We start from the raw sequence: 112,786 nt of genomic DNA on the forward strand, positions 1-112,786 counted from the left end.
ATAACGTTCTTCGCATTTGGCGATATAGTTTTTGGCAAATTGCAGATAGTCGAGAATGGCGCTGGCGTCGGTCCATTGTTTGAATAGGTGGTTGTTTTTGAAAAAATGATTATGGCCAAAAGCCGCGTGCGCCATGACCAGGGTCTGCATGGTCATGGAGTTTTCTTCCATGATATAACAGATGCACGGGTCCGAATTGATGACAATTTCATAGGCCAGTCCGGAAAACCCCTTGCGATACATGATTTCGTCGCGAATGAAGCTTTTGCCGAAGGACCAGTGATTGTACATCAGCGGCATGCCGATGGAGCTGTAGGCGTCCAGCATTTGTTCGGAAGTGATGACTTCGATCTGGATGGGATAAACATCCAGTTTCAATTCATTGAGCGCAATATCCTCCAGCGCCCGGAAGGTCTTGTCAATGGTCTGGAAATCCCATTCTGCTCCCTCATAAAGAGGTTGAGCGGCCTGTGGGCGTTTCTTATGCGTTTTTGTCATGAACTGTTCCCCTCTCCAGCCCGCGTTGCGGCGTCGGCTTTTTCGGAACTGCCGCTCAGATCCCGGTTTTTGGCAAACAGGTCATGCAGGACCGGATAAATATCCGCGGCTTTGGTAACCCGCCGGATGGCGAAATTGCGGTTGGTTTTGCGTACCTGGTCATAAGCTTCCCACAGCCGCGTGCTGCCGTTCCCGCCCATGAACATTTCCGATTCCTCGCTGTCCCAGATTTCCACATAGGCGAAATACTGGCACAGCGGCAGCAGCACATCATTGAGCATATGTTGGCAATGGGCATTGTCGCTGTTGAGGTTGTCGCCGTCCGAGGCCTGGGCAGCGTAGATGTTCCAGTCTTCAGGCGGATACCGTTCCCGGATCACCTGTTCCATCACTTCCAGCGCGGTGGACACAATCGTGCCGCCGGTCTCCCGGGAATAAAAGAAGGTTTCCTCGTCCACCTCGCTGGCATGATGGGTGTGACGGATAAAGACCAGCTCTACCTTGGAATACTGTTTTTTCAGAAACAGATGCAGCAGCATAAAAAACCGCTTGGCCAGTTCCTTGTGCATTTCGCTCATGGAACCGGAGACGTCCATCAAGCAGAACATCACGGCATGGGTGTTGGGTTTTTCTATTTGGGTGAAATTGCTGTAACGCACATCAATCGGGTCGATATAGGGGACCAGTCGTCTGCGGCGCTGCTTCGTCTCCAACTGGCCCAGAAGATATTCCAGTTCCTTGTTCTCTTTTTCAGTTCGGTGTTCCTTGGCTCTCAGCGCGGTGATGCGTTCTTCCAGTTCCTCGATTTCCTGTTCCGTCGGCCGCCTTAGGGTCAGCCGCCGCGCCAGCGAATTGCGCATGGTAAGCTTCAGGTTGAGATTGGCGGGCGGGCCATCCTTTTTATAACCGGCGCGCCGATATTCATGCACCACTTCTTCCTTGATGGATTTTTTGACAAAATCCGGCAAGGCCATATCCTCAAACAGGATGTCCAGAAACTCATCCCGGCTGAGGGTGAAAGAAAAGGCGTCTTCGCCATCACCTTCGGCGCTGGCCTCGCGGCCGCCCTGTCCCTGTCCTTCTCCCTGTTCGGGACGTTTGATGCGGTCGCCGGGCATGAACTCCTTGTTCCCCGGCAGGACCCGGTTGCGCACCCCCTTGTTTTTGTCGCCCACCAGACGGGGTTCATCCAGACCCTCTGAGGGAATGCGGATTTTTTCAGAAGAGTCAATGTCGGCGATTTTCCGGTTTTTGACAGCTTCATCCACGGCTTTTTTAATCTGTTTCCGGGCCCGATGGATGAATCTTTGCCGGTTGGTCAGGCTTTTTCCCTTGGGGTTCAGCCTTCTGTCGATGATATGCATCATGACGCCATTACTCTCCTTGTGACAATCGGCAGTCTCCTGTCAGAACCGGGCAACGCCCTGCAGACCGGCCGGCCTTAACCGGCCTTGTTGACCCGCATATACCATTCCACCAGCCGATGGACCTGGCGTTCACTGTAGCCCCGTTCCTTCATGCGCTGGACAAATTCATGGTGTTTGTGTTCGGTGTCCTTATCCTTTTTGCTGCCGAAGCTGATCACCGGCAGCAGATCCTCAACCTTGCTGAACATGCGTTTTTCGATGACGGAACGCAGTTTTTCATAAGAGGTCCACCTCGGATTCTGTCCGGCATTGTTGGCCCGGGCCCGAAGCGCAAATTTCACCACTTCATTGCGGAAGTCTTTCGGGTTGGAAATGCCTGCCGGTTTTTCAATTTTGCTCAACTCCTGGTCCAGCACCTTGCTGTCCAGCAGCTGCCCGGTGTCCGGATCCTTGAAGTCATGTCCTTCGATCCAGGCATCGGCATAGGCGATATAGCGGTCAAACAGGTTCTGGCCGTAATCGGAATAGGATTCCAGATAGGCTTTCTGAATCTCGTTGCCGATGAATTCCGCATATCGGGGGGCCAGTTCGCTTTTGATAAAGCCGATATATTTTTTCTCCAGATCGTCGGGCAGCTGTTCGCGCAGCAGCGCCTTTTCCAGAACATACATCAGATGCACCGGATCCGCGCCCACCTCGTGAGTGTCATAGTTGAAGGTTTCGGCAAGCGTCTTGAAGGCAAAGCGGGTGGAAATGCCGTCCATGCCCTCGTCCACGCCGGCCATATCTTTATATTCCTGCATGGGTTTGGCCTTGGGGTCCACATCTTTCAGGTTTTCCCCGTTATAGACCCGCATCTTGGAATAGATGTTGGAATTTTCGTGTTCCCGCAGACGGGTCATGACACTGAAACGGGCCAGCATTTCCAATGTGCCGGGGGCGCAATGGCTGGTATTCAGGTCGGAATTGGCCAGCAGTTTTTCATAGATCTTGACCTCTTCATCCACTCGCAGGCAATAGGGCACCTTGATCACATAAACCCGGTCGATGAAAGCCTCGTTGTTTTTGTTGTTTTTGAAGCTCTGCCATTCCGCCTCGTTGGAATGGGCCATGATGATGCCTTGATAGGGAATGGCACCCAGATTCTCGGTACCGATATAGTTGCCTTCCTGGGTTGCGGTCAGCAGCGGGTGCAGCATCTTGATCGGCGCCTTGAACATTTCCACGAATTCCAGAATACCCTGGGTGGTGCGGTTCAGGCCGCCGCTATAGGAATAGGCGTCGCTGTCATTCTGGCTGAAATATTCTAGTTTCCGGATATCCACCTTGCCCACGAGTGTGGAAATATCCTGATTGTTTTCATCACCCGGTTCGGTTTTGGCAATGGCAATCTGGCGCAGCTTGGAGGGATAGATTTTGGCCACGGAAAACTTGGTCAGATCGCCTTCAAACTGGTCGAGCCGTTTTAGTGCCCAGGGAGAAATCAGGCCGGTCAGCCGATAGCGGGGAATGTTGTATTTGTCTTCAAACACATCTCCCATACGTTCGGGGTCAAACAGTCCCAGCGGGGATTCAAAAATCGGGCTGATTTCGTCGCCGGCTTTGAGTACATAAATGGGACATTTTTCCATGAGGGTCTTGAGCTGTTCGGCGAGAGAAGATTTCCCCCCGCCCACAGGTCCCAGCAGGTAAAGCACCTGTTTGCGCTCCTCCAAGCCCTGGGAGGCGTGTTTGAAGAAGCCCACCAGGCGTTCGATGGTTTCTTCCATGCCGAAAAAATTCTCGAAACTTTTGTAGCGTTTGATGGTGCGGTTCATGAAGATCCGCCCCAGGCGTTCATCCTTGGACGTGTCAATCAGCTCAGGTTCGCCGATGGCGTGGATCATGCGCTCGGCGGCACTGGCATACATCATGGGATCATCTTTGCAGCCGTGAAGGTATTCGCGCAGCGACAGTTCCGCTTCCATGTGTTTTTCATAGTGCGTCGAATACAAGTCAAAGATGTCTTCTTCATTAGTCATATGCGGCTACTCCCGACTTTGGTTGAATTCAGGACACTGTCAGGAACCGAAAGCAGAAATCGAGATCAGGAAGTCAGGCGAATGCGCCGTGTGAATGGTTGCAAGCGAAAGCCGACCCTGCTCCGTTTCCGACAATGTGCCAGAAGGAAGTTGTGCATCGGATGGTCACCAGCTTTCCCTTGCCGGGAGCCATGCAGTCTGCACGACTTCCCTCCCTTATTGTCGCCTCTCCAGCTCTTTTTTCGGGAGGCGACCTAGAATCTGGTACCCTGAGACATGCCCAGGAACTAAAAAATGTGACTAACTTTAGACCATCAATGAATAGTGTAATTATGGACTAAATTGATTAATGAGTGATGAATAGGCAAAGATCAGTATAGTAGTGAACAACCCCAGTATGACACAATCTTAACCCAAAATCATGTTTAAAAATCGGCACTTCCCCAAAAAATAGCAGGAGGGTGTCAGTTTGTTCACATTTCAGATATGGGGATTTGCCTTCCTGAAAAAAAGGGGGAGACGGAAAAAAATACGACGGCGCCCCATCTTAGGAGCAGGCCGTATCCCTTCTATTTCCGGCCTGTTTCCAGAGGTTTTTCCCGATTTTTCCAATCTTGCCGACTTTGCTCACATTAAAAATCAGCACACAGGAAATGGACAGAACCACGCCGCCCCATCCGATCAGATTAATCGGGGCATAGACGATTTTTTCGGGCACAACCAGCCAGGTCAGGAAACTGGCCAAGATCGTGACCAATGGCGTGAGGGCTACCACCGAACTGACCTGGGTGGTCTCCCAGTGTTTCAGGCTTTCACTGAAGGCTCCATAAGCGATCAAGGTGTTAAAGGCACAAAAGATCAGAATGCCCCAGTCTGCAGAGTCCAACCGCAGGAGATCTTCCGGAGTGCTCAATGGCGCCAGAAGAACTAACGCCTGAAGATAAATAAACAGCAAAATGTTCGATGAGGACAGTTTGCCAAATAGGGTGCGTTGTAACAGGGCGTAGAAGCTCCAGATCAGAGCCGCGCCGATGGCGATTCCAACCCCGGTCAGAAGCCGGTCGTCGGCAGTACCGAATTCCGCCAATGAGTCGTTGAAAAACAGGAGAATGCCTGTCACCAACCCCAGGGCGCAGGCGATCTGGAGGGCGGTCAGCCGTTCCTTGAAAAAGATGATACCGCCCAACGCCAGAAAAATCGGGGTGGTCTGGGAGACGATGGTCAGGGCATTGGGGGTGATGAATTCCAGCGCGTAAATAAACCCGACATAATCAATAATCAAAAACAGGCCGGCAAAAAACAGGATCCCCCAGTCCTTTTTGCTCAGGGCCTGGTATTCCCCCAGTTTGCCGCGCAGGAACTGGATCATAAGACTGAAAACGGCGGCCACCATGAAGCGGAACCAGGTCACGGTGACGGAATCCAGCTTTTCCAGGGAAAACAGCAGGGCAATGGGCAGGATCCCCCAAAACAGCACAGTCACCGCAATATAAAACAGACCGGTTCTGAAATTTTTTTCGTAAAGCGGCATGGCGACCCGTCAGAAGTCCGTACATATATGGAGATTGATTTTTTGGATGAATGCCCTGAATATAGACCGTCCTGATAAAAGTCAAACGCAATCAGCAAGACAAAAAACGAGTCCGACAAACCCGAAAGGGATTGGGGCAAGGGTCTGAAAGGGGGACGACATGTTGAGTATGGCGGGATTGATCGGGGGGCTGATTCTGTTGATCATCCTGACAATCCGGGGGGTGAATATCCTTATTGCGGCGCCCGTGAGTGCTTTGGTGGTGGCCCTGTCCAGTGATATTGCCCTATTGCCGCAGATGGCGGCGGAAGGCGCGCCCAGTTTCACTGTGGATTATATGACCGGTTTTGCCGGGTTCCTGAAGGACTGGTTTATCGTTTTTCTTTTGGGGGCCATGTTTGGCAAGGTGATGGAGGACAGCGGCGCGGCGGATAGTGTTGCCCACTGGGTAGTTCAGGCGCTGGGTATGAAACATGCCGCGCTTGCGGTCATTCTGGCCTGTGCCATTCTCACCTATGGGGGGGTGAGTGTGTTCGTGGTGGCTTTTTCAGTTTTTCCCATGGCCCTGAGCCTGTTCAAGGAGGCCAATCTGCCGCGCCGGTTTATTCCGGCGGCGCTGGCCTTTGGGTCCGTCACCTTCACCATGACCTCGGCGGGATCGGTGGAAATCCAGAACTTCCTGCCTTCAGGCTATCTGGGCACCAATCATTTTGCCGGCTGGCAGGTGAGTATTATTGTTGCCCTGTTCATGGCGTCCACAGGGATCTGGTGGTTTGAAAAAATGTTGGCCCGGGCAAAGGCCAATGGAGAGATCTTCGAGGCGCGCGAGGGGGATCCGGAGGAAAAAAACTATGACCGCCTGCCGCCGCCGCTTCTGGGGCTTGTTCCGCTTGTTGTGGTGTTAGGCACCAGTTTTTATTTCAGCGTAATACTGGATTATGGCAAATCCGCGTTGATTGTGGCGCTGCTGGCGGGCCTGATCGCAGCGGTTGTTATTTACCGCAATCATTTCACCAATCTGGGGGCGGCGTTGTCGGTGGCCACTTTCGGCGCGCTGATCGCCATCAGCAATACCTGCGCCGTCGTGGGGTTCGGCAGCATTGCCAAACTGACGCCGGCCTTTCAGGTGGCCCTGGACTATATGACCCATCTGCCAGGCAATGAATTGATCGGGGCAGCGGTGGCGGTGAGTGTGATTGCCGCGCTCACGGGATCGGCGTCCGGCGGGCAGGCCATTGCCCTGCCATTGCTGGCACCGCATTATCTTGCGCAGGGGGTGGATCCCGAAGCCCTGCATCGGGTGGTGGCGATTTCTTCTGGCGGGCTCGACTCGCTGCCTCATAATGGTTATGTGGTGACCACGATCCGCGCCATTTGTGGAGAAACCCATAAATCGGCCTATCTACCGGTGGGGGCGCTGACGGTGGTGATCCCGTTTATTGGGGCTATCCTCGCGATTATCCTGTTCTTGCTTGGTCTCTAGAGCGGAATCATGCGATAACGTGTGCATGACGAAAACACCGGAAGACTTTGCTCCCTATATCCGCATTCTCGGACGCGGCCCCACCAATGCCCGCCACCTGACCCGGGAGGAGGCGCGGGAGGCGTTTGCCGGGGCGCTGTCGGGCAAGATGGCCGATGTGCAGATCGGCGCTCTGTTGTTGTTGCTGCGTTATCGCGGGGAAGATGCGGCGGAACTGGCCGGCATTGTGGAAGCCATGCGCGACAGTCTTGCGGGCAACCCCGCCATGCCGTCGCCGGAAGAAGGGTATCGGGACCTGATTGATTGGCCCTCATATGCGGCGGGCAAAAGCCGGGAACTGCCCTGGTTCCTACTTTCAGCAAAACTTCTGGCGGAAAACGGCCACAAGGTGTTCATGCACGGTTATAACAGCCATCTGGAAAAGGGACTGGCGACGGAAAACTGCCTGCCGGCCATAGGCGAGACGGCCTGCCGGTCCCTTGAAGACGCCCGGGAAAAACTTGAAGTGGACAATTTTGCTTTTCTGCCGCTTAAAACCTATTCCCCGCGCATTCTGGAATTTCTTAAACTGAGACGGTTTTTGGGGGTGCGCTCCATCATCAATACGGCGGTGCGGCTGATTAATCCTTTCCGGGCGGATACCCTGTTTCTGGGCATTTTCCATCCGCCCTATATCCGGCTCAATCTTGAGGCGGCCAGGCTTCTGGGCCAGCCCCGCCTTGGCGTGGTCAAGGGTGGCGCAGGTGAAGCAGAACGTAATCCGTTCAAAAAAATCATTCTTTATGCTCTGCTTATGGGGGAAGAAGAGCAGACCGGCTGGCCGGCGGGCCTTAACCCCCGGGAGGTGGAGAAAATGCCCGTAACGCTGGATCATCTGGGGCGGGTCTGGCGCGGGGAAGTACGGGATGAAAAAGGCCTGGCCACGCTCTTGGGCACGGCGGCGCAGGCTTTGTATCTGAAGGGATGTGCCGAAACACCTGAACAGGCGGAGAAAATGGCCCGGGTTTATTGGCAGGCTCATCTTTCACAAAGACAATAAGGGAGAAAATATTATGGCACGTGTGCTGGGTCCGGGGGGATTCTTTTTCAAGGTCAATGATCCGGAGAACCTGAAACAATGGTACAGCCGTCATCTGGGGTTGGCGTTTGATGAATATGGCGGTGTAAAGTTCGATTTTGCGGAACAGGCGCAGTCGGACCGCGAGTCCTATGTGTTGTGGGGCATGTTCCGGGCGGATACAGACTATTTTGGTCCCCACAAACATGATTTTATGTTTAATTTCCGGGTTGATGACCTGGACGGGATTCTGGAAAGATTGGCGGCGGAAGGGGTGGAAATCCTGCCCGAGCGGGAAGAGGAATATTACGGCCGTTTTGCCTGGGTCCTGGACCCGGAAGGCCACAAGATCGAACTGTGGGAACCGCCGCTCAGACAGGGTGACACCCAATAGGGAGGCGGAAGCAATTTACTCTAAGCAAGTCGCCGGATGGTGCGCCTAATCCAGATATAGGCTATAAGCCCGGTAACCAGGTTTGCAGCGCTGAGAACGGCGAAAATCACAGGCAGATTAAAATAATAGGCAGCCAGGATAATCAATGGCAGCGGCAGCACTACGGTGCGTAAGGTAGAGATCATTACGCCGGGCAGTGGTTTGCCGAGGCCGTTGAAGGTGGCGTTGGCAGTCATGACAAAACCGTAAGCGCCGTAAGACAGCGGCACGATGGAAAGATAGGCGGTGGCCACTTCCACGATGCGGGCATCGTCGTTAAACAGGCTGGCAAGCGGTTCTGCCACAAGCGCGATAAGAACCGCCAGCACAATCCCCCAGCTCACACAGAAAACGGCGCAGATCTTCATGGCCTGTTCAATGCGCTCATATTGATGTGCCCCCAGGTTCTGCCCGGCAAAGGGACCGATCACGGCGGAAAGAGCAAAAAAGAAAATCATTGCCAGGGATTCGATGGAGGTGGCTACATGGGTGCCGGCCACGGCCTTGACGCCGTATTCTGAAATAATGGCGATCAGGATCAGGGCGGCGATCGGAATGATCATGTTGGTGCCTGCCGCGGGCAGCCCTACATGCAGGATTTTGCGCAAGGACGGGCGAAAGGCGCTGATCACCTTGCGGCTGAACTGAAGCACTTCAAAGCGGTGATAAAGATATCCGTAAATGGCCAGGAACGACCCGCCGCGGGCGATCAGGGTGGCCAGGGCGGCGCCCTCCAGTTCCAGTCGTGGGAATCCCAGCAGGCCGAAAATCAGGATTGGATCGAGAATGGCGTTGGCCACGGCGGCCCAGATGTTGATGTGGGTCTGCAGGATGGTGTTGCCCATGGCGCGCATGATGCCCTGGCCGACCATCGGGGCAATGATGAACAGGGTGGAAAAATACCAGATGGTCACATAGTCACGGATCAGCGGCATGATTTTTTCATCGGCACCAATCAGGGTAAACAGTGGATCAACGGTCAGAAGACCGACCACCGTAAAGGTCAGCGAAAAAATGACGCAGATCAGAAAGGCATTGGTGGACAAACGGATCATTTCCGCATGGTCCTTCTGGCCATAGGCGCGGGCGAGCACCGAGGAGGTGCCCGCACTCAATCCGATAGAAGCGGCCACCACCACCATGGCAACGCGGGAGACATATCCCACCGCGGCAAGCTCCTGGGGACCAAGCTGTCCCACGAAATAGAGATCCACATTGATAAAGGCCATCGTACAGAAAATGCCGATCACCATCGGCAGGGCCATGTCCAGAAGGTGTTTGTGAACGGCGCCCTGGGTAAGGTCTCTGTGAATCGGCTTTTTTGAATTGGTGGCCATAAACGCGGGATCCCTGGTGACGAGTGGTTATAAGTATTTTTTTGAGTTTCACAGATGGGATAAAAACACGACTTTTTCAAGAAAGCCAGTTTTCTTTAATTCAGAGAAGATGTCCGTGAGGAACGCCGCAGGGCGGTTTTCTACAGGACCGGTCGCTTCTTTCCCGCTTTTTCTTGTCAATCTCTTGCCAGTTCTCTTGTCAACTTGGGGGGGCAGCGTATATGGTGTGACGTCATTGGTTACAGCAAGAGGGGGTTACAGCAAGATGGAGAAGGGGATGCTGGTTATCGTTTCGCCCGCGAAAAAACTGGATTATGAGACGGAAATTACGGCCCAGACCTGGAGCGAACCGGACTTTCTTGAAGACAGTGCGGAACTGATCAAAACGGCGCGGCAATTGACACGCTCGGAGATTGCCGGACTGATGAAGCTCAGCGATAGTCTTGCCGATCTCAATTATCGGCGCTTCCACGATTTTTCCACCCCCTTCACCCCGGCTAATGCCCGTCCGGCCATCTATGCGTTCAAGGGAGACACCTATGTCGGACTGGATGCGCCCAGCCTCACGAAAGAAGACCTTGATTATGCTCAGGACCATCTGCGTATCCTCTCAGGGCTTTACGGCCTTTTGCGGCCGCTGGACCTGATGCAGGCATACCGGCTGGAAATGGGCTGCCGGCTCAGCAATCCGCGGGGCCGCAATCTTTATGATTTTTGGGGCGATAAGCTGACCGAGGCGCTTAATACCCTCCTCGAACAGCAGAACAGCGATGTGCTGGTTAACTGTGCATCCAATGAATATTTCAAAGCCATAAAACCCAAAAACCTCAAAGCGCGTGTCATCACTCCGACCTTCAAACAGGTCAAGGATGGCAAGGTCAAGTCACTGGGGATGATGGCGAAACGGGCCCGGGGCATGATGGCGCGCTTTATCATCCAGAACCGGATCGAAACCCCGGAGGATCTGAAAAAATTCGATATGGACGGGTATGTCTTCCAGCCGGCCCTATCCGACCATGAAAATTTTGTTTTCCATAAGATCAGCCAGTAGGGCGGCCGTCGTATGGCCGATAGCCTGCCCTTTTTTCTGCTGGCGGCTCCGCTGGTTCTGCTGACCGGAATTTCCAAGGGAGGGTTTGCCAATGGTCTGGGCAGTATTACGGTGCCGCTCCTGTCGGTGCTGATTGACCCGCGCCAGGCGGCGGGCATCATGCTGCCCATTTTGTGTTTCATGGATCTTCTGGCGCTCTGGCAGTATCGCCGGGGCTGGGACGCCACCAGTCTCAGGCTCATGATCCCCGGAGCGCTTATCGGCATTGGCATTGGTACCCTCACCTTCCATCTCATGAATGTGGATATGCTGCGTCTGGTGGTGGGGCTGATGGCGGTTTATTTTGTTCTGAATTTCCTGTGGGCAAAAGTGCGGCAAAGCGCGCCGAAGGCCAAGGGACATAACCCGGCTAAGGGTGGCTTGTTTGGCCTGCTTGCCGGCTTTGTCAGTTTTGTGGCGCATGCGGGCGGGCCGCCAGTGGCCATGTATTTGTTGCCGCTCAGGCTGCACAAAACAACTTTGGTGGCTACCTCTGTGGTGTTTTTTACCACTGTGAATTATGTGAAGCTTATCCCTTATGCCTGGCTCGGACAGCTGTCGCCCGGCAATCTCAGAACCTCGCTGATCCTGCTGCCGCTGGCGCCGCTGGGCATCTGGCTGGGCGCCTGGATGCATCGGAATTTTTCCGACCGGCTGTTTTATGTGTTTTTTTACGGTGTGCTGTTTGTGGTAGGGGTGAAGCTCACGGTGGAGGGCCTGTGGGCCCTCCTGTAAAATGAGATCAGAACGGGATCCAGTCGCGATCCTTGGTCAGATGCATATAACCGATATTGGCGCCGGCTCGCAGGCCGACCCCGACCCGGATCGGGGCGATGATGATATCGTCCTTTTGCTGATAGTTCATCCCCAGGCCGCCGATGTAATAGAAACTGCCTTCCACGGCCGGAAAGCGTTGATAGATGTCGTGGACGTCATGGAGGTTATAGACCAGCGCAAAAACCCGTGAGGCGTTGCCGCCCACATCAAAGCCGATGGATGGTCCTTTCCAGTAGATGCGGCTGTCGCCTTCGATTTTGTGGGACAGAGTGCCGTCGCCATATCTGAGCCCCACCACCAGTGCACCGCTGCCTTCGGTGCCGATGATATAGGCGTTGGGCCGTCCGTGATCCTTGAACGCCTTTTCAATGAGTTTCGCCAGGGCCTCGGACCCGCCGCCCAGGAAGTCGGACGCGGCGTTCATGATGCTTTTTTCATCATAGGTATTGGCGTAATTGGTCCCGTCCTGGTTCTGGCGGTACTTGCTGCCGTCAACCGGTTTGTCGCCCTGGCCGCTGCTGGCGCAGCCGGACAATATCAGCATGCTGGAAAACAAAGCGGTTATCAGGATGTTACGCATGTGATCCCCTTTTTAAAAGTGGCCCGCTCAGCGGGGCTGATCCTGGTCGGCTTTGTGAGAAAAGGTCCGGTTGAGGACCCAGTAAGCCGGGAATATCCAAACGATACCTGCAATAAGGTAGCAGATCAACTGCATCACAATCTGATCTGCAAAAATGGCTTCAATAAGGCGGCTGGCAAGCAAGGCATAGACAGACAGTCCGATCATGAGGATGACAATGCCAAACAGTTTTTTCAGGGAAGGTCGCATGGCGGGTATCTCGATCTGTTGCTCTCTCAATTTATCTCGGTTGGGGTATTTCCGTTATGGGACTCAGGACATCAGGCCGATCATCCGAAAAACATAGATCATGAGATGAATTCCGGCATAAGCCCCAAGGCCCAGCACGACGGCAATGATCATCAGGCGCAGATGTGTTTGAAGGGTGCTCAGGAATTTTTTCAAAATCTCAGCTTTCCGTCCGGATATTTGCGTCTGTAGCCTTTCAGAATCATCTTTTCCGTTGCTGACCATAAACCATAATCAGACAAGTCGCCAAGCGGAACCCATCGGGCGTCAATGGCGTCATCTCCCGGAACGATATCTCCCCCCGCATAAAGTCCCACAAAGTCGATCAGGCTGTAATGATGCCGGATGGCGCCGCTCTCGTCCGGGTCAATGAGGTCCAGCACATCCAGCAGTTCCAGGTCCTTCACCCGGATGCTGGTTTCTTCAAGAACTTCCCGTGCCGCTGTCTGGTGAAGACTTTCCCCCAAATTCTGGGCACCGCCGGGAATACTCCAACGGTCCTTTTTGGGCGGTTTTCTGCGCCGGATAAGCAGTACCTCGTCCTGGCGGAACACCACGGTGCCTACGGCGACGATCGGACGGTCGGGATACTCCCTTTTCATTCAGTTGTTCTCCTGTATGCTTGTTCGGGCGTGAGCAGACTATTGGGCATCGGAACGAAATAGGCAAGGGGGAATTGAGCGGTTTACCATGTGTGGCAGATATGCATTATCGAGCGAGAGTTACCGGAAGTTTCTTGAGTTTCTGAAACTGGGTCAGTCATTTCCGCTGCCGTCCCGGTTTAATATTGCGCCATTGCAGCCGGTAGCTGTGATCCGTTTGAAGGGCGCGGACAGGGATCAGCCGATTCTTCCCGACGCGCCTTTACCGGAAAAGGAGGCGGCCCTGATGCGTTGGGGGCTGGTGCCGGGCTGGGCAAAGGAACTGAAGCAGGGCCGTCTCCTGATCAATGCCCGCCGTGAGACCATCGCTGACAAGCCGTCTTTTCGCGGTCCCTTTCGCCGCCGCCGGTGTCTGGTACCGGCGGACGGTTATTATGAATGGCGTAATACGGGAGCAACGCGCACGCCTTATTTTATTCACCTGCCGGATCGTGAGGTATTTGCCTTTGCCGGGATCTGGGACGTATGGATGGGGCCGCACGGGGAAGACTGGCTGGAAACGGTCAGTATCGTCACCCGACCGTCACACGGGATTCTGAAACAACTGCATCCCAGAATGCCGGTGGTGCTCGCGCCCGAGGATTATGATCTGTGGCTTAGGCCCTCGGATCCGCCGGACCGTGAAATTTTCGCGCGCCTGTCTCCCATAAGGGAGGAGCGACTGATGGCGTATGAGGTCAGCCGCTATGTGAATAATGTGCGTCATGAAGGGCCAGGATGTATTGCCCCCGTAGGCACTGTGGAGCGTTCCGAAAGTCAGCTGGACCTGTTTTCGGGGGGAAGGCGATGATGACGTTCCCCCCCGCTGCACCGTTACAGCGAGACGCGACAGCCGAAGCCATCCATGACACACAGGTATGACACACAGGCATGACACACAGGGATTTGAAATGACGACAGGATTAGCGCAACTGGCCGCCGGTGGCCTTTTCCACCGCGGCGATGACTTTTGCGGAAAGTTGCTCAATCTCCTCGTCTGTCAGGGTCCGGTCCCGGGGCTGCAGCCGCAGCGACAGGGCCACTGACTTTTTGCCGTCTGCCACACCAGGGCCTTCATAGACGTCAAAGACACTGATGTTTTCAATCAGTTTTTTGTCGGCGCTGGCCGCCGCGCGCATGAGCTGTGCTGCGGTCACGTCATGCCCTACGACAAAGGCAAAGTCCCGTTCCACGGCCTGGAAGTCAGACGCCTTGAGAGGACCGCGACTGGTGCCGGCTTTGGCTTTCGGCAGCGGAATGTTCTCCAGCAGTATTTCAAAACCTACCAGCGGTCCCTTGACATCCAGCTGTTTCAGGATTCTGGGATGCAGTTCCCCGAAATAGGCCAAGGCGTTTTTCGGGCCAAGCCGGATCACGCCGCTGCGACCCGGATGGTACCAGGCCGGCGCTTCCGCAACCACTTGCGCATTGTCGATTTTGGCGCCAATGGCGCGCAGAATGGCTTCCGCATCCGCCTTGGCGTCAAACACGTCCACATTTTCCGGTTTAACCGCCCAGTGACGTTCACCGGTCTGACCGCGCCGTACCCCGGCGAGCACCAGGTGCTGGCCCTGTGATGTATCGTCAGCAAACTGATGGCCGGCTTCAAACAGGGCAACATTCTTGACCCCGCGGTCCACATTGCGCCCGGCGGCTGTGATCAGATTGGGCAGCAGATTGGGGCGCATGGCATCCAGATCGGCGCTGATTGGATTTTCCAGCACCAGCTCCGGCTTGAGATCCGCAAACAGTTTTGCCTGAGAAGACGGCAGGAAAGACCAGGTCACGGCTTCCCGCAGGCCGCGGGCGGCGGCGGCGCGTTTGGCAATCCGCACACGTTTCTGTAACGGGCTTAACCCCGTAGAGATCACCCGGCCCGGTTTGGGCAGCGGAGTGGAGGGGATGTGCTCAAAACCATGAATACGCAGAACTTCCTCCACCAGATCGGCTTCGCCGTCAATATCGGCACGCCAGGACGGGGTAACAACCTCCAGGGTCTGTCCTTTATCCGTCACCTGAAACCCGAGACGGGACAGAATGGCTTTTACCTCGTCAGGAGACACGTCCACACCGCCCAGATCCCGAACCCGTTCAGGACGCAAATTGACGGTTTTGGTGAGATCGGGGACATCCCCCGCCAGATAAACGTCGCTGGCTTCGCCACCGCAGAGCTCCAGAATCATGCGGGTGGCCTGCTCGATGCCGCTCAGCACGGTTTCGGGATCCACCCCCCGTTCGAAACGGTAACGGGCGTCGCTTTCAATGCCCAGCCTGCGGCCGGTCATCGCCGTGATGACCGGATCAAACCAGGCGCATTCCAAAAATACATTGACTGTGTCGGTATCGCAGCCGGTGCTCATCCCACCGATAATGCCGCCAAGGCCGATGACGCCGTTGTCATCGGTAATCACACAGGCCCCTTCGTCCAGCGTATAACTGGCGTCGTCAAGGGCTTCCAGGGTTTCTCCAGCCTGTGACAGGCGCACCCGGATGTCCCCTTTGAGGCGGTCCGCGTCATAAACATGCAACGGCCGGGCCCTGTCATAGGTCAGGTAATTGGTAATATCCACCAGGGCGGAAATGGGCCTGAGGCCGATGGCTTTCAGGCGCTGCTGCAGCCAGTCGGGGCTGGGGCCATTTTTTACCCCCCGGATATAACGTCCGGCGAACACCGGGCAGGCTTCCGGCGCGCCCAGATGAACCTTGATCGGGCTTTCCCCGCTGGCAGGAACGGGCGCAGGCTGCGGTATTTTCAAGGTGCCAAGACCGGCCGCCGCCAGGTCCCGGGCAATGCCGTAAACCCCCAGCGCATCCTGACGGTTGGGGGTGATGGCGATTTCAATCACCGGATCGTCCAGACCGGCATAGGCTGCGAAACTTTGCCCCACGGGGGCATCGGCCGGCAGGTCAATAATGCCGTCATGGTCGTCACCCAGGCCCAGTTCCCGTTCTGAGCACATCATGCCATTGCTTTCCACACCGCGGATTTTGGTGGGACGCAGTTTCAAGCCGCTGGTGGGAATGGTGGCACCGGAAGGCGCAAAGGCGCCTTTGAGCCCTGTGCGGGCGTTGGGCGCGCCACAGACCACCTGCAGCACTTCGCGGCCCGTATTAACCTTACAGACCTGCAGTTTGTCCGCGTCCGGATGGGGCGCCGCCTCAACAATTTCAGCGATCACAAAAGGGGCCAGGGTTTCGGCGGGATTGGTGACTTCCTCGATTTCCAGGCCAATGGCGGTGAGTTTCCCGGTAATGGTTTCCAGGTCCGCATCGGTTTCGAGATAATCCTTAAGCCAGGAGAGTGTGAATTTCATCGGTCTTATCCTTCCCCTTATTTGACACCCTGGGTGCTGAGAGATGGCAGGTCCAGCGCCGTAAACCCGTAATGTTTCAGCCAGCGCAGGTCGGCGGCAAAGAAGTCACGCAGATCCGGAATACCCCATTTCAGCATGGCAATCCGGTCCAGCCCCATCCCGAAGGCAAAACCCTGATAATCATTCGGGTCGAGGCCGACATTTTCCATAACCCGCGGATGAACCATGCCGCAGCCCATGATTTCGAGCCAATCGTTGCCTTCACCAATGGCAATTTCATCGCCTTTGAATGCGCAGCCGATATCCACTTCGGCACTAGGTTCCGTGAAGGGAAAATAACTGGGCCGGAAACGGATCTTGATGTCGCCCACCTCAAAAAAACGGCGGGCGAATTCCTCGATACACCATTTCAGGTGCCCCATGTGAATGTTCCGGTCAATCAGCAGGGCTTCGACCTGGTGAAACATGGGGGTGTGGGTGGCGTCCGAGTCACAACGATAGGTCCGCCCAGGCGCGATGATGCGAAACGGTGGTTCCCCCGCCATCATGGTGCGGATTTGCACCGGCGAGGTATGGGTGCGCAACACCTTGCGTTTGCCATTGGCATCTTCGGGCAGGTAAAATGTATCGTGCATCTGCCGGGCAGGGTGTTCTTCGGGAATGTTCAGTGCCGTGAAGTTATAGAAATCTTCCTCAATGTCCGGCCCTTCGGCTACGCTGAACCCCATCTCGGTGAAAATTTCCGTAACTTCGTCAATCACTTGGGTAATCGGGTGAATGCCGCCTTCGGGTTGGGGGGCGGTGGGCAGGGTAATGTCCACTTTTTCGGACTGAAGCCTTTCGTTCAGCAGGGCGTTTTCAAGCGCTTCGCGACGGGCGGCGATGGCTGCATTGAGGGTGGTTTTAAGGGTGTTGAGACGGGGGCCGAGTTCTTTTTTTTCCTCCGGCGTCATTTGTCCCAGTTCCCGCATCATCAGGCTGACGCGGCCTTTTTTGCCCAATGTGGCGACCCGGATTTCTTCCAGCGCCGCCAGGTCGCCGGCCCCTTGGATCCGATCAAGAAGTTCCGTTTGCAGTGTCTGGAGGTCTTCCATTATTACACCCGTTTTGTTTCTGTTATCCCTGCGTCTATATAAAAAGGGACCTGCCGCCAGCAATGGCACAGGCCCCTTCAAACTTGAAAGCAACCGGTAGGTTAAGCCGCAGCCAAAGCAGATTGCGCTTGCTCAGCCAGGGCTTTGAAGGCTTCCGGTTCACGAACGGCCAGATCGGCCAGAACTTTGCGATCAAGTTCGATGCCTGCTTTTTTCAGGCCGTTCATAAATCGAGAATAAGTCATGTCGTGCAGACGGGCGGCCGCGTTGATGCGTTGAATCCACAGTGCGCGGAACTGCCGTTTACGCACGCGCCGGTCACGGTAGGCGTACTGACCTGCTTTTTCCACGGCCTGTCTGGCGACGCGGATCGTATTTTTGCGGCGGCCAGAATATCCTTTGGCGGCCTTGATGACTTTTTTGTGCCGGGCGCGAGATGTGACGCCTCTTTTTACATGTGCCATGATGCGTCTCCTTAACCGTAGGGCAGGAATTTCTTAACGATCCGGGCGTCCTGGTCACTGAGCAGGGTAGTGCCCCGATTGTTGCGGATCTGTTTGTTGGTACGTTTGATCATGCCGTGGCGTTTGCCGGCCTGACCTGCGCGTACCTTACCCTTGGCGGTAAGGCTGAAGCGCTTTTTTGCGCCACTTTTTGTTTTCAGTTTGGGCATTTCAGCTTCCTTTAAAATTAAACGGTAATCTCGCATTGATGTGCGAAAGCTTTCCGGATGGCGAGGCATGCCCTTGTGAGAGCCAGACCATCCTCTGGAAGCAAGGCTTATAGCCTCCTTTGTCGGCAAATGCAAGAGGATTTCCGGCCTGTAGAACCAGCCTGTCGAACCGGGGTATGGAGGGGCCGGGGTATGGAGGGGCTGGGAAGCTTCGGAACGGAAAACATATTCCTATCATATTCTCTGGTATAGATTGTTTCAGACTAAAAACATGGGTGGCATAAAAATGCCGACCGCCTTATGCTGACCCCCACAGGTGGTCCCGGGGGCCGGAGGAAAACCTAAAAAAATGAGGAAAACCTGAAAGAAATAAGGTTCTGAAAAGGCAGACAAAAACAACAAGAAGAAGGATGACATGACGATTTTTTTACACTTCTATCCGCGACGTGTTGCGCAGGCCGTGCCGCAGATTTTCCTGCTTTTGTTCCTGATCTTTACGACAGCCGCCACGGCGGAACAAGCGGTGCCACAGCAGGCAAGCCCGGCCCTGTGGAAGCTGGCACGGGAAAACGGGAACGGGCATGTTTATCTGTTCGGATCTTTTCATGTGCTGCCGCGGGAACTGCGCTGGTTCACCGGGGAGGTGCGCAAGGCATTTGAAGAGGTGGACGAACTGGTGTTTGAAACCAGTATGACAACCGAGGCGCAATCGGAAACGGCGCTGCTGGTTATGTCGCGCTCAATGTTGCCGGCGGGATACAGTCTGAAGGGGCTTTTGGAGGAAGAAGATTATGCCAGAGCGGTCCAGCATGCAGCAGCCCTGGGGCTTGAAGAACGACAGGTGTCCCGGCTGCAGCCCTGGTATCTGGCGCTGACCCTGTCGGTACAGTCAATCATGTCCTATGGCCTGGACCCCAACAGTGGTGTGGAAAAAATCATGCAGGCCTTGGCGGAGGCGCGGGGGCTGACCATCTCCGGTCTGGAAACCCCTCAAGAGCAGATTATGGCGTTGTCCGATCATCCGCTGGAGGTGCAGACGGCCATGCTGGTTGACACGCTGGACAAACTGTCCGACTTCGAAACTTATATTTCTGCCTATATTGAGGCTTGGGCCTCGGGTAAGGACGAAGTGATTGCGGCCAGAATGATTGAGGATATGAAAAAATATCCCCAGATGTATCAGGCGGTTCTGGTGCAGCGTAATAAGAATTGGATCCCGAAGCTAACCTATCTCATCAATTCCGGGAAATCGGTAATGGTGGTGGTGGGGGCTGCTCATCTGGTGGGGCAGGACGGACTGATCCGTATGCTTGAGGAAAAAGGGTATCATTTCGAGAAAGTGCAATAGGAAACCGTTCTCTCCCGTGGGGTGTTACCTCATAAATGATAGATGGTGGTGCTTTCACACTCTCTTTAAGTTACTTAAGTTACGTTGCGCAATGGCGAAGAAGAAAGAGGCGTCATTGCGCCCCCGTAGGAGGCGGCGATCCACGGGAGCATGGATGGCTGCCCCATCCACTCTATTCCCCCATTTTCTGCGTTCTCAGATTTTTTTCGATTTTCTGCCGCAGCCGCCGCACCGCATTGGGAGAGGCGGTATTGCGGGCGAAAATCATATAGGCCACCGGTACGATAAACAGGGTAAAGAAGGTGGCGAGCAAGACGCCGCTGATTACCACCACCCCGATGACAAATCGGGTTTCCGCGCCCGCGCCACTGCCCAGCACCAGGGCCACAGACCCCATTATGGTGGTGATGGAGGTCATGATGATCGGACGGAGGCGCTTGCGGGAGGCTTCCAGCAGCGCTTCCATGAACTCGACGCCGCGGTCACGCAACTGGTTGGCAAATTCCACGATCAGAATGCCGTTCTTGGCCGCAAGTCCCACCAGCATGATGATGCCGATCTGGCTGTAGATGTTCAAAGACTGGCCTGTGAGATACAGTCCGATAAAGGCGCCGGTCATGGCAAACGGTACGGTGAGCAGGATGATGAACGGATGGCGGAAGCTTTCAAACTGGGCCGCCAGCACCAGGAACACCACAATGATCGCCATGCCGAAGACAACATAGATGGAGCGGCCGGCTTCCATGAAGTCCCGGCTTTCTCCCTTATAGTCAATCCGGGCCGTGGCGGGCAGATGGGTGCGGGCGGTTTCTTCCAGATGCTCAAGAACCTCCCCCAGTGTATAACCGGGCGCCAGGCTCGCGGAAAGAGTGATGGAGCGCAGCCGGTTAAAACGTTTGAGGTCCGAGGCACTGCCCACTTCATGCAGGCTCACCAGGTTGGAAATGGGAATCAGTTCCCCGGTGCGGTCCGAGCGCACATAGATGTTGGACATGTCGTTGGGGGTTTGGGTGTCGCCTTTGCGGCCTTCGAGGATGACGGGGTATTCCTCGCCGCTGGAGACAAAGGTGGTGACCTCGCGTGACCCCATCATGGTTTCCAACGCCCGTCCGATGGTCACCACGGAAACGCCCAGATCGGCAGCCCGGTCGCGGTTGATGTCCACCATGATCTGGGGTTTGGTTTCCTTATAATCACTGTCGAGACCCACGAGGCCCGGGTAACCGGCCAGTTCGTTCAGCATAATGTCCCGCCAATGGGCCAGTTCCTTATAGTCGGTGCCCTGAAGCACAAACTGTACCGGCTGTCCGGATCCCCCGCGCAGGCCGGTGGGCATGCTGGGGAAAATCCTGAGATCCACATGTTTGGCCAATTTGCGGCGCAATTCGTCGCGAATTTCCTGAGCCGAACGGTCCCGTTGGTCCCATTCCACAAGGCGGAAAATGCTGATGCCTGAATTCATGCCCCGGCTGCCCCAGCCGGGCACCCGCACAATGACGTTGAAGGCTTCGCCAGTTTTCAAATATTCCAGCAGGTCTTTTTCCACGGCGAACATCTTTTTGTGCATGGTTTCATAACTGCTGCCTTCCGGACCTTTGGCAATAATATAGATCACGCCCTGGTCCTCCAGCGGCATGAATTCTGCGGGCAATTCCCGGTAAATGCTCACCGCCAATACGATCACCCCGGCCATGGTTACCAAGACAATCCAGTAATGTTTCAGAAGCCAGTGGAGAGTGCGTTTATAGCCCTGTTCCAGCTTCTTGAAGCCGGCATTGACCCCGGCATGGAAGGCATTGTCTCGTTCTTTTTTGCGCAGGATCTTGGAACACAGCATGGGAGAAAGGGAGAGAGCGACAAGAGAGGAAAACGCCACCGCAGCCGCCATGGCCAGGGCGAATTCCGTGAACATGCGCCCGGTTTCTCCCTCGATAAAAACGATCGGGACAAAGACCGAGATCAGAACCAGGGTCGTGGCAATCACGGCGAATCCCACTTCCCGCGCCCCATGATAGGCGGCAACCAGGGGTGGTTCGCCATTTTCCACCCGCCGATAGATGTTTTCCAGGACAAGAATCGCGTCATCCACCACCAACCCGATGGACAGCACCAGTGCTAGTAGGGTCAGAAGATTGACGGAAAAGCCGGCAATATTCAGAAAGATAAATGAAGCAATAATGGACACCGGCACCGTGACGGCAGGAATCAGCATGGCCCGCACGCTGCCCAGAAACAGATAAATCACCAACACCACCAACACCATGGCAATGGCAAAGGTTTTATAAACTTCGTTGATCGCCTCCTCAATAAAGCGGGAGCCATCAAAGCTCAGTCCGATTTCGGTTCCCGCCGGCAGGGTCTGATTGATTTTCAGACGTTCGGCCTTGACCGCACGGGCGACGTCAAGAGTGTTGCCCTTGGATTGCTTGATGATGCCAAGCCCGATCATATAGTCGCCGTTGCTGTGCATCTCAGCCCGGTATTCCTCGGCCCCTAGCTCCACACGCGCCACATCGCCGATCCGGGTGAGATGACCGTCAGCGTCTTGTTTGATCACCAGCCGGGCGAAGTCTTCGGGAGTTGTGTATTCGCGGCTCATACGCACGGAAAATTCCCGTTCCAGGGATTCCAGCCGACCGGCCGGCAGTTCCACATTTTCGGTGCGCAGGGCGTTTTCAATATCGCCGGCGGTGATATTCCGGGCGGCCATTTTTTCCCGGTCCAGCCAGATGCGCATGGCATAGGTGGAAGACGAGGTGCGCACCCGCGCCACGCCGTCAATGCTGGACAGGCGATCGACGATATATCTTTGGGCATAATCGGCCAGTTTGAGGTTGTCCATGGTGGTGCTGCGCAGATTAAGCCACAGGATCGGATCGTCATTTTCATCGTCCTTGGACACTTCCGGCGGATCGGCTTCTTCCGGCAGGTTGTTCAGCACCGTTGAGACCCGCTGACGAATATCATTGGCGGCGTCGTCCAGATCGCGGTTGATGGAAAATTCGATGGTAATAGAAGACCGACCATCGGTGCTGTTGGAGGAAATGGTTTTGATGCCCTCTATGCCGCTGACGCGGTCTTCGATCAATTGCGTTACCTTGGTTTCTACGACCTCGGCTGACGCACCGGGATAATTGGTGCGGATGGAAATCACCGGCGGATTCACATCCGGATATTGTCTGAGCGGCAGGTCGATGAAGCTCATTACGCCAAAAGTGATCAGCAGAAGGCTGATGACAGTGGCAAAGACCGGACGATCAACGGAAATGTCGGAAAGGATCATGGATCAGCTCTCCTCTGTGCGGGCGACGGTTCCGTCCTCGGGGGAAAGGGGTCTGACCTCGACCCGTGTCCCATCCTGAACTTTCAGAAGGCCCTGGGTTACCACCAGTTCGCCCACTTCAAGACCAGACAGAACTTCAACGGCCCCCGGCCGGCGGCGACCAGTGACAATCTGTCGGCGGGCGGTGGTGTTGTCCTCCTGAACGACAAAGACATATTTGCGATCTTCATAAATGATCACGGCCTCTTCCGGAATCATAATGGATTTGGCCCGGTTTTTGATCAGGTCAATGGACAGCAGCATGCCCGGTCTCAGCAGCATGTCGGGATTGGGAATTTCCGCCCGTACCGTGACGGCCCGGGAGACCGGATTGACCCGGGTGTCAATGGTGGTCACCGTGCCTTCAAAAATCCGGTCATAGGCTTCAGATCGAGCCTTGATTTTCTGGCCTTGTTTCAACGCAGAAATAAAGGCTTCGGGCACGGTAAAATCCACTTTGATGACCGAAAGATCGTCAATGGTGGTAATGATGGTGCCCGGCGTGAGCAGAGCGCCCACACTGATCTGTCGAAGCCCCAGTCGGCCGTCAAAGGGGGCGATGATCTGCCGGTCTTTGAGCCGGGCGCGGGACATCTGGACCTGGGCGAGGGCTTTTTCATACAGGGTTTTCTGCGCATCCAGTCGGGCGGTGGGCAGGGTTTTGGCCTGCACCAGGCCACGGATACGTTTCAGCTCCCTTTCCTGTTCGGCGAGATTGGCTTCTGCTTCCCTGAGATCGGCCATTTCCTCATCATTGTCCAGCGTGGCCAGGACAGTGCCCTTGCGTACCACCATACCGTCGCTGAAATTGATGGCGGCCACTTTGTCGGTGGTGCTGGCGGTGAGAATGACGGACTCATTGGCCTTACAGGTGCCCAGGGCTTCTACGGTGTCGATAAATTCATCCATTTTAACCGGCGCGGCAATGACCTGCACCACCCGGGAGCCGGCAGAATTTTGTGGGCCGGTTTCCTTCGGCAGGTAAAAATAGGCGGCAAGACCGGCCGCCAGCAGCAACAGAATAAACAGAAGCCTCAAGAACATTACTGAATCCCCGATATTTGTACCCCCAGAAATTTTAGGGGTAACAACCTGTAATCAAATCGGATTTTTAATTTATATATACTTTATTGGAAGAGGCCATAACTGACCAGTCCTAATCACTATACGGCCGGTTTTCTTTTTTCCTGCGTTTTATTTTTTATTTTAGAGTGTGTTGCGAATTGGTGACCGTGTGATCACGACCTGCCGAAGTCCCCGTCCGTCGCTCCCGCCCAGGCGGGAGCCCAGAACTTGCAGACCGCATTGGCGAGGAGCTGAATTGCCGCCTTCGCGGCAATGACGCAGGAAAAGCGGCTGGCGGCGTTGGCAGAACGTCATCGCGAACCCCGGTAGGGGGGCTGGCGACCCATAATTCGTAAACATGGATTGCTTCATTACCGGCGCGTCTCGCAATGACGAAAAACAAGAAAACCCGCCGCGCATGTGCGTCCGGCGGGTTCTGCTTGTAGTCACGTCGGCATGTCCTGAATTACACATGTCAGCGGACTATCCTGTACGGCCTATGGGCGTACAATCGCCCTAACTATACACCAGAAATTCCGCTGATTCAAAAGACCAGATTTTACAGGATGTTGTAAAATGCTCTTTTAATCCGTCACCTTCGACTCGGTCTGGAGATCCGTCAGGGGAATGGCCGGCAGAGTGACGATTTTGAGCAAAATGGCAAACATGACCGGTACGGCGACATAGGCCGCGTAGACAAACACCATGGGGGTCCAGATGAGGGCCAAAAGCCCCAGGGCCAGAATGGCATTCAGAAAAACCAAAACGGGGGTATTGATTTCTTTCATAAGATGCTCCGGCAACTGAGTATTGTAAATATGTTAAAGGCAGGCCCTGTTTAGACCTGCCTTTGCTGCATTGCAATAGAAAAATATTTTTATTTGGGGGCCATGATCATGATCATCTGGCGGCCTTCCAGTTTGGGATGCTGTTCAATTTTGACTCTGTCCTCAAAATCCGCCTGGACCCGTTGGAGAACTTCCATGCCGAGTTCCTGATGGGCCATTTCCCGGCCCCGGAAGCGCAGGGTCACCTTAACCTTGTCGCCGGAATTCAGGAATTTTTCAATGGAGCGCATCTTCACGTCATAATCGTGTTTTTCGATGCCCGGGCGCATCTTGATTTCCTTGACGTCGATGGTTTTTTGTTTTTTGCGGGCAAGGCTGGCTTTTTTCTGGGCTTCGTATTTAAACTTGCCGTAGTCTAGGATCTTGCACACGGGCGGAGAGGCGTTGGGAGAAACTTCCACAAGATCCAGCCCTGCTTCGGCGGCCAGATCCAGGGCTTCTTCAATACTGACAACATCCCTGTTGTTGCCTTCGGCATCAATCAGGCGGACCTGTTTTTCGGTTATTTGTTCATTCACCCGCGGCCCCTTCTGGGCCTGGGGGGGTGTCATGGGTCTTCTAGCTATAGTTTCCTCCTGTGACGTCCTGCCACTGGTTGTTAATAATAAAATGTCCTTGGGCAGCGTGCCGAGGGGGGGTTCATGAAAAACCGGCAGAGGTTTAAGGCCACAGTCTTCATGAGCCCGGTGCGGCAGCTTCCTGTACAAGTTTATGGATTGCTTCGTTTAAATCAAGGGTTTCCTGTTCTTTTGAGCCCAAACGACGGATGGTCACGGTGTTTTTTTCCGCTTCCCGGGCGCCGGCCACGAAAATGGCGGGGACTTTCGCATGGGAATGTTCCCGAACCTTGTAATTGATTTTTTCGTTGCGCAGGTCCATTTCCGCGCGCAAGCCCGCGGCAAGAAGCTGCTCATATACACTTCGCACATAGTCGTCCTGATCAGAGGTAATTCCGGTGACCACCACCTGGACCGGGGCGAGCCAAAGCGGGAACCGTCCGGCATAATGTTCGATCAGAATGCCGATAAACCGTTCAAAAGATCCCAGAATCGCCCGGTGCAGCATAACGGGGCGGTGTTTGTCATTGTCAGAACCGATATAGGAGGCGTCCAGTCGCTCCGGCAGCACGAAATCCACCTGGAACGTGCCGCATTGCCAATCCCGGCCAATGGTATCGGTGAGCACGAATTCCAGTTTCGGACCGTAAAAGGCACCTTCGCCGGGGTTGAGCGTATAGTCCAGACCGGCGGCGTTCACAGCGTCTTTCAGGGCTTGTTCTGCCTTGTCCCAGATTTCGTCCGATCCGGCCCGCAGTTCCGGCCGGTCGGAAAACTTCACCCGCACGTTTTGAAAACCAAAATCCTCATAGACCTCAAGCAACATCCGGCAAAAGGCGATGGTCTCGCTGGTGATCTGGTCTTCGCGACAGAAGATATGGGCGTCATCCTGTGTGAAACTGCGTACCCGCATCAACCCGTGCAACGCCCCCGAAGGTTCATAACGGTGGCAGCATCCGAACTCCGCAAGCCTGAGCGGCAGGTCCCGGTAACTGACCAATCTCTGGTTGAACACCTGTACGTGACAGGGGCAGTTCATGGGTTTCAGGGCAAACACCCGCTCCTCGGAATCTGAGGTATACATATGTTCGCGGAACTTGTCCCAGTGGCCGGACATTTCCCACAGCTTGCGGTCTACCAGTTGTGGCGTCCTGATTTCCTTGTAGCCGTGCTGGATCTGTTTGCGGCGGATATAAGCTTCCACCTGTTGATAGATGGTCCAGCCCTTGGGATGCCAGAACGGCATGCCGGCTGCCTCTTCCTGGAAATGGAACAAATTCATTTCGCGGCCCAGACGGCGGTGGTCGCGTTTTTCTGCTTCTTCCAGGCGGGCAAGATAAGCTTTCAGTTCCTTTTTGTCGCGCCAGGCGGTGCCGTAAATCCGTTGCAGCATTTCATTGCGGCTGTCACCGCGCCAATAGGCTCCGGCCACCTTCATGAGTTTGAAGGCGTCGCCAAGTTTTTTGGTGCTGGGCAGATGTGGCCCGCGGCAAAGATCAATAAAATCACCTTGACGATACAGGGTGATGGCCTCTCCCGGCGGAATGTCGGCAATGATTTCCGCCTTGTACTCCTCGCCCATGTTGCGGAAGAAGTCGATCGCCTCGTCCCGGTCCCAGACTTCACGGATAATTTCCTCGTCCCGTTCGACAATTTCTCTCATACGGGCTTCGATTTTCTCCAGATCTTCCGGCGTAAATGGCTCCTTGCGGGCGAAATCATAATAAAAACCGTTTTCAATGGCCGGGCCAATGGTCACTTGAGTGTCAGGATAAAGTTCCTTGACCGCCTCGGCCAGTACATGGGCGGCGTCATGGCGCAAAAGTTCCAGGGCTTCCTCATCCTTGCGGGTGATGATCGACACCTCGGCGTCTTCGGTGATCTCACGGCTCAGGTCCCATTGTTCACCATTGACCATAATCGCCAGCGCCGCCTTGGCCAGACCCGGCCCGATATCTTCGGCCAGAGTAAGCCCTGTGACCGCACCAGGATAGGTCCGGATGCTGCCATCCGGCAGAGTCAGGGAAACTTGATCAGTCTTCATGTTCTGGCCAGTCATCGTCACGGTCTTCTTGTGTTGCGGTTTTTTAACGGTTAAAAGTTCTTCCGGAACTTATCCGGTTTCCCGCTCAAGTCAAGCCGCCATCACGTTTGCGCCGGGAAAAAACGGTTTTCATCCGTGGTCCGGAGGGATAGTGTCAGAAGAAAATAGTCCTGAAACAAACCAAAGGGAAAAACTTACGTCATGACGCAGACAGCTCAACCTGACTTTCTTGTTTTGCCGGACGGACGCCAAATTGCCTATCACAAAACCGAGGGCACTGGGCCGACAGTGGTCTTTTTGGGCGGATTCATGTCGGATATGGAAGGCAGCAAGGCTTTGGCGCTGGAAGATTTTTGCCGCCAGAGAGGCCAGGCTTATGTGAGATTCGATTATTCAGGACATGGCAAATCCTCCGGCCGGTTCGAGGAGGGTACCATTGGCCGCTGGAAGGAAGACGCCTTGGCCGTGGTGAAACAGGTGACCCAGGGGCCGCTGATCCTGGTGGGGTCCAGCATGGGGGGCTGGATCGGCCTTCTTGTGGCGCTGGAGATAACAGAACGCGTTCTGGGATTCGTTGGCATTGCTGCCGCGCCCGACTTTACACGGGAACTCATGTGGGATCTTTATGATGAGGGGATTCGGGCAACGCTGCAAAGGGACGGTGTGTATTATGAACCCAGCGAGTACAGCGAGGAGCCTTATCCCATCACCATGAATCTGATTCAGGAAGGAGATCATCACCTGTTGTTCGGGCGTGGGGGGATTGAACTTAATTGCCCCGTGCGTCTGCTGCATGGGCTGGAAGACAGGGATGTGCCGCCTCACTGGTCCCAGCGGATTTGTGACAATCTTGTCAGCGACGATGTGACCATCACCTATGTCAAAAAGGGGGATCACCGGTTGTCGACGGAAGATGACCTGCGCCGGCTGTGTCAGGCGGTCGCGGACCTGAGCGAACGCGCTGGAATGTCTCGCGGATAAGGGCACGGGAGATAGGAGGTCAGGCCCGGACCTGATCGACAAGTGCCTTGTAGCCTTCCCGATAGCTTGGATATTTGAGCGTCACGCCCAGTTCCTTATGGAGTCGGGTATTGTCCACTTTTTTATTTTCCCCGTAAAAACTTTTCATCAGTGGCGACAGGGGGGCGCTGTCGAAATCCACACCTTCCAGGCGGGGGCGATCCATCAGGTCGCAGATATAATCAATGACCTCGGGCGAGGACGAGGGGACGTCATCCACGACATTGTAACTACGCCCGGGATGCGGGCGGGCAAAGGACGCCTGCAGTGTCTGCACGATGTCGTCCACATGGATGCGGGAAAAGACCTGTCCCGGTTTAATGATTTTCTGGAGCCGGCCGGTCAAAAGGCTGTGCAACTGTCCCCGGCCAGGGCCATATATGCTGCCGAGCCGGAAAATATGCAGCGGCAGCCCATGATCCTGATACAGTCGCCGCCAGCTTTGCTCCGCTGCGTATCTGAGCCGTCCGCGCGCGCTGGTGGGGGCTTCGGGGGTGTCGTCATAAACCCATTCCCCCTGCCGGTCGCCATAAACGGCAGTTGTGGACAGATATCCCACCCAATGTAGGTGATTCAGGCGGGCTAGGTCCTGTTCATGGCAGGCGAGAACCGGATCCCCCCGTTCCGATGCCGGAGGAATGGAAACCAGCAGATGAGTGCATTCCGCCAGCCTGTCCCAAAGAGGCTCAAGGGGGGTCTGTCCGTCAAACACATGCGCCTCAATATTCAAAAGGCGCATGTCCTGGCATTTCTCAGCACTGCGGCAGGTGCCGGCAAACTGCCAGCCGCCTTGTTTATGGAGATCCGCTATCAGGGCCCGGGCAGTATAACCCAGGCCAAAACAAAACAGTTTTTTCATCTTCCTGTCCAGAGCCGGCTCATCCGGCCTATCGGGTTGGCAGGTGATTGGCGCTTAAAATCACCGTTGCATGCAGTTGAATCTTGCGGGAGACCGCCATGTCCGAAGGGCCGCTGTCCCGGCTGATGGCATAGGCTTTGGGGGCGGCTTCCTGCAACGCCATATCCCGGCGCCCATACTGCAGGGCGGACGGGGAGAAATCAATGCGGCTCACCCGATATTTCCGGTCCTTGAACAGCGCATTCAGCGTGGCGAGTTCGGCTTTGGCCATATCATAGATTTTTTTGCGCAATGTCGCATAAAGCGCCTGTTCCTCCTCTTCCGTGGGGGAATAGGTCATATGACGTAAGGTGATCTCAAAGCCGGGCTTGTTGCTTTCCCTGATTTTGTTTCTCAGGCCGTCCAGCGCCTTGTCCTGGACGCGGGTTTCCGCGCTGATATTCCATTGTTCAAGACCGGCGGCTCCGGGTTTGCGGGTGAAGGACGTGATTTTCCAGTCCGCTTCTGGGGCAATCTGGCGCAGCCGATTTTCCACCTGGGTGCGGATGGACTGACTGTCTTTTTCGTTAAAGGCGGCGGTGATGTGGATGAAAAGCCGCACGGATTTCGATGTCAGCCAGTCTTCGGTCTTCAGTTCCAAGGTAATATCATCCTGATAGACGGGTTCCTGGGTGAGCACGGTTTGTCCTGCGGGCGACTGGGCCAGCACGGGCTGGGTCGGAAGCGCCAGAACCACGGCCAGTCCCAGGCCACCAAACAAAAGCGGTGCCGCCAGAAAGGATGCTGAAGATTTTTTAACCATAATGTTTCCCTTTTTATTTATGGGGTAAATATTATTTATGGGACAGGCTTGAACTCGCCCCATTTGCCTGTCATTTTGACCTATCATTTTGGCTTACAAGGTGAAGTATACCTTGTCCGGGTAATCTATAAAGGGGATATGACAAAAATGAGGCTTTCCCGCTTTGCGCGATACAGATGGCATTTTGGTTTGCTTGGCGCGGCTTTGGTAACGAGCCTGCCGCTTTCAATATTGGCCGGGGAAGGTCGGAATGAGACCCAGGAAAATGCGCGCCTCTATGAGGCGTGTCTTGAGCGTGTCGAGCAGAATGCTGAGGCGGCGCTGGAGTTTGCCCGCAAATGGAATATCGAGGCGCACGGCCTGGCTGGGGCGCGTCATTGTGAAGCGTTGGCATTGCTCGCGCTGAATCGGGCGCAGGAGGCGGCGGAGTTACTGGAGGAGGAGGCGGAAAAGGTGCTCCGGGGCGATGGGCTGGATGACAAAAGCCCCGAAGAGCAACGGGGCCTCAGTCTTCAGCTTTTTATTCAGGCGGCGCTGGCCTGGCGGCAGGACGGTAATGAGGACAGGGCCTACAGCGCCATCAGTTCGGCCCTGGCCCGCGCCGGTGGTGGCGGAACTCCTGCCGCCGGGGTGGATAATAACCTGGTGTACGAACTGTATCTGGAACGGGGCCGCATACAGATCAACCGCCGGGAATTTGAAGCGGCGCTTGAGGATTTTACGCTGGCCATTGACCAAAACCCGGAACGGGGGGAAGGGTTTCTGGAAAGAGCACGGCTGTTCCGCCAGAAAAAGAATTATCCTGCGGCCCGGCTTGATCTTAAGGCGGCGGCCGGAATTGCGCCGGATGATCCCGAAATTCTGTTGGAAAGCGGGATTGTGTATCGCCTTCTGGGGGATAAGGACAGCGCCCGGGCCGAATGGCAGAAAATCATTGATACTCATCCAGACAGCGCGTTTGCCGATCTGGCGCGTGAAAATATCGGCCTTCTTAATCGTTAACCCGGATAAGGTCCGGCTGTCTTTTCGGCCCGATCCCATTCCGTCCGGACGGCAAGATCAGTCTCCCGGGCATAATGATCGTGCCGACAGGCGGAAAATTCCCGGGGGGTCATCAGACGGAACAGGGCCCAGACGGCCATAGCGCGCACAATGGGATTTTCTTCCTGAAGTTTGGGTTTCACAAGCGGGATATAGTTCCGGTTGTTGCTGTTGCCAATGGCGATTAGCACATTTCGGATAAAATAATCCCGGCCGGTGCGTTTGACGGGGGAGCCGGAAAACACCTGACGGAAAGAAGGTTCATCCAGCCCAAGCAGGTCGCCAAGATCAGGGTGATCCAGTTCCACCCGGCTGAAAAATCCCGCCTCGGCTGCGGCCTTGGCGAATTTGTTCCAAGGGCAGACGGCAAGACAGTCGTCACAACCGTAAATCCGGTTGCCCATGGCGCTGCGAAACTCTTCGGCAATATGCCCCTTATATTCAATGGTCAGATAGGAAATGCAGCGTCTGGCGTCCAGCTGGTAGGGAGCCGGAAAGGCGTTGGTGGGGCAGATGTCAAGGCAGTTGCGGCAGGATCCGCAATGATCCTTTTCCGCCCTGTCGGGGGGCAGGTCAAGGGTGGTGAAAATGCTGCCCAGGAAAAGCCAGGATCCGTATTCGCGGCTGACCAGATTGGTGTGTTTGCCCTGCCAGCCGATCCCGGCCTTGGCCGCCAGCGGTTTTTCCATTACCGGGGCGGTGTCCACAAACACCTTGACCCCGGCGGCATGATCCCGGTGGATCTGCCGCGCCACGGTTTTGAGTTTTTTCTTGACGATATCGTGATAGTCCCGTCCCCGGGCGTAGACGGAAATGTTCCCCGTGTGCATCTGTGCGAGCCGTTCTAGAGGAGTCCTGCGGGGGGCGTAATTCATGCCCAGCATGATGATGCTTCGGACTTCCGGCCATAACGTGCGGGGATTTTTACGGCGGTCCTTTTTTTCCGCCATCCAGGTCATATCGCCATGTCGGCCCAGTTCAAGGAACTGTTCCAGGCGCGCGGCGGGGGCGTCCATCTGATCCGGGCCGGTGAAGCGGATCGTGTCAAACCCGGCGTCCCGGGCGCAGCGGATGATATGATCCCGAATTTCGGACATAGCCTTAAAAATCCAGATCGCGGTAATGCGGGGATGGGGCGAGACCCGCGATCAAATCTTTGAGCAGCGGTTGGAAACTGGGGCGGGACTTGACGCGGGCGTACCAGTTTTTAGCGCCTTCAAAATCCTGCCACGGCACATCGCCCAGATAATCCACGCAGCTCAGGTGGGCGGCGGCGGAAATATCCGCATAAGAAAACTCGTCGCCGGCCAGCCAGTTGCGCCGGTCCGTCAGATACTCAATATATTTAAGATGATGTTTGATATTATGCGCGGCATAACGGATATTGGCGGCTTCCGGAGTACCCAGTCTGAGAAACCGCTTCATCACTTTTTCTGTCACAATCAGGCTGGTGACTTCTTCATAAAACTTATGGTCAAACCAGTCCACCAGACGGCGGGTTTCGGCTTTGTCCTGGGACGTCTCGCCTAATAAGGCGGGTGCCGGTACACTTTCTTCCAGATATTCCATCAGCGCATAAGTCCCGCAGATGGCTGTGCCGTCCTCTTCCACCAGAACCGGGACCGTGCCGGCAGGGTTCAGCACCAGGAAGTCGTGGCGACGGGTCCAGGGAAGTTCCAGCTCAAGCTTGACATCAAGGCCTTTTTCCTTCAGGGCGACACGCATCTTGCGGGAAAAAGGACAAAACCAGTAGTGGTATAATCGGCGCATGGATGTAGTTTACTCAAAGACCCCAAAAGTTCCAAAATGAAAACATATCAGTCTGTTGGAACCCTCTGCGGGTGCAGGGGGCGACCGCCCGTCATCTAACATTTGCGGGCGGGACTGTCCAGTGGCTCATGCCTGTCGGGCGCGTGGCGATCCATAGGTTCCATGAATTGTGTCGCTTTCGTTCACAATGACTACGCCATCTCATCACAATTCGCTTTACCTGTTGGTTAATCATAATTTTTCTGAGGGGAAAATATTAAAAAAACTGTCAGTTTTTTTTCGGAAGCTGTCGGAAAATGGGACAAAAATTCCCTGACGTCTCAAAAAAAGACACCCCGGATGGGGTGTCGGTAGAATGTCTGTTTGAAGTGTCCCGTTAGGATCAGGAGGTTAAATCAGGGAGGCGTCTGCGGCGCTGGGGAGATCCATTTCCAATATGGCCATCTGGAAGGCGTAGGAAATTTCCCCTTCTTCATCATCCTTGTAAATAACGCCGATAAATTCCCCGTCATACAGAACTTCAACGCTGTCCTGGTCCTTGGTGGACGGGGCCTGCAAAGAGAATTTGGTGGTATCGAATTTGTCGTTCAGATATTTGCGTAGGCGCAGAACTTCCGTTCTTGTCATTGTATTTCCTTATTGCGTTTCCTTGGAAAGAGATTTCAGTTTCCCCAGATAGGGTTGAATGGCTTTGACATCTTCGGCCGGCGCATTGCTGGCGGCTGACATCATCGCCATGCTTTGATGGAGGTTGTTGATAATGGCCTGTTTCTGTTCAGTGGAGATATGGGGATTGTTCTGGACGTCTTTAATGGCCTCTTCCATTTCGGCCCGGCTCGAAGAGTGCTGGCCTTTAATTTCCGTACTGATAAAGGCACGCATGACCCGATCCCCCACCATGGCCCATTCCTCGGCAGAAGAGAAGCCGGCCTCGCGAATGATAGCCATGAAGTCATTATAGGCTTTGTGGCCTTTCAGGGTTCTCAGGGAACTGGTAAAGGGGCTGAAGGCGCCGTCGGGTGAGGCCTGAGAGTCCAGATCCTCCTGATCGTCTTCGATGTCGTATTTTTCGCCGAGTTCTTCCAGTTTGGGCAGGGTGGAAATAAAGCCTTCAATTTTATCTCCCGAGAGCGGGGGCTGGGCCAGAGCAGCCGAATGATAAATCAACAGCAGGATAATGCCGCTGAGTTTCAGGCTGAGTTTCAGGGCGGTTTTAATAATCATGTAATCCTCCAGGGTTGCCTGGACATTCTGGCAAGAATCTTGTGGCTACACAATATGGATTTGCATTTTTTGTTACCGGGCGGCGGCGGGAAGCTGCGGGGCTGACCCGTTGAGGAGGTTCCTGGAATATTAAGAGTTGTTAAAAATTTATCTTTAAAACTTAAGTAACCATTTTAGGGTAGGGTGATTCTCATTAGCTGCATTTCTGAAAGAAAAGGGCCATGAGGATACTGTCATGAGAACACCTCACAGAAATGCGATATATGGAGAGTATGCAGGAGGCCATAGAACGATGCTCGTTAAGGGATCAATAAAAATTTTAAGTTTATGTTTCGTATTGGGGGCCGTTGCCTTGACAGGAATTTCCGACGCCCGGGCCAGTGATATCAAGAGCTGGCAAGGGAAAATCGTCAAGCTGGTGTCAAAAAAACAGGTATACCCCCGCGCGGCCATGCGCCAGGAATTGGAGGGCAAGGCTAAGGTCAAAATCAGCTTTGACCGTTCTGGTAATATTATCAGCCATGAAGTGTTACAATCCACGGGTCATGATATTCTGGATGCCGAAGTGACCAATCTTGTCAAACGCATCAACCCGCTACCGGCCCCGCCGGCAGAACTGGGGGACGACAAGCTTGTGATTGTGTTGCCCCTGACTTGGACGATCCAATGACTTGGACGATTCAAGTAAGATATCAGTGACATATCCGGTATAGGAGCCGGATTTGTCCGAAAGACGGCGCAAGCCGCCTTTTTTGGTGATGTTTCTCTGGATGTTTTTTGGCGGACTAAAGGCCGTATCCAGATGGGTTTTGTGAAGTTGCTGGTGGCTGGTCTGATGTGAAAAAAAGATGTATAAAGGCTTTTCCAAAATTTGAAACTGTCCTATGCTGAGCGCATGTAACGAAACTGCAATCATGTCATTAGAATAGAAAATAATCTAGGAGGTTTAATGAACCAGCCTTTGATGCCCCTGGCTACGGCCGTCTGGCTTGTTGAAAACACAAGCTTGTCTTTCAAGCAGATTGCCGAGTTCTGTGATCTGCATGAACTGGAGGTGCAGGGGATTGCCGACGAACAGGTAGCGACAAATATTGTCGGGCTTGATCCCGTCGCCAACGGGCAACTGACCTGGCAAGAAATTGAACGGTGTCAGAAAGACAGTTCCGCCCGGCTTCAGCTGAAAAAGGACGAGGTTCCGGCCAAGGCCCGCGCCGGTGGGGCCCGGTATACTCCTGTTTCCAAACGTCAGGACAAGCCGGATGCCATTGCTTGGCTGCTCAGGCATCATCCGGAACTGACCGACGCGCAGATCGGCCGTCTTGTGGGCACGACCAAACCCACCATTGAATCCATTCGCAATCGCACGCATTGGAATATGAGCAACATTAAACCCATCGACCCGGTGGTGTTGGGGCTGTGCAAGCAAACCGAATTGGACCTGGAGGTGGAAAAAGCCGCGGCCCGGCTTGCGGCTAAAGAAAAATCTGTAGAAGAAAAATCTGTAGAGGAAGGGGCACCGGAAGAAAGCGGCGATAACGCTGAATGAGGGCTTTGGACGGCGGTGTATGACAGGACCGCATTTCATGCCCAATATCCGAAAAAGGGGGCTTGAACAGAGGAGCCTAAAGTGAATTTTGATGAGCCCAATCTATTCACAATTCACTCTAGTCGTTGTGAGCGACAGCGGCGCAATCCATGCTGCGGTCACTTAATGGATCGCACCCTTTTCAGGAGTTCGCGATAACGTCCCTCTCAATTCACGCTAAAACGAATATAAGCATGACAAAGGCCCCGGTTTCCGAGGCCTTTTTTATGGCGTTTGGGGAGCGGGTCAGACTTTTTGTCTAAATCGTTCGATTTCTTCCTTAAGTTTGAGTTTCTCTTTTTTAAGGCCATGCAGAATGAGGCTATCCGGTGCGGGTCTGAGCTCTTCCTCGGAAATCATTTTTTCAAGATTGGCATGTTTTTCGGAAAGGGCATTGAGATGAGCTTCTGCATGCATAAGGGCTACTCCTTTCTGGTTAGACATGAAGTAAAAAATTACATCATAATTTTTCTTGCGTGTCACGGGAATATGTGGATGATAGAAAATTTTTCTTTGTGAGTTATAGGAAGTTTTTGTTTCTCTTATATAAATGAAAATGGCGGGTCTTATGCAAAACCGGTTTTGTTCCGCCTTAAGCGACGTTACATAAGGACATCTCAAGAATCGGCTGAACAGGTCGGGGGGGCGGACGGCAGTTCCAGGGCGTCGCAAATCTCCGTTACCGCCCTTGGGGAAAAACGGGATGTCGGAGTGAGGTTTTTCAAAAAATGTTCATAGGCCGCAATGTTTTGTCGGGCGACGGTGCGCAGATCGGCCAGTCTGGGATCGGGAGCGATTCCTAAGGTATCCAGCAGGGAGGGCGTGAGGTCATAAAGTTTTTGTTGCTGATACCTTTCGGCAAGCAGTTCAACACGCAAGATTTCCTGCTTGATTCCACGGATCAACATCTCTTCTCCTGGCGGTATGGACAGGGAAGGTGAACAAGTGCGGACGGCCTTTCTGGCCTGGCGTAGCGGGTGTATCACATTATGACTCCAGGGATGGGTGGCCCGCTCAAGATGCTGAAAGGCCTGTGCTGTCAGGCCCGCCCCGTAACGGTCTGCGATCCAGCAACAGTACAGCAGGATGTTAACATTGGCTTTGGTCTTGTCCTGGAGTTCGAGACAGGCCTTGGCAACATTTGGCTTTTGGTACAGGGCAATGCTGAAATCCCAGAATTCGTTTTCCGGCCAAGGGAGTTTTATATCGGTTTCGGGCATGATATAAGGACTTTCCAAAAAGGTGTTTTTTACGCATGCTTGTATGAATTATGGTATACTCGCCCGCGGGCGGACAATGGAAATCGCGTTTTGCAGCAGGGATTTCACGTTTATGACCTTGGATGAAGAGGATATCCTGGAAAAAATCCAGGAATTGAAGGTGCAGCATCGGGATCTGGATGACGCGATTAACGCGCTGATTGAGACGGGGCGTACGGACATGTTGCAAATCCAGCGCCTGAAAAAACAGAAATTGATGCTGAAAGACCGGATTGCCATGCTGGAAAACGAATTGCTGCCTGATATTATTGCCTGATCGCTGATCGGGGCCAGGAAACAACGATGGAAACAACGATGGAAATGGTGGTGGAAACACCAACCGGGCCGGGGAATATAGAGAATACAAAAAGCCCCCGGAACACACGACCTTTTAGACTTTTTCTGTAGCCTCTAGACTTTTTCCTGTTTTACTCCCTGTTTCTGAGCGTACATTTTTTTGTCCGCGTTATCCAGCGCCTGGTCTGCCGTTTCGCCGGAGCGCAGCGGATAAACACCATAAGAGGCATTCAGCTCAATCTTCTGTCCTTCCCAGACAAGCGGGCTGGTTTTGACCTGCCCAAGAATGGCTTTGGCTTTGGCGGCGGCATTCTGTTCACTGGCTTTGGGCAGAATAATACCAAATTCATCGCCCCCCAGCCGGCCGATGATGTCGGAATCGCGAAGATTGTTGACAATCACGCCGGCCAAATGAATGAGCGCCGCATCGCCGGCGGCATGACCATAATTGTCATTGATTTTTTTCATGTCATTCAGGTCGATATAAATCAATGAACTGTTGATGCCGTATCTTTCCGAATAGGCCAGCATCCGGGTCATTTCCCGCACAAAGGCCCGCCGATTGGAGATGTTGATCAGGGGGTCCTGGTCCGCAAGGCGTTCCAGTTCCGAAATTTTTCGGTGCGCCAGTTCAATTTCGCGACGCATGTTTTCCATTTCGGACATCAGTGTCATAATGGCGGCTCTCACACGTTCGGTCATCTCCTCGGGCGGAATCCCCAGCACACTGACCGTGTCAGATATGCTGCGGCCGGGGCTGACCTGTCCCGTCTGTGAACTGCTTTGAAGGGATGCGACCGGTGTACGACGTATGGGGGCCGACGCGCCTATGGAGCTTTTGTTCTCTACCTTCATGAAAAACGAAAACCTTTGTTTCCGGATACAGTCTCGCCTAAAACTTGTGGTTTTTTCTGAAAATCACAAGATGTTGTGAGATTCAGGGGGTACTGTACCACAATTTGCGGTCTTCGTCCTGCAAAATTATAAATCATGTTCTTCTGTGGAAAGCGAACTTGCCTCTGGGCCGGGGATCGTTATAATCCCGTCCTTTCCCGCCTCCGCCAGAAGACCGCAGGCCACTATTGCGTCGCCCGGCGGCGGCAAAAGACAGAGCGAATAACGAGGTCGTAAAATGAGCAAGGATACACCGGTTGTCGGCATTATTATGGGCAGTCAGTCGGACTGGGACACCATGAAGCAGGCTGCCGACATTCTGGAAGAACTGGGGGTAGTTTTTGAAACCAGGATCGTTTCGGCTCATCGTACACCGAAACGGCTTTATGACTATGCCCAGACGGCGGCGGAAAGAGGGCTCAAGGTGATCATTGCCGGGGCAGGCGGGGCGGCGCATCTGCCGGGAATGGTGGCATCCCTGACAACCTTGCCGGTTCTTGGTGTGCCGGTAGAGAGCAAGGCTTTGAAAGGCATGGACAGTTTGCTGTCTATCGCGCAGATGCCGGGCGGGGTGCCGGTGGGGACTCTGGCGATTGGCAAGGCGGGGGCCAAAAACGCCGGTTTGCTGGCGGCCTCTATCATGGCGTTGCAGGATGACGCCCTGGCCGAACGACTTCTGGACTGGCGGGACCGTCAGACGGCGGCGGTGGCCGAACAACCGGTTGAGCTGTAATATCAGGATTGATCAGGTAAGTTTCAGAATTATTCAGGACGATAATGACCATGCAACATCTGGTTCCGGGGTCTGTTATAGGTATTCTTGGTGGGGGACAGCTGGGGCGTATGCTGGCGATGGCGGCGGCGCAGTTGGGATATCGCAGTCATGTTTTTTGTCCGGATGCCAAATTTCCGGCAGATCAGGTGACGGGACTTGTCACCCGGGCAGAGTATGGCGATCAGGCGGCGTTGAGATCCTTTGCCGGTTCGGTGGATGTGGTCACTTATGAATTTGAAAACATTCCGGTGGAGACTGTCGAATTTCTCAGCACAAACGTGCCGGTTTATCCGAGTGCCAAGGTGCTGGAAATTTCTCAGGACCGGCTGCATGAAAAAGATTTTGTCAATCAGTTGGGAATCGCCACGGCCGATTATGCGGGGGTCAGCAGCCTTGAAGAAGCCCGGGTGGCGCTGGAAAAGTTGGGCTGTCCGGCGGTGCTGAAGACGCGGCGTCTGGGGTATGACGGCAAGGGGCAGGTCATGATCCGCACGCCCGAGGAGCTTGAGGCCGCTTGGCAAAAACTCAATTCCGACCAGCTCATCCTCGAAGGGTTTGTGTCTTTTGACAAGGAAATTTCAGTGATTGCCGCTCGCGGACGGGATGGCGAGATCCGGTGTTTTACACCTGCGGAAAACCGGCACAAAAATCATATTCTGGATACCTCCATTGCCCCGGCCCGAATTGATGAGGCGCTGCACAAGGAAGCCGTGGCGATCGGCAGCCGGATGATTGAGGCGCTGAATTATGTGGGGGTCATGGCGGTAGAGCTTTTTGTTTCCACTGATGCGCCCCGTCTCAGAGTTAATGAGATCGCCCCACGGGTGCATAATTCCGGCCACTGGACCCTTGAAGCCTGCGCCACCAGCCAGTTCGAGCAGCATATCCGGGCGATCTGTGGCTTGCCGCTGGGGGGGGTGGAGTTGTATGGCCAGGCGGTGATGACTAACCTGATTGGCGAGGATATTCGGGACTATGAACAGTTGATGCAGGATCCTGCCGCCAATGTGCATCATTATGGCAAGATAGAGGCGCGACCTGGCCGTAAAATGGGCCATGTGACACGCCTGTATGATTTTTCAGAAAAGCTGGATGTCTAGAGTGAATGGGTCAACCTCTTCACAATTCACTCTAATCCTGCGTTTAATTATGGGCGCTTAGTTTAAACTGTTTTTCTTACTTAAACGTTCCTTCGGCGGCGGGTTATCATATATAGCCCGCCAAGCGCCATCCCCAACAATCCCAGAACGGCCGGTTCGGAAATTTGAGGGGGAGTATCACCGCTGTCCCAGAAACGGATGTGGGAAATGCCCCGGGCGTTATTGTTATTGGCATTCATGATCAGCCCGGTTGTGAAAAGCTGTCCCGTGCTGAGTCCGCCCAGATGAAAAATGGCATAGGCACTGCTGCCGGCTTTAACGGTGGCGAATTCCGGCAAAGAGCTACTTGGTCCGGTATATTGCCAGGTGATATCTGCATATTCCCCGTCGTCAGCGGTGCCAGTGATGATAAAATCACCAAATGTTCCCGTGGAAAAATCGCCGCTGGGAGGGACTTCTGCCACCAGATCCAGCATGATGGAGGTATCATATATATAGGAAAGTGCGGCTTCCACGGAGGCTTCATTATCACCCCCTGGCGGGCCATATCCGAAATCAGGGTCTACGACGACACAGGGCAGGCCGGCATTTCCAATGCCGCTGGACAAACTGCTACACACGGTGCCGTAGGCATCCGCCGAGTAGGACACATTTGGTGAAAGGGTCAGGACACCGGCAAAGATAACGGCGTTAATTAGGGCCTTTTTGATAAGCTGTGTCATGGCATCATACCTGTGGTTTTCGGTGGATAATCAGCCATGCAAAGAGTGTGCCCGTTTCACAATGTCTATAGTTTCAAAAGACTTAGGGAATGGCTGTTCGTGGAATTGGAGTGAATCTGTAAAGAAAACCGACTCTTTGTCAGAAAATTTTACAGTTCATTGCACCGGGAAAGTTTGGGAAAGGTTTATTGCCTGTAGCGGATTTTTCCCGCCAGCCGCCAGACATCCGGCAGCTTGTCGCATATCTCCCGCAGGCGCATTTTGTTTTTTTCAATTTTCATGACGTCTTCAATGCGTCGGTCCAAAAAGGCCCAGGTCTCAGCAAACTCTTCGGAATCGTCGTTAAGCCAGTACAGGACGGTGCTGCTGTAGACGCCTGCTAGGGTTAGCCGTTTGGTGTAATAATTGAAATCGGCGGAGGTGTCTCCGGCCAGCCGCCAGATCAGATCAACGGTGCGGTACAGAAGCTTCAGACCCAAGGCCTGATTTTGCGGCAAGGCCAGCCAGGTGATACCGCGGCGGGTGGATTCGCGATGGTCTTCCTCGCAGAGCAGGCGCAGATGGATAAGTGTCTTGATCCTCTCGCGTATTTTCAAACTCTCCAGGTCCATAAGCTTGGCCTGTTCCGCCAGGCGCTGATCACACCGGTCCGCCAGAAAGTCAATCATGTCCGCCGCCCCGCCGGGGAAAGCCAGTCGGGCTATGCCAACGGGAATGTCCAGATCCCTGGCGGCCTCGCCCAAGGTATTGTCTGTCCATCCTTCAAACGGGATATGGGCCAGCGCTGCGTTTAGGAGAGGCTCGCGCAACTCATCAGGAATGTCCGTTTTAATCTTTGCTCGGGTCATATTCATAATATTTCATAATATGGCATCGCCAGGCAGGTGGGTAAAGTTTTTTGGACTTTTTTCATATTATGATAATATCTCAGGGATAAAAAGCTTCACAGGGCGACTTTCTTTTGATAGAAGGGCGTCCGTGGGGTTCTGTTCATTGTGGCAGAAGCCCCCTTATTCTGTAAACTCTGGAAATAGAAAGGAGTGTGACGTTTAACCATGCAGGTTATCGTCCGCGACAATAACGTTGATCAGGCTCTGCGCGCGTTGAAGAAAAAGCTTCAGCGTGAGGGTGTGTATCGCGAAATGAAAATGCGTCGTTTTTTCGAAAAACCTTCTGAAAAGAAGGCCCGGGAAACCGCCGCTGCCATTCGCCGCGCCCGCAAGCTTGAACGTAAACGTTTGGAACGCGACGGCGCGCTCTAAAACGCACCGTTTAATTCTTGAAAAGGCCGTCCCTCTTTATCTTGAAGGGCGGCTTTTTTATTTATATCTTTAAGCCTCATCAGCAGGGAGCGCAAATGACTGAAATCGTTGAAATACGCCAGTTGAGTTTTGATCAATGGGCAGAGCTTTACAAGGGGTATGCGGAGTCTTACGGTGTACCGCTGACGGAAGAACAGCTTTATGTGGTATGGGACTGGCTGGGGGGGCACGAAACCGAACTTCGGGGCATCGCGGCGATCAGAGAGGGAGAGCCGGTGGGGATTGTCCATTACCGCAGATTCCTGAGGCCCCTGGCCGGTGAGGTAGGCATATTCCTGGATGATATCTACGTGGCCCCGGAGGCCCGCCGTCATGGGATCGGCCTTGTGATGCTGAAAGCGGTGGAAAAAATCGCCGAGGTGCAGAACTGCACGGTCATCCGTTGGATTACGGCCGAAGATAGGGCGGATGCTCATGCCTTTTACGAACAATTCGGCAAAAGAACCCGCTGGGTGACCTATGAGCACAAGGTCCAGGGGGAAGATCAGGGTTATGAACGAAAATAACCGGGGATACAACCTGTTGGGATCGCCATTGGGCGATGTGCGGCTGCCGGATTTTATCGTCAGCCAAAAATGGGCTGGGGCTGATTTGCAGACCATGCGCCATACCATTCTTGGCCCCTCTCGCACCCTTGCCGATGCCGGGGAACGGTTGTATTTCGAGATTGAGGGGGGGCAGAAGATTGTCGGCGCCTTGCACAGGTGTTCGGCAGAAGGAGAGGCGCTGACAAAACCGCTGGTGATCCTGGTGCACGGTCTGGCCAGTAGCGAAGAAGCCGCCAGTATGGTCTCTAGTGCAGCTGCGCTGATCGAAGCGGGATTTCCCGTACTGCGGCTCAGCCTGCGCGGGGCGGGACCGTCGGCAGAAACCAGCATCGGCCCCACTCATGCGGGCCTGACGGAAGATTTTGTGGCGGTACTTGAACAGCTTCCCGCACAATACAGCATGCAGGGCGTGTTTGTGATGGGATTGTCGCTGGGCGGAAATATGATGCTGAAATATCTGGGGTTGACTGGAAAAAACTCTCTGATCCGGGCCGCGGTTGCCGTCTCAACCCCCTTGGACCTGAAGGCGGCAGAGCGGAAAATCATGGAAAGCCGCAACAGTTCCTATCATGGCTATATTCTTCAGGAACTGAAACGACAGGTGAAATTGTCGAAACATCATCACCCCGAAGCGGTGGTCAAGGCGGCACTTGCGGCCGCAACCCTTTATGAATTTGATGATGTTTATGTAAGCCGCGTTCACGGGTTTGACGGAGCCGATAAATATTATGCCAGCCAGTCAGCAGGGCATTTCCTGATTGGGGTCCGGGTCCCGACCCTGATGATCCATGCAGAAAACGATCCCTGGATTCCGGTGGAAGATTATCGGCACAGAATTTGGCCCGAAGACATGACCATGAGCGTGCTTCTGACACAGGATGGTGGGCATCTGGGGTTTCATACCCAGGATCACCCTTCGCCTTGGCATAATCGTGTGGCGGCCGTGTTTTTCGAGCAGTATTGTGACTGAAATCAGTCAGCGGAACTGAAAGACGGAAGAGGCGTTCGGGAAGACGGACAACGGGAATTTGCCGGGAATTTGCCATGTCTTGCAAAAAGAATCTCCTGTGGAGTAGCCTGTTGATGGCGGTGATGGTGCTGTCTGCCTGTGCCGGCGGATCGCGGGCACAGCTGAATCATCATCAGGCATCGCTCAAGAGCCCTGAGCGGTTTTTTGTCTGTCATGGATATGGGTGCCGGTATTATGTGCCGGTGGGACTTGCGCCCGGGGAATGGGAGCGGGTCAAAGGCGCCTTTTCGCCGGCGGCGCAAAGCCCGGCCGAAGAACGGCAGCAAATCAAACAGGCTATTGCCCTGATGGAGAAGCTGGTGGGTCCGAAAAGCGGTACCGCCAAGGATGAAGGCCGGGCGCGTTTGCTCAATCTGGCGCCGCGCGGGCAAATGGATTGTGTGGACGAGGCCTTTAATACCTCTACCTATCTTTATCTGATGCGCCAGGCCGGCCTGATACGCTGGCACCGACTGGGGAAACCGGTGAGTCGGGGCAATGTTCTGGATGGTTGGCCCCACAACTCGGCCACGATACAGGAGCTGGATGCGCAGGGGCATGTAAGGGATGGGGGGCATTACGTGGTGGATAGCTGGTTTCATAAAAATGGTACGCCCCCGGAAATCGTGCCGGTCCCCCTCTGGCTTGACGGCTGGTCGCCACCGCGGAAGGCGGATAAAAATGAACCTATCTCTGAAAGTAGTTCTGAAACTACTTCTGAGAATTTTGGACCGGAGGCCGACGATGGACAGCCGGATACGGCAGCACATTGAAGAAGTCTTTTCCTCTCCCGTTCAGCAGCAAAAAAGCCTGTCCGGCGGTTGTCTCGGGCAGTTATCCCTGCTGATGCTGGAAAATGGCCAGGAAGTGGTGCTGAAACAGGGAGCGGGCCTGGAATGCGAGGCTTTTATGCTGCGCTATCTCAGGGACAGGACTGCTCTGCCGGTTCCGGAACTGTTCCTGGTGGAAAAGGATTTTATATTGATGGAGTATCTGCCGGGCTGCCCGGGACCGTCTGATCGGATGGCCCAGCGCCACCTGGCGGAATTGGTGGCCATGTTGCACGATATTGGTCAGGAAAGGTTTGGGTTCGCCCGGGATACGGTGATCGGTCCGCTCCGCCAGCCCAATGGACAGACAGTGGACTGGCTGACCTTTTTTCGGGAGCGGCGCCTGAAATACATGGCGGAGGAGGCCCGGGCAGCGGGGAAGTTGCCGGAAGCCGTGCATCGCCGTCTGATGGATTTTGCAGACAGGCTGGAACTCTATTTGGGGCATGTGCCGCGTCCTTCTTTGCTGCATGGGGATCTGTGGGGCGGGAACATTCTGTCGCAGGATGGGCGAATCACGGGGGTGGTGGACCCGGCGCTTTATTTCGGTGATGCGGAAATCGAACTGGCGTTCATGACCCTATTCGGCACAGTGGACAGATATTTTTTTGAGACCTATCAGGCGCTCAGACCTTTGGACCAGGAGTTTTTTGACAGCCGGCGGGAAATTTATCTGCTGTATCCGCTTTTGGTGCATGTGCGGCTGTTTGGCGGCAGCTATGTGGGGCAAGTAAGTGCAATTCTTGATCGTTTAGGCGAGTGATGTTGCGCGAGGGGATTTATCTAGAGTGAATTGTGCATAGGTTGACCCATTCTGCCGGTCAGGTCTGGTTCAGGAGCCAGGGGTTTGGCGCAGGCCATACTGGCGGTACGGCCAAGCCAAAGGCCGCCGGAACTGGACCAGATCGGCCCGGCCCTTCGGGTTGGCGGCTTGGGGCCGCTCACTTTGTCAGACTCCTGGGTCAGACGCCTGGCCCGATGCCCCGCATCGCCCGGCGCCGTCTTCCGCGTGAAGCGGGCCACAATCCGCCAACAGAATTGAGCCAACCTATTCACAATTCACTCTAAAAAGGATATTTCGGGGGAATCGAAAAAATGGCGCCGCCCCGATAGGGGCGCGCCATAGTTGCAAGGAGGGTTTCGATCACGTGTTGCCTTAAATCGCGTAAAAGGCAACACGGCATGGCCGGAGTAAGGCCATGCAGACCGGTGGATGAAGGGGGCTTGAGACCTTCATCCACTAAAAACAATACAGAATAGGGGTAAAATAGGCAAATATTATTTGTTTATTTGATTTTTAGGCAAATTCTAATAAAAATTTTACCTATTTAATCCTATTTATAGGAAAAATTTCTTGACAAATAGGGGTTAATAAGTTAGTATATATTCCATGATGAGAAATTGTCTCCAGAAGAGGCTGATTTTTCCAGACCGAATAGGATCAGGCGCTGCCCGCAGGACGGCGCTTTTTTTGTGGAGGATGGGGCGTGAGCGGAAGAGGTGTCGGACAGCGTGCTTGGTCGACGGATAAGGAGCGGATCTTTCTCCAGACCCTGCGCCACACAGGCAATGTGACGGCGGCAACCGAAGCAGCGCAGGCCGACAGGTCTTTCGTCTATCGGCGGCGTAACAGCAATGCCCGCTTCCGCAAATTATGGCGGGAGGCCATGGAGGAGGCATTGGACAAGCTGGAAGCGGTGTTGTGGGAAAAAGCCCTGGGTCTCTCGAACGGATCTGGTGCAGTAAAGGGTCGCCCGGGATTGCCGGCGGGACAGAAAAAAAACACCGATGAACGTTTGGCGATTTTTTTGCTGAAAGCCCATCGCCCGGAGATTTTCGCTATCAAGTCGAACAAAAACCAGAAAACGCCTCAGATGTCGGACTCGCCCCGACGGAAGCTGTTGGACCAGTTAAATGACATGGCGGCACGGAAGGGGGATGACATGCCGGAACAAACTATTGCTGATCTGCCTGGGGAATAATGGGCGGCGTGTCCGATGCGGAGCGTTTATCCCGCCTGGAGGCGCCGGAACGCCAGCGCCTCCTGCAGACGCTGACGGAAGCGGAATGTCGGGCCCTGCTTTATGACTGGGCGTTCTGGTCACGGCCCGAGCAGCGCCCGCCCGTCGGAGACTGGTTTTGCTGGCTGGTGCTGGCCGGGCGTGGGTTTGGCAAGACGCGCATGGCCGTGGAATGGTTGCGCGGGCAGGTGGAAGGGCCAAGCCCGCTTAAGGCCCCGCCTGGGGCGCCGGAACGGATCGCCCTGGTGGCGGACAACCGGATGGATGCTGTGCTCACCATGATCGAAGGGGAAAGCGGCATTCTTAATTGCAGTCCGCCGGCCCAGCGGCTGAGCTTTGAAATCAGCAAAAAACGGCTGGTTTGGCCCAATGGCGCCCAGGCATTTATTTATTCTTCGGAAGCGCCCGATCAATTGCGTGGTCCGCAGCACCATGTGGCCTGGGCTGACGAGATGGCCAAATGGGCACATGTGGAGGACTGTTGGTCGAATCTGTTGTTCGGGTTGCGCCTGGGTCAGCGACCGCGGGTCATGGTGACCACCACGCCCCGGAATATCCCGTTGTTGAAAGATCTTTTGTGCCAAGACCGGGTGGTGGTCACCCGGGGATCAACTTTTGATAACCGTGCCCATTTGCCCGAGGCATTTCTGCAAGAGGTCAGAGCACGTTACGAAGGGACACGTCTGGGGCGGCAGGAACTTTACGGTGATCTTCTGAGCGATCGTCCGGGGACGTTATGGACCCGGGATCAGTTGGAAAAATGCCGGTGCCAGGATTTACCGGATCTGAAACGCATTGTTGTGGCGGTGGACCCGCCAGTCTCCAGCGGCCGCAAGGCCGATAGTTGCGGCATTGTGATCGCCGGTGTGGATGCGGCAAACCGGGGGTTTGTTCTGGCGGACAGAACGGTACAAGGGCTTGGGCCTTTGGGCTGGGCCCGGCAGGCAGTCACAGCCTGTCACGCCTTTGCGGCGGACCGGTTGGTGGCGGAAGTCAACAATGGCGGTGATCTGGTCGAAAGTCTGTTGCGGCAGGTGGATCCGGCTCTCAGTTATCGGGCCGTACGGGCCACGCGGGGCAAGATCGTTCGTGCTGAGCCGGTGGCGGCGCTGTATGAACAGGGTCGCATTTTTCATCACGGCTTTTTGCCGGAACTGGAAGAGGAAATGTGTGCTCTCACGCCCGAGGGACTGAGCACAGGACGCAGCCCGGATCGGGTAGATGCCCTGGTCTGGGCCATGACGGATCTGCTTCTGGGGGGAACACAGGACCCCCGCATTCGCCAGATATGAGGCGAACCCCGCTGATTTCTGACAAGCATGAGGATTTTGAACATTTTGCGGTGCGCCGCGCCGGGGTAGGCGGGGTGGGCTACGGGACGGCGGCAAGGTTCTGCTCCTGCAAATATTGATAGAGCAAGATGGACCATAGTGCAGGCCAGGCAGAGACTTTGCCGTTCGTTACCGGTTTCCAGAGTGAATTTATGAACGGAGAATCAAACCATGAATCCGATCCGGCGTTTTTATCAGAAATATATAGTGCCCGGCAGGCGTAGTCCTGCGGAAAACAAGGCAAGCGCCGTGGCAGGATTGCAATGGGCGGGGGAGACCGTGTGGTTGGGGTTGGGGGAGGCCCGGTGGAGCAACCGAACCTATAAATCCCTGTCCGAAGAAGGATACCGTAAAAATGTCATCGCCCATCGCTGCATTCGTCTTCTGGCGGAAAGCGCGGCTTCCGTTCCGCTGAGGCTTCATCAGAACGACAGGCTTCTAGACCGTCATCCTCTTCTGGATCTTCTGGACCAGCCCAACCCGGCGCAAAGCCGGGTCATGTTTTTCGAGATGCTTTATGCTCATCTCAATCTGGCCGGCAACAGCTATGTGGAGCTGGTCACTACCGCCGATGGCCGGCCCGGCGAATTATATGCCCTGAGGCCGGACCGGATGAAAATCATCCCCGGGCGAACAGGATGGCCGGACTCCTATGTCTATAGTCTGGCCGGCCAGGATCACCGGTTTCCTGTGGATCACCTGACAGGACAAAGCCCGATCCTGCATGTGAAGAATTTTCATCCGCTGGATGACTATTACGGTCTGTCGCCGTTGGAGGCGGCGGCTTTTGCCGTGGACATCCATAATGCGGCGCAGAACTGGAACAAGGCGTTGTTTGATAATGCCGCGCGGCCATCGGGGGCCCTGGTGTTTGAGCCGCGCGAGGGCCGTGAACATCTCAGTGATGAACAATTTGCCCGGCTCAAAGATGAGATGGCCGACAGTTTCCAGGGAGTTCGCAATGCGGGGCGGCCGCTATTGCTGGAAGGGGGGCTGAAATGGCAACAACTGGCCCTGTCGCCTTCGGACCTGGATTTCATCAACGGTAAACATGCCAGTGCGCGGGATATCGCATTGGCCTTTGGGGTCCCGCCCATGCTGTTGAGCATCCCCGGCGATAATACCTACAGCAATTATCAGGAAGCCAATCGGGCGCTATGGCGGATGACGCTGCTGCCGATGATGGACAAGATGATGGCGGCGCTTAATGGCTGGCTGTGCCCGCTTTACGGGGCGGAGTTGAAATTATCCTATGATCGGGACGCCATTCCGGCCCTGGCTCATGACCGTCAGGCGCTCTGGCACCGGGTTGGGGTGGCGGAGTTCCTGACCCCCAATGAAAAACGCGCCGCAGTGGGGCTTGGCCCTGTTCCGGGCGGGGACCGCCTCTCATGACGGTCCCGCACAGCAAGACGCAACAGAAAGGCCTGCCCAAAGCCGCGTTGATGACCCTGGCGCATCGGGCCTGGCGGGAAGGGGCCTCACCGGAAACCCTTTATGAACTTATCGACCAGGCCAGTGAGGAAGGCGCCTCCCGGGTTCTGGAGGAATTGGGCCTGAAGGATGGTCGGGCGTCGGGGGATATCGGGGAGTTGCGCACCCTGCTGGAGGGCTGGCGCGAAGCCAAGCGCACTCTGCGCCAGACGGTGATCCGCTGGCTGATCCGGTTTTTGCTCACCTCGCTTTTACTGGGGTTGGCCATCAAAATGAAGATCCTGAATGTCGGGCAATTTTTTGGGGGAATGACATGAGCGATGAGGCACATGACGCAACGGGACGTTTTGAAGGATATGCCAGCGTGTTCAACGTGGTGGACCGGGGCCGGGACATGGTGTTGCCGGGGGCGTTTCAGGCGACCCTAAAACAGCGGGGGCCGACGGCGGTCAAGTTCTTATGGCAACATGACCCGCGCGAACCCATTGGTATTTTGGAAGACCTGTATGAGGACCGGCACGGTTTATTCGTACGCGGCCGATTGTTGATGGATGTGGAGCGCGCCCGTGAAGCGCACGGCCTGATGAAGGCCGGGGCCCTGGACGGCCTGTCGATCGGCTTTCATACCATTCGCGCGGAGCGGGGGGAGGACGGTACGCGCCGCCTGCGGGAACTGGATCTGTGGGAAATTTCACTGGTCACATTTCCCATGAATGACCGGGCGCGGGTTTTTTCGTTTAAAGACGATCACAGCATGATCGAATTGGCGGCGGATCAGGCCGCTTTTCTTGCCGGTTTGCGGCATTTGACCCACCTTATGACACAGGAAAGGTAACATATGACTTTGGAAACCAAAGAAGCCCTCGAAAATCTGACACGGCATTTCGAGGCGTTCAAGGCCGCTAATGATCAGCGTTTGACGGAGCTTGAGGGAAACGGCCGCGCGGATGGCCTGACAGAAGAAAAACTGGATCGCTTGAATGAGGAAATGACCCGCCTTCAGGGGGTGGTTAACCGTCTGCATCAGGCGGCGCAGCGCCCGGGGTTTGATCAGAAACAGACCACGGAGGAGGCCCCCGACAAAGCCTTTTATAATGGGTTTATCCGCAAAGGACAGTTGCCTGTGACGGATCGCAAGGCGCTAAATACAGGCGTGGACGCCGAAGGTGGATATGCGGTGCCGGTGGAGCTGGACCGGGACCTTGAAAAACGTCTTCGGGATCTCTCCCCCATTCGGGCTGAATGCCATGTGGTGAATATCGGTTCTGCCAACTACAAGAAACTGGTCAATTTGGGCGGTGTCACCTCGGGTTGGGTGGCGGAAACCGGCAATCGCCTGGAGACCGACGGACCGCAGCTGGCGGAAATTGCCCCGCCGCTGGGCGAAATTTATGCCAATCCGGCGGCGACCCAGACCATGCTGGATGATGCTTATTTCGATGTGGAAGCATGGCTTGCCGAAGAACTGGCCGAGGAATTCGCATTGCAGGAAAATACGGCTTTTGTCAATGGCGACGGGCTGAACAAACCGAAAGGTTTTCTGACCTATGCCACGTCGGCAGCCGGGGACGGGGCACGGCCCTTTGGCCAGATTCAGACGCTGGCTACCGGGGTAAGTGGTGACTGGCCGGCAGCTAACCCGTCGGATATTCTGGTTGATCTGGTTCATAGTCTGAAGCCGGGGTATCGGGCCGGAGGCAAATTTTATCTCAATACCACGCTTTTGGCGGAAATTCGCAAATTCAAGGATGCGGGCGGCAATTATCTGTGGCGGCCAGGCCTGGAACGCGGCATGGCCCAGACCCTGCTGGGCTATCCGGTGGTGGAAGTGGCCGATATGCCAGACAAGGCGGCGGATTCCCTTTCGTTGGCGTTTGCCAATATGAAACGGGCCTATACGGTTACCGACCGACTCGGCACACGTATCCTCCGGGATCCGTACAGCCAGAAACCCTATGTTCATTTTTATACCACCAAACGCGTGGGCGGGGCGGTCACCAATGACCAGGCGATCAAGTTACTGCAATTCGCCCTGTAAGTCGTATTTCCCTCCCTGAAACTGTCTGGCGGGTCCCGCAGTGCGGAACCCGCTTTTTCTTTTGAAAAATGGTGCGCCATGAATTTACAAATGATCACCCCGCCCGTCGGGGAACCGGTGACTTTGGATGATGTGAAGCGGTTTTTGAAAATCGACACTACGGCCGATGATACATTGCTTCTGGTGCTGATCGCGGCGGCACGGGAGACTTGTGAAAATTACACGGGTCGCAAACTGCTTGGGCAGAGCTGGCAATGGACCCTGAATAGCTGGGGGGATGGGGAAGTGATTTTGCCCTCTGCGCCGGTTCTGACCATAGAGGCGGTGGATATTTATAGCGCGGGCGGATTCACGGCCCTTGATCCGGCAGCTTATCAACTGGACACGACTTTTTACCGTCCGCGTCTGCTGGCGGTGAACGGGGCACGTCTGCCGGATCCGGATATTGAGCGGGGCGGCATCAGGATCACTTTCCGAGCCGGCTATGGCGAGACCGCCGACAAAGTGCCTGTGAGCCTTACTCAGGGCATATTGCACTGGATTGCCGCGACATTCGAGGCCCAGGAAGCGATGCTGGACTATGAGCTGGCGGAACGGCTCTGGCAGCCTTACCGGATGGTGAAATTATGAGACGGGCGCTGAGCCGGGGGCGGTTGCGCCACAGCGTTGTCTGCCAGAAGGCCGTGCGGACCGATGACGGCGTCGGCGGCTTTCTGGTCCAGTGGCAGGACATTGCCACCGTGCGAGCAGAAATCATCCCCCGCCAGCCGGATCGGCGCACAGACGCCCATCAGGATCAGGCCCGTCCGGCTTTCAGGGTACGCCTGCGCCATCAGGCCGTCCTTATGGAAACAACACGTCTGTTGTGGCAGGGGACGCCGCTGCGGGTTCTTTCCGTGGCGACGGATCAGCATCAGCGCTGGCTCAATTTTGATCTGGAGGAAGACAGATGAGTTCAGAGCAGTTTGCCAAAGCCCTGGCGGCTTATGCCGCCAGTGGGGAAACCCGTCTTGCGGATGTGACCCGCCGGCGGGCGGAACAGATTGTCCAGGCGGCCCGTCGGCGCGTCTATGCCACCCGACAGGCGTCTTCCGGCCCCAGCCGGCTGGCGGAAAGCCTGATGGTGGAACCCCTGCCCGATGCCAGGGGGTATCAGGTGATTACCCGCGCCCCCCATGCCCGGTTCGTGGAATTTGGCACCCGGCATATGGCGGCGCGGCCGTTTCTGACTCCGGCGGTGGCGGAGGTCAGGGATCGGCCGGAAAAACTCCCCGGAGGAGACACATGACGGTGCTGGCGGCGGGAGCCCTGCAAATGGCGTTATATGACCGTCTGAACGAAGATGCGGCGCTCATGGCCATGATCAGCGGTATTTATGACCATGTACCGCGTAAGACGGCGCTGCCTTATCTGACCATTGGCGATGATCAGGTGCGCGACTGGTCCGGTAAGGATTTTGTCGGCGAAGAACATCTGTTTGACATTCATCTCTGGTCCGGTGCACGCGGCAGTCGGGAGGTTAAGGACCTGGCGGACCGGGTTCATGCCCTGATGGAAGGGGGCATGCTCAGTGTGCCAGGATATGACCTGGTCAGCCTGCAATTCATCTTTTTTGAAAATTTTTTCGAGGCGGATGGCCGGGTGCGGCACGGTATTCTGCGTTACCGCGCCCGCCTTATGCGGATTTCATAACTTCAGGAGATATCCATGACAGCGGAAAAAGGTCGGGCCTTTTTGCTCAAAATTGGCGATGGGGGCAACCCCGAAACTTTCGAAGTGATCGGCGGCATGCGTTCCACCAGCTTTCGCATCAATAATGAGATTGTCGATGTGACCCATAAGGAGTCCGGCGGCTGGCGGGACCTTTTGAGCGGTGCCGGCATCCGGCATGTGGCATTGGGCGGCAGCGGGGTCTTTACTAATTCGGCCAGTGAGCTGCTGATGCAGAGCAAAGCCCTTGAGGCCAGCGTGGCCAATTATCAGGTCACCTTTGAAAGCGGCGCCAGCTTTTCCGGGGCTTTTCAGGTCACGGCGCTGGACTATACCGGAGATTATAATGGCGAGCGTAGTTACAACATCAGCCTGGAGAGCTCCGGTCCGGTTACTTTTACCGCCGTATAACATCGCATCACAAGGGTAAAGGATATGAGGAATAATTATATCACCCTGTCTTTGGCAGGGCGTGACTATCGTCTGAAACCCAGTTTTCAGGCGATTATGGATATGGAAGAACGCCTCGGGGGTGTGATTGCCCTGGCGATCAAGGCATCGGAAGGGGATATCGGTCTGAAGGATCTGACGGTTGTCGTCTGGGCCACCATGGAAGAGCGCCTGCCGTTTGCGGAAGTAGGCGAACTGCTGCTGGAAGCGGGACTGAGCCATGTCACGCCGGCGGTGCGGGATCTTCTGTCGCTGTGCCTGAGCGGAGGAAAGGAGATGGCCCCGGCCCCGGGAAAGCCGGATCGCGGGCAGGGGGTATGAGCTGTTATCCATGGCGGTATTATCTGCTGGTGGGCTTTGGTCTGCTCGGCTGGGATGCGCAGGCGTTCTGGTCTGCCACGCCTCAGGATATGCGGCTTGCCTATGAGGCGTATCTGGCCTGCCGGGGCGGGGCCGCGGCTTCCGCTACGCCGCTGACGCGGCAGGAACTGCGGCAGTTGATGGAAAAGCAGCACAAGGCCCGCAATGATGACAGAAACAGTTGACCATACCGATGTTCCGGGCCATAGTGGCCCTATGATGGGACGAAAAAAAGAATTGCCAAGAAAACCCTTGCGCCAACGGGTGGCCGACCGCAAGGCCGGCCGGGAGCAGAAGGCCGCGCCGCCCAGTAAGCAGAAACAAAAATATATGCGCTGGGCCAAATGGACGGCCAATGCCTTGCAGGCGGTGGGTATCCTGATCATGCTGGTGGTCGTGATGCGTTTCATGGACAATAATATCGAATATATCGAAGAATTGGTGGCCATTGCTGCCGGTATTTTTCTGCTGGGTCGGTTCGGGCTGGTTTTCCTGAGGTCCCTTTAACTTCAACTTTTACGGCTTCTGAAACGGGTTTGCCCGGCTGATCTTGTGGGGCACGCCTTGTGGCGGGCGCAAGCCTGTCCCGTTCTTCCTGAAATGTTCTCATAGAGGTTTTCCCAAAAAGGTTTTTTTCATGACAGAAACCCTTCTTGACTCCTTGGTCGTGAAGATCAGGGCGGACAACAGTGCGTTCAAAACCGATCTGGCGTCCCTCAAACAGGAAATTACCGGGCTTGATGAGCTGGCGCAGTCCGCGATCGGCGGCATGACGCGGGCTTTGACAAATTTTGTACGGACCGGCGAGTTGAATTTTGACAGTCTGAAAAGGACGGCGCTGGCGGCGATTCAGGATATTCTGGACACGTTGCTGCGGTCCGGTCTTGAGAGCATTCTGGGCGGGGCTAACGGTTCGCTGGGCGGCATTGTGCTGTCGTCTTTTCTGTTTGGCCGGGAAGGCGGGGGCGCGGTGGCCCCAAACCGGCCTTATTTGGTGGGAGAAAAAGGGCCGGAAATTTTCCTACCCCACAGCCCGGGGCGTATCGTGTCCGATGCCGGCCCCATGCCGCAAAACGGCGTACGCCGGGTGACCAATATCACCATCAATCTCACCCAGCAGGGCGCGGGCGAGAGCCAGACCCGTAAAAGCGCCGCCCAGATTGCCGTAGCGGTGCGCCGAGCGATGGAAAAAGCGGAAAGAAATCTCTGATGTTCTGGCTGGCTTCCCCGCAGGATCAGGAAGAGATCACCTATATCCGCCGGTTTACGCCGCGCTACTGGAGTGTGAATTTTCCTCGTCCCATGATGGGCTCGGTGGTGACCACCGGACCGGATTCATTGAAAGTGAATGTCCTGTTTTATCGGAAAGAGGATTTGTGCGGCCTGATCTGGGACAGCGAAGACCGTGAGGATCATCCCCTTCTGGCTCATGAGACAAAACGGGATTATTCGAATACGATACTTTCCTTTCGCTGGCAAAGCACGGGGCTTGTGTCTCTGGAGGCGCTGCATGGCGCCACCTTGACCATTGAGGGGCGGGATGCCACAGGGAGTGCGCGAGTGTGGTATGTGCGTCTTGCCAATTATGCCACCGGTACGGGCGAAGACGCCGAAATTATACTGGATTTTGACAATCTCGATGGCGGGTTCACGCTTCCGGCAGAGGCCGACCCCGTTTGGCCCGGCGATATTGATCGACTGTTCATCAGCCTGGTGCCGTCGGAATATAACGGCGTGGATACCGGTCCATTGGCCATCCCGGAATCCGCAGAGGTAAGTCTGTCGGATATTCGCGTTTCGGGCGGCACATCTACCCTGAAACTGGGGGACGGATATGTTCGGCCTCATGATGTGCGCCTCGCCAATGGCTATGACGATGCCTATCATCTTACGCCGGAACGGGTGATCTGGTCCATGTTGCACTTGGGGTATCGCGATATCATCACCCATTATGTGGGGATGAGCCATTATTTCAGCCTTGCTTGGGACGGTAGTGCCTATCGTGTGGACCCGGCACGGGATCGGCTCAATGCCCCCGCCCGGATCTGGCATCAGGATTTTCTGGCCCGGGCGCAATATTTCGGTTTCGAGGTCATCCTGTCCCTGTCTTACGAACTTCTGGCAGAATACGCGCCCGACGACTGGCAGCAATTGGCTCATGACGGCAGCCCGGCGCGGACCGGCTGGGCCCCGCCATCGACCCTGTTGCCGCCGACTCATACGGCAGCCATGACCTACCTTAAGGAGGTGTTTCTGGAACTGGCCGATCTACAGGTGGCGGCCGGGATGGCGGTGAAGCTTCAGATTGGGGAACCCTGGTGGTGGATCAGTCTGGGCCCGGCGTCGTCCGTGCCGCATTTTTACGATCCCGCCACCACGGCGCTGTATACGGCGGAAACCGGCCTTTCCGTGCCGGCCCGGCATCAACTGGCCACGGAAAGCTATACGGCGGATCAGGAGGCGTATCTGGTGTGGCTTGGCGAAAAACTGGCGGCGTCCACCCTGATGATCCGGGATGCGGTGAAGGCCGTTCATGCCACGGCGGACGTGGGACTGCTGTTTTATACGCCGCAGGTGCTGCTGAATGAAGCCCCGATGGCGGCGCTGGCGAATTTTCCGGCAGGGAGCTGGCAATGGCCGGCCTTTGATTTCTTTCAGATCGAGGATTACGACCATGTGATCGACGCGGCCTGGAAGGATCATGAGAGGGGGTTGGCGATGGTGATGTCCTCTCTCGCTTATCCAATGGAAAGGCTGCATTATTTTTCGGGATTTAATCTGACAGCAGGGAATCCGGAAATCTGGCGCAACATGGACCGGGCGATCCGGGACGGCCGTTCCCGATCCTTTGAACAGGTCTTTGTCTGGGCCTGGCCGCAGGTGGTGCGGGATGGTTTTGTGTATAATCAGGAACAGGATCAGGACATGAGCGGTTTTCACGAAGTACAGTTTCCCACGGATATCGGCTACGGAGCCAGTGGCGGTCCGGTGTTTTCCACTCAGGTGGTGGAAATGGCTTCCGGCCATGAACAACGCATCCAGGAATGGGCGGAACCGCGTCTGGTGTTTGAAGTGGGCACGGCTTTGCGCTCCGAAGATGATCTGGCCGAGCTTCTGGCGTTTTTCCGGGCTCGGGCAGGTCGAGCCTATGGTTTTCGCTTCAAGGACTGGTCCGATTACAAAAGTTGCCCGCCTGGCACTGACGTGCGGGCACAGGATCAGGTGATCGGTGTGGGCGACGGTCTGGAAACGGATTTTTACCTGATCAAGACGTATCAGAGCGGGGCGGAAAACCAGGTCCGCAGAATCCACAAACCGGTGGTGGGAACGGTGCGGGTGGCATTGGACGGCGCAGAACAGCTGACGGGCTGGACGGTGGAAGAGACCACCGGGCTGGTCCGCTTCGATGTGCCGCCCGCGACGGGAGTAACCATAACAACGGGATTTGAGTTTGATGTGCCGGTTCGTTTTGCCGAAGACAGTCTGGCGCTGACCCTGGAAACGTTTCGCGCCGGACAGGTGCCGCAAATTTCCCTGATTGAGGTAAGGCTGGCCTAGGGTGAATTGAGCCAACCTATTCACAATTCACTCTATGTCATCTCCTCACAACTCACTGTAAAAGACGGGTCGCTCTAAAAGACAGACGAAACATCAACATGCAAAGGCGGATAAGATGAAAACCCTTTCCCAGGATCTGAAGGCTCACTTGCAGCAGGATTTGCTGACCTTGTGCTGGTGCTGGCGTCTGGTACGCCGTGACGGAATTAGCCTGGGGTTTACCACTCATGACCGCCCCGTGATCCATGATCATTTCACCTATCAGCCCGTGGATGGTTTTCTGCCCAGCGCGGTTAGCAGCAGTCATGGCCTGAATGTGGATAATCTGGAGGTCTCTGCCGTTGTCTCCTCCGGGGCCATCCGCCGGGAGGATATTCTTGCCGGGCGATATGATCATGCCCGGGTGGAGGTTTTTCAGCTTAACTGGGCAGCACCCGAACAGGGGCGGATCCGGCACCGCTCCGGCTGGGTGGGGGAAGTCAGCGTGGAAGATCATCATTTTATAGCGGAAATTCGCGGCTTAACCCAGAAGTTGCAGCAAAAGATCGGGGAAATCTGTTCCCCGGAATGCCGGGCGGAACTGGGTGGGCCGCGCTGTCATGTGGATTTGGCCCGCTTTACGCGCACCGGACAAGCCAGCGCCGTCACCGACCGCCAGACCTTCAGTGAGGCCGCCGCTCCGGAAGCCGATGGCTGGTTTACCTATGGCCTGCTGCGCTGGATCACGGGGGCGAATGCCGGGCTGGTGCGGGAGGTGAAGTCCTATGCCGGTGGCAGTTATCAGCTATATGACCCCCTGCCGGATGATATTCGCACCGGCGATGTCTTCAAGGTTCAGGCCGGCTGCGACAAAAGAGCCGCAACCTGCCGGAACAAGTTCAATAATTTTGTGAATTTCCGAGGCGAACCTCGCCTCCCGGGCCATGACAGCCTGTATTATTACCCGGGCCTGAAATGAGGGGCTGTGACGGCCTTATTTTTTGGATTTGGTTGGTTTGGCCGCGGTTTTTTCCCCAGGTGTTTTCTTTTCTGTTTTATCTTCCGCTTTGTCTTTGGTCTGTTTTTCGGGTTTTTCAGGTGCGGCGGTGTCCTCATTGGCGACATCACCGTCGGCAGCTACGGGGTTGCCCTGATCATCCACCTGTTTCCACTGATCGGGGAACAGGCGCACATGAATCTGGTTGACCCGGTTGCTGACATCGGCAATGGCTTTCAGCAATGCCTCCATATTGTAGCCCACGCCGCGGAAGGTGTAGATTTTGGTGGTGACATCAAAGGCGCGGAAAATATTTTTCATCTCCACATCCTTGTGCGGGCTGTTGGCGATATCGCCGATGAAGTCATAAAGAATATATTCACCTTTGGACTGGGTGATCCACTGATCATTGGCTTCGTCGGAAAAATCCCACAGAGAGAGAATATTTTCATTATTCAGCGGATGTTTTTCCGGCAGGCCGAGAATTTCCCTGAGCCGGGCCGCACGGTCCCGGCCTTTCTTGCGCGGGGACCAGAGAATACGGGCCAGCTGATTGGCCGCCGTCATCAGGCCCTGAAGGGCAAAAAAGACTCCCACCGGCGCCTGCTTTTCCAGAGACTGGTTCAATACGCCCACATTGGCTTCGATGTAGCGGCACTGGTTACGCAGTTCGTGAATATGCATCCCCACTATATTCATATCCATAATTGACCATTCCTTCATGACTGATGTGTTATCCGGGCCTTCTGACCGTTCCTGTCTGGCAGAGGCCTTCTATAGAAAAAACGCTATTCTAGCGGCAAGATTCTGTCTGGGAACCCCTTTTCGTCACCAGGGGCGGATTCCTGGTCAAAAACCCGGGGCCGGCCTGGATTGCGTGGGATTGATTTTGTATGTGGGGCGGCGGATTGGTTGTGCCCTGGATGATCACCGTGACTATCGCCGTTTTCCCCGGCCCGGCGAGCTGGAACAGGCGGCGCAACGGGCGGGGCTGATCGAACGGGCGGTTACGGCCGCCCTGCCGGGAGATGTGGTGCTGCTGGCACTTGACAACTCTTTGGACAACTCTTTGCGGCATGCGGGCCTGTTGTCCGAACAGGGACTGATTCATGCCTGCGGCCGGCGGGGAAGGGTGGTGGAACACCGGCTGGATCAGGACTGGAGGGACAGACTCCGCCGAGTTTACGCGTTTCCTCAATATTACACTTTCCCGCAATATATCCCACATTATAAGGAGTGATGTGATGGCGACACTGGTTCTGACAACGGTGGGGACGGCGCTGGCCGGGCCGGTTGGTGGTCTTGTCGGGGCGCTGGCTGGGCGATCTCTGGATGCTGCGATTTTTGGCACACATGCCCAGAGGACGGTGGAAGGGGGACGGCTCACGGATCTGGCGGTGCAGAGTTCCGCCTATGGCCAGAGCCTGCCATGGGTGTATGGCACGACCCGTCTGTCGGGGAATGTGATCTGGTCCACGGGACTGAAGGAAACCCGCCACGAGGAGGCAGAAACCGTCGGGGGAAAAGGCAGCAAGCAGACCGTCACCTCGGTCACCTATACCTACTCGGCATCCTTTGCCATAGCTATATCCGGGCGGCCCATATATGATGTGGGCCGCATCTGGGCGGACGGCAAATTGTTGCGGGATGCGGCCGGGCGGCTGGCCGTTTCAGGCCAAATGCGAATATATACCGGATCGGAACATCAGATGCCGGACCCATTGATTGAAGCGTCGGACGGTATGAGTAATGTTTCGGCCCATCGCGGGCTGGCCTATGTCGTGTTTGAAGATCTTGAACTTGCCGAATACGCCAACCGGATTCCCAATCTGACCTTTGAAGTGATTGCGGATCAAGGCGGGGATATTGACCTGGGGGATATCGTTGCGGATTTATGTTGGCGCAGCGCCCTTGCTTCCGTGGACACCCAGGGGCTGAAGGCCCGGCTTCCGGGATTTGTTGTGGCGGGACAGGACAGCGCGCGCACTGTTCTGGAGCAGTTGGCCGGGGTTTATGGGTTTGATGTGGTAGAACGCGATGGCGTTCTGGTGTTTCGGGATCTTGAGCGGCCGTCCGACATGACCATCGCCGCCACTCGACTGGCGCGCGGGGCACCGGGAGAGGGCGGGGGGATCTATCGTCGGCGCCGCTTGCAGGAAATGGACCTGCCGCGCGAAGTCACGCTGTCCTATTATGATGTGGCGCGGGATTATCAAGGCGGGGTGCAGCGCGCTCGTCGGCAAACTGTGCTCAGCGACCGGGTTGTCCGCTATAGTCTGCCCGCGATCCTGTCCGCCGCCACCGCCAAGACTCTGACGGAAGATCTTCTGGACAGGGGATGGCGTTATCGGGACCGCAGCGTGTTTGCGCTGCCGCCGGCTTATGCTGAACTGGCCCCGGGCGACGTCGTCACGGTCAGTGACGGTGCGCTCAGCCAGAAAATCCTGCTGGAAGAGATCGAGGACAACGGTGCCCGGCTGGAGTGCCGGGGGGTGATGGTCAGCGGTGCGGCGTCTGTACACACCGTACAGGCCGACAGTGGCGTCGTGCCACCACAGCAAGTTGTGCCACTGGCGGATAGCCGTATGATCCTGATGGACATGCCGATCATCACCGGTGAAGACATCACATCTCCCCTGTTGTTTTGCGCCGGAAATGCCCGCACGCCAGGCCGCTGGCCGGGCATGACGGTGCTGACTTCGCGGGATCAGGCGCAGTCCTTTTCCCGGCTCGCGGCCTCTGCCACGCCGGCGGTTACCGGCCGGGTGGAAAATGTGCTTTCTCCTGGCCCTGCGACCTATTGGGATGAGGCCAGCGAGCTTCTGGTGCGTCTCGATCACGTCACAGATGGTCTGGAAAGCCTCACCCCAGAGGCGGTGCTGAATGGCGGTAATATCGCTTGGGTTGGCGGGGAGGTGGTGCAGTTCAGAACGGCGGAGCAGGTGGAAGCAGACCTGTATCGTCTGACGGGATTGCTGCGGGCTCGGCGCGGCACAGAAGATTACCTGTCCATTCACGTGGCCGGAGAGGTGTTTGTCCTGCTTCAGGCTGCTACAGTTATCGCTCTGCCGCTCTATCTGGCGGATCGGGGGCGGGGGCTGACATTCAGGGCCGTCACCTTCGGACAAGTGGCCGATGGCGTTCCGGTTGAAACGCTGACCCCGGGCTTGCGCAGCCTGATGCCCTTTGCTCCCGTCCATGCGCAGGGGTACAGGGATGGGAGCGGCAATCTTACGGTGCGCTGGATCCGGCGGGGACGTATCGGCGGCGAATGGCAGGACGGTGCGGATGTGCCACTTGGCGAGACTTATGAAAAATATGAGGTCGATATTCTGCGAAACGGCGGTGTCCAGCGTACCCTGGCTGCCGGAACTACTGAAATAACCTATCCTGCGGCCCTGCAACAGGCTGATTTCGGCGATCTGCCCGCCAGTGTCCAAATGCGTATTTATCAACTCAGCGATACGGTGGGGCGCGGCCTGCCACTCCCTGTCACCCTGTAGGCGTTTTGTCACTAGAGTGAATTGTGCAGAGGTTGACCCATTCTGCCGGTCAGGTCTGGTTCAGGAGCCAGGGATTTGGCGCCGGCCATACTGGCGGTACGGCCCAGCCAAAGGCCGCCGGAACTGGGCCAGACCGGCCTGGCCCTTCGGGTTGGCGGCTTGGGGCCGCTCACTTTGTCAGACGCCTGGGTCAGACGCCTGGGTCAGACGCTTGGCCCGATGCCCCGCATCGCCCGGCGCCGTCTTCCGCGTGAGGCGGGCCGCAATCCGTCAACAGAATTGAGCCAACCTCTTCACAATTCACTCTAAGGAGATCCATTATCATGTCGGAACAAACCCCCCGTCTTTCCCTGCCCTATATTTTCAGCAGCCAGGCCCAGAAGGAAATCACCCACAATGAGGCGCTTAATCTTCTGGATGTTCTGGTTCAACCCACAATCCTCAACCGGGTCACCGAAGACCCCACGGCACTTGCCCCTCAGGACGGCGATCGTTACATCGTTGGCGCCGCGCCGGTTGGTGACTGGGCCGGACATGCCGGCGAGATTGCCTGTTATATGGCGGGCTGGAAGTTTGTCATGCCAAAGGCGGGCTGGATGTTTTTTGACGAGGCCAGCACCCATTGGGTTTTCTATGACGGCGGGGCCTGGGCGCCGCTGTTCGGGCAGGATGGCAGTTATCTCAAACTGTATGATAAAGATGGCGCAGAACGGGTTTTTGTGGGGTTTTCGGGTATGGATCACCGAATCATATTGCGGCTTCACAATGATGACGGATCGGCGAAATTCTCCATTCAGGACAGCACTGCAACCGAGGTGTTTGCGGTGGATTCCGACGGCACTGTAACGGTAGGCGGGGCGCAGGTTCTGACCAGCCGACAGCCGGCGATCGCCGATGCGGCCGGCGGCGCGACCGTGGATGCTGAGGCCAGAACAGCCCTCAATGCCCTGCTTGCTGCGTGCCGGAATCATGGCCTAATTGCGACCTAAAAATCTTTTTTCAGCCGAAAAAGCGACATATTCCCCTGTAAAATAAAAGTTGCAATTTAAGTCAAATTTTCTCCACCCCATTTGGGGAACAATGAACAGGGGAGTGATAAGGACATGATGAAGAAAAACGTGACCACCGCCGTTTGTGCCGCGGCCCTCATGATGGCCCTGCCGCTGGCAGCTGATGCTGAGGAAGGCAACTGGTACGCGGGCATTGAAGGGGCGTACAGCCTGCTGGGCACTCAAAAGGGCCAGGGTAGTGATTCCGGCCTTGATGTTCGGCAGGATTTTAAAGACGGCTGGGCGGCCGGGCTCAAAGGCGGTTATGATTTTGGCCGGGTCCGGGTGGAAGGTGAACTGGGATATCATCGTCATGGACTGGACCAGCTCACCGTGCTGAACAGCGGCGGGGCGGGACTGGCTTCGGGCGACGGCTCGGGCACAGCAAGTCTGAAAACGGCTCTCCTGAACATGATATATGATTTTGATGCCACAGGCCGGGCGTTCCAGCCCTTTATCGGGGCCGGGCTTGGTATTGGTGACATGGACTGGTCCGGTCTGCGTGCCGGGGGCGTCGATTATATCGCCTCATCGGATACGGTTTTTGCCTATCAGGCTTTTGCGGGCGTGCGCACAGCGCTCAGTGAGGCGGTCGACCTGATGGCGAAATATCGTTATATGGCCACCTCTGATGCCGGTTTTGACGCCGGGGGCGGCGGTACATTCGACGCGGATTATGATGTGCATGATTTTGTTGTGGGGCTGACGTATCGTTTTGGCGGCAGCCGTCGTTCGGCGGCTTCAGAGATGCCGCAACCGGTGGCCCGTTATGACGAACCGGAACCGGTTGTTGTCCCGGAAACTGACCCCATGCCTGAATCTGAACCGGAACCGGTGTCAGCGATGGAAGAAGTTGTGCCGGTGCCAGATCCTCTGCCGGAACCCGCGGCCGGCCCGCAGGTCAATATGGGGCCCTATGTGGTGTATTTCGGGCTGGACAGCACTGATCTGGATTTTGCCGCCCGCACCACCATTGAAGAGGCCGCCGACGCAGCGCGTCAAGCCGGCGAGGTGAGGGTTCTGGTGGATGGGTATGCTGACCGGTCCGGTGCGGTGTCTTATAATGACAATTTGGCGCGGCAGCGGGCGCAGGCGGTGAAAACTGCACTGGAAGCCGAAGGCGTGGCCGCAGAGCAGATTATGATTGACAGTCACGGTGAGAGAGACAATGCGGTGCTTACGGAAGATGGCGTTGTAGAAGCCCAAAACCGCCGGGTGACTATCCTGCTGAAATAACCCTGCTGCCCCCCGATTTCTGCGAAATTTGAGCTCTGCCGGAATACTGGCAGGGCTTTTTTTGCGTTTGTGGGGGAAGTCTGTGTCTTGCCCACGGCATTTTTTGACTTTCGCAGGACGGCTGGTAAAGTGTCCCGCATGATCGTTGTAACCCCCCAGATTCAGATTTCCGAGGACGAGATTGAGGAGCACTTTATTCGCTCTTCCGGTCCCGGCGGGCAGAATGTGAACAAGGTGGAAACGGCGGTGCAATTGCGCTTTGATGCGCGTCATTCGCCGGCGCTCACCCCCGCCCTGTTTCAGCGGCTCAAACGCCTGGCGGGCTCGCGCATGACTCAGGATGGTATTCTGGTCATTACGGCGTCCACCCACCGCCACCAGGCGCGCAACCGCGACGAGGCGCGGGAGCGCCTGATTGACCTGATCCGCCGGGCCAGTGTGACGCCGAAAAGGCGTCGCCTCACCAAACCTACCCGCAGCTCCCAGGCAAAGCGGCTGGAGCACAAAAAAAACCGCGGGGCGATAAAAAAAATGCGGGCCAAAAACGGCCTTTATGAGTAAATAGATAAATAAGCAAAGGCGGTTTAGAGCGAATTGTGACGAGCATGGATAATCTGGAACGCTGGTATCATAATCACGATTTTCATCTGGAAAATCCCCAAGGCGAGAAAGGCACCCGGCGGGTCATCTGGTTGACGTTGGTCATGATGGTGGTGGAAATTGCCAGCGGCATGATGTTCGGCTCTATGGCGCTTCTGGCCGACGGCTGGCATATGGGGACCCACGCGGCGGCACTGGGTATTACGCTGTTTGCCTATCGTTATGCCCGGCGTCATGCGGGCAATGACGCCTTCAGCTTCGGTACCGGCAAGGTGGGGATTCTTGGGGGCTATACCAGCGCCATTGTCCTGGGGCTTGTGGCGCTGTTGATGGTGGTAGAATCCGTCCAGCGCCTGATTACCCCGGAAATTATCCGTTTTGATGAGGCGATTCTGGTGGCCGTGATCGGCCTGGTGGTCAATCTGGTCAGTGCCTGGTTATTGAAAGACGGTCATCATCATGACCACAGCCACCCCCATAACCACAGCCACACCCATCGCCATGACCAGAATCTGCGGGCGGCTTACCTGCATGTGATCGCCGATGTGCTGACGTCGGTCATGGCGATTGTGGCGCTCCTCGCGGGAAAGATGCTGGGCTGGACCTGGATGGACCCGGTGATGGGGCTTGTGGGGGCGCTGATCATCGCCCGTTGGGCTTGGGGGCTGCTGCGAGAGACGGGATATGTTTTGCTGGACAAGACCGGGGATCCGGAGCTGACGGAAAAAATTCGCGGCGCCATTGAGGAGAAAACCGACGCCCGGGTGGTGGATCTGCATGTCTGGCAGGTCAGTGAAAAACATTATGTGGCGATTTTGTCCGTTGTTTCCCGCGATCCACAACCCCCGGCCTATTACAAGGACCTGCTGCCTGACATTCAGGGTCTCGATCACATCACCATTGAGGTGCATGCCTACCGGCCCCGGTGAACCTTGTTTTGCCAGGTCAGTCCCGCCAGCTGTTGCGCTGCAGCATGTTTTGCTGTATAGGCTGCCCACGGCTATGACGGAACGGTCCCGTCTGTTTTTCAGGGCATATTTCAGAACATAAGAAAAGAGCTCCGCAGCGGGGCAGGATAGGTATGAACGTGACAGAATTTGCGCATAAAGAGACCGCCGAGGCGGGTCGGGAATGGGCCCTGCCGCACAAGGACAAACTGACCGCAGGCCAGGTGAAAACCGAAATTCTGTCCGGTTTGACCGTGGCGCTGGCGTTGGTGCCGGAAGCGGTGGCATTTGCCTTTGTGGCGCAGGTTAATCCGCTGGTGGGGCTTTATGCGGCCTTTATCGTCGGCCTGATCACGGCGGTACTGGGCGGTCGGCCCGGCATGATTTCCGGGGCGACCGGGGCGCTGGCGGTGGTGATGGTCTCTCTGGTGGTGGATCATGGGGTGGAATATCTGTTTGCCACCGTGGTGCTGATGGGCATCTTGCAGCTTCTGGCCGGTCTTTTCCGTCTGGGCAAGTTTATCCGGCTGATTCCCTATCCGGTCATGATGGGGTTTGTGAATGGTCTGGCGATTGTGATTTTCCTGGCCCAGTTCAGCCAGTTCAAGACCACTAATGCCGCCGGCGAGACCGTGTGGATGACCGGCGCGCCGCTGATGCTTATGCTGGGACTGGTGGGCCTGACCATGCTGGTGATTTATATTATGCCGAAGATCACTAGGGCCATTCCGGCGCCGCTGGCGGCGATTTTGACAGTCAGCTCCATTGTGATCGGTTTCGATTTGGAGGTGCCGCGGGTGGGGGACATGGCGTCCATTGCCGGTGGCCTGCCGGACTTTCACATTCCCGCCGTCCCCATCACTCTGGACACGCTGGAGATCATCTTCCCCTATGCCCTGATCCTGGCGGCCATCGGCCTGATTGAATCGCTGCTCACTCTCAATCTCGCCAATGAAATGCTGGAAAAGAAAGGTGGCGCCAGCAAGGAATGCCTGGCGCAGGGAACCGCCAATCTGGTGACCGGTTTTTTTGGCGGTATGGGCGGCTGTGCCATGATCGGCCAAAGCATCATCAATCTGAAATCCGGTGGCCGGCATCGCTTAAGCGGGATTGCGGCGGCATTGTTCCTGCTGGCCTTTATCCTGTTTGCTTCCCCGCTGATTGAGCAGATTCCCCTGGCGGCGCTGGTGGGGGTCATGTTCATGGTAGTGATCGGCACCTTTGCCTGGAACACCTTCCGTATTTTGCATCGCATTCCCCGCCATGATGCCTTTGTGCTGATTCTTGTCTCCCTCATCACGGTGGTCAGCGACCTGGCCGTGGCCGTGGTCGCCGGCGTGATTGTGGCAGCGTTGGTGTTCGCCTGGGAAGCATCCCAGAAAATCTATGCCCGGACTGAAATCAACGAAAAGGGCAGCAAAATCTACAAACTGGACGGCCCGCTGTTTTTTGGCTCGGTGGAAAGTTTTATGGGGCTGTTTGATCCGGCCCGCGATCCCGACGATGTGATCGTTGATTTCATGAACAGCCGGGTGGTGGATCATTCGGCGTTACAGGCCATTGATAGCCTGGCGGAAAAATACGAGGCGGCCGGCAAAAAACTGCATCTGAGGCATCTGAGCCCCGATTGCAGGAAACTTCTGCACAAGGCTCGTAAAATGGTGGAAGTTTCCGTGATTGAAGATCCGCATTACGGGGTGGCGGTGGACTATGAGGGACGCCTGGCGGAAGAGACACGCTGAACTTGATCTTGCCAATTCCTGTTCTACTCCGTAAAAACAGGGGAACACGCCAGGGGTGAGATGGACGGACGATGGATCTTGCAAAACTGAAAGACGATATTCTCAAAGGTCGGCGCCGGGCGCTGGCCAAGGGCATTACGCTGACCGAATCCTCCCGCCCCGATCACCGGGCGGCGGCGCAGGAACTGCTTGCCGAACTTCTGCCTCATACGGGAAAATCGGTGCGGCTGGGCTTTACCGGCACGCCGGGGGTGGGCAAGTCCACCTTTATCGAGGCGTTCGGCACCTTTCTTACCGGGCAGGGACACAGGGTGGCGGTGCTGGCCATTGACCCGTCTTCCGCCCGCAATGGCGGCTCGATCCTGGGGGACAAGACCCGTATGGAGATGCTGTCGCGGGATGCAAACGCCTTTATCCGCCCCTCGCCCTCGGGCGGTACGCTGGGGGGCGTGGCGCGGCGCACCCGCGAGGCCATGCTGATGGTGGAAGCCGCGGGCTATGATGTGGTGCTGATTGAAACCGTGGGTGTCGGCCAGTCTGAAGTGGCGGTGGCGGATATGGTGGATATGTTTCTGCTGCTGCTCTCCCCTGGTGGCGGGGACGAGTTGCAGGGCATCAAGCGGGGCATCATGGAACTGGCGGACCTGGTGATTGTGAATAAGGCAGACGGGGACCTTGAGGCTGCCGCCAAACGGGCGGCTGCGGATTACCGGGCGGCGCTGCATCTCATGCGACCGAAAAGTGCCAACTGGACAGCCCGGGTGATGCTGGCCTCGGCCCTGAAGAATAAAGGACTGGAGGAGATCTGGGAGGCGATCGAGGCGTATCGCGCTGCTTTGGGACAAAGCGGCGAACTTGCGGCCTTGCGGGCGGAACAGGCCGTCTCCTGGATGTGGTCGGAAATCCATGATCAACTGATGGATCGGTTCCGCGATCATCTGCCGGAACAGGTGCACAGAATGGAACAACAGGTGCGCGACGGCGCCACACCGCCGGGAATGGCCGCACAGGAGCTTCTGCAGGCGTTCCTGTCGGGGCAGGGAACGCCGGGCGGTTCGGGCCAGTAGTCGTCGCGGCGAATGACTGGTGCAAAAAAGCCCTGAACCAGCCGGAAACTGCTTGACGGACCCGGTTCAATCACCTATATACCCCATTCAAGTTTCACGGGGCCTCCTGTCGATTCTGCAAATGACGGTGATGGCCCTGAAGTTATTGTGAAAACAAACCGATAAAGCAAAAGTAAGGACAAGACTATGTCACGCGTCTGCGAACTGACTGGTAAAGGTGTAATGAGCGGCAATAATGTCAGCCACGCCATGAATAAAACCCGCCGCCGTTTTCTGCCGAATCTGAACAAGGTTTCCCTGCTGAGCGACGCTCTGGGACGGCCTGTCAGCTTTCGGATTTCCTCTCATGCGTTGCGTTCCGTGGAACATAACGGTGGTTTGGACAATTTCCTGCTGAAAGCGCGTGACGGGGACCTGTCTCTCAAAGCACGCCGCCTGAAAGCCCAGATCAAAAAGAAATTGGCTTCTGACGCCGCGTGAATTTTTGAAAAAAATTGACCGAAAGCCGCTTCATGAAAGCGGCTTTTTTTATGGCGGTGCGGATTTTTATGGTGACGGTGGGGGCTCTAGAATGAATTGAGCCAACCTATTCACAATTCACTCTAGTCCTCCAGGCGGAACATCATCAGTAGGGTGCGTTGTAGCGGATTATAGTTGTCATCTGACATCATATAGATCAGCGTTTCGCCCTTGTCGTTCTGACGCACGGCCAACGCTTCCATATTGTCCAGATTATAGGGAAAGGCCATTTCCGCGATCACCTCGCCCTTGAGCACGGCCCGTTCGTAAATGTCGGCGGCCTTGATCAGGCGCAGCCGGGACGCCATGCCCTTGGCGAGGGAAAAATGCCGCTCCAGCACCAGCACATCGCCATTGGGCAGGGTTGCCATATCCGTGGGACGGAACCTGTCCTGAAACTTATAAGCCAGCGGCAGGGCCTCCCCCCGGCCGATGATCCAGGCCCGGGTCAACCCCCGGGCGCGGTGATCCTCGCCGGATTCGGAAATGGCCAGCATACGCCCGTCCTGCAAGGTGGTCAGGGCCTCAATGCCGAAATTGTCCGGCAGAACGGACAATACCGGAGACAGGTCCGGGGCAAAGGTTAGGGTCTGGGCATTGGATTGCAGGATGGATTCAAAATCGAGTTGGTTGGCGGCCTGATAATACCAGAATCGGTGGTTGCCTTCGAAGGACACCACGAAACCACTGCCATCCACCAGGGTGACGGCTTCCGCGTCCCGGTCCGGCCCATAGATATATTTGCCTTCCGTATCCGTCAGGGGCGTCATTTTGGCCTGGCTGACGGTAGCGAGCCGGGACCCGTCATAATCAAGGTCGGCCAGAAACCAGTACCCTTGGTCGGAAACGCCCAGAAGCTTTTCTCCGTCAGGGCTGACCACAAATCCGGAGATGCCGCCGAATTTCTTGTCCGGGCTGGACAGATGCAACCCGCCAAGATAGGTCAGCCGACCAACCGTCGTGACAGCCTTGTCGCGATGGCTGAGTGGTACGGGAGTTGCCTTCAGGGAAATCAGCGGGCTTTCTTCCGGAGCGGGCAGGGAGTCTGCCCTGGCGGGACTAAACAGGGCACAGGCGAGCGCCAGAAGCAGCCCCACTACCCCCATGCCCCGTCCCGATAGGCATATCCTGTTTTTCTGAAATCCTCTCATGAACACCGTGTTTGTCATATTTGCCCACAAAAATCCATTCAAATTTGCACATAACCCCTTCTCGGGCGTTCACAGAGGCCCGATCAATATATCAAGTTGAATATATGTTCTAAGATTATGTTAAGATTTTGGTGAAAGACTGGGTTTTTGACAATTTCAGGATTCGCACGCATAACCAGGGACAGACGGAAACAAAATGCAAACCCAGGTAGTGGAACAAGAGGCCGCGGACACCATACTTATGCCAGAGAAAACGCCCATGCTGGAAAAGAAGAGGCCGGAAAAGAAGAGGGAAACAGACCCTGAGCCGAAGCCGCGTCAGGATTCTGGGGGGGCGAAGGATGGGACTTCACTGTCTCCAGAAGCGCGAAGGATTGCCGAAGCGGCACGCACCTTGATCCACGAAAAAGGCTATCACCGGGTTTCTCTTGAGGAGGTCGCGGCGGTGGTGGCGACAGAGGCCTCTGTGGTCACGTCATATTTTTCAAGCAAGGAAGAGCTGTGCCAGAGGGTTATGGAACTGCACCGGGAATCTCTGACAGGCCTATTTGACCAGACCCTTGAGCACAGCAATCCCCGGCAGCGGCTGGGGCAGTATCTGGATTGTCTGGCGCAGGAGGCCGAAACGCTGGTCCGCTATGGCTGCCCGATTACCCGCCTTTATGTGGAACTGCAACAGGAAAGTTCCTCCCTCGCACAGCCGGCGGCAGCGTTGTTTCGCCTGCGGCTCGACTGGATCACGGAACAGTTTCGGATGATGGGTAAGGTGGATGAGGCCAATGATTTTGCCATCCGGCTGACCGGGGCGCTCTACGGCGTGACGCTTCTGGCCAGCGCCGCGGGGGACCAGGCCGTGCTCAAGGCCCAGCTTCTCCAGCTTAAATCCTGGATCCGTTCCATGTAACGTCCCCCTTCTGTCGCTCCCGCGCAGGCGGGAGCCCAGAGTTCTTTTCTGAGAGTCCTTATTAGTACAATCTTACTCTACCCATCCACCTGATCTACAAAGGTGCGGAGGGCGACCAGGCTTTCCGGTTCGCCCAGGTCCGGTGCATGGCCCCGCAGGGAAATGGTCACGGCAGTCATCATCGGGTGCCGTTCGGCCATGGCCGACAGGGTTTCTGCTGAGAGAATATCGCTTTTCTCGCCTCTGAGCACCAGCGTGGGCAGGGCGCCAAGTCCTTCGAACAGAGGCCACAGATCGGCGGGAACCGCGGCGGTGTCACTTTCCTTGATGGCAGTGCCGATCTTCATGTCGTAATTGGCGACAATGCTGCCGTCTTCTTTTTCCACAAAGGTATTGCGGGCGAACTTCATCCAGTCCGCGGCATCATAATCCGGAAAAAAGGGTTCATTGAGGGTTTTGAGGATGTTAACGGCAGCAGGCCAGCTGCGCAGGGTGGCGGTTTTGCCCACATACCCCGAAATGCGGGCGATTCCCTCGGGATTGATTTCCGGGCCGATGTCATTCAGCACCACGCCTTTGAGCAGCGCCGGACGGGCGGCGGCCAGCCCCATGGTGATCAGGCCGCCCATGGAGGTGCCGACAGAAATGACCTGATGAACATTGGCTGCGGCCAGCAGATGCATGACGTCATTGACATAGGTGGGAATCTGGTAATTCATATAGTTTGGATCATAATCGGATCGTCCCCGTCCGCGCATGTCCGGACTGATGATGCGCCGTTCAGCGCTGAAGTGGCACGCAAGATCATGAAAATCGCTGGAATTACGGGTCAGGCCGTGCAGGCACAGCAGTGGCGTTTTGTTGCTGGCTGTGGGGTTATAGTCCCGATAATACAGCCTGAGGCCATCTTGGGTGGTGACGTAACGCTCCTCATACCCCTTTTGCTTCGCCATGGGATTTGTGTCCTCTGTTATTTCAGTATACGCCCCGGATTCATGATGTTTTTCGGGTCTATGGCCCGTTTCAGGTGCTGCATCAGATCCAGTGCCACGGGCGATTTATAACGCGGCAGTTCGTCCACTTTCAGGCGGCCGATACCATGTTCGGCGCTGATGCTGCCCCCCAGATCGTACACGATGTCATGGACGATCTTATTGATTTCTTCCCAGCGCGCAAGATAGGCGGCCTTGTCGGCCCCTTCGGGCTGGGTCAGGTTGAAATGAATATTGCCATCGCCGATATGGCCAAAGGGCACGGGACGAATGCCGGGGATGACGGCGGTGACAGCAGCGGTGGCCATGTCCAGAAATTCTGGAATCCTGGAGACGGGCACGGCAATGTCATGTTTAATGCTGCCGCCCTCAAACTTCTGGACCTCCGACAGATTTTCGCGGAGCGCCCACAGTGCTGTTCGTTCCTTTTCGTTCTTGGCGATCACGCCATCCAGTACCAGCCCCTTTTCAAAGGTCTTTTCCAGCAGTTTTTCAAAAAGCTTTTCCAGATTGAGCAGATCCCGGCTCAGCGACGAGGCGCATTCCAGCAGGATGTACCAGTCATAGGGCTGATCCATCGGGTCCTGATGACCTGGCATATGCCGGAACAGAAACTCCAGCCCGATCCGCGGGATGATCTCAAAAGCGGTGATGGTGTCGCCACTGAAGTCACGCGCAAAGGAGAAAAGCTTCACGGCGTGGGCGGGCGAGGGGACCGCCAGCAGGGCGGTCTGTTTTTCTTTGGGGTTGGGGTAAAGTTTCAGGGTGGCGGCCGTAATCAGGCCCAGCGTGCCTTCCGCCCCGATGAACAGCTGTTTCAGGTCATAGCCGGTATTGTCCTTACGCAGGCCGCTCAGACCATTCCAGATTCTGCCATCGGGCAGGACCACTTCCAGCCCCAGCACGAGGTCCCGCATGGTTCCGTAGCGCAGCACCGCCACCCCGCCGGCATTGGTGGAAATGTTGCCGCCGATCTGGCAGGAACCTTCCGAAGCCAGACTCAAGGGAAACAGCAGCCCCATCTCTTCGGCCAGGGCTTGAACGTCGCTCAACACCACGCCCGCCTCCACGGTCAGGGTGTGGTTAAACGCATCCTTGTCCCGGATGCGGGTAAGCTTTTTGGTGCTGATCAGAAATTCCGTGCCGGTGTCATCGGGGATGCCGCCGCCAACCAGCCCGGTATTTCCGCCCTGGGGCACAAGTTTAAGGTTGTGATCCTGGCAATAACGTACCAGTGCAGCGACCCGCTCCGTACTGTCCGGCAACAGCAACAGCGGGGTTTTACCCACATATCTGTCTCGCCATTCCACCAGATGCGGGGCTAGCACGTCGGGATCGTCGGACCAGCCTTTGTTGCCCGCCAGTTTCTTCAGGGCTGTGATGTGAGTATGTATTTTCGTCATGAGGCTTTGTCCCCTGCCGGCGTATTCTCCGGGCGCGGGGCTGCCGCCCGCTGCAGGCGATCATTAATGGCAAGGCCCAGTCCCTGCGACGGGATGGGACTGACCGCGATGGTCTCCACATTCATGCTGTCCAGCTCCCGAAGCATGGCAAAAAGATTGGCGGCGGCTTCCTTGAGGCTGCCGGAGGGGCTGAGGTTACGCACAGCGCCGGCGGTATCGGGGCCGGCGGTATGGGGAATGTTGCGGCCAAAAGCCAGCAGGGCTTCGTCAGGCAGGACATGGGTGGCATTGAGGCGCAATTTTGCCCGGGGCGCATAATGACTTTTCAGCTGACCGGGGGCCGTGGGGGTATCGGCGGCGGTCACCGCTTTCACCGGCAGACCGGCCACCATTTCGATTTCCCTGGGGCTGACGCTGCCAGGGCGCAGCAACCGCACTTCCTGGCCGCTGACCTGGACGATGGTGGACTCAATCCCCTCATCACAGGGGCCGCCATCCAGGATCATGGCGACGCGGTCGTCTAGTTCTTCTTCAACGTGTTTTGCGGTGGTGGGGCTGACCCGGCCGGAACGATTGGCGCTGGGGGCGGCGATGGGGCCGCCAAACTGCCGCAGCAATTGTTGCGCCACTGAATGACGGGGCAGGCGGATGGCCACGGTGTCTAGCCCGGCACTTACCAGATCGCTCAGCTCCCCATCGGGTTTTTTATTCAGAACCAGGGTGAACGGGCCGGGCCAGAATTTTTCCGCAAGTTGGCGTGAGGTAAAATCCAGATAGGCATATTTTTCGGCCATCTCCAGAGACGGCACATGTACAATCAGCGGGTTGAAACGGGGACGGTCCTTGGCGGCGAAGATTTCCGCCACCGCCCGGTCGTCACAGGCATTTGCCCCCAAGCCATAAACGGTTTCAGTGGGGAACGATACCAGTTTTCCCTGTCGAAGATATTTCGCCGCCAGTGTATAATTGACCGATGTCGGCGGGTATATTCTGTGATCCGGCATGAATGCGCTCCGGGGCGTACTGTGTTCAGGTTCGTTCATTTAAAACACTTGTTTCAAACTGGCGAGTCATGTAAACATGACATTCAAACGATTGTTTGAATGTTGTCACCAGTGGGACAAGAGTCGTTACAAGATATAACAAAACATAATTTATATAATCTGTCGCGGCCTGAATTAACATGAAAAACAATGCCGTGCCAAAGACAGAAATAAGAAACAGAAATATCAGGGACAGAAATGTCAGCATAAATGCCATCAATAGGCACATAGGGAACCCGACAACGTGACACTACAGCGATAGACAGCACATATAAGGAAAATATAAGGAGAAAACCGTTGGCCGAATATGCAGCGCCCTTGCGGGAAATAGGTTTTGTTCTCAATGAAGTGGTCAATCTGGAAGATGTGACGGCTCTTGAGCCCTTTCAGGAGGTTACGGAAGACATTGTTCAGGCGATTCTTGAGGAAGGCGGCAGATTCGCGGCGGAACAGCTGTCTCCCCTGAATGTGGTTGGTGATCGGGAGGGCAACCGCCTGGAAGATGGGGTCGTGACCACGGCAAGCGGGTTTAAAGAAGCCTATCGGGCCTTTTGCGAAAATGGCTGGAATGGGGTTTGCGGTCCGGCCGAATATGGTGGCCAGGGCCTGCCTATGGTAATGGGGGCAGCCATCACCGAAATGATGGCAACTGCCAATACGTCTTTTGCCTTGTGTCCGATTCTGGGAGAAGGGGCGGTGGAAGCCCTTGAGGCGCACGGCACGGAAGAACAGAAAAAAACCTATCTGGAAAAACTGATCAGCGGAAAGTGGACCGGCACCATGAACCTGACAGAACCACAGGCGGGGTCGGATGTGGGGGCTTTGCGGGCCAAAGCTGAAAAACAGCCAGACGGCACCTACCGCATTACCGGTCAGAAGATTTTCATCAGCTGGGGTGAACATGACATGGCGGAAAACATCATCCACCTGGTGTTGGCCCGCACCCCCGGCGCCCCCGAAGGCACAAAAGGCATCAGCCTATTCATCGTGCCCAAATATCTGATTAATGAGGATGGCACGTTGGGCAAACGCAATGATGTGAAATGTGTGTCCATCGAACATAAGATGGGGCTGATGGCCAGCCCGACCTGCGTCATGTCCTATGGGGAGCAGGGAGAGTGTGTCGGATATTTGTTAGGAGAAGAAAATCGCGGCATGCGTTGCATGTTCACCATGATGAACAATGCCCGGCTGAATGTGGGGATACTGGGGCTGGCGGCTTCGGAACGGGGCTGGCAGATGGCGCTGGATTATGCGCGCGAACGGGAACAGGGTCGGGCAATCGGCTGGACTGGCAAGGGCCGAAGCCCAATTATTGAACATGCAGATGTGCGGCGGATGCTGATGACCATCAAATCCACCACCGAAGCAAGCCGGGCGATTGTGTATCTGAATGCCAAGGCGCTGGACATGGCACGGCATCACCCGGAAGAGGAGGTGCGGCGCCGGTACCAGGGCCTGGCGGATCTTTTGACCCCGATCAGCAAAGGCTATGCCACGGATCTGGGGGTAGAGAACGCATCCCTGGCGCTGCAGGTTTTTGGTGGCATGGGGTATATTGAGGAAACCGGCATCGCTCAGGTGTTCCGTGATTCCCGCATTCATCCCATTTATGAAGGCACTAACGGCATCCAGGCCATGGACCTGGTGGGCCGCAAGCTGGCCATGGATGGCGGCGAACACTGGCGCACTTTTCTGGGTATGATCAGCGACTTTGCGGAAAATCTGCCGGACGTGGCGGAATTCGCCCCCCTGAAACGCCAGCTTAAGGATGTCAGCTGGCGTACACTGGAAGCGGCGCAGTGGTTGTTTGAACAACATCAGGGCAACATGCGTAATGCGGCGGCGGGATCGGTGCCGTTTTTGCGGCTTATGGGCGTTGTGAGCGGTGGGTATCTGCTGATCAAGGGTGCCCTTGCCGCCTGGCAGCGACTGGGGCAGGGCGATGTGGACGAGGCTTTCCTCAAAGCCAAAATAGCCACGGCCCGTTTCTTTGCTGAACAGATCATGCCACAGGCTGCAGGGCTGAAGGATATGATCATGACCGGGGATGAAACCTTATACGCTATTGATGCGGACCATATGGCCTTATAATGGGGAGGTAAACCCCCAGCAGCCAATACGGCGAGCCATGATTTTTAACCTGAATATAGGGAGCCTATTGTGGGAAAATTAAACGGAAAGACGCTGTTTATCACCGGCGGCAGCCGCGGTATCGGCCTGGCCATTGCCAAGCGGGCCGCGGCAGACGGCGCTAATGTGACCATTGCCGCCAAAACCACTCAGCCCCATCCCAAACTGGAAGGCACCATTTACACGGCGGCCGAGGAAATTGAGGCGGCCGGAGGGCGGGCATTGCCGCTGGCGGTGGATATCCGGGATGAGGCGCGGGTCGAGGAAGCCGTGGGCAAGACGGTGGAAACCTTTGGCGGCATTGATATTTTGATCAATAATGCCAGCGCCATTTCCCTTACCCCGACGCTTCAGACGGAGATGAAACGGTATGATCTGATGCATCAGATCAACACCCGCGGTACCTTTCTGGTGTCCAAAACCTGTATTTCCCATTTGAAGAAAGCGGAAAATCCCCATGTGCTCAATTTGGCACCGCCGTTGAATATGGATCCCAAGTGGTTCGCCAATCATGTGGCGTATACCATGGCGAAATACGGCATGAGCATGTGTGTGCTGGGCATGGCGGAAGAATTCAAAAAAGACGGCATTGCCTTTAATGCGCTGTGGCCGCGCACGGCCATTGCCACGGCGGCGGTGAAAAACCTGCTGGGAGGCGATGCCGCCGTGCGGGGCAGCCGCAAGCCGGAGATCATGGCGGATGCGGCCTATATCATCCTGACCCGGTCCAGTCGGGACTTCACCGGCAATTTCTGTATTGACGATGAGGTGCTCGCCTCGGAAGGCATTACGGATCTTGAAAAATACGCCGTGGACCCTTCGGCGACGCTGCTGCCGGACTTTTTTGTCGAGCCGCTCTGAGATTGGCTCGTCGCCGGTCATATCAATTTCTATTTGTGTTTTTTTGCTGGGGAATATGGGGAGTATGATGCAGCAACATCCGTGGTTAAACAGCTATCCTGAACATGTCCGCTGGGACCAGTCGTTTGAGGGCAAACCGCTTTATGCGCTGGTGGAGGAAGCGGCCAGTCGTTATGGCACCAGAACGTTCATGGAATTTATGGGACGTGAAACCAGCTTTGCTGAACTGGCGGCATTGGTTGACAGGCTGGCGGCCGGCCTGCAGGCTCTGGGGGTTGGCAAGGGGGTGCAGGTGGGGCTGTTTCTGCCCAATTGCCCCCAATTTGTTATTGCCTATTTCGCCATTCTCAAGGCCGGTGGCACGGTGGTGAACTACAGCCCGCTTTATTCCGTGCCCGAACTGATGCAGCAGGTCGAAGATTCGGAAACGGATTTTATGTTCACTCTGGATCTGGAGGCGCTCTATCCCAAAATCAGAACTGTCTGTGAGCAAAGCCGGTTGCGGAAACTGATTGTCAGTTCGCTGGACTGGGCCCTGCCGTTTCCCAAGAACATCCTGTTTCGGCTGTTGAAATCCCGGGACATCGCCCGCATTGTCCGTGACGATTATCACGAGGATTTCGCGACTCTCCTTAAAAAAGGGGAAACCCCCGCGCCGGTGGAGATCAGTCCGGAGGAGGACATCGCAGTTTTGCAATATACCGGTGGGACAACCGGCGTACCCAAAGGGGCGATGCTGACCCATTCCAACATTTACATCAATGTCAACCAGGTGGTGACCTGGAGTCATGACCTGCGTATGGGGGAAGAGGTCCTGCCCGGCTTTTTGCCCTTTTTCCATGTTTTCGCCATGACAGTGGTGATGAATATGGCGCTTAAAATCGGAGCCCGGTTGCCCATTTTGCCGAAATTCGATCTTGAGGAGGCAGTCAAAATGATGCGGCGGGAGCGACCGACCCTGTTTGCCGGCGTGCCCACCATGTATACCGCCCTGCTGAATTATGGCAGCCGGGAGGACATTGGCTTTGATCGGGTGAAACAGGCTCTGAGCGGGGGCGCCCCGCTGCCGGTGGATCTGGCGCGTAATTTCAAAGACAGGATCGGTGTTAACATTTCCGAAGGTTATGGTCTGACCGAAGCGTCTCCCGTGGTGTGTTCAAACCCGCAGGACCGCCTCAGCCGTGAAGGGTCCATTGGTCTGCCCTTGCCGGCCACGGAAATTGTCATCGTGGACCGGGAGGATCCCGAAAAAATTCTGCCGGTGGGGGAGACCGGGGAAATCTGTGTGCGTGGGCCGCAGGTCATGAAAGGCTACTGGCAACGTTCCGAGGCAACGGCGGATGTGCTCAGAGGTGGCATGTTGCATACCGGCGATGTGGGGTATCTGGATGAGGCGGGGTATACCTATATCATCGACCGGGACAAGGATCTGATCCTGGTCGGCGGATTTAACGTCTTTCCCCGGGTGGTGGAGGAAGCCATTATGAGTCATCCGGCGGTTAAGGAAGTCACCGTCATCGGCATTCCCGACGATTACCGCGGCGAAAGCCCCAAAGCCTTTGTCACCCTGGTGCATCCCGACGAGAAGCTGACGGAAAAGGAACTGAAAACCTATCTCAAGGGGCGTCTGGGCAAACATGAGATCCCCAGCGAAATCGAATTCCGGGACGAATTGCCCAAGACCATGATCGGCAAGTTGTCCAAAAAGGAACTGGTGGCCGAAGAAAAAGCAAAATATGAGGCCCGTAAGGCGGCACAGAAAGCGGGGCAGGGCCAGGACAAGAGCGACGCTCGGCAGGCCAGCCTGTGACCCCTTTCTGTCCCAAGGATACAGGAGAACGGTCGGAATCAAAGCCTGCCGGAGACGAGCCAGTCCCTTCTGAAACTATCGAACTCTATCTATCGAACTCTGGCCCTCGGGTCCGTGAATATGTAGTATAGATTCCGGGAGAGGTAAGAATCTTAAGGGAAAAGGATGGTCACTGGCTTATACTGGCATCCCGATTGCCTGTTGCATGTTATGCCGACAGGTCACCCGGAATGTGTGGATCGGCTTAACGTCATTTCTGCCGTGCTGGAGGGTGAGGCTTTTGCATCCCTGAAGCGGTTCGAGGCCCCACAGGCCACATGGGAGCAGATCGGGTTGGTGCATGAACGGCACTATATTGAGGCGGTTCTGCGCAATAGTCCCGAAAAAGATCATTATATGCTGGACGCTGATACCTATCTGTCGCCAGGCTCGGTTGCGGCGGCCCGCCGGGCCGCCGGTGCCGTCTGCGATGCCGTGGACCGGGTGATGGAGGGCGAGATTTCCAACGCGTTTTGCGCCGTCCGCCCGCCCGGACATCATGCGGAACCGGACCGGGCGATGGGGTTTTGTCTGTTTAACAATGTGGCCATCGGCGCTCTTCATGCCCGAACCGCACATTTTCAACATCGGGTGGCGATTGTGGATTTCGATGTGCATCACGGCAATGGCACCCAGACGGTGACGGCCCGGCAGAAAGGCTTGTTTTATGCGTCGTCCCACCAGTCGCCGCTTTATCCCGGTACAGGCCATCTTCATGACCATGGCGAAGGAGTCATCGTTAATGCGCCTCTGGCAGCAGGTAGCGGCTCCAAGGCGTTCCGGCATGCCTATGAAGAACGCATCCTGCCGGCGTTAAGAGCTTTTGCCCCTGATTTTCTTTTGATCTCTTCCGGGTTTGATGGCCATGCCCTGGACCCTCTGGCGGGATTGACGCTGGAGGAAGAGGATTATGTCTGGGTCACGGAAAAATTAAAACAGGTGGCCGAGGAATATTGCCATGGGCGTCTTGTGTCCTGCCTGGAAGGGGGGTATAACCTCTCGGTCCTTGGTGAATCTGTGGCGGCGCATGTCGCGGCATTGATGCGTTGAAAAGACCGCCGTGACAGCAGGCGTTCAGGATGATGAATCCGCAAACGATAATGGAAAACAGGAGTGTGAAGTGGCGGAAACCTCAAATACTGTGGATATTCCGGAAGACGTCCGGAAAATGAGCTTTGAGGAAGCTCTGTCGGCTCTTGAGGAGATCGTAAGGCAGCTGGAGGCCGGGGACGTCTCCCTTGAAGACTCCATCGAGATTTATACCCGGGGAAATCAGCTGCGCGCTCATTGCGAGGCCAAACTCAGGGATGCCAGCCAGAGGATTGAAAAAATCACCCGGCAGCAGAACGGCGCGCTGGAGACAGCGCCGCTGGACGTGGATTAACCCGGTACCGGACAATCTGTTGGACGATCTGAAAGTGAGTCATTGATGAATTATTCCGATGATCCCTCTCGCAGTATGGCGATGGCCCAGGCGGCGTTGAGTGAGACCGCCGTGTTAATGGAAAAACAGTTGCTCCGGCTACTGCCCAAACCGGATGGTTTGGAGGAGCGGGTGGTGGAGGCCATGAGATATGCGCTAGTGGCCGGGGGCAAAAGGCTGCGCCCGTTTCTGGTGCTGGCCAGCGCCCGTTTGTTCGGCGTGGCGGAATCCGCAGCGCTTCAGGTGGCCGCTGCGGTGGAATATGCGCATACCTATTCCCTGATTCATGATGATTTGCCCTGTATGGATGATGATGATCTGCGGCGCGGCCAGCCCACGGTGCACAAAAAATTCGATGAGGCGACGGCGGTGCTAGCGGGGGATGCGCTCTTGACCCTGGCGTTTGAAATCTTGGCCAGCGAAGATACCCATGCGGATCCCCGGGTTCGGTGTGAACTGGTGGCCTGTTTTGCCAGGGCGCTTGGCACCCATGGCATGGTCGGTGGGCAGATGTTTGACCTTCAGGCGGAAAACCGGGATCTGGACCAGGCCAGTATCACGCGTCTGCAACAGATGAAAACCGGGGCGCTGATCGTGTTCTGCTGTGAGGCCGGGGCGATCCTCGGCAAGGTCAGGGACCGTCGCCGCGCGGCCATCCGGGGATATGCCCATGATCTGGGACTGGCATTTCAGATTGTGGATGACCTTCTAGATATTGAAGGCGATTCGGAAGATTTGGGAAAAACGCCCGGCAAGGATGCGGAGGCGGGCAAGGCCACGCTGGTCTCCCTTCTCGGGGTGGATAGGGCGCGTACCCAGGCGGAAATGCTGGTGACGCAGGCCGTGGCCCATCTGGAAGTTTTTGATCGTAATACGGATATTTTGCGTGCGTTGGCGCATTTTGTTATAAAACGCGCCAATTAAGCTCAAAATTAAACCACAATCATATATTTCAGTTATCCCGTCATGGATAAACAGGAAGAGTAGGGTATCTTGTCAAGCAAACCGGTTACAGAACTTCTGGACCAGATTACGGGTCCACAGGATATCAAGAAACTGAAACCCGAACAGTTACAGAAACTGGCGGATGAGGTGCGCGCGGACATGATCGAATCCGTGTCGCGTACCGGTGGACATCTGGGGGCGGGTCTGGGGGTCGTCGAGCTGACGGTGGCTCTGCATTATGTGTTTAATACCCCGGAAGACAAGCTGATCTGGGATGTGGGCCATCAATGTTACCCGCACAAGATCCTGACCGGCCGACGTCATCGTATGCATACCATTCGGCAGGGGGGTGGTCTGTCCGGTTTCACCAAACGCAAGGAAAGTATTTATGACCCCTTTGGCGCGGGACACAGTTCCACATCCATTTCCGCCGGGCTTGGCATGGCGGTGGCACGCGACCTTCGGGGCAGTCATGAAAATGTGATTGCCGTCATCGGAGATGGGGCGATGAGCGCCGGCATGGCCTATGAAGCCATGAACAATGCCGGGGCGCTGAATTCCAAACTGATCGTGATCCTCAATGACAATGACATGTCCATTGCCCCGCCCACAGGGGCGATGAGCGCCTATCTGGCGCGCCTGTTGTCCTCCCGTTCGTTTTTGGGATTCCGCGACATCGCCAAGCAGATTGTCATGAAATTCCCCCGTTCCATCAGCAATACCGCCCGCAAGGCCGAAGAATATGCCCGTGGCATGGCAACCGGCGGTACGTTGTTCGAAGAACTGGGCTTTTATTATGTGGGGCCCGTTGACGGGCACAATATGGAACATCTTCTGCCGGTACTGGAAAATGTGCGCGATGCGGATAACGGCCCGTTTCTGATCCATGTGGTGACCCAAAAGGGCAAGGGGTATGCGCCGGCGGAACAGGCAGCAGACAAATATCACGGGGTTTCCAAGTTCAATGTCATTACCGGGGCCCAGTCCAAATCCGCTCCCAAAGCCCCGAGCTATACCAGTGTCTTCTCCAAGGCGCTGATCAATCTGGCGAAAAAGGACGAGCGCATAGTGGCCATCAACGCGGCCATGCCGTCTGGTACCGGACTGGATAAATTTGCTGCCGAATTTCCCGAACGCTGTTTCGATGTGGGGATTGCCGAACAGCATGCGGTGACCTTTGCCGCGGGTCTTGCCGCCGAAGGCTACCGCCCCTTTGCCGCCATTTATTCCACTTTTCTTCAGCGTGCCTATGATCAGGTGGTGCATGATGTGGCGGTGCAGAATCTGCCGGTGCGCTTCGCCATTGACCGGGCGGGATTGGTGGGAGCAGATGGTCCTACCCATGCCGGAAGCTTCGATATCACTTATTTGGCGACATTACCCAATATGGTGGTCATGGCCGCGGCGGATGAGGCGGAACTGGTGCATATGATTGCCACCGCCGCGAGTCTGGATGACCGTCCCTCCGCTGTGCGTTATCCGCGCGGGGAAGGGATCGGGGTGGAGCTGCCCGAAGAAGGTGAAATTCTGGAAATCGGCAAGGGCCGCATCATCCGCGAAGGCAAACAGGTGGCGATCCTGTCCCTGGGCACCCGCCTGGCGGAAGCCGAAAAGGCCGCCGACGACCTGGCGGCCCGGGGGCTGAGCACCACTGTGGCGGACGCCCGCTTTGCCAAGCCGCTGGACTACGAGATGATCCGGGATCTGGCCCTTAACCATGAGGTGTTGGTCACCATTGAAGAGGGCGCAATTGGCGGTTTCGGCAGCCATGTGCTGGACTTCCTTAGCAATGAAGGACTTCTTGAAGGGGGGCTTAAGGTTCGTACCATGAAACTGCCGGATGTTTTCCAGGATCAGGATACGCCGATGAAAATGTATGAAGAAGCCCGTCTTATGGCGCCGGATATTGTGGCGACCGTGTTGCAGGCGCTCAGGCGCAATGACCTGGCTGCGGAACAAGCCGTGAGCGATGTCAAAAAAGCGCGTTGACCAGTTGCTGGTAGAGCGGGGGCTGGCGGAAAGCCGGTCCCGCGCGCAGGCCTATATCATGGCCGGGGCCGTATTTAGCGGAACACAAAAAATCACCAAGGCCGGACAGCAGCTTGCCGAAGATTGTGCGCTGGAAGTCAGGACAAAAGACCATCCCTGGGTCAGTCGGGGCGGTCTGAAACTTGCCAAGGGGCTTGAAGAATTTTCCATTTCTCCTGAAGGGCGGATCGTGGTGGATGTAGGGGCATCCACGGGCGGGTTTACGGATGTCTGTCTGACCCACGGGGCCAGAAAAGTTTATGCCGTGGATGTGGGACATGGCCAGCTTGCCTGGAAACTGCGTCAGGACGACCGGGTTGTGGTACTGGAAAAAACCAATGCCCGTTATCTCAGCCGCGAACAGATCCCGGATCCGGTGGACCTGATTGTGTGTGATGCAAGTTTTATCGGCCTGCAAACAGTCCTGCCGGCAGTGCTTGCCCTGGCGGCGCCGGGCTGTTTTCTGATTGCGCTGATCAAACCCCAGTTCGAGGTCGGCAAAGGCAAGGTGGGTAAGGGCGGCGTGGTGCGCGATCCGGCCCTGCACAAGGAAGTGTGTGAGCGGATCACAGGCTGGCTGCAGGGGCTTTCTGGCTGGACGGTGCTGGGGCTTACTGAAAGCCCCATCAAAGGGCCGGAAGGTAATGTGGAATTTTTGATCGCCGCCCGTTTTGACGGGATCCCGGACGGGGGCAGTGACGGAAGGGGCTCATGAAAGTGACGGTGGACCATATTGGCGGCCGTGGTGACGGTGTCGCCGGGCGGGAAGGGCAGGAAATTTACGTGCCCTATGCGGCGCCCGGTGATGTTCTTGACGTCACGCTGACGGGAAAACAGGCACGCATTAAGAAAATTCTGACCCCGTCTTCCCTGCGGGTGCCTCCTGTCTGCCGGCATTTTACCCGTTGTGGCGGTTGCGCCCTGCAACATGTGCAGTCTTCTGCCTATGCCCGCTGGAAGCAGGATCAGCTGCGTCTGGCGCTGTCCCGTCGGGGGTTTGGGGAGGTTGAGATTGCCGCGCCTGAGATCAGCCCAAAGGCAAGCCGTCGCCGGGCCCGCTTGCAGGCGGTAGGGCGCGGTGCGGGAAAAGCGGTGTTGGGTTTTGCGGAACGCGGCAGTCATCATCTTGTCGATCTTGAGGAATGTCCGGTCATGGTGGCGGAAATCGTTGCTCTTGTGCCGCCACTCAGGGCATTTTTGGGCCGGATTCTGGAGAAAAGACAGAAAATGGCCGTGGAAGTTACCCGGGCGGAAAATGGCCTTGATCTGGTTTTTGAGACTGCGGGGGACCCTTCATTGGAGCTGCGGATGGAAATAGCAGCCTTTGCCGAGGCGCAGGATATTGCCCGGATCAGTTGGAAGGATACCACCCTGAAACAAGGGGGGTATGAACTTCTGCTGGAACGTCGTCGACCCTATGTCCTGTTCGGGTCTGGCGCCGTGGAACGACGGCGGGTGCTGATCCCGCCGGGCAGCTTTCTGCAAGCCACCCGGGAGGGAGAGCAGGCGCTGGTCCGGATCATGATGCAGGTTTTGCCGGAAAGCGGAAAATTGGTGGACATTTTTGCCGGAGCTGGAACATTCACAGTGCCCGCTCTTGAGCGGCTGGCGGTTCATGCGGTGGAAGGCAGCGCGGATATGGTCGAAGCGCTCAGCCGCAGCATTCATCTTCAGCCACCGGGACGGGAGTTCAGCGCCGAGCAACGGGATCTGTTCCTCCGGCCCCTGTTGCGGCACGAACTGAAAGAATATGATGTGGCGGTAATCGACCCGCCACGGGCCGGGGCGCGGGAACAGGTTATGGAATTGGCTGCATCTGATATTCCCGTGATTGTCATGATCAGCTGCAATCCCGGCACCTTTGCCCGCGACGCCCGCACACTGGTGAATGGCGGGTACCGGATGGGGGCGGTTACGCCTGTGGATCAGTTTTTATATTCGCCTCACCTTGAAGTGGTTGCGGTCTTTTCAAAATAATCCCATATTTTTGCCATAACTGGCATATACCATTTTTTTTGCGAACGGCTCCCGCGGTTCACCGACTGTTAACAAAATGAGGCATATAATTCCGGGTATGCAAGGCAGAAATTTCCACAGTCTGAAAGGTCATAAGGGCCTGATCCCATAATATTAACTTTCTATTAGTAAATGGGTCAGCATTTCCGCAAGACTTGGGAGATCAAGGGTTTGGCACGGGAGTTGCTGTGTAAGGCAGCATATTTAATGTTGCAAGAGTATGTGTTATGAAAGTAGAAAATTTGGCCTACCATTCCGTTGACCCGAACCAGATCCCCGATCAGGGGGCTGTGGAAACGTCCCCTCAGGACGTGCGCCCGAAAGCGCGCCCGGCGCCTGAGCCGCGAGATGTGAAGCCTCCTCTGTCGGAAGATCAACTGTCTGTTTCTCCTGTGTGGCAGCAGGTGGCGGACAGGATCACGGTGCGCCATGCAACGCCGGTGGAAATGATTGACCTGAGCCGGACGCTCTACAACACCGGCACCATTTCCTTTGAGGATCATGTAAATCTGAGTTTCCAGCCGGAAATCAATGCGGATGCGGATAATGATCCTGCGGCGCATGAAAAGAAGGATTTTATCGCACTTTGGGAGAAAAAACTGGAAACCGCCGTTCGTCAGGGGGCTGACCGGGAAGAACTGGAAACCATTCAGCGCATTCAGGGCATTCTGGGGTATCTCGACAGCCTGAATCCTGAATAATGACGGCTGATAGAGGGGCCGGCGATCCATAATATTATATGGCCATAATATTATATGGATGGCGTCGTCGCTAAGGCGTTTCGCCATGACGACAAAGAGCACAATGTCATGCGACCTCCCGAAGCCCCCGTCCGTCGCTCCCGCGCAGGCGGGAGCCCAGTGTTCGTTAAAAGCCCCTCCCAAAAACCGGGGGGACGCTTTCGGTGAGGGGCTGGATTGCCGCCTTCGCGGCAATGACGAAAGAGAAGCGGCAATGACGGTGAAGCTGTGCCGTCACCGTGCCCCCCGAAAGGGGGTGTGGCGCTCCATGGAACTGTGGATGGCGTCGTCGCTAAGGCGTTTCGCCATGACGACAAAAACAACGCATCGCGATCCAGAAAAGCCGGATCAGGTCTATTCCCCGCATTGGGCGCGGTGGCGCATCTTGTGATCGGCCAGCACGCAGGCCATCATCGCTTCGCCCACCGGGACGGCGCGAATGCCGACACAGGGATCATGTCGGCCCTTGGTGACGATTTCGGTTTCACGGCCGTGGCGGTCTATGGTTCGGCGCGGGGTGAGGATGGAGCTGGTGGGTTTGACGGCAAATCGCACCACGATGTCCTCGCCTGTGGAAATTCCGCCCAAAATGCCGCCGGCATGATTGCTGTGAAAGGCGGGATACCCGTCCTCATCCATATACATTTCGTCGGCATTTTCTTCGCCACTGAGACGGGCGGCATTCATGCCTTCGCCGATTTCCACGCCCTTGACGGCATTGATGGTCATCATGGCATTGGCCAACTCGCTGTCCAGCTTGCCATAAACCGGGGCGCCCAGGCCGGCGGGCACGCCCATGGCGCGGACCTCTATCACCGCGCCGATGGAACTGCCCTTCTTGCGGATTCCGTCAAGGTATTTTTCCCACACCGGCACCATTTCCGCATCCGGGCACCAGAAGGGATTGCGGTCCACCTCGTCCCAGTCCCAGTTGTCGCGGTTGATTTTATGATCGCCGATCTGGACCAGCGCGCCCTTGATCTGTATGCCGACTCCCAGCACCTTGCGCGCCAGGGCGCCTGCGGCCACCCGTGAGGCGGTTTCCCGGGCCGAGGAGCGCCCGCCGCCCCGATAGTCGCGAATGCCGTATTTTTCCATATAGGTGTAATCGGCGTGTCCTGGACGGAACTTGTCCTTGATGTCGCCATAATCCTTGGACCGCTGGTCCATATTTTCGATCATCAGACAGACCGGCGTGCCGGTGGTCATCCCTTCAAACACTCCGGACAGGATTTTGACCTTGTCTGGTTCCTTGCGCTGGGTGGTAAAGCGGGTCTGGCCTGGTTTACGTTTGTCCAGAAAATGCTGGATGTCTTCTTCGCAAAGCGGTAGGCGCGGGGGCATACCGTCCACCACACAGCCAATGGCCGGGCCGTGGCTTTCGCCCCAGGTTGTGACACGAAACAGATGACCAAAGCTGTTATGTGACATTAGTCGTCCTTGTTCAGGGTCAGATCCGGCGCGTCTTCGCGCTTCATACCCATAATGTTATACCCGCAGTCCACATGATGATTTTCGCCGGTCACGGCGCTGGCCAGGTCGCTGAGCAGATAAAGCCCGGCATTCCCCACCTCTTCAATGGTAACGTTGCGGCCCAACGGGGAATTCAGTTCATTCCATTTCAGGATATAACGAAAATCCCCGATACCGGAAGCGGCCAGGGTCTTGATCGGGCCGGCGGAAATGCTGTTGACCCGGATGCCTTTGGACCCCAGGTCGCGCGCCATATATTTGACGCTGGCTTCAAGGGCGGCTTTGGCCACCCCCATGACATTGTAATGTGGCAGGACTTTTTCGGCACCGTAATAGCTGAGCGTGAGCAGGCTGCCGCCATTGGTCATGAGTTTTTCAGCCCGTTGGGCGATGGCGGTAAAGCTGTAACAGGAAATGCTCAGGCTTCTGGCGAAATTATCCGGGGTGGTGTCCACATAGCGGCCCTTGAGTTCTTCCTTGTCCGAATAGGCAATGGCATGTACCACAAAATCCAGTTCGCCCCATTTTTCGCCAAGCGTATTGAACACCTCGTCAATGGACGCGGCGTCGGTGACATCACACGGCAAAACAATGTCTGACCCGACACTTTCCGCCAGCGGGCGCACCCGCCGCTCCAGGGCCTCGCCCTGATAGGTAAAAGCCAGTTCCGCGCCCTGTTCATAGGCTTTCTGGGCAATTCCCCAGGCAATAGAGCGATTGTTGGCCACCCCCATGATCACGCCCTTTTTTCCGGCGAGAAGTCCCGTTTTTTCTGTCATGATCCTTCCTTACAGTGCTTTACCATAATACAAGCGATGCATCCTACACGTTCACCATAATTAATCAATCTTTGAACGATAATTCTCTGAACGATATCTCAGGGCGCCTCATGCGGGTTATTGTCGGGAAACCTGTTGGTTCTGCTTCCTGATCCGTTTGTGATACAGCGCCGCGTTGATTTCCGCTCCCAGGATAAAAGCAGCGCTGATAAAATAAAAAAACATCAGGGCGATGATCGCGCCGGCGAGGCTGCCATAGGTCACGTCATAGCGGGCAAAATGTTTCAGGTAAAGAGAAAAAGAACTGCCGATCCCCATCCACAGGATGAGCGCCGCCAGCGCCCCCGGCGCGAGTGGCGGACGGATTTTCAGCCGTCGTGGCCGGAGCACGTAATAGACCAGGCACAGCGCACCGAAAACCAGCGTGATGCTGAGGGTAAAGCGCACCGCGTTCCAGATCAGTTTCCAGTCGGTATCGACGGGGATGTAACTGATGATGATGTTCCAGGCGACGGGGCCCAGAACCAGTATGGACATGCCGACAATAATGCCGCTGGCCGACAATATCACAAGCAGAAGCCCCTCCGCCCGGCGGCGGATATAGGGGCGACGGGTGACCGAGGCAAAGGAGCGCACAATTGCCAGTCGCGCCGCATCAATGGCCGAGGCACTGACCCAGATGGCGCCCAGAATACTGAAGGTCATGATACTGCCGCTGGTGGTTTGGATCATCTTTTCGATAGGGGCTCTCAGCACCCTTACCACATCCGGCGGGATATTATTGAACAGAATTTCGAGCGCCTCATGTCCCGCCTCGCTCTGGCCGAAAAATCCGGCGAGCGAGACCAGGAAGATAATGAACGGAAACAGAGCTAGCAGCGTGAGAAAAGCCAAATAGCCGGCCATCACCATCCCGTCATGCCGGTTAAAATTGATGACCGCCTCAACCAGAAAGCTGACACGGTCATAATACGGCCTGAGGGTCTGTTTCACGCGTTCGATCATTTCAGTTTTGATCGTACTTCATAATTTTTGCCCTTGCCCCATTTTTTGATGGCGTCTTGCAGTTCGCTATCAATTTTGTCCGGCAGTACAATCATCACCTTTACATACTGATCTCCCTTCTGCCCGGTTTTGCTGTCCTGTGCGCCCTTGCCTTTCAGGCGCAGGACTTTGCCGGAACTGGTGCCGGGGGGAATGTTGAGCGACACGGAGCCGTCAATGGTCGGCACCGTGACCTTGCCGCCAAGCACCGCTTCGTGCAAGGTGATGGGCAGATCGAGGTGGATATCATTGCCCTGTCGCGTGAAATAGGGGTGGGGCGTGATGTGTATTTCCACAAGCGCGTCCCCCGCCGGGCCACCGGCAATTCCAGGGCCGCCCTGTCCTTTCAGGCGAATTTGCTGCCCTTCCTTCACATTGGGAGGAATGGTCACATTCAGGGTTTTGTTGTTTTCCAGGGTGAGTCTTTTCTTGCTGCCCTTAACGGCATCAAGAAAGTCGATGTTCACCCGGTAAATGCGGTCGTTGCCTTTTTGGGGGCGCGGGCCGCGCCGGCCACGCATCCCGCCTCCGAAAAAGGTGGAAAAAATTTCTTCCGGATCGAAACTATCTCCAAACGGGCTGAAGCCGCCGGTTTCTGCACCGGCGTGCTGATACCGGGCAAAACCTTTTTCGGAACCGTCGGCGTTGATTTCGCCGCGGTCATACCGGGCCCGCATTTCCTTGTTGCTGAGCAAGGCATAGGCCGCCGAAACCTCCTTGAATTTTTCGGCGACTTTTTCATCTCCGGGGTTGGCGTCGGGATGTAGTTCCTTGGCCAGCTTGCGATAGGCTTTTTTGATTTCCGCGTCGCTGGCCGTTTTGGAGAGGCCTAGGACACTGTATGGATCTCTCATCGTGAATTAATCACCCTCATCAATAAATGAACTCTGCCATCTATAGCACTTAACAGTCATTCGTTGATGATTTATTTAGGGATTAATTGATGATTTTCCAAGTCCCGTCCGGTTGACGGCAGGCGGTGCCATAGGCGGTTTCGGTTTTACCACCCACGGTGATGGTCTGCTGATACTCCCGGCAATATTTGCCAGGTTCGGGTTCATAGGCCGGTTGCGGGGTGACAGAACCGTAATTGCCGCTGTCCGGATTATGCCAGGTGACCTGCTCGCCGGAGCGACCGGTTTCAAGCGCGGTCTGCGCGGTCTGGCGCATCCTCAGGCGGTCGGCTTCATCCAGGCTTTTGCCGATTTCACTGCCGACCACGGCACCAGCCATGGCCCCTACGGCAATGGCGAAAGCCTTGCCGCCGCCGTCACCGCCTACGCTGTTCCCAAGAAGGCCGCCGACAACCGCCCCGATGGCGGCGCCGCTTTGCTGTTTGGATTCACAAGCGGCCAGAGAGAGGGAAAGCGCCGCAATCAGGCCTGCGGTCATAAAACCTTTTGAGATTTGCATGATAAACCCCTTAACCATAACAAATTAAAAAAACATCCCAGTAAAACCACGTCGTTGTCAAACGGTAGTCCCTGAACTATATATTAATCCATTCATTTTAAAAATCAGTTTGGCAAATTTATGGCGCAGTTAACAGATCAGAACCCTCTGGACCTTTTTGCAAAATGGTTTGAAGAGGCCAACAAAAACGAAGACCTGGCCGAGGCGATGGCATTGGCGACCGCCGACAGCCGGGGGACTCCTTCCGTCCGTATGGTATTGCTCAAATCCTTCGGGCCCGAGGGGTTTGTTTTTTATACCAATCTGGAGAGCAGAAAAGGCCGCGAAATCCGGGAAAATCCCCGGGCGGCGCTGTGTCTGCACTGGAAAAGCCTGAAACGTCAGGTGCGTATCGAGGGGCCGCTGGAACAGGTCCCGGACGAGGTGGCGGATGCCTATTTCGCCAGCCGGCCCCGGGACAGCCGTATCGGCACCTGGGCCTCGAAACAGAGTCGGCCCATGGAAGGCCGTTTTGAGTTCGAGACGGCAATTGCCAAATATGCCGCCAAATACGCCTTCGGAGATATTCCGCGTCCGCCCTTTTGGTCGGGATTCTATGTTCGGCCGGAAATGATCGAATTCTGGGAAGAGCGGGCGTTTCGCCTTCATGACCGGTCGCTGTTCCGCCGGCAGGAGGACGGGAACTGGACTCTGGAGAAACTCTATCCCTGAACCGGTCGGAAACCACACTTGATCCGGCCTGACCCCCACTTTAAACCCGCAAAAATTGGATGGCTGATGCTCATGGGGCATGAACTCACAGAAAAACAACAGAATTCCGATCTGATGCTCAAGGCCGCGCGGGCGTCCCTGCTGGTCGCCCTGTGCCTGATTGGCGCGAAGACCTGGGCCTGGATGGCCAGCGGATCCGTAGCGCTGCTGGGATCTCTGGTGGACAGCATCATGGACCTGCTGGCCTCGACCGTAAATTTTGTTGCCGTGCGTTTTGCGATTGCCCCTGCTGATGAAGACCATCGCTTCGGCCACGGCAAGGCAGAAGCGATTGCCGGATTATTACAGGCGGTGGTGGTGACCCTGTCGGCTCTGCTGCTGATGGCGGAGGCGGTCAGACATTTGATGACGCCGGAACCGCTGCGCAACACGCCATTGGGCATTGCGGTGATTGTTTTTTCAATTGGATTGACCTTTTTATTGGTGGCGTATCAGCGGCATGTGGTGCGTAAAACCAATTCGGTCGCCATCTCTGCCGACAGCCTGCATTATGCCGGGGACTTGTTGATGAATGTGGCGGTACTGGTGGCGCTGGCCCTTGGGGGGTATCTGGGCTGGCGTTATGCAGATCCCCTGTTCGGTCTGGGGATTGGCCTGTATCTGCTGTATAATGTGTATCTCATTGCCCGCAACAGCATCAATATCCTGATGGACCGGGAAATGGAGGAAGAGGAGCGGGAAAAAATCATTCGCATTGTCCAGGCCCATGACGAGGTGAAAGGGCTGCATGACATGAAAACCCGCCGGACAGGCCTGGAAGTCTTTATCCAGTTTCACATTGAACTGGAAAGCGATATTTCCCTCAAAGAGGCCCATAACATCTGTGACGAGGTAGAGGCGGAACTGAAAGAAGAATTTCCGATGGCGGAAATCATTATTCATGCGGACCCGGAAGATGCGGTTGAGGAGGAAAATGTGCAGTTTACTGAACCGGAGGTGGCAACGTGATAACCGTTTACGGCATTAAAAACTGCGACACTGTCAAAAAAGCGCTGAAATGGCTTGAGGCGGAGGGTGTGGCCCATCAGTTTCATGATTACCGCAAGGATGGCTTGGACCGGCAGAGACTTGCCGGATGGGTTCGGGAACTGGGCTGGGAGGTCCTGCTGAACCGTCGGGGAACCACCTGGCGCAAGCTGCCGGATGAGGTGCGGGGCCCTCTTGACGAAGCCGCTGCAATCGCGTTGATGCTGGAGCATCCGGCCCTGATCAAGCGGCCTTTGTTTGACTTGGGGACACAACGCCGGGTAGGATTTACGGCAAAAGACCAGGATGACTTGAAAAAGCTGCTGGCCGCATAGAGGCGGCGGGCAGGCCAGCCCGGGCGATGTCGCCCCAACAGGAATGGACAGATGACAACACAGTCAAACTCTCAGGTAAATTCACGGCGCACGCTGGTGCTCACCGGCGCCAGCCGAGGCATCGGTCATGCCACAGTCAAACGGTTCTCCAGTGCGGGCTGGCGGGTGATCACCCTGTCCCGTCACGGTTTTCCAGAAAACTGTCCTTGGGAAATGGGACCGGAGGATCATGTGCAGATCGACCTGGGCGATCCGGAAGACCGCGTCCGGGGGGTGGAGGAAATTCGCAAGCGCTTGGGCGGTGGGCCGCTCCATGCGCTGGTCAATAATGCAGGCATTTCCCCCAAGGCAGAGGATGGCGGCCGCCTCAATACCCTGAATACGGATGAGGCGGACTGGAAAAAAGTGTTCGAGGTGAATTTTTTCGCTCCCGTGGTGCTGGCCCGAGGATTGCTGGATGAACTGATCCTGGGCAAGGGGGCCATTGTCAATGTGACCTCCATCGCCGGCAGTCGGGTTCATCCTTTTGCAGGGGCAGCCTATGGCACTTCCAAGGCGGCGCTGGCGGCGCTTACTCGGGAAATGGCTGCCGATTTCGGCCCGCACGGTATCCGCGTTAACGCCATTGCGCCGGGAGAAATCGACACCGCGATCCTTTCCCCGGGAACCGAAGAGATTGTCAAAAACATTCCGCTTCGCCGTCTCGGCAAACCGGAAGAAGTGGCCAAAACCATTTATTATCTGTGTACCGAGGCGTCGGACTATGTAACGGGGGCGGAAATCCACATCAATGGCGGCCAGCACGTTTAACTTTAGAGAAAATTAAATATTAAATATCTCCGTTTAAAAGTTGTAGATGTACAATTTTTTCGAGCGTTTTTTCTTTTGTGTAAACGATTTGGTGTGTATTATGGGGTCTTGAAAATAGGGCTTCATAAATTATTTATTTTTATGTGTTGACATATATGGCAACAATAGAAGAATTATACACTCTTGGAAAAATTGAAAAGTATGTTCCTGATCTTGGGCCTGACCAACATATCGAGAGGGTTTTATATCTTTCGTTGGAGCTTGTGGAGTGGATCAACACGACATTGTCAGGTATGCCGCGAAGGGCAGGAAGGGACCTTACCCCTTTGGAACAAGTGGATAATATTTTTTCAAACTATATATCTGGGAAAAAAATGGTTGGGGAATACCAAAAACTTATGCCCCAGAAATATGCAGTTTGGGAGTTGAAAACTGCTGATATCAGAATATTTGGTTGGTTTGTCCGACAAAGAGTTTTTATTGCAACCCATGCGGATACTGCAACAAATATTAAGGGCCAAAAACTGTATAGGAAGTATATTAAAAAGGTTCGGGATTATCGAAAAAGAATAAATTTAACTAATCCAAAATATACGACAAAAGGTTTAGGTGATGTCCTTTAAGATTAATATTTCCGGTAAAAGGAAAGTTTTTGCAAATCTGTTAGCAGAATTGCATGAGGAGCTTTATGACATTTACCAGAAACGCAACGAAGAAACCGGTTTAACTAAAGCAGATATAGCTGAGCGACTGGAAGTTCATAGGTCTTTGATTACAAAAAAATTTGGCGGTACGTCCAATTTGACTTTAGAAAGTGTTGCTTATTTGGCGTGGGCGCTTGATTGCAAGCCTCGGGTTGAACTAATTCCCTTAGAAGATTTAAATAATAACCGTAAAACATACACGGAATATTATTTAAGTGGTTCTAAGGAAGATAAGATAACACGAACAACCTCAACCAGTTCAACAACTACCTTTTTTAATACTGTTAATCTGAAAAGAGCCTAGGACCTTGATATGACAGGGTTTGCTTATACGATTTTTTGCGATGATGTTCGGCAAGAAATTAACAACAAACAATCTTTTATTGGGACTTACGGGCAAGATATCGTCGTTCCGGACAAAGAGCAGTTTACATTACTGAAGTTTTTTATCGTTCTAAACTACTGTGTAACGAAGGGGGTGCCGTTTAAGGAGATTGAGTTTGTCGTGGAGCTTCCCGATCAGGATGATATCAGATTGCGAGCGGATGATGTGAATATTGTTCCAGATGATAATACTTCCAGGTTACGTTTTAGTGCTGTTTTCGGTGTTAATAATTTAGTTGTTAAACCGGGAACTAGAATCATGACGTACGTTCTTGTTGATGGGGTAAAGGTTGAGGGGGATAAAATCCACATCAAATCCTCTGGAGACCTACCTCAATAAAATTTTCGGGCGGTTTTCTAATGCCGCCAGAAGGCGGGGGTGAACAGGACCACCACCGCAAGAATTTCCAGACGGCCGAGCAGCATGCCGAGACTGAACAGCCATTTGGCGGCGTCAGGGACGCTGGCGAAATTATGGTCAGGGCCGATCATCGGTCCGAATCCGGGGCCTACATTGGTCAGTGTGGTCAAGGCGCCGCTCAGCGCCGTCAAAAGATCCAGTCCGGTCAGTGACACGGCAATGGTCAGGGCCACCAGCGTGGTCAGGAACGCGCCGACGAAAACCAGGACAGAATACAGAATGGAGCCGTCGATGGCTTCGCGGCCGTATTTGATGATTGCCACCTTGTTGGGTGACAGCAATTGCTGAAGGCTCGTTCGGAAGGCGGTGATCACCACCAGAAGACGATAGACCTTGAGACCGCCGGCGGTGGAGCCGGAACAGCCGCCAAAAAAAGTGATCACGAAAAACGTTGCCACGGCAAATCCGCCCCAGGTGAGGTAGTTTTCCGACGCGAAACCGGTAGTGGAAATGATGGAAATCACGTTGAACGCCGTCGAGCTCAGGACATGAAAGAAACTTTCATTTTCCGTAAACAGATAATGCCAGGCGGTGGTGGCGCTGATCACGACGCCCAGGATAATCAGAAAGGCGGGAATCTGGGGGTCTTCCATCAGGTTATAATCCCGATGGATCAGGGCCTTGACATAAACCGCGAAGGGCAGGGAGCCCAACACCATGAACAGGCAACCGGTCCACAGAACCCCATCGCTGTGGAAATACCCCACAGAAGCGTCATGGGTGGAATATCCGCCGGTGGAGATGGTGGTCATGGCGTGATTGATGGCGTCAAAGCCGGACATGCCGGACAGGTAAAACATCAGGCCGCACAACAGGGTAAGCCCCACATAAATGCCCAGCAGCCACAAGGAGTATTTGTAAAATTGCGGCACCGGTTTGTTGCCGGTATCGGAGGATTCAATGGTGAAAATCTGCATCCCGCCGATTTTCAGAAACGGCATCAGCATCAGCCCGATGCCGATAATGCCGATGCCGCCCAGCCATTGGGTCAGCGAGCGCCACAACAATAGCCCGGGGGGCATGCCGTCCAGGCCGGACAACACCGTCGAGCCGGTGGTGGTCAGACCGGAAATGGCTTCGAAAAAGGCATCGGTGAAGGACAGGCCCGCAGCGGAAAGATAAAGCGGCAATGCGGCCACCACCGCCGTTGACAGCCACAACATATTGACCAGGAAAAACCCGAATCTCAGGGTAAAGGCGGGGATGTCGTCGCGGGTGGCAATCAGCATCAGCAGCGCCGGCACGCCTGTCAATATGGAGGAGCCCAGAAAAACCTGCCAGTCGGAATTGTGGTTGAGATAATCCACGCTGGCCGGAACGAGCATGGCCAGCGCCAGATAGAGACAGAAATAACTCACTACATAGGCCGTGGGTTTGAAAATCTGGGCATATATACCGGTGGCGTTGACCATATGTTATTCCGCAAATTCATGCCTTGATACGGGCCTAGTGTGGTGAATTTGAAGTTCCTGTTATTGATTATGTCATACGACTTAAGAACTTCAAATTCAGAAACCACACTAGAGTCAAATAATTAACCAGTCTTCTTGTTGACTCTGAAATTCGAATAGCCTGCTACAAATATGATACGAATTTCAGAGTCAGAAGACTAGAGTGAATTGTGAAGAGGTTGGCTCAATTCCCTCTAGAACGCCGTCTCCTTCTGAGAGGCGGCAGATGACGATATATTGGGGAATGAGATATATCAGGAAATGAGAGTCTGGGGAAGTTTTCCGTTTGATCCCGGTACATGATCCGGACGCGCTGTCCCGCCGAGAAGGGCTACAGTTTTGTCTGCATCTGTTCTGTCCTGGTTCCGATCCTACAGTAAAATTTCCGGTCCTAAGTGTCGGAAAACTTTACATCTGTTTCTTGGAAAAAATTATAACCATTTGTTTTTCTTGGTTTTTTATTGTGGCATGGGTTTTGCTTAGTGTCGATCAGTTTGTAAAAGTTTTTTTGAGGAAATAAATAATGAAACACATTGCTACTTTTTTTCTGGCCTCAGTATGTCTGTTGTTTTCAAGCCTGAGTGCCCATGCCACCCTGATTTTTGACAATGCAGATGTTGGGCGCGCGTCCAACAGAGGGGCGCAATCGAGTCCAGGCGCCCTGGTTACGGTTTCTGCCAACGTGACGATCAGCAATATTGCGGTCCGGAATGACCTGAATCAGGACGGCAATCTGAAGTTTGTTATTTTTGACCACGACACTCATGATCTGCTGTATAGCAGCGCGGCAAAAGCTTTCGTCGATGATGGCGTTTCCTGGAAAATCTCTGACATGTTCAGCTTCACGCTCCTGGCTGGCAAAAGCTATGACATCGGCGCGATTGCCGATGTGGGCGGGCTTTGGCATTATGATAGCACAAGCAACAGCATGAACGGAATCACATCTATTGTATCGAACCCGAATTTCGGGAATTTCGGTTCACCGGCCCAAGTTGGTCATGCTAGTGCTGATGCGCACATCCGTCTGTATGCCGAGGAAAGTGTCGATGTTCCCGAACCGGCCCCGCTTGCCCTGCTGGGTCTTGGGCTTTTGGGGCTTGGGATGGCGCGGCTGCGGCACCATTAAATATCATATAAACATCATAGCCTCAATTTACCCAATATATTCCAATACATCCAATATATTCCAATACATAATGTATGAAGTAGAGTGAATAAAGGGGAGGGCAACCTCCCCCTTTTTTATGCTGATTTTTTGCTGGTCCGCTGGGCGGGCGGGATCAAGCGCCAGGGTTGCTGTGCAGGCGGGCGATATTGTCTTCCCAGTTACGGCCGTCAAAATCCGTATAGTCGATGGCCTCGACCGTTCCGGTGTCAAGGCAGCTCACGTTGACGCTGATTCCGTCCGGATGGGAGCGGGGCGTATAAAAGCTTTTCACACCGCAAATCTTGCAGAAAGTATGTTTGGCGGTATGGGTGTTAAAGCTGTAGGTGGTGAGGCTGTCCGCTCCTTGAAGAAGGTGGAATTTTTCTTTTTCCACAATCAGATGCACAAACCCGGTCATGCGGCACATGGAACAGTTGCAACGAGTGGCCTTGAGCCGGGCGGGGGCTTCCACTTCAAAACGCACCGCGCCGCAATGACAGCCGCCCTGGTGGGTGAGATTCTTGTGTAACGTCATCAATCGTTGCTCCCCATGAAATCCCGCTTCCCTATGCCCGCTTCCCTATGCCTGCTTCCTTATGAATGTCTGTTAAATGTCTGTTGCTGGCACGGAAATGTCAATCCATTACAGACGATCATCAGGCCATTACAGACGATCATCGGGGCGCGGAGAAGTATTGCTATTGACAATGAATATTAATGTAAGTATGACCGTTATCAATTAATAATAATTATTATTAATATCAATCTATGAGGAAGTTCCATGATTTATCCCCCCAAGGCGGCTTTGCTCGCCTCCGTTTCCCTGTCTTTATCCCTAAGCCCCGGTCTGTTACTGGCGGATGCCGAGGAGGCGGCGCTGGAGGAGATTGTCGTGACCACGACGGCGGGATTGCAGATTCCCGTTTCCTCCATTCCGGGGGCGGTGCAAATTCTGGACCGGGAAGACCTCGATATTCAGAACGCCATTTCCCAGGACCTGGCCGATACGCTGGCCAATCTCTTGCCGGGCTATTCGCCAAGCAACCAGCTGGCCTCCAATTTCGGCCAGACCTTCCGCGGCAAGAAGGCCGTGGTGCTCATTGACGGAGTGTTGCAGACCACACCGATTCGCAACGCTTCGCGGGAGTTTCGGACCATTTCCCAAGAGGCCATCGAGCGGGTCGAGGTGATCAAGGGTGCCAGCGCGCTCTATGGCAACGGCTATGCGGGCGGCGTGATCAATATCGTCACCAAACAGGCCACGGAAGACTTCCAGGGCTGGGCCAGCGGCGAATATAATTTCCAGCCTGAGGACTGGGGTGCCACGGACGGCTATGCGCTGAATGCGGGATTTTCCGGCACGACGGGCGGGCAACTGGAAGTTGTGCTAAGCGCCTCTTACGTCAAAACGGGCCATTTTGTCGATGCGCACGGGGAGATTCTGCCGGACGACCAGAACGGTCAGGGTGGCACCGCCAACGGCAATCAATACGATGTTTTGCTGAAACTGGGTCGCCAGTTTGACACGCACCGGCTGGAGATAAGCGGCCATTATTATTACATGGACAACCGGCCCAGCTTCAACCGCATCGTCAATCCGCTTACCGGCTTCACCGAAATCGACGTGACCCGGCCCTACAGCAGCGGCGATCCGAAAAACGAAAGCTTCTTCACCAGGCTGCAATGGCAGAGTGACGACCTGTTCGGCCAGGAATTCGCCCTGCATCTCTCCTTTGGCAAGAATGACTATTTGTTCGCCACCACCAAGGTGGAGTCCCGCAAAATCAAGATCTCGCCCTCCCTGCGCAGCAGCCTTGCCGAAGGGGACCTGCAACTGATTTACGGGCTCGACATGGAATGGGACACCACCAGCCAGAGCTATCGGGCGGATTTCGTGCCGGACAATATTCCCGCCGGAATCGAACCTTGCTGGATCTGTGATGTGGACAAGCAGCAGATCTCCCCCTATCTTCAGGCCAATTACACCCTGACCGAGAGGTTGGAGATGCAGGCTGGGGTGCGCTATGAAAATTATCGCTTCGAGGTGCCGGATTTCGTGCCGATTCGCGGGCCGTTGTTCGGCGTTCCCGTGGCCGGCGGGACCCTGAATTATAACGAGCCGGTCTTTAACATTGGCGCCGTTTATCAGCTTGCCCCGGCGACCGAACTCTACGGCGGCTATTCCGAAGGCTATGCGGTGGATGACCTGCGGCGCTTGCGGGGCATCACGACGCCGACCGTCGCGGCCTTCAAGGACCAGGTGCCGGCCACCAAGTCGCATAATTTCGAACTGGGTATCCGCTCCCTGGTCGGGGATGACCTGAATCTGTCCGCAACCGCCTATTATACCAAAAATACGGACGCCTCCCATTACGGCCAGGAATCCGACGGCGCCTTCCCGCTGGAATTCCTGGTTTATGCTGATGAAAAAATCTATGGGGTGGAATTGACGGCGGATTATCGGTTCACTGACCGGCTGAGTGCGGGCGGCACCTATTCCTGGAGCGAGGGCGAATACCTCGATTCCGTAGCCGGTGACTACCGGTATCTCAACGGCACCAGGATCACGCCGGCGAAGATCACCGCCTATGTGGAAGGCCGGCCGCTGGATAACCTGTTTGCTCGCCTGCAGATGCTGCATGTGGCGGGCCGGGACAAATTCCCGGACCTCGAAATGGGCGGCCTTGTCGGCAATCTGTATTACGAGAGCGAGATTGACGGCTATACCCTGCTGGACTTTACCATGTCCTATAGTTTCGAGACCCGGGGTAAACTTACCCTGTCCGTGCGCAACCTGCTGAACAATCACTATGCGCCGGCCTCGTCGCAGGTCAATAAAGATCTTCTGACGACCAGCGCCGCCAGCCGGGCGGTGTATGCCGGACAGGGACGCGCCATCAGCCTGAAATACAGCATCACCTATTAAAGGAGCCGCGCATGATCTGGTTCAGAAAGCTGCATAAATGGTTGGGGGTGGGCGCCGGACTGCTGATGATACTGGTGACGTTAAGCGGTCTGGCCGTGGTGTTCGAACCGGATTACCGGCGGCTCGCGCATCCGGAATTGGCGACGCCGGCACGGCCGCTCGATGCGGCGCAACTGGATCGGGATTACGCGGTCATGCAGCATTTGTTTGCCCCGGCGGATATCCGTTTCCTGGGCCTGCCGACAGATGGCATGAATGCCTATAAGGTCTATCTCAGTGATCGGAGCCTTGCCTATGTCCAGCCGCAAACGGTCCGGGTTATTGATCATTTCGGGATGTTGTCCTCGCCGATGCAGTTGCTGATCCGGTTTCACCATGACCTGCTGATGGGCAAGACGGGGCGGTTGGTGCTCGGCATCCTGTCCTGCGTTCTGCTGTTTATGATGGTGAGCGGGCTCTGGATCTGGTGGCCGGGGCGCAAGGGGTACCGCCTTAAACATATGAAGCCCGGAAAAACCCGGGCGCAACTGATCCGGTCGCACCGAACGACCGGGGCGACCACGGTCCTGATCCTGCTGTTTTTTGCGGTGACTGGTGCATATTTTTCCTTTCATGATGGCTTTCAGAAGGTCATGGCGGCGCTGGACGGAGAGGAGGCGGATATGGAACTGCCTCGGCTCGCGCCGCAGCCAGGGCGGGACGCTCTCTCGCCTGGTCGCCTTTATGACCTGGCTCGCGCGGCGCTGCCCGCAGGCCAGGTGACTTTTTTCAGTCCGGCCGGAAAAGAGAACGCCGCCGCCCGGTTCCGCATCCGGCTGCCCGGGGAATTGCACCAGAACGGGCGCAGCGGTGTGGTTCTCAACCCCTATGACGGCGCGGTGATGAAGGTGGTGGACGCCACCCGTGTCCCGGCTTTTCAGCGCTCCCTGCAGTATTATTTTCCGCTCCATTCCGGACGGACGGCCGGCTGGGGCATCGGCTACCGGATTGTGGTTTTCGTGGCCGGTTGCAGCCTGCTTTTGCTCAGCCTGACCAGTATCTTGAGCTGGGTCAGGGGACGCAAAAAGAAACGTTCAGGTCGGGGGGCGATGTCGATGCGCCGGACAGCGAAAACATCTTGAGTCATCCGGTTCAGAAATTCTGTCGGGCGTTTAAGGCTGCGGTGAGGGTGCCGTCATCAAGGTAATCCAGTTCGCCGCCCACTGGCACGCCATGAGCCAGGCGGGTAATCCGCACATTTGCCCCTTTCAGTCGGTCGGCGATGTAATGGGCCGTGGTCTGCCCGTCCACGGTGGCGTTGGTGGCGATGATGACTTCGCTGACTTCATCTTCCATGGCGCGTTCAATCAGGCCGTTGATATTCAGGTCGTCAGGACCGATGCCATCCAGCGCCGATAGCGTACCGCCAATCACATGATACAAACCCCGGAAACTTCCGGCCCGCTCCAGCGCCCAAAGATCTGCAACATCCTCAATAGCGCAGATGGTGCCCCGGTCCCGCCGCTCATCCTCACAGATATGGCAGGGATCGGAAATGTCCAGATTGCCGCAGGTGGTGCAGGGGTGCACATGTTCCGCCACCGTGGCCAGTGAAGTGGCCAGCGGCCTCATCAGCACGTCTTTTTTCTTGATCAGATGCAGCACCGCCCGCCGTGCGGAGCGCGGGCCAAGCCCTGGCAGGCGGGACAAAAGCTGGATCAGCTGATCAAGGTCATTATTGGTGGTGCGGGTGCGGTACATGGAAACCGGGCATTAAAACGGCAGGTTGAACCCTTCCGGCAATTGCAGGCCGCCGGTGAGTTTTTTCATTTCTTCCCGGGCATGTTCTTCCACCTTGACTTTGGCGTCATGGAACGCAGCCACAATCAGATCCTCGACCACTTCCACGTCATCGCCATTAAACAGGCTGGGGTCGATTTTGACTTTTTTGACGTCATTCTTGCCGTTCAGGGTTACACTCACCAGCCCGGCGCCGGCACTACCGGAAATTTCGGTTTGCTCCAGGGCTTGCTGCATTTCCTGCATGCGGGCTTGCACTTCCTGGGCCTGTTTCATCATTTTGCCAAGGTTTTTCATGGAAACTCCTTAAAGCTCTTGCGTCGTCACGTGATATGTAAGGCATGGGACGGCGCGGTTCAATCTCTGATGTCAGAAATCATTCGCGTCAAGCCCGAATTCTTCGGCGTCAACCATAAATTCCGTATCGTTGTCGGCAGTGCCATCCATCAGGTCGGGGGTGAAAAGCTCCACTTTTTTGCGAATATCGGTAATTTGCGCGCCGGGGAAGGTCTCCAGGACCGTTTTGACCAGCGGGTTTTGCGACAACCGTTCTTTCAGGGCCTGGGCTTCGACCAGTTCCTTTTGGTACAGGCTGTCTTCGCCGCGTTGCTGGCTGAGGGAGACGATCCAGCGCTGGCCGGTAAACTCACGCAGCTTTTCCGATACTTTGCTGACCAGGTCCCGTGGGGCCTTGTTGTTGAGCCGTATGTCAATCCGGCCGGTATCGAAACTCACCAGATGAGTGTTTTCTTTCAGGTGGAAGGCGATCTGGGCCTCTTGCCGCTCTTCGAACAGTCGGACCACTTCCTCAAAGGAATCTGGAGGAGGCAGGGGGGCGTCGGCTGATTGGGGCAGAGGATCTCCGGCACACAGGGTGGACTGGCCGGTGGCGCCCTGAATGATTCGAAATGCCTGTGGCCCACTGCCGGGGGCGGTGCCGGCAGGAAAGCCGGCCGTCTGAGCTGATGGCGTCGCAGAGGGGGGGCCGCTGCCCTGTGACCCGGCGGCGGTTTGTTCGGCAGAGTGTGGATTGGCCTTAAGCTGTTTGACCAGATCGCCGGGGGTGGGCAGGTTGGCCACATGGGTCAGGCGCACCAGTACCATTTCCGCCGCCAGCAGTGGCGCCGGCGCGAGGCGCACTTCCTCAAGCCCTTTCAGCAACATCTGCCAGGCGCGGGTCAACACGGGTATGCTTAATGCCTGGGCCATGTCCTGGCCCAGCTTGCGTTCCGCCTCCGACGTGACCACTTCCTCGCCCGCATCGGGCACCACCTTGAGTCGGGTCAGCCAGTGGGTCAGTTCCAGCATGTCCTGGAAAATGACCACCGGGTCTGCCCCGTGATCATATTGATGGCGCAACATGGTGAGCGCTGCCGCCACATCCCCTTTCATGCAGGCCTGATACAGATCGAGGATTTGCGCCCGGTCCGCAAGACCCAGCATATCGCGCACCTGTTCTTCGGTGACTTTGCCGGCGCCGTGGGCAAAAGCCTGATCCAGCAGACTGAGGCCATCCCGCACGGAGCCTTCCGCCGCGCGGGCGATCATGGCCAGGGCCACGTCTTCGATTTCGCACCCCTCCTTGTCTGCAATGGTTTTGAAATGGCGTGACAGTTCCTCGATGGACACGCGTCTGAGATCAAACCGCTGGCAGCGGCTGAGCACGGTGACCGGGACCTTGCGAATCTCGGTGGTGGCGAAAATGAATTTCACATGTTCCGGTGGTTCTTCGAGGGTTTTCAGCAGGGCATTGAAGGCATTGCGGGAGAGCATATGCACTTCGTCGATGATATAGATCTTATAGCGCGCATTGGTGGAGGCATAACGCACCCCGTCAATGATTTCGCGAATGTCGTCCACCCCGGTGCGGCTGGCGGCGTCCATTTCCATCACATCCACATGACGGCTTTCGGCAATGGCCTTGCAGTTTTCACACACCCCGCAAGGGGTGATGGTGGGGCCGCCCTGGCCATCAGGGCCGGTACAGTTCAGCGCCTTGGCGATAATCCGGGCGGTGGTGGTCTTGCCCACCCCGCGCACTCCGGTCAAGATAAAGGCATGCGCCAGCCGCCCGGTTTCAATGGCGTTGGACAGGGTGCGGACCATGGCTTCCTGACCGATCAGCTCATCAAAATTTGTCGGGCGGTATTTTCGCGCAAGAACACGGTAATGGGTATCTGACAGAACCTCGGACATCGGGGTTGTTTGACCTTATGTTGTATAACGATAAACAAATATTTTGAATGCTAGCGTGGTGAATTTGAAGTTCCTGTTATTGATTATGTCATACGACTTAGGAACTTCAAATTCAGAAACCACACTAGAGTCAAATAATTAACCAGTCTTCTTGTTGACTCTGAAATTCGAATAGCCTGCTACACATATGATACGAATTTCAGAGTCAGAAGACTAGAGCGAATTGTGAATAGGCTGGCTCAATTCACTCTAGACCTTTTCCCCTCACTATAAAACCAGCGAGGCGGGATTGCCATAGCGGAGTTGCGATTTTCATATATTGGAGTTGCGATTTTCATATATTTCTGTGGGGAAAAACGCAAAATTGCTGGCGACGCAAGTTGCCGGTTTCTGTTTCGTAACAGAGCTGAGTCGGGGAGGAGCGTATTAAGAGAGGGAGGCGATAAGTGAGAGATTGAACGACCCGAGTTGTCTCGTTACGGCTGCTCCCTTCCGGGCCTGACCGGGTTGGCGAGCGTACCCGTCCGCCAATCTCTCGGGGCTTTATATGGTCCTTTTTATATCATAATTCAAGAAGAAATTCAGAACGTTCTGCTGGGTGCTGGAAAACCGTCCGGTGTTGTGGCAGTGTGACAGCTGTCAAGGAGAGCATCATGTCAAACCGTCGCCTTTATATCGAACCCTGTGCCTTTTCGGGGTTTCCGCTGGATCCCGCAGATCATTTGCGGGGCGATGAGGCCTGGATCAAAGCCCGCAAACAAGACCCGACCAGCCTTTATCTTCTGTTTCATGATCTGCGCCCCCTGATGGATGTCAGCCGGCCGGAGGGGCTTATGCCGGGGTTTTTAGAGGTGAAAGACGTCCCCAAAGCGGCTCTGGATGCAGCGGTGTTTCTGGGGCTCATGGGGGAAATGGCGATTTTTGCAGTGGATGTGACAGGGGAGGTCAAAAAGGAAGAAGCGGAAAGCAAGGCCGCGAAATTCATTGACGTGCGTTCCGTGGCCTTACAGATGATTGCCCAGAACTATTCCCCGGTGCCGGCACTTTTGGGCAAGGCCAAGTCCCTTCTGGACTGGCATGCCCGGCATCGTTTTTGTGCCAATTGCGGGGCGCCAACCCGGATGGTACAGGCGGGCTATGTGCGTCGGTGCCCGGCCTGCGCGGCTCAGCATTTTCCGCGCACCGATCCGGTGGTGATCATGTTGGTCTACAGGGAGGATAAGATGCTGGTGGGCCGCAGTCCAGGCTGGCCGGAAGGAAATTTTTCGGCGCTGGCCGGATTTGTGGAACCGGGAGAAACCCTGGAAGATGCCTGCCGCCGTGAAGTCCTGGAGGAAGTGGGGATAAGGGTGGGCAAGGTGGAATATGTCAAAAGCCAGCCCTGGCCGTTTCCGTCCAGCCTGATGGTCGGTTTGTTTGCTGAAGCGCAAAGCGAGGACATCATCCTGAATTCCGGCGAACTGGAACAGGCCATTTGGGTCAGTCGCGATCAGGCGCGGCATCTGTTGATCACCGGGGGGACGGATAAACTGCGTCTGGTCCCTTACCCCATCGCTATTGCTCGCCATCTGATTGAAAAATGGGTGGAGGAAGGGCGGTGATCTTCTTCTTCTTGACTTATGATGCAAGTGTTGCCTAATAGGCTATAGCCACCTGAGAACCAAGAAACCACCAAAAGGACCAAATCATGCCGGATTATCGTTCGAAAACCTCTACTCACGGCCGCAATATGGCCGGCGCGCGGGCTTTGTGGCGCGCCACGGGCGTTAAGGAAAAGGATTTCGGAAAGCCCATCATCGCGGTGGTCAACAGTTTCACCCAGTTTGTGCCCGGGCATGTGCATCTGAAGGATCTGGGCCAGATGGTGGCGCGGGAAATCGAAGCACATGGCGGGATCGCCAAGGAGTTTAACACCATTGCCGTGGATGACGGTATCGCTATGGGGCATGACGGCATGTTGTATTCCCTGCCGAGCCGGGAGATTATCGCCGATAGCGTGGAATATATGGTCGAGGCCCATTGCGCCGACGCCATGGTGTGTATTTCCAACTGTGACAAGATCACCCCCGGTATGCTGATGGCGGCCCTGCGCCTTAACATTCCGGCGATTTTTGTGTCCGGCGGGCCCATGGAGGCGGGCAAGGCGGAAGGCATCGACCATGGTCTTGACCTGGTGGACGCCATCGTCATGGGTTCCGACCCCAATGTCAGCGATGAGGAGGTGGCCCGGGTGGAACGCTCCGCTTGTCCCACCTGCGGGTCCTGTTCCGGCATGTTCACCGCCAACAGCATGAACTGCCTGACCGAGGCGCTGGGGCTTAGCCTGCCCGGCAACGGCACGGTGCTGGCCACCCATGCGGATCGCAGGGATCTGTTTCTGGAAGCGGCGCGGCGTATTGTGGACAACTGCAAGAAATATTATCTGGAAAATGACGAGCGTGTCCTGCCGCGCGCTGTGGCCAATTTCAAGGCGTTCGAAAATGCCATGACGCTGGACATTGCCATGGGCGGGTCCACCAATACGGTATTGCATATTCTGGCTGCCGCGCAGGAGGCCGAAGTGGACTTCACCATGGCGGATATTGACCGGCTGAGCCGTAAGGTGCCCAATATCTGTAAAGTGGCGCCGATGAGTGAAAAATACCATATTGAGGATGTCCATCGGGCGGGGGGCATCATGGGCATTCTGGGTGAACTGGCGCGCGCCGGGCTGATTCACCGGAACACGCCGACCGTTTACGCCGACAGTCTGGGCGAAGCCATCGACTATTTTGATGTCATGACGTCACCGGATGAGAAGATCAAGGAATTTTACCGGGCCGCGCCCGGGGGAGTGCCGACCCAGACCGCCTTTTCCCAGAATAAACGTTTCCCTGATCTTGACCTGGACCGGGAAGAAGGCTGTATTCGTGCTGTGGACCACGCCTACAGCAAGGATGGCGGCCTCGCGGTGTTGTATGGAAATCTGGCCGAAGACGGCTGTATTGTGAAAACGGCGGGCGTTGATGAAAGCATCCTGAAATTTTCCGGCCCGGCCCGGATTTTTGAAAGTCAGGACAGTGCCGTGAAAGCCATTACCGGCGGCGAGATCAAGGAAGGCGATGTAGTGCTGATCCGTTATGAAGGTCCCAAAGGCGGCCCCGGTATGCAGGAAATGCTTTATCCCACGTCGTTCCTGAAAAGCATGGGGCTTGGCAAGGCCTGCGCCCTGATCACCGACGGGCGGTTTTCCGGAGGCACCTCGGGCCTTAGCATCGGCCATGTAAGCCCCGAAGCTGCCGCCGGCGGCACCATTGCGCTGGTGGAAGAAGGAGACCGGATCGACATTGATATTCCCGCCCGCTCTATTCGGCTGGCCGTAACGGACGAGGAACTGGCCCGTCGCCGGGCGAAAATGGAAACCAAAGGCGACGCCGCCTGGCGGCCCACGGAACATCGTGAACGCAAGGTCAGCAAGGCACTCAAGGCGTATGCGTTGATGGCGACTTCCGCCGATAAGGGGGCCGTGCGGGATGTTTCAGGGCTCACGCGTAAATAACGGGGCCTTCTTGTTTTGTTTGCCCGGGCATGTGGCCGGACACGGGGGCGGACATGTGGTATGTCTATAGAGTGAATTGTGCCAATCTATGCACAATTCACTCTAAAACAGAGTAGAGGGCCGTTTTCTTTTCCTTACGCCCTGTCTTTCTGTCTTAGCCTGTACTCGGCCATGGGGTAGGTGCCCAGCACCCGGATCTCGTTGGTGAAAAAGTCCAGTTCCTCCATGGCGAGCTGTACGCTCGGATCATCTATATGCCCTTCGATATCAGCATAGAACTGGGAGGCGTTGAAACTGCCTTCCAATTGATAGCTTTCCAGTTTGGTCATATTGATGCCATTGGTGGCGAAACCACCGAGCGCTTTATACAGCGCGGCGGGCACGTTGCGCACCTGAAACAGGAAACTGGTCATGGAGGGCACATCGCGGGGGGCAGGGCGGGGTGTGCGGGAGAAGACCACAAATCGGGTGGTGTTGTGGGAGGCGTCCTCCACATCTTCGCGCAGGCTTTTCAAGCCGTAAATTTCCCCTGCTAGGGAGGAAGCGATGGCGGCGACGGATTTGTCGTTCAGGTCTGCCACCAGCTTCGCCGCCCCCGCGGTATCCGTATAGGCGACGGATTCCAGGCCCCAGTTCTGCAAATTACGGCGGCATTGTCCCAGCGCCTGTTCATGGCTTCTGACCACTTTCAGGTCATGCATTTCCGCTTCCGGCAGCACCAGAAGATGGTGATTGATACGCTGAAAATGTTCGCCGATAATATAAAGCGCCGCATGGGGCATTAACTGGTGAATATCGGCCACGCGTCCGGCCACTGAATTTTCGATAGGAATCATGGCTAATTCGGCTTGGCCGTCTTCCACAGCGGCAAAAGCGGCCTCGAATGTGGGGCAAGGCAGCGGTTCCATGTCCGGAAATCTGGTGCGACAGGCCAGATGGGAATAAGCGCCGGGTTCTCCCTGAAAAGCGATGATATTCTTATTGTTTTTGCTGTTTGGCATGTGCTGTCTCTGTTTCCTGATTTCGTCCTGTATGGCGCGACATTTCCCTTTCGTTCCTATGGCCGCAGACATACAGCCCTAAAGACACCATATGAAGGGTATTTTGCAACAAGAATCTCTTGTCACTCCCTAAAAACATCTGTACAAGGACAGCGTGAGGGTGGAATAGGGTTTATCTGAGTTGGCGTTTACTGGCGCCGGAAGACCATATTTCCAAATGAGATGTTAGATTTTTAAAGCCACGGGGAAGAGCCTTGGATTCCTTTGAGTTAAACAAAATCGCACTGGCTGTGTTGGTGACATTGCTGGTGATCATTGGTTTCAATAATCTTGGGGACATTATTTTCCACGAAGAACCGCTGGAAAAGCACGCCTATCCGATCGAAGTGGAAATGGCGGCTGTAGATACTGGTGGTGAGGCTGTGGAAGAGGAAGGTCCGTCTCTGGCCCAGCTTCTGGCAGAGGCGTCTGTTGAGAAAGGGCAAAAGGTCTTCAAGAAATGTCAGGCCTGTCACACTGTGGAAGAGGGCGGCCGGAACGGCACGGGTCCTAATCTCTGGAATGTGGTGGGCCGTCCCAAAGGAGCGGTTGCCGGTTTTGGTTATTCCGACGCTCTTCTGGCCACTGGCGGCAACTGGACCTATGAAGACCTGGATCGTTTCCTAGCGAAACCGCGGGACTTCATCCCGGGGACCAAGATGGCTTTTGCCGGTCTGAAACGGGATAGCGACCGGGCTGATGTCATTCTGTATCTGCGCTCCCTGAGCCATGATCAACTGGCCCTGCCTGAAGTGGGGGAAACCGCTGAAGCCGCTGCGGAGGGTGCGGCGGCAGCCAGCGAAGAGGCAACCCAGTAAGTCTCAAGGTTTTTATAGAAATTTGGAAGAGCCGCTGGTTGTCAGCGGCTTTTTTATGATCCGCCGTGACCACGGGTTAGAGTGAATTGTGAAGAGGTTGACCCATTCAGTCATGGAGTGCGTCGTCGACCCATGGAAACAAGCCGTGCTGTTCTCAAGGCTGGAGTGGCAGCATCCGCCGGATGGAACTGAGCGGTGGTTTGTCCGTTTGCAGCCGAACGATGTCAATGACTTCCTTGAGCGGGTCGATGCTGACCCGCATATGATGGGCGTTGGCGTGCAGCAGATGCATATCATCCAGCATGAACCCCACATGACCCGGAAAAAAGGCCAGGTCGCCCCGCTGGGGGACGTCATCATCGTCCAATACACGGCCGAGGGCGGCTTCCTGCATGTCGCTGTCGCGGGGAACGGCAAGGCCGGCCGTGGCAAACGCCAGCTGTATCAGCCCCGAACAATCAATACCGGCACAGCTTTTTCCGCCCCACAGATAGGGGGCGTAGAGAAGCTTGAGGGCTTCGGACACGGGATCAGTGCCGAAATGGTTGCTGATATGGGTGGCATAAATCCAGCCGCCATCGGCCAGCTGAACGAATCCTCCCTGTGGTGTCGGATCGACCACGCTCACCTCGGACATGAGATAAATCTGTCGCAAAGCGTGGCTTTTGGGATCCGGGGCCGAATAAATATGGGTGCTGAGCGCCTCCACATGATGGGTGGATGGAAAAATATCCGGGCTCAGATCCCCCAGTAGGCAATAGCCGACATAACCGTCTTTTTCCGCTTGGCCCCAGGCCCAGCCGTCCTTTTCCTCATAAACGGTAAAGAGTTCACCAAACAGAAGCTGGCTGCAGAGCGGCGCTGTCCTGTCCGGCCTGGCATACAGGGGAGCCAGCCCCGCGGCAACCTGATACCGCTGCCCTTTCACGAACCGGGCAGAGCTCACCTGACCTTCCAGATGCGCCGCTGCGATATCCTGCCGCCACGGCGTGATCCTGGGATCATGGCTGGTTTCGGTCATTCTATTCTCCCCATATGCCCTTCTCGTCTTAGGATGTTACCGCCCGGGTATCCGGGTTATGAAAAAGTCTGACTGTGTTATCGGTTTCCCTGTCGGATCAGGCCATTTTCTGCTTTTCCGGGTCAATGATTGGCGACCTGATTGGCTTTTTCCATCATTTCCGCAAAATCGGTGAGGAACACCGCCCCCTTGACGGTGCGCTGAATCAGAACATTGCGTTTGTCTTTTTCATCGCGGACCCTTTTGACAAACCCCAGGGCGCTTAAGGTATCAATGGCACGGGTGATGACGGGTTTGGAAACCCCCAGACTAGCGGCAAGGCCCCGCACGGTATGCGGTTGTGCCTCAAGATAAACCCGCATCAGCACGGCCATTTGCCGGGACGTAATATCCGGCAGTTTGTCGGTGACCGCATAGGTCAGGGTTTGCATCCACAGGCGCAGGCCCTTATGGCCGCTCAGTTCAAACTCCATGATGTCCCCCTTACTTATAGCCCGTGCCGGAGTGTGCCAAGGAATCGGCTTTTTCGCAACCGCTTTTGCGTTTTCACTTTTTGAATCTTTCGTGAAGATAGCTGTAAACCGTGCGCAGGGCCATGGCCTCGCCGCCTTTGGGGCGGCCGGGACGGTTCGCTTGATTCCAGGCATAGACATCCAGGTGCACCCAGTCTTTTGCCCCTTCAGTAAACTCCTTGAGAAACAGGGCCGCGGTGATGGCTCCGGCGAACGAGCTGCTGCCGTTGTTGTTGAGATCGGCAATGGGGCTTTTCATGTCCTCAAGATAAGGCGCATATAGCGGCAGTCGCCAAACGGGGTCCCCCTCGCGGACGGCATGCCGGGCCAAGGCGTCGGCAATCTGTTGGCTGTCAGTAAAAAAGGGCGGGATGTCAGCGCCCAGCGCCACGCGGGCCGCTCCGGTGAGCGTGGCGAAGTCGATCAGCAGATCGGGGGTTTCTTCTGCCGCCAGGGCCAGCGCGTCAGACAGCACAAGACGTCCTTCCGCGTCCGTATTGCCCACTTCCACGGTGAGGCCCTTATAGGTGCGGATAATGTCGCCGGGCCGGAAGGCGTTGCCTGAAACGTTGTTTTCCACCGCCGGGATAAGCACTCTGAGGCGAAGATTCAGTTTCTGTTCCATAATCATTTGCGCCAGGCCCAGAACATGGGCCGCTCCGCCCATATCTTTTTTCATCAGCAGCATAGCGCTGGACGGTTTCAGGTCCAGCCCGCCGGTATCGAAACAGACGCCCTTGCCCACCAGAGTGACTTTCGGAGCGTCTGGGTTGCCCCAGCAGAAATCAATCAGCCGCGGGGCCT

General features: G+C 55.6%; 119 protein-coding genes and 1 other RNA gene (2 of these 120 only partly in view). 71 read left to right on the forward strand and 49 right to left on the reverse strand.

What is annotated here, in order from left to right:
- From FE788_RS02160 to FE788_RS02175, 4 genes are all read right to left on the reverse strand, one after another.
- Positions 1-498: the 5' end (the start) of a SpoVR family protein gene (locus FE788_RS02160; protein WP_138379089.1), read on the reverse strand. The gene continues 1,047 nt to the left of window position 1, outside the view; the window shows 498 of its 1,545 coding nt (coding positions 1-498); its start codon is at positions 496-498; its stop codon lies beyond the left edge, outside the window.
- Positions 495-1,865: a YeaH/YhbH family protein gene (locus FE788_RS02165; RefSeq protein ID WP_138379090.1), complete on the reverse strand. Its 1,371-nt coding sequence runs from the start codon at positions 1,863-1,865 to the stop codon at positions 495-497. Before FE788_RS02165 ends, FE788_RS02160 begins: the two co-directional genes overlap by 4 nt.
- Positions 1,866-1,939: 74 nt before the next feature.
- Positions 1,940-3,886 carry a PrkA family serine protein kinase gene (locus tag FE788_RS02170; RefSeq protein ID WP_138379091.1) on the reverse strand — a complete coding sequence of 649 codons (1,947 nt, stop codon included), beginning with the start codon at positions 3,884-3,886 and terminating at the stop codon, positions 1,940-1,942.
- A gap of 547 nt (positions 3,887-4,433) precedes the next feature.
- On the reverse strand, positions 4,434-5,417 hold the full coding sequence (locus FE788_RS02175) for a DMT family transporter (protein ID WP_138379092.1): 984 nt from the start codon (positions 5,415-5,417) through the stop codon (positions 4,434-4,436).
- A 160-nt stretch (positions 5,418-5,577) separates the two neighbouring features.
- Here FE788_RS02175 and FE788_RS02180 point away from each other — a divergent pair, with 160 nt between their 5' ends.
- The 3 genes from FE788_RS02180 to FE788_RS02190 are packed head-to-tail and all read left to right on the forward strand — an operon-like array spanning position 5,578 to position 8,351.
- The gene (locus tag FE788_RS02180) at positions 5,578-6,900 is read left to right on the forward strand and encodes a GntP family permease (RefSeq protein WP_138379093.1); all 1,323 of its coding nucleotides are present in this window, start codon (positions 5,578-5,580) and stop codon (positions 6,898-6,900) included.
- Positions 6,901-6,925: 25 nt separating this feature from the next.
- Positions 6,926-7,939, forward strand: coding sequence for a glycosyl transferase family protein (locus FE788_RS02185; protein ID WP_138379094.1), 1,014 nt, complete (start codon positions 6,926-6,928; stop codon positions 7,937-7,939).
- Between the two features lie 13 nt (positions 7,940-7,952).
- On the forward strand, positions 7,953-8,351 hold the full coding sequence (locus FE788_RS02190) for a VOC family protein (RefSeq protein WP_138379095.1): 399 nt from the start codon (positions 7,953-7,955) through the stop codon (positions 8,349-8,351).
- Between the two features lie 20 nt (positions 8,352-8,371).
- Here the strand turns inward: FE788_RS02190 and FE788_RS02195 are convergent, their stop codons facing one another.
- On the reverse strand, positions 8,372-9,727 hold the full coding sequence (locus FE788_RS02195; protein WP_138379096.1) for an MATE family efflux transporter: 1,356 nt from the start codon (positions 9,725-9,727) through the stop codon (positions 8,372-8,374).
- Between the two features lie 277 nt (positions 9,728-10,004).
- Here FE788_RS02195 and yaaA point away from each other — a divergent pair, with 277 nt between their 5' ends.
- Entirely contained in the window at positions 10,005-10,778 is a 774-nt protein-coding gene (gene yaaA / locus FE788_RS02200; RefSeq protein ID WP_138379097.1) for a peroxide stress protein YaaA, read from the forward strand.
- A 12-nt stretch (positions 10,779-10,790) separates the two neighbouring features.
- Entirely contained in the window at positions 10,791-11,552 is a 762-nt protein-coding gene (locus tag FE788_RS02205) for a sulfite exporter TauE/SafE family protein (protein ID WP_138379098.1), read from the forward strand.
- 7 nt (positions 11,553-11,559) lie between these two features.
- On the opposite strand, the gene FE788_RS02210 is transcribed toward FE788_RS02205, so the two are convergent.
- From FE788_RS02210 to FE788_RS02220, 4 genes are all read right to left on the reverse strand, one after another.
- Complete coding sequence (locus FE788_RS02210) at positions 11,560-12,174, reverse strand: DUF1134 domain-containing protein (RefSeq protein WP_210414100.1); 615 nt, start codon at positions 12,172-12,174, stop codon at positions 11,560-11,562.
- Between the two features lie 27 nt (positions 12,175-12,201).
- Entirely contained in the window at positions 12,202-12,423 is a 222-nt protein-coding gene (locus FE788_RS02215; RefSeq protein WP_138379099.1) for a DUF2842 domain-containing protein, read from the reverse strand.
- A gap of 63 nt (positions 12,424-12,486) precedes the next feature.
- Positions 12,487-12,618, reverse strand: a complete 132-nt coding sequence (locus FE788_RS14325; protein ID WP_281277177.1) for a hypothetical protein — start codon at positions 12,616-12,618, stop codon at positions 12,487-12,489.
- The gene (locus FE788_RS02220; RefSeq protein WP_138379100.1) at positions 12,615-13,064 is read right to left on the reverse strand and encodes an NUDIX hydrolase; all 450 of its coding nucleotides are present in this window, start codon (positions 13,062-13,064) and stop codon (positions 12,615-12,617) included. Before FE788_RS02220 ends, FE788_RS14325 begins: the two co-directional genes overlap by 4 nt.
- Positions 13,065-13,152: 88 nt before the next feature.
- Between FE788_RS02220 and FE788_RS02225 the strand changes: the two genes are divergently transcribed.
- Positions 13,153-13,914 carry an SOS response-associated peptidase gene (locus tag FE788_RS02225; RefSeq protein WP_138379101.1) on the forward strand — a complete coding sequence of 254 codons (762 nt, stop codon included), beginning with the start codon at positions 13,153-13,155 and terminating at the stop codon, positions 13,912-13,914.
- Positions 13,915-14,026: 112 nt separating this feature from the next.
- Here FE788_RS02225 and pheT read toward each other — a convergent pair whose 3' ends face one another.
- The 4 genes from pheT to rpmI all read right to left on the reverse strand — a co-directional run bounded on the left by pheT (position 14,027) and on the right by rpmI (position 18,184).
- The gene (gene pheT / locus FE788_RS02230) at positions 14,027-16,417 is read right to left on the reverse strand and encodes a phenylalanine--tRNA ligase subunit beta (RefSeq protein ID WP_138379102.1); all 2,391 of its coding nucleotides are present in this window, start codon (positions 16,415-16,417) and stop codon (positions 14,027-14,029) included.
- A gap of 17 nt (positions 16,418-16,434) precedes the next feature.
- On the reverse strand, positions 16,435-17,511 hold the full coding sequence (gene pheS / locus FE788_RS02235) for a phenylalanine--tRNA ligase subunit alpha (protein WP_138379103.1): 1,077 nt from the start codon (positions 17,509-17,511) through the stop codon (positions 16,435-16,437).
- Between the two features lie 101 nt (positions 17,512-17,612).
- Positions 17,613-17,975, reverse strand: coding sequence for a 50S ribosomal protein L20 (rplT, locus tag FE788_RS02240; RefSeq protein ID WP_138379104.1), 363 nt, complete (start codon positions 17,973-17,975; stop codon positions 17,613-17,615).
- 11 nt (positions 17,976-17,986) lie between these two features.
- The gene (rpmI, locus tag FE788_RS02245) at positions 17,987-18,184 is read right to left on the reverse strand and encodes a 50S ribosomal protein L35 (RefSeq protein ID WP_138379105.1); all 198 of its coding nucleotides are present in this window, start codon (positions 18,182-18,184) and stop codon (positions 17,987-17,989) included.
- 415 nt (positions 18,185-18,599) lie between these two features.
- On the opposite strand from rpmI, the gene FE788_RS02250 reads away from it, so the two are divergent.
- Entirely contained in the window at positions 18,600-19,532 is a 933-nt protein-coding gene (locus tag FE788_RS02250) for a TraB/GumN family protein (RefSeq protein WP_138379106.1), read from the forward strand.
- Between the two features lie 172 nt (positions 19,533-19,704).
- On the opposite strand, the gene FE788_RS02255 is transcribed toward FE788_RS02250, so the two are convergent.
- The 5 genes from FE788_RS02255 to thrS all read right to left on the reverse strand — a co-directional run bounded on the left by FE788_RS02255 (position 19,705) and on the right by thrS (position 27,368).
- Positions 19,705-22,815, reverse strand: a complete 3,111-nt coding sequence (locus FE788_RS02255) for an efflux RND transporter permease subunit (RefSeq protein ID WP_138379107.1) — start codon at positions 22,813-22,815, stop codon at positions 19,705-19,707.
- A 3-nt stretch (positions 22,816-22,818) separates the two neighbouring features.
- On the reverse strand, positions 22,819-23,898 hold the full coding sequence (locus tag FE788_RS02260; RefSeq protein ID WP_138379108.1) for an efflux RND transporter periplasmic adaptor subunit: 1,080 nt from the start codon (positions 23,896-23,898) through the stop codon (positions 22,819-22,821).
- Between the two features lie 605 nt (positions 23,899-24,503).
- Entirely contained in the window at positions 24,504-24,707 is a 204-nt protein-coding gene (locus tag FE788_RS02265) for a hypothetical protein (protein ID WP_138379109.1), read from the reverse strand.
- 89 nt (positions 24,708-24,796) lie between these two features.
- On the reverse strand, positions 24,797-25,318 hold the full coding sequence (gene infC, locus FE788_RS02270; RefSeq protein ID WP_168190227.1) for a translation initiation factor IF-3: 522 nt from the start codon (positions 25,316-25,318) through the stop codon (positions 24,797-24,799).
- Positions 25,319-25,442: 124 nt separating this feature from the next.
- On the reverse strand, positions 25,443-27,368 hold the full coding sequence (thrS, locus tag FE788_RS02275) for a threonine--tRNA ligase (protein ID WP_138379110.1): 1,926 nt from the start codon (positions 27,366-27,368) through the stop codon (positions 25,443-25,445).
- A 201-nt stretch (positions 27,369-27,569) separates the two neighbouring features.
- Between thrS and FE788_RS02280 the strand changes: the two genes are divergently transcribed.
- The gene (locus FE788_RS02280; RefSeq protein WP_138379111.1) at positions 27,570-28,349 is read left to right on the forward strand and encodes an alpha/beta hydrolase; all 780 of its coding nucleotides are present in this window, start codon (positions 27,570-27,572) and stop codon (positions 28,347-28,349) included.
- Positions 28,350-28,368: 19 nt separating this feature from the next.
- On the opposite strand, the gene FE788_RS02285 is transcribed toward FE788_RS02280, so the two are convergent.
- Positions 28,369-29,247 carry an SDR family oxidoreductase gene (locus FE788_RS02285; protein ID WP_138379112.1) on the reverse strand — a complete coding sequence of 293 codons (879 nt, stop codon included), beginning with the start codon at positions 29,245-29,247 and terminating at the stop codon, positions 28,369-28,371.
- A 28-nt stretch (positions 29,248-29,275) separates the two neighbouring features.
- Positions 29,276-30,049: a hypothetical protein gene (locus tag FE788_RS02290; protein WP_138379113.1), complete on the reverse strand. Its 774-nt coding sequence runs from the start codon at positions 30,047-30,049 to the stop codon at positions 29,276-29,278.
- Between the two features lie 138 nt (positions 30,050-30,187).
- On the opposite strand from FE788_RS02290, the gene FE788_RS02295 reads away from it, so the two are divergent.
- The gene (locus tag FE788_RS02295; protein WP_138379114.1) at positions 30,188-31,051 is read left to right on the forward strand and encodes a tetratricopeptide repeat protein; all 864 of its coding nucleotides are present in this window, start codon (positions 30,188-30,190) and stop codon (positions 31,049-31,051) included.
- Here the strand turns inward: FE788_RS02295 and queG are convergent.
- From queG to FE788_RS02315, 4 genes are all read right to left on the reverse strand, one after another.
- Complete coding sequence (gene queG, locus FE788_RS02300) at positions 31,048-32,187, reverse strand: tRNA epoxyqueuosine(34) reductase QueG (RefSeq protein WP_138379115.1); 1,140 nt, start codon at positions 32,185-32,187, stop codon at positions 31,048-31,050. The two genes, FE788_RS02295 and queG, sit on opposite strands and share 4 nt — an antisense overlap.
- 4 nt (positions 32,188-32,191) lie before the next feature.
- Positions 32,192-32,860 carry a glutathione S-transferase family protein gene (locus tag FE788_RS02305; RefSeq protein ID WP_138379116.1) on the reverse strand — a complete coding sequence of 223 codons (669 nt, stop codon included), beginning with the start codon at positions 32,858-32,860 and terminating at the stop codon, positions 32,192-32,194.
- A gap of 390 nt (positions 32,861-33,250) precedes the next feature.
- Positions 33,251-33,487, reverse strand: coding sequence for a DUF3126 family protein (locus tag FE788_RS02310; protein ID WP_138379117.1), 237 nt, complete (start codon positions 33,485-33,487; stop codon positions 33,251-33,253).
- Between the two features lie 9 nt (positions 33,488-33,496).
- Positions 33,497-34,084: a hypothetical protein gene (locus FE788_RS02315; protein ID WP_138379118.1), complete on the reverse strand. Its 588-nt coding sequence runs from the start codon at positions 34,082-34,084 to the stop codon at positions 33,497-33,499.
- Between the two features lie 352 nt (positions 34,085-34,436).
- Here FE788_RS02315 and FE788_RS02320 point away from each other — a divergent pair, with 352 nt between their 5' ends.
- Both FE788_RS02320 and FE788_RS02325 read left to right on the forward strand, forming a co-directional pair.
- Positions 34,437-34,754 (forward strand): energy transducer TonB, encoded by a 318-nt coding sequence (locus FE788_RS02320; RefSeq protein ID WP_168190228.1) that lies wholly within the window; start codon positions 34,437-34,439, stop codon positions 34,752-34,754.
- Positions 34,755-35,033: 279 nt separating this feature from the next.
- Positions 35,034-35,630, forward strand: a complete 597-nt coding sequence (locus FE788_RS02325; protein ID WP_138379120.1) for a DUF1013 domain-containing protein — start codon at positions 35,034-35,036, stop codon at positions 35,628-35,630.
- Positions 35,631-35,915: 285 nt separating this feature from the next.
- On the opposite strand, the gene FE788_RS02330 is transcribed toward FE788_RS02325, so the two are convergent.
- The gene (locus FE788_RS02330) at positions 35,916-36,086 is read right to left on the reverse strand and encodes a DUF465 domain-containing protein (protein ID WP_138379121.1); all 171 of its coding nucleotides are present in this window, start codon (positions 36,084-36,086) and stop codon (positions 35,916-35,918) included.
- Between the two features lie 200 nt (positions 36,087-36,286).
- Positions 36,287-36,889, reverse strand: coding sequence for a TIGR02444 family protein (locus FE788_RS02335; RefSeq protein WP_138379122.1), 603 nt, complete (start codon positions 36,887-36,889; stop codon positions 36,287-36,289).
- A 112-nt stretch (positions 36,890-37,001) separates the two neighbouring features.
- On the opposite strand from FE788_RS02335, the gene FE788_RS02340 reads away from it, so the two are divergent.
- A complete protein-coding gene (locus FE788_RS02340; RefSeq protein WP_210414101.1) occupies positions 37,002-37,205 on the forward strand; it encodes a YdcH family protein in 204 nt (67 codons plus the stop codon).
- A 134-nt stretch (positions 37,206-37,339) separates the two neighbouring features.
- Here the strand turns inward: FE788_RS02340 and FE788_RS02345 are convergent, their stop codons facing one another.
- Positions 37,340-38,080 (reverse strand): GGDEF domain-containing protein, encoded by a 741-nt coding sequence (locus tag FE788_RS02345; RefSeq protein ID WP_138379124.1) that lies wholly within the window; start codon positions 38,078-38,080, stop codon positions 37,340-37,342.
- Between the two features lie 277 nt (positions 38,081-38,357).
- Between FE788_RS02345 and purE the strand changes: the two genes are divergently transcribed.
- Both purE and FE788_RS02355 read left to right on the forward strand, forming a co-directional pair.
- Positions 38,358-38,852 carry a 5-(carboxyamino)imidazole ribonucleotide mutase gene (gene purE, locus FE788_RS02350; protein WP_138379125.1) on the forward strand — a complete coding sequence of 165 codons (495 nt, stop codon included), beginning with the start codon at positions 38,358-38,360 and terminating at the stop codon, positions 38,850-38,852.
- 50 nt (positions 38,853-38,902) lie between these two features.
- Positions 38,903-39,994, forward strand: a complete 1,092-nt coding sequence (locus tag FE788_RS02355; protein ID WP_210414102.1) for a 5-(carboxyamino)imidazole ribonucleotide synthase — start codon at positions 38,903-38,905, stop codon at positions 39,992-39,994.
- Positions 39,995-40,074: 80 nt separating this feature from the next.
- On the opposite strand, the gene FE788_RS02360 is transcribed toward FE788_RS02355, so the two are convergent.
- A complete protein-coding gene (locus FE788_RS02360; RefSeq protein WP_138379127.1) occupies positions 40,075-40,716 on the reverse strand; it encodes a hypothetical protein in 642 nt (213 codons plus the stop codon).
- A 185-nt stretch (positions 40,717-40,901) separates the two neighbouring features.
- A complete protein-coding gene (locus FE788_RS02365; RefSeq protein WP_210414103.1) occupies positions 40,902-41,564 on the reverse strand; it encodes a COQ9 family protein in 663 nt (220 codons plus the stop codon).
- A 207-nt stretch (positions 41,565-41,771) separates the two neighbouring features.
- Here FE788_RS02365 and rpsU point away from each other — a divergent pair, with 207 nt between their 5' ends.
- From rpsU to FE788_RS02480, 23 genes are all read left to right on the forward strand, one after another.
- Positions 41,772-41,978 (forward strand): 30S ribosomal protein S21, encoded by a 207-nt coding sequence (rpsU, locus tag FE788_RS02370; RefSeq protein WP_138379128.1) that lies wholly within the window; start codon positions 41,772-41,774, stop codon positions 41,976-41,978.
- 95 nt (positions 41,979-42,073) lie between these two features.
- Positions 42,074-42,544, forward strand: coding sequence for a GNAT family N-acetyltransferase (locus tag FE788_RS02375; protein ID WP_138379129.1), 471 nt, complete (start codon positions 42,074-42,076; stop codon positions 42,542-42,544).
- Positions 42,531-43,556, forward strand: coding sequence for a YheT family hydrolase (locus FE788_RS02380; protein WP_168190229.1), 1,026 nt, complete (start codon positions 42,531-42,533; stop codon positions 43,554-43,556). The genes FE788_RS02375 and FE788_RS02380 overlap by 14 nt, the downstream gene beginning before the upstream one ends.
- 74 nt (positions 43,557-43,630) lie before the next feature.
- Positions 43,631-44,368, forward strand: a complete 738-nt coding sequence (locus tag FE788_RS02385) for a hypothetical protein (protein WP_138379131.1) — start codon at positions 43,631-43,633, stop codon at positions 44,366-44,368.
- On the forward strand, positions 44,340-45,188 hold the full coding sequence (locus tag FE788_RS02390; RefSeq protein ID WP_138379132.1) for a fructosamine kinase family protein: 849 nt from the start codon (positions 44,340-44,342) through the stop codon (positions 45,186-45,188). Before FE788_RS02385 ends, FE788_RS02390 begins: the two co-directional genes overlap by 29 nt.
- Before the next feature lie 84 nt (positions 45,189-45,272).
- Complete coding sequence (locus tag FE788_RS02395) at positions 45,273-45,467, forward strand: hypothetical protein (protein ID WP_138379133.1); 195 nt, start codon at positions 45,273-45,275, stop codon at positions 45,465-45,467.
- Positions 45,468-45,912: 445 nt separating this feature from the next.
- Positions 45,913-46,407 carry a hypothetical protein gene (locus FE788_RS02400; RefSeq protein ID WP_138379134.1) on the forward strand — a complete coding sequence of 165 codons (495 nt, stop codon included), beginning with the start codon at positions 45,913-45,915 and terminating at the stop codon, positions 46,405-46,407.
- Entirely contained in the window at positions 46,407-47,738 is a 1,332-nt protein-coding gene (locus tag FE788_RS02405) for a phage terminase large subunit family protein (RefSeq protein ID WP_138379135.1), read from the forward strand. Before FE788_RS02400 ends, FE788_RS02405 begins: the two co-directional genes overlap by 1 nt.
- A gap of 210 nt (positions 47,739-47,948) precedes the next feature.
- Positions 47,949-49,172, forward strand: coding sequence for a phage portal protein (locus FE788_RS02410; RefSeq protein WP_138379136.1), 1,224 nt, complete (start codon positions 47,949-47,951; stop codon positions 49,170-49,172).
- A complete protein-coding gene (locus tag FE788_RS02415; protein ID WP_210414105.1) occupies positions 49,169-49,528 on the forward strand; it encodes a DUF6127 family protein in 360 nt (119 codons plus the stop codon). Before FE788_RS02410 ends, FE788_RS02415 begins: the two co-directional genes overlap by 4 nt.
- Positions 49,525-50,046 carry an HK97 family phage prohead protease gene (locus FE788_RS02420; protein WP_138379137.1) on the forward strand — a complete coding sequence of 174 codons (522 nt, stop codon included), beginning with the start codon at positions 49,525-49,527 and terminating at the stop codon, positions 50,044-50,046. The genes FE788_RS02415 and FE788_RS02420 overlap by 4 nt, the downstream gene beginning before the upstream one ends.
- A gap of 3 nt (positions 50,047-50,049) precedes the next feature.
- The gene (locus FE788_RS02425) at positions 50,050-51,249 is read left to right on the forward strand and encodes a phage major capsid protein (RefSeq protein WP_138379138.1); all 1,200 of its coding nucleotides are present in this window, start codon (positions 50,050-50,052) and stop codon (positions 51,247-51,249) included.
- 78 nt (positions 51,250-51,327) lie between these two features.
- A complete protein-coding gene (locus FE788_RS02430; protein WP_138379139.1) occupies positions 51,328-51,879 on the forward strand; it encodes a head-tail connector protein in 552 nt (183 codons plus the stop codon).
- A complete protein-coding gene (locus FE788_RS02435) occupies positions 51,876-52,202 on the forward strand; it encodes a head-tail adaptor protein (protein WP_138379140.1) in 327 nt (108 codons plus the stop codon). The genes FE788_RS02430 and FE788_RS02435 overlap by 4 nt, the downstream gene beginning before the upstream one ends.
- Positions 52,199-52,537 carry an HK97-gp10 family putative phage morphogenesis protein gene (locus FE788_RS02440; RefSeq protein WP_138379141.1) on the forward strand — a complete coding sequence of 113 codons (339 nt, stop codon included), beginning with the start codon at positions 52,199-52,201 and terminating at the stop codon, positions 52,535-52,537. Before FE788_RS02435 ends, FE788_RS02440 begins: the two co-directional genes overlap by 4 nt.
- A complete protein-coding gene (locus tag FE788_RS02445; RefSeq protein WP_138379142.1) occupies positions 52,534-52,941 on the forward strand; it encodes a DUF3168 domain-containing protein in 408 nt (135 codons plus the stop codon). The genes FE788_RS02440 and FE788_RS02445 overlap by 4 nt, the downstream gene beginning before the upstream one ends.
- A 15-nt stretch (positions 52,942-52,956) precedes the next feature.
- Entirely contained in the window at positions 52,957-53,370 is a 414-nt protein-coding gene (locus FE788_RS02450; RefSeq protein WP_138379143.1) for a phage major tail protein, TP901-1 family, read from the forward strand.
- 24 nt (positions 53,371-53,394) lie between these two features.
- Entirely contained in the window at positions 53,395-53,730 is a 336-nt protein-coding gene (locus FE788_RS02455) for a GTA-gp10 family protein (protein WP_138379144.1), read from the forward strand.
- Positions 53,727-53,954 (forward strand): phage tail assembly chaperone, encoded by a 228-nt coding sequence (locus tag FE788_RS02460; protein ID WP_138379145.1) that lies wholly within the window; start codon positions 53,727-53,729, stop codon positions 53,952-53,954. Before FE788_RS02455 ends, FE788_RS02460 begins: the two co-directional genes overlap by 4 nt.
- Entirely contained in the window at positions 53,935-54,276 is a 342-nt protein-coding gene (locus FE788_RS02465; RefSeq protein ID WP_138379146.1) for a hypothetical protein, read from the forward strand. The genes FE788_RS02460 and FE788_RS02465 overlap by 20 nt, the downstream gene beginning before the upstream one ends.
- 130 nt (positions 54,277-54,406) lie before the next feature.
- Entirely contained in the window at positions 54,407-54,979 is a 573-nt protein-coding gene (locus FE788_RS02470) for a phage tail tape measure C-terminal domain-containing protein (protein ID WP_138379147.1), read from the forward strand.
- Positions 54,979-57,327: a DUF2460 domain-containing protein gene (locus FE788_RS02475; protein ID WP_138379148.1), complete on the forward strand. Its 2,349-nt coding sequence runs from the start codon at positions 54,979-54,981 to the stop codon at positions 57,325-57,327. The genes FE788_RS02470 and FE788_RS02475 overlap by 1 nt, the downstream gene beginning before the upstream one ends.
- A 115-nt stretch (positions 57,328-57,442) precedes the next feature.
- Positions 57,443-58,285 carry a DUF2163 domain-containing protein gene (locus tag FE788_RS02480; RefSeq protein WP_138379149.1) on the forward strand — a complete coding sequence of 281 codons (843 nt, stop codon included), beginning with the start codon at positions 57,443-57,445 and terminating at the stop codon, positions 58,283-58,285.
- A gap of 15 nt (positions 58,286-58,300) precedes the next feature.
- On the opposite strand, the gene FE788_RS02485 is transcribed toward FE788_RS02480, so the two are convergent.
- Positions 58,301-59,008, reverse strand: coding sequence for a hypothetical protein (locus tag FE788_RS02485; RefSeq protein WP_138379150.1), 708 nt, complete (start codon positions 59,006-59,008; stop codon positions 58,301-58,303).
- Positions 59,009-59,024: 16 nt separating this feature from the next.
- On the opposite strand from FE788_RS02485, the gene FE788_RS02490 reads away from it, so the two are divergent.
- The 10 genes from FE788_RS02490 (at position 59,025) to rpmB (ending at position 68,927) form a co-directional block, all read left to right on the forward strand.
- Positions 59,025-59,543 carry an NlpC/P60 family protein gene (locus tag FE788_RS02490; protein ID WP_138379151.1) on the forward strand — a complete coding sequence of 173 codons (519 nt, stop codon included), beginning with the start codon at positions 59,025-59,027 and terminating at the stop codon, positions 59,541-59,543.
- A gap of 4 nt (positions 59,544-59,547) precedes the next feature.
- Positions 59,548-61,806, forward strand: coding sequence for a phage tail protein (locus tag FE788_RS02495; RefSeq protein ID WP_168190230.1), 2,259 nt, complete (start codon positions 59,548-59,550; stop codon positions 61,804-61,806).
- Positions 61,807-61,881: 75 nt separating this feature from the next.
- Positions 61,882-62,115, forward strand: a complete 234-nt coding sequence (locus FE788_RS02500) for a hypothetical protein (RefSeq protein WP_138379153.1) — start codon at positions 61,882-61,884, stop codon at positions 62,113-62,115.
- A gap of 14 nt (positions 62,116-62,129) precedes the next feature.
- Positions 62,130-62,795, forward strand: a complete 666-nt coding sequence (locus tag FE788_RS02505) for a DUF2793 domain-containing protein (RefSeq protein WP_138379154.1) — start codon at positions 62,130-62,132, stop codon at positions 62,793-62,795.
- 114 nt (positions 62,796-62,909) lie between these two features.
- Positions 62,910-64,091 (forward strand): OmpA family protein, encoded by a 1,182-nt coding sequence (locus FE788_RS02510; protein ID WP_138379155.1) that lies wholly within the window; start codon positions 62,910-62,912, stop codon positions 64,089-64,091.
- A gap of 138 nt (positions 64,092-64,229) precedes the next feature.
- Entirely contained in the window at positions 64,230-64,652 is a 423-nt protein-coding gene (arfB, locus tag FE788_RS02515) for an alternative ribosome rescue aminoacyl-tRNA hydrolase ArfB (protein ID WP_138379156.1), read from the forward strand.
- Between the two features lie 44 nt (positions 64,653-64,696).
- Entirely contained in the window at positions 64,697-65,620 is a 924-nt protein-coding gene (gene dmeF / locus FE788_RS02520) for a CDF family Co(II)/Ni(II) efflux transporter DmeF (RefSeq protein ID WP_138381264.1), read from the forward strand.
- A 152-nt stretch (positions 65,621-65,772) separates the two neighbouring features.
- Entirely contained in the window at positions 65,773-67,380 is a 1,608-nt protein-coding gene (locus tag FE788_RS02525; protein WP_138379157.1) for a SulP family inorganic anion transporter, read from the forward strand.
- Between the two features lie 71 nt (positions 67,381-67,451).
- Positions 67,452-68,447: a methylmalonyl Co-A mutase-associated GTPase MeaB gene (meaB, locus tag FE788_RS02530; RefSeq protein WP_138379158.1), complete on the forward strand. Its 996-nt coding sequence runs from the start codon at positions 67,452-67,454 to the stop codon at positions 68,445-68,447.
- A 186-nt stretch (positions 68,448-68,633) separates the two neighbouring features.
- Positions 68,634-68,927, forward strand: a complete 294-nt coding sequence (gene rpmB, locus FE788_RS02535) for a 50S ribosomal protein L28 (RefSeq protein WP_138379159.1) — start codon at positions 68,634-68,636, stop codon at positions 68,925-68,927.
- Positions 68,928-69,049: 122 nt separating this feature from the next.
- Here rpmB and FE788_RS02540 read toward each other — a convergent pair whose 3' ends face one another.
- Positions 69,050-70,072: an esterase-like activity of phytase family protein gene (locus FE788_RS02540; RefSeq protein WP_168190231.1), complete on the reverse strand. Its 1,023-nt coding sequence runs from the start codon at positions 70,070-70,072 to the stop codon at positions 69,050-69,052.
- A gap of 241 nt (positions 70,073-70,313) precedes the next feature.
- Here FE788_RS02540 and FE788_RS02545 point away from each other — a divergent pair, with 241 nt between their 5' ends.
- The gene (locus tag FE788_RS02545) at positions 70,314-71,021 is read left to right on the forward strand and encodes a TetR/AcrR family transcriptional regulator (protein WP_138379161.1); all 708 of its coding nucleotides are present in this window, start codon (positions 70,314-70,316) and stop codon (positions 71,019-71,021) included.
- Positions 71,022-71,098: 77 nt separating this feature from the next.
- Here the strand turns inward: FE788_RS02545 and FE788_RS02550 are convergent, their stop codons facing one another.
- The 3 genes from FE788_RS02550 to FE788_RS02560 are packed head-to-tail and all read right to left on the reverse strand — an operon-like array spanning position 71,099 to position 74,420.
- Positions 71,099-71,974 (reverse strand): alpha/beta fold hydrolase, encoded by an 876-nt coding sequence (locus FE788_RS02550; RefSeq protein ID WP_138379162.1) that lies wholly within the window; start codon positions 71,972-71,974, stop codon positions 71,099-71,101.
- 17 nt (positions 71,975-71,991) lie between these two features.
- On the reverse strand, positions 71,992-73,416 hold the full coding sequence (locus tag FE788_RS02555; protein WP_138379163.1) for an FAD-binding oxidoreductase: 1,425 nt from the start codon (positions 73,414-73,416) through the stop codon (positions 71,992-71,994).
- Positions 73,413-74,420, reverse strand: a complete 1,008-nt coding sequence (locus FE788_RS02560; protein ID WP_138379164.1) for an L-threonylcarbamoyladenylate synthase — start codon at positions 74,418-74,420, stop codon at positions 73,413-73,415. The genes FE788_RS02555 and FE788_RS02560 overlap by 4 nt, the downstream gene beginning before the upstream one ends.
- Before the next feature lie 336 nt (positions 74,421-74,756).
- On the opposite strand from FE788_RS02560, the gene FE788_RS02565 reads away from it, so the two are divergent.
- The 10 genes from FE788_RS02565 to FE788_RS02610 all read left to right on the forward strand — a co-directional run bounded on the left by FE788_RS02565 (position 74,757) and on the right by FE788_RS02610 (position 86,415).
- The gene (locus tag FE788_RS02565; protein WP_138379165.1) at positions 74,757-76,553 is read left to right on the forward strand and encodes an acyl-CoA dehydrogenase C-terminal domain-containing protein; all 1,797 of its coding nucleotides are present in this window, start codon (positions 74,757-74,759) and stop codon (positions 76,551-76,553) included.
- Positions 76,554-76,622: 69 nt separating this feature from the next.
- A complete protein-coding gene (locus FE788_RS02570) occupies positions 76,623-77,453 on the forward strand; it encodes an SDR family oxidoreductase (protein WP_138379166.1) in 831 nt (276 codons plus the stop codon).
- Positions 77,454-77,517: 64 nt separating this feature from the next.
- Positions 77,518-79,263 (forward strand): long-chain-fatty-acid--CoA ligase, encoded by a 1,746-nt coding sequence (locus FE788_RS02575; protein ID WP_210414106.1) that lies wholly within the window; start codon positions 77,518-77,520, stop codon positions 79,261-79,263.
- A gap of 165 nt (positions 79,264-79,428) precedes the next feature.
- The gene (locus FE788_RS02580) at positions 79,429-80,352 is read left to right on the forward strand and encodes a histone deacetylase family protein (protein WP_138379167.1); all 924 of its coding nucleotides are present in this window, start codon (positions 79,429-79,431) and stop codon (positions 80,350-80,352) included.
- Positions 80,353-80,422: 70 nt separating this feature from the next.
- Positions 80,423-80,686: an exodeoxyribonuclease VII small subunit gene (locus FE788_RS02585; protein WP_138379168.1), complete on the forward strand. Its 264-nt coding sequence runs from the start codon at positions 80,423-80,425 to the stop codon at positions 80,684-80,686.
- Between the two features lie 45 nt (positions 80,687-80,731).
- Positions 80,732-81,649 carry a polyprenyl synthetase family protein gene (locus FE788_RS02590; protein WP_210414107.1) on the forward strand — a complete coding sequence of 306 codons (918 nt, stop codon included), beginning with the start codon at positions 80,732-80,734 and terminating at the stop codon, positions 81,647-81,649.
- Positions 81,650-81,718: 69 nt separating this feature from the next.
- Entirely contained in the window at positions 81,719-83,659 is a 1,941-nt protein-coding gene (gene dxs, locus FE788_RS02595) for a 1-deoxy-D-xylulose-5-phosphate synthase (protein ID WP_138379169.1), read from the forward strand.
- Entirely contained in the window at positions 83,640-84,413 is a 774-nt protein-coding gene (locus FE788_RS02600; RefSeq protein ID WP_138379170.1) for a TlyA family RNA methyltransferase, read from the forward strand. The genes dxs and FE788_RS02600 overlap by 20 nt, the downstream gene beginning before the upstream one ends.
- Positions 84,410-85,675: a class I SAM-dependent RNA methyltransferase gene (locus FE788_RS02605; RefSeq protein ID WP_138379171.1), complete on the forward strand. Its 1,266-nt coding sequence runs from the start codon at positions 84,410-84,412 to the stop codon at positions 85,673-85,675. The genes FE788_RS02600 and FE788_RS02605 overlap by 4 nt, the downstream gene beginning before the upstream one ends.
- Positions 85,676-85,941: 266 nt before the next feature.
- Entirely contained in the window at positions 85,942-86,415 is a 474-nt protein-coding gene (locus FE788_RS02610; RefSeq protein ID WP_138379172.1) for a hypothetical protein, read from the forward strand.
- Between the two features lie 393 nt (positions 86,416-86,808).
- On the opposite strand, the gene aroC is transcribed toward FE788_RS02610, so the two are convergent.
- From aroC to FE788_RS02635, 5 genes are all read right to left on the reverse strand, one after another.
- Positions 86,809-87,885, reverse strand: a complete 1,077-nt coding sequence (gene aroC / locus FE788_RS02615; RefSeq protein WP_138379173.1) for a chorismate synthase — start codon at positions 87,883-87,885, stop codon at positions 86,809-86,811.
- A complete protein-coding gene (gene fabI / locus FE788_RS02620) occupies positions 87,885-88,706 on the reverse strand; it encodes an enoyl-ACP reductase FabI (protein WP_138379174.1) in 822 nt (273 codons plus the stop codon). The genes aroC and fabI overlap by 1 nt, the downstream gene beginning before the upstream one ends.
- Before the next feature lie 117 nt (positions 88,707-88,823).
- Positions 88,824-89,711 (reverse strand): YihY/virulence factor BrkB family protein, encoded by an 888-nt coding sequence (locus FE788_RS02625; protein ID WP_138379175.1) that lies wholly within the window; start codon positions 89,709-89,711, stop codon positions 88,824-88,826.
- On the reverse strand, positions 89,708-90,604 hold the full coding sequence (locus FE788_RS02630) for a DnaJ C-terminal domain-containing protein (protein ID WP_138379176.1): 897 nt from the start codon (positions 90,602-90,604) through the stop codon (positions 89,708-89,710). Before FE788_RS02630 ends, FE788_RS02625 begins: the two co-directional genes overlap by 4 nt.
- Positions 90,605-90,686: 82 nt before the next feature.
- Positions 90,687-91,163 (reverse strand): RT0821/Lpp0805 family surface protein, encoded by a 477-nt coding sequence (locus tag FE788_RS02635; RefSeq protein ID WP_138379177.1) that lies wholly within the window; start codon positions 91,161-91,163, stop codon positions 90,687-90,689.
- Between the two features lie 120 nt (positions 91,164-91,283).
- On the opposite strand from FE788_RS02635, the gene pdxH reads away from it, so the two are divergent.
- From pdxH to FE788_RS02670, 7 genes are all read left to right on the forward strand, one after another.
- Complete coding sequence (gene pdxH, locus FE788_RS02640; RefSeq protein ID WP_138379178.1) at positions 91,284-91,874, forward strand: pyridoxamine 5'-phosphate oxidase; 591 nt, start codon at positions 91,284-91,286, stop codon at positions 91,872-91,874.
- A 66-nt stretch (positions 91,875-91,940) separates the two neighbouring features.
- A complete protein-coding gene (locus tag FE788_RS02645; protein WP_138379179.1) occupies positions 91,941-92,882 on the forward strand; it encodes a cation diffusion facilitator family transporter in 942 nt (313 codons plus the stop codon).
- Positions 92,879-93,235, forward strand: a complete 357-nt coding sequence (locus FE788_RS02650; RefSeq protein ID WP_138379180.1) for an ArsC family reductase — start codon at positions 92,879-92,881, stop codon at positions 93,233-93,235. The genes FE788_RS02645 and FE788_RS02650 overlap by 4 nt, the downstream gene beginning before the upstream one ends.
- Before the next feature lie 51 nt (positions 93,236-93,286).
- Positions 93,287-94,045, forward strand: a complete 759-nt coding sequence (locus tag FE788_RS02655; RefSeq protein WP_138379181.1) for an SDR family NAD(P)-dependent oxidoreductase — start codon at positions 93,287-93,289, stop codon at positions 94,043-94,045.
- A gap of 155 nt (positions 94,046-94,200) precedes the next feature.
- On the forward strand, positions 94,201-94,668 hold the full coding sequence (locus FE788_RS02660; RefSeq protein WP_138379182.1) for a hypothetical protein: 468 nt from the start codon (positions 94,201-94,203) through the stop codon (positions 94,666-94,668).
- Complete coding sequence (locus FE788_RS02665) at positions 94,658-95,053, forward strand: helix-turn-helix domain-containing protein (protein ID WP_138379183.1); 396 nt, start codon at positions 94,658-94,660, stop codon at positions 95,051-95,053. The genes FE788_RS02660 and FE788_RS02665 overlap by 11 nt, the downstream gene beginning before the upstream one ends.
- A 9-nt stretch (positions 95,054-95,062) precedes the next feature.
- Positions 95,063-95,473 (forward strand): hypothetical protein, encoded by a 411-nt coding sequence (locus FE788_RS02670; RefSeq protein WP_138379184.1) that lies wholly within the window; start codon positions 95,063-95,065, stop codon positions 95,471-95,473.
- 17 nt (positions 95,474-95,490) lie between these two features.
- Here FE788_RS02670 and FE788_RS02675 read toward each other — a convergent pair whose 3' ends face one another.
- Positions 95,491-96,966, reverse strand: a complete 1,476-nt coding sequence (locus tag FE788_RS02675) for a TrkH family potassium uptake protein (RefSeq protein ID WP_138379185.1) — start codon at positions 96,964-96,966, stop codon at positions 95,491-95,493.
- 562 nt (positions 96,967-97,528) lie between these two features.
- Between FE788_RS02675 and FE788_RS02680 the strand changes: the two genes are divergently transcribed.
- The gene (locus tag FE788_RS02680; RefSeq protein ID WP_138379186.1) at positions 97,529-98,131 is read left to right on the forward strand and encodes a PEP-CTERM sorting domain-containing protein; all 603 of its coding nucleotides are present in this window, start codon (positions 97,529-97,531) and stop codon (positions 98,129-98,131) included.
- 154 nt (positions 98,132-98,285) lie between these two features.
- Here FE788_RS02680 and FE788_RS02685 read toward each other — a convergent pair whose 3' ends face one another.
- Positions 98,286-98,687: a GFA family protein gene (locus FE788_RS02685; protein WP_138379187.1), complete on the reverse strand. Its 402-nt coding sequence runs from the start codon at positions 98,685-98,687 to the stop codon at positions 98,286-98,288.
- Between the two features lie 246 nt (positions 98,688-98,933).
- Here FE788_RS02685 and FE788_RS02690 point away from each other — a divergent pair, with 246 nt between their 5' ends.
- Both FE788_RS02690 and FE788_RS02695 read left to right on the forward strand, forming a co-directional pair.
- Positions 98,934-101,078, forward strand: a complete 2,145-nt coding sequence (locus tag FE788_RS02690) for a TonB-dependent receptor (protein ID WP_138379188.1) — start codon at positions 98,934-98,936, stop codon at positions 101,076-101,078.
- A gap of 11 nt (positions 101,079-101,089) precedes the next feature.
- Positions 101,090-102,199, forward strand: a complete 1,110-nt coding sequence (locus tag FE788_RS02695) for a PepSY-associated TM helix domain-containing protein (RefSeq protein WP_138379189.1) — start codon at positions 101,090-101,092, stop codon at positions 102,197-102,199.
- 10 nt (positions 102,200-102,209) lie between these two features.
- Here the strand turns inward: FE788_RS02695 and recR are convergent, their stop codons facing one another.
- The 4 genes from recR to ffs form a co-directional block, all read right to left on the reverse strand.
- The gene (gene recR, locus FE788_RS02700; RefSeq protein ID WP_138379190.1) at positions 102,210-102,818 is read right to left on the reverse strand and encodes a recombination mediator RecR; all 609 of its coding nucleotides are present in this window, start codon (positions 102,816-102,818) and stop codon (positions 102,210-102,212) included.
- 12 nt (positions 102,819-102,830) lie between these two features.
- Positions 102,831-103,154 (reverse strand): YbaB/EbfC family nucleoid-associated protein, encoded by a 324-nt coding sequence (locus FE788_RS02705; RefSeq protein ID WP_138379191.1) that lies wholly within the window; start codon positions 103,152-103,154, stop codon positions 102,831-102,833.
- 72 nt (positions 103,155-103,226) lie between these two features.
- Positions 103,227-105,053, reverse strand: coding sequence for a DNA polymerase III subunit gamma/tau (locus tag FE788_RS02710; protein ID WP_138379192.1), 1,827 nt, complete (start codon positions 105,051-105,053; stop codon positions 103,227-103,229).
- 443 nt (positions 105,054-105,496) lie between these two features.
- An RNA gene (ffs, locus tag FE788_RS02715) (signal recognition particle sRNA small type) lies at positions 105,497-105,592 on the reverse strand.
- Between the two features lie 114 nt (positions 105,593-105,706).
- On the opposite strand from ffs, the gene nudC reads away from it, so the two are divergent.
- A complete protein-coding gene (gene nudC, locus FE788_RS02720) occupies positions 105,707-106,654 on the forward strand; it encodes an NAD(+) diphosphatase (protein WP_138379193.1) in 948 nt (315 codons plus the stop codon).
- Positions 106,655-106,740: 86 nt separating this feature from the next.
- Positions 106,741-108,591, forward strand: a complete 1,851-nt coding sequence (gene ilvD / locus FE788_RS02725) for a dihydroxy-acid dehydratase (RefSeq protein WP_138379194.1) — start codon at positions 106,741-106,743, stop codon at positions 108,589-108,591.
- A 134-nt stretch (positions 108,592-108,725) separates the two neighbouring features.
- On the opposite strand, the gene FE788_RS02730 is transcribed toward ilvD, so the two are convergent.
- Positions 108,726-109,592 carry a prephenate dehydratase gene (locus tag FE788_RS02730; protein WP_138379195.1) on the reverse strand — a complete coding sequence of 289 codons (867 nt, stop codon included), beginning with the start codon at positions 109,590-109,592 and terminating at the stop codon, positions 108,726-108,728.
- A 254-nt stretch (positions 109,593-109,846) separates the two neighbouring features.
- On the opposite strand from FE788_RS02730, the gene FE788_RS02735 reads away from it, so the two are divergent.
- On the forward strand, positions 109,847-110,449 hold the full coding sequence (locus FE788_RS02735) for a c-type cytochrome (RefSeq protein ID WP_138379196.1): 603 nt from the start codon (positions 109,847-109,849) through the stop codon (positions 110,447-110,449).
- Positions 110,450-110,603: 154 nt separating this feature from the next.
- On the opposite strand, the gene FE788_RS02740 is transcribed toward FE788_RS02735, so the two are convergent.
- The 3 genes from FE788_RS02740 to FE788_RS02750 form a co-directional block, all read right to left on the reverse strand.
- A complete protein-coding gene (locus tag FE788_RS02740; protein ID WP_138379197.1) occupies positions 110,604-111,470 on the reverse strand; it encodes a C40 family peptidase in 867 nt (288 codons plus the stop codon).
- Positions 111,471-111,592: 122 nt separating this feature from the next.
- Positions 111,593-111,943 (reverse strand): MarR family winged helix-turn-helix transcriptional regulator, encoded by a 351-nt coding sequence (locus FE788_RS02745; RefSeq protein ID WP_138379198.1) that lies wholly within the window; start codon positions 111,941-111,943, stop codon positions 111,593-111,595.
- A 73-nt stretch (positions 111,944-112,016) separates the two neighbouring features.
- Positions 112,017-112,786 carry the 3' portion of a leucyl aminopeptidase family protein gene (locus FE788_RS02750; RefSeq protein ID WP_210414108.1) on the reverse strand. 655 nt of this gene lie beyond the right edge of the window, so 770 of the gene's 1,425 nt are visible here — the last part of the coding sequence; its start codon lies off the right edge, out of view; it ends in the stop codon at positions 112,017-112,019.

Source organism: Luteithermobacter gelatinilyticus (assembly GCF_005849285.1).
In the GTDB taxonomy this organism is placed as follows: domain Bacteria; phylum Pseudomonadota; class Alphaproteobacteria; order Sphingomonadales; family Emcibacteraceae; genus Luteithermobacter; species Luteithermobacter gelatinilyticus.

Coding starts and splice junctions, on each gene's coding strand:
- FE788_RS02690 (WP_138379188.1), top strand. CDS start 98,934: ATGATTTATCCCCCCAAGGCGGCTTTGCTCGCCTCCGTTTCCCTGTCT.
- FE788_RS02580 (WP_138379167.1), top strand. CDS start 79,429: ATGGTCACTGGCTTATACTGGCATCCCGATTGCCTGTTGCATGTTATG.
- FE788_RS02655 (WP_138379181.1), top strand. CDS start 93,287: ATGACAACACAGTCAAACTCTCAGGTAAATTCACGGCGCACGCTGGTG.
- pheS (WP_138379103.1), bottom strand. CDS start 17,511: ATGGAAGACCTCCAGACACTGCAAACGGAACTTCTTGATCGGATCCAA.
- FE788_RS02205 (WP_138379098.1), top strand. CDS start 10,791: ATGGCCGATAGCCTGCCCTTTTTTCTGCTGGCGGCTCCGCTGGTTCTG.
- FE788_RS02610 (WP_138379172.1), top strand. CDS start 85,942: ATGAAAGTAGAAAATTTGGCCTACCATTCCGTTGACCCGAACCAGATC.
- FE788_RS02260 (WP_138379108.1), bottom strand. CDS start 23,898: ATGTTCTTGAGGCTTCTGTTTATTCTGTTGCTGCTGGCGGCCGGTCTT.
- FE788_RS02165 (WP_138379090.1), bottom strand. CDS start 1,865: ATGATGCATATCATCGACAGAAGGCTGAACCCCAAGGGAAAAAGCCTG.
- FE788_RS02335 (WP_138379122.1), bottom strand. CDS start 36,889: ATGCCCGAAACCGATATAAAACTCCCTTGGCCGGAAAACGAATTCTGG.
- yaaA (WP_138379097.1), top strand. CDS start 10,005: ATGCTGGTTATCGTTTCGCCCGCGAAAAAACTGGATTATGAGACGGAA.
- FE788_RS02730 (WP_138379195.1), bottom strand. CDS start 109,592: ATGCCAAACAGCAAAAACAATAAGAATATCATCGCTTTTCAGGGAGAA.
- FE788_RS02185 (WP_138379094.1), top strand. CDS start 6,926: ATGACGAAAACACCGGAAGACTTTGCTCCCTATATCCGCATTCTCGGA.
- FE788_RS02630 (WP_138379176.1), bottom strand. CDS start 90,604: ATGAGAGATCCATACAGTGTCCTAGGCCTCTCCAAAACGGCCAGCGAC.
- ilvD (WP_138379194.1), top strand. CDS start 106,741: ATGCCGGATTATCGTTCGAAAACCTCTACTCACGGCCGCAATATGGCC.
- FE788_RS02215 (WP_138379099.1), bottom strand. CDS start 12,423: ATGCGACCTTCCCTGAAAAAACTGTTTGGCATTGTCATCCTCATGATC.
- FE788_RS02420 (WP_138379137.1), top strand. CDS start 49,525: ATGAGCGATGAGGCACATGACGCAACGGGACGTTTTGAAGGATATGCC.
- rpsU (WP_138379128.1), top strand. CDS start 41,772: ATGCAGGTTATCGTCCGCGACAATAACGTTGATCAGGCTCTGCGCGCG.
- FE788_RS02355 (WP_210414102.1), top strand. CDS start 38,903: ATGCAACATCTGGTTCCGGGGTCTGTTATAGGTATTCTTGGTGGGGGA.
- rpmB (WP_138379159.1), top strand. CDS start 68,634: ATGTCACGCGTCTGCGAACTGACTGGTAAAGGTGTAATGAGCGGCAAT.
- FE788_RS02680 (WP_138379186.1), top strand. CDS start 97,529: ATGAAACACATTGCTACTTTTTTTCTGGCCTCAGTATGTCTGTTGTTT.
- FE788_RS02480 (WP_138379149.1), top strand. CDS start 57,443: ATGAAAACCCTTTCCCAGGATCTGAAGGCTCACTTGCAGCAGGATTTG.
- FE788_RS02410 (WP_138379136.1), top strand. CDS start 47,949: ATGAATCCGATCCGGCGTTTTTATCAGAAATATATAGTGCCCGGCAGG.
- rpmI (WP_138379105.1), bottom strand. CDS start 18,184: ATGCCCAAACTGAAAACAAAAAGTGGCGCAAAAAAGCGCTTCAGCCTT.
- FE788_RS02430 (WP_138379139.1), top strand. CDS start 51,328: ATGAATTTACAAATGATCACCCCGCCCGTCGGGGAACCGGTGACTTTG.
- FE788_RS02315 (WP_138379118.1), bottom strand. CDS start 34,084: ATGATTATTAAAACCGCCCTGAAACTCAGCCTGAAACTCAGCGGCATT.
- FE788_RS02550 (WP_138379162.1), bottom strand. CDS start 71,974: ATGGCGAAGCAAAAGGGGTATGAGGAGCGTTACGTCACCACCCAAGAT.
- FE788_RS02505 (WP_138379154.1), top strand. CDS start 62,130: ATGTCGGAACAAACCCCCCGTCTTTCCCTGCCCTATATTTTCAGCAGC.
- FE788_RS02555 (WP_138379163.1), bottom strand. CDS start 73,416: ATGACGAAAATACATACTCACATCACAGCCCTGAAGAAACTGGCGGGC.
- FE788_RS02310 (WP_138379117.1), bottom strand. CDS start 33,487: ATGACAAGAACGGAAGTTCTGCGCCTACGCAAATATCTGAACGACAAA.
- FE788_RS02625 (WP_138379175.1), bottom strand. CDS start 89,711: ATGATCGAACGCGTGAAACAGACCCTCAGGCCGTATTATGACCGTGTC.
- FE788_RS02285 (WP_138379112.1), bottom strand. CDS start 29,247: ATGAAAAAACTGTTTTGTTTTGGCCTGGGTTATACTGCCCGGGCCCTG.
- meaB (WP_138379158.1), top strand. CDS start 67,452: ATGGATCTTGCAAAACTGAAAGACGATATTCTCAAAGGTCGGCGCCGG.
- FE788_RS02540 (WP_168190231.1), bottom strand. CDS start 70,072: ATGGGGGTAGTGGGGCTGCTTCTGGCGCTCGCCTGTGCCCTGTTTAGT.
- FE788_RS02485 (WP_138379150.1), bottom strand. CDS start 59,008: ATGGATATGAATATAGTGGGGATGCATATTCACGAACTGCGTAACCAG.
- FE788_RS02490 (WP_138379151.1), top strand. CDS start 59,025: ATGACTGATGTGTTATCCGGGCCTTCTGACCGTTCCTGTCTGGCAGAG.
- FE788_RS02545 (WP_138379161.1), top strand. CDS start 70,314: ATGCAAACCCAGGTAGTGGAACAAGAGGCCGCGGACACCATACTTATG.
- FE788_RS02495 (WP_168190230.1), top strand. CDS start 59,548: ATGGCGACACTGGTTCTGACAACGGTGGGGACGGCGCTGGCCGGGCCG.
- arfB (WP_138379156.1), top strand. CDS start 64,230: ATGATCGTTGTAACCCCCCAGATTCAGATTTCCGAGGACGAGATTGAG.
- FE788_RS02325 (WP_138379120.1), top strand. CDS start 35,034: ATGAACCAGCCTTTGATGCCCCTGGCTACGGCCGTCTGGCTTGTTGAA.
- FE788_RS02265 (WP_138379109.1), bottom strand. CDS start 24,707: ATGAAAGAAATCAATACCCCCGTTTTGGTTTTTCTGAATGCCATTCTG.
- FE788_RS02605 (WP_138379171.1), top strand. CDS start 84,410: ATGAAAGTGACGGTGGACCATATTGGCGGCCGTGGTGACGGTGTCGCC.
- FE788_RS02560 (WP_138379164.1), bottom strand. CDS start 74,420: ATGCCGGATCACAGAATATACCCGCCGACATCGGTCAATTATACACTG.
- FE788_RS02685 (WP_138379187.1), bottom strand. CDS start 98,687: ATGACGTTACACAAGAATCTCACCCACCAGGGCGGCTGTCATTGCGGC.
- FE788_RS02195 (WP_138379096.1), bottom strand. CDS start 9,727: ATGGCCACCAATTCAAAAAAGCCGATTCACAGAGACCTTACCCAGGGC.
- FE788_RS02600 (WP_138379170.1), top strand. CDS start 83,640: ATGTCAAAAAAGCGCGTTGACCAGTTGCTGGTAGAGCGGGGGCTGGCG.
- rplT (WP_138379104.1), bottom strand. CDS start 17,975: ATGGCACATGTAAAAAGAGGCGTCACATCTCGCGCCCGGCACAAAAAA.
- FE788_RS02340 (WP_210414101.1), top strand. CDS start 37,002: ATGACCTTGGATGAAGAGGATATCCTGGAAAAAATCCAGGAATTGAAG.
- FE788_RS02445 (WP_138379142.1), top strand. CDS start 52,534: ATGACGGTGCTGGCGGCGGGAGCCCTGCAAATGGCGTTATATGACCGT.
- pdxH (WP_138379178.1), top strand. CDS start 91,284: ATGGCGCAGTTAACAGATCAGAACCCTCTGGACCTTTTTGCAAAATGG.
- nudC (WP_138379193.1), top strand. CDS start 105,707: ATGTCAAACCGTCGCCTTTATATCGAACCCTGTGCCTTTTCGGGGTTT.
- FE788_RS02180 (WP_138379093.1), top strand. CDS start 5,578: ATGTTGAGTATGGCGGGATTGATCGGGGGGCTGATTCTGTTGATCATC.
- FE788_RS02220 (WP_138379100.1), bottom strand. CDS start 13,064: ATGAAAAGGGAGTATCCCGACCGTCCGATCGTCGCCGTAGGCACCGTG.
- FE788_RS02280 (WP_138379111.1), top strand. CDS start 27,570: ATGACGCAGACAGCTCAACCTGACTTTCTTGTTTTGCCGGACGGACGC.
- FE788_RS02455 (WP_138379144.1), top strand. CDS start 53,395: ATGAGGAATAATTATATCACCCTGTCTTTGGCAGGGCGTGACTATCGT.
- FE788_RS02665 (WP_138379183.1), top strand. CDS start 94,658: ATGTCCTTTAAGATTAATATTTCCGGTAAAAGGAAAGTTTTTGCAAAT.
- recR (WP_138379190.1), bottom strand. CDS start 102,818: ATGTACCGCACCCGCACCACCAATAATGACCTTGATCAGCTGATCCAG.
- FE788_RS02745 (WP_138379198.1), bottom strand. CDS start 111,943: ATGGAGTTTGAACTGAGCGGCCATAAGGGCCTGCGCCTGTGGATGCAA.
- queG (WP_138379115.1), bottom strand. CDS start 32,187: ATGTCCGAAATTCGGGATCATATCATCCGCTGCGCCCGGGACGCCGGG.
- FE788_RS02175 (WP_138379092.1), bottom strand. CDS start 5,417: ATGCCGCTTTACGAAAAAAATTTCAGAACCGGTCTGTTTTATATTGCG.
- FE788_RS02470 (WP_138379147.1), top strand. CDS start 54,407: ATGACAGAAACCCTTCTTGACTCCTTGGTCGTGAAGATCAGGGCGGAC.
- pheT (WP_138379102.1), bottom strand. CDS start 16,417: ATGAAATTCACACTCTCCTGGCTTAAGGATTATCTCGAAACCGATGCG.
- FE788_RS02525 (WP_138379157.1), top strand. CDS start 65,773: ATGAACGTGACAGAATTTGCGCATAAAGAGACCGCCGAGGCGGGTCGG.
- FE788_RS02440 (WP_138379141.1), top strand. CDS start 52,199: ATGAGTTCAGAGCAGTTTGCCAAAGCCCTGGCGGCTTATGCCGCCAGT.
- FE788_RS02225 (WP_138379101.1), top strand. CDS start 13,153: ATGTGTGGCAGATATGCATTATCGAGCGAGAGTTACCGGAAGTTTCTT.
- fabI (WP_138379174.1), bottom strand. CDS start 88,706: ATGACAGAAAAAACGGGACTTCTCGCCGGAAAAAAGGGCGTGATCATG.
- FE788_RS02710 (WP_138379192.1), bottom strand. CDS start 105,053: ATGTCCGAGGTTCTGTCAGATACCCATTACCGTGTTCTTGCGCGAAAA.
- FE788_RS02295 (WP_138379114.1), top strand. CDS start 30,188: ATGACAAAAATGAGGCTTTCCCGCTTTGCGCGATACAGATGGCATTTT.
- FE788_RS02510 (WP_138379155.1), top strand. CDS start 62,910: ATGATGAAGAAAAACGTGACCACCGCCGTTTGTGCCGCGGCCCTCATG.
- FE788_RS02475 (WP_138379148.1), top strand. CDS start 54,979: ATGTTCTGGCTGGCTTCCCCGCAGGATCAGGAAGAGATCACCTATATC.
- FE788_RS02385 (WP_138379131.1), top strand. CDS start 43,631: ATGTCTTGCAAAAAGAATCTCCTGTGGAGTAGCCTGTTGATGGCGGTG.
- FE788_RS02425 (WP_138379138.1), top strand. CDS start 50,050: ATGACTTTGGAAACCAAAGAAGCCCTCGAAAATCTGACACGGCATTTC.
- FE788_RS02380 (WP_168190229.1), top strand. CDS start 42,531: ATGAACGAAAATAACCGGGGATACAACCTGTTGGGATCGCCATTGGGC.
- FE788_RS02705 (WP_138379191.1), bottom strand. CDS start 103,154: ATGAAAAACCTTGGCAAAATGATGAAACAGGCCCAGGAAGTGCAAGCC.
- FE788_RS02390 (WP_138379132.1), top strand. CDS start 44,340: ATGGACAGCCGGATACGGCAGCACATTGAAGAAGTCTTTTCCTCTCCC.
- FE788_RS02465 (WP_138379146.1), top strand. CDS start 53,935: ATGATGACAGAAACAGTTGACCATACCGATGTTCCGGGCCATAGTGGC.
- FE788_RS02405 (WP_138379135.1), top strand. CDS start 46,407: ATGGGCGGCGTGTCCGATGCGGAGCGTTTATCCCGCCTGGAGGCGCCG.
- thrS (WP_138379110.1), bottom strand. CDS start 27,368: ATGAAGACTGATCAAGTTTCCCTGACTCTGCCGGATGGCAGCATCCGG.
- FE788_RS02660 (WP_138379182.1), top strand. CDS start 94,201: ATGGCAACAATAGAAGAATTATACACTCTTGGAAAAATTGAAAAGTAT.
- FE788_RS02375 (WP_138379129.1), top strand. CDS start 42,074: ATGACTGAAATCGTTGAAATACGCCAGTTGAGTTTTGATCAATGGGCA.
- FE788_RS02345 (WP_138379124.1), bottom strand. CDS start 38,080: ATGAAGGTAGAGAACAAAAGCTCCATAGGCGCGTCGGCCCCCATACGT.
- FE788_RS02255 (WP_138379107.1), bottom strand. CDS start 22,815: ATGATCCTTTCCGACATTTCCGTTGATCGTCCGGTCTTTGCCACTGTC.
- infC (WP_168190227.1), bottom strand. CDS start 25,318: ATGACACCCCCCCAGGCCCAGAAGGGGCCGCGGGTGAATGAACAAATA.
- FE788_RS02360 (WP_138379127.1), bottom strand. CDS start 40,716: ATGACACAGCTTATCAAAAAGGCCCTAATTAACGCCGTTATCTTTGCC.
- FE788_RS02305 (WP_138379116.1), bottom strand. CDS start 32,860: ATGCGCCGATTATACCACTACTGGTTTTGTCCTTTTTCCCGCAAGATG.
- FE788_RS02415 (WP_210414105.1), top strand. CDS start 49,169: ATGACGGTCCCGCACAGCAAGACGCAACAGAAAGGCCTGCCCAAAGCC.
- FE788_RS02365 (WP_210414103.1), bottom strand. CDS start 41,564: ATGACCCGAGCAAAGATTAAAACGGACATTCCTGATGAGTTGCGCGAG.
- purE (WP_138379125.1), top strand. CDS start 38,358: ATGAGCAAGGATACACCGGTTGTCGGCATTATTATGGGCAGTCAGTCG.
- FE788_RS02645 (WP_138379179.1), top strand. CDS start 91,941: ATGCTCATGGGGCATGAACTCACAGAAAAACAACAGAATTCCGATCTG.
- FE788_RS02590 (WP_210414107.1), top strand. CDS start 80,732: ATGAATTATTCCGATGATCCCTCTCGCAGTATGGCGATGGCCCAGGCG.
- FE788_RS02170 (WP_138379091.1), bottom strand. CDS start 3,886: ATGACTAATGAAGAAGACATCTTTGACTTGTATTCGACGCACTATGAA.
- FE788_RS02190 (WP_138379095.1), top strand. CDS start 7,953: ATGGCACGTGTGCTGGGTCCGGGGGGATTCTTTTTCAAGGTCAATGAT.
- FE788_RS02450 (WP_138379143.1), top strand. CDS start 52,957: ATGACAGCGGAAAAAGGTCGGGCCTTTTTGCTCAAAATTGGCGATGGG.
- FE788_RS02330 (WP_138379121.1), bottom strand. CDS start 36,086: ATGCATGCAGAAGCTCATCTCAATGCCCTTTCCGAAAAACATGCCAAT.
- FE788_RS02210 (WP_210414100.1), bottom strand. CDS start 12,174: ATGCGTAACATCCTGATAACCGCTTTGTTTTCCAGCATGCTGATATTG.
- FE788_RS02635 (WP_138379177.1), bottom strand. CDS start 91,163: ATGCAAATCTCAAAAGGTTTTATGACCGCAGGCCTGATTGCGGCGCTT.
- FE788_RS02290 (WP_138379113.1), bottom strand. CDS start 30,049: ATGGTTAAAAAATCTTCAGCATCCTTTCTGGCGGCACCGCTTTTGTTT.
- FE788_RS02670 (WP_138379184.1), top strand. CDS start 95,063: ATGACAGGGTTTGCTTATACGATTTTTTGCGATGATGTTCGGCAAGAA.
- FE788_RS02250 (WP_138379106.1), top strand. CDS start 18,600: ATGACGATTTTTTTACACTTCTATCCGCGACGTGTTGCGCAGGCCGTG.
- dmeF (WP_138381264.1), top strand. CDS start 64,697: ATGGATAATCTGGAACGCTGGTATCATAATCACGATTTTCATCTGGAA.
- FE788_RS02695 (WP_138379189.1), top strand. CDS start 101,090: ATGATCTGGTTCAGAAAGCTGCATAAATGGTTGGGGGTGGGCGCCGGA.
- FE788_RS02435 (WP_138379140.1), top strand. CDS start 51,876: ATGAGACGGGCGCTGAGCCGGGGGCGGTTGCGCCACAGCGTTGTCTGC.
- FE788_RS02460 (WP_138379145.1), top strand. CDS start 53,727: ATGAGCTGTTATCCATGGCGGTATTATCTGCTGGTGGGCTTTGGTCTG.
- FE788_RS02575 (WP_210414106.1), top strand. CDS start 77,518: ATGATGCAGCAACATCCGTGGTTAAACAGCTATCCTGAACATGTCCGC.
- aroC (WP_138379173.1), bottom strand. CDS start 87,885: ATGTCACATAACAGCTTTGGTCATCTGTTTCGTGTCACAACCTGGGGC.
- FE788_RS02675 (WP_138379185.1), bottom strand. CDS start 96,966: ATGGTCAACGCCACCGGTATATATGCCCAGATTTTCAAACCCACGGCC.
- FE788_RS02740 (WP_138379197.1), bottom strand. CDS start 111,470: ATGACCGAAACCAGCCATGATCCCAGGATCACGCCGTGGCGGCAGGAT.